Below are 112936 nucleotides of genomic sequence, written 5' to 3'. Positions count from 1 at the left end.
AGATAAATCAATACCTAATGCTACATATACAGACTTATTGATAATTCGTTTATCTTGACGTACTTTTACTACTAAACAGTCAAAAAATACTATAGCATATACTCGATCCAATGGTCGGCTTTGCCATATCTTGACATCCTCAATTACATCATCAGTAATTTGACTTATCAAACTTTCGCTAACGTCAGCTCCATACAATTCTTGCATTTGAATCTTAATATCAGATAAGCTCATTCCTTTAGCGTATAACGATATTATTTTATCATCAAATCCTTCAATACGTCTTTGACGCTTTGGAATTAATGCAGGTTCAAATGTACTACTTCTATCCCTTGGAACCTCAATCTCTATAACTCCATTATTTGTTACTAGATTCTTTACATTCTTACCATTACGAACATTATCACTATCAGTATGACAATATTTATCATATCCTAAGTGATTATTCATCTCTGACTGCAATGCCTTCTCTACAAGCCGTTTGGTTAATTGCTTTAATAAACCATCCTCTTTAAGTAATGTTGATATATCTGTATCATTATTTATTAATAAATCTATCGCTTGATTCATTGCTTCATTTTGTTTTTGGTGCATATAATTTCTCCTTTTGTTATATTATATTTTTATATAACCTTTGAGAAATTCCCACACTTATTTGGACAGAGCCCAAAGAGTATGGATGGAGCATTATAGGACAAAGGTGTTATGGAGAAAAGGTGTATCAACATAAATTTAGAATAAGTATGATAGCTGGTCTTTGTAATGGTAATCTTATTGCTCCTGTAATATTTGAAGGTAATTATAATACAGAGGTCTTTAAAACTTATATTAGGGATGTATTAATTACAGAATTACAACCTGGGCAAACCGTTATTATGGATAACATTAATTTTCATAAAAATTCTAAAGTTAAAGAGTTAATTGAATCCGTTGGTTGTACCATATTGTATTTACCAACTTACTCTCCTGATTTAAATCCTATAGAGCATTACTGGTTTAAGATAAAAAATGAAATTAGGAAAGTTGTAGGAGATTTTGAAACATTTTATGATGCTGTTTTTAATACTCAAAACTTACGCTATGTTTGGTGTCATTGCTAAAATAAAAGGGACCAGTAAATTGCACGAAAAAGGGACCAGAGAAGTTGGTGTGACCTAATAAGGTTAATGTGCAATATTCACTAGATAATTAAGCAAGTAAATATCTAGTGATACAATGATAAGAATAAATATGTATACAACAATTATCACCCTTTATAAACAAGGCAATAGTCAAAGGAATATTGCCAAACTAACAAGAACAGACCGCAAAACAGTACGAAAAATAATAAACCGCTATGTAGAGGCTGGTACAGAATCCCCAGCAATCTATGAACGATCTTCAGTTTTGGATTTTTGGCACGAAAAAATAATTGAGTTATTAGAAAAAAATCTGAGTTACATAAGAATTTTTGAGGAGTTAAAAAATCAAGGTTATACAAGCAGTTATACTTCTTTGACCCGTTATATCAAAAAATATAAAATTAAGGATAACAGTTGCATTCGTTTTCATACTTTAGCAGGAGAGGAAGCACAAGTAGATTTTGGTGACATAGGCTTACAGTATAATTCTAAAGGGCGTAGAGTTAAAGCATATGTATTTAATATGCGTTTAAGCTATAGTCGCCTTGATTATTATGAAGTAGTGTTTGATCAAAGTTGTCAAACATGGATTCAATGTCATATCAATGCATTTAATTATTTTGCTGGTAGTCCAAAAGTAATAAAACTTGATAATCTTAAAGCTGGAGTAGTAGATGCCAATTTTTATGAGCCAGTATATCAGAAGGAATATAAGTGCTTAGCCGATCATTATGGAATTTTACTTTCTCCTTGTCGAGTGTATCAACCGCAAGAAAAAGGCAAAGTTGAGTCGGGAATAAAATACGTTAAAAATAATTTTTTTGCTGGTCGTAAATTTGATAGATATGAAGAATTAACAAATGGTCTTGCAAATTGGTTAAATAAGGCCAATAGCCGAATACATGGTACTACTAAGAGAATACCTAGAGAACTGTTTGAGCAAGAGGAAAGAAGTAGTTTGATTCCTTTACCATTAGAAACTTTTGATTTGTCATCTTGGCATAATCGAAAAGTAGCAAAAGATTGTCATATTACCATAGATAATAATTATTACTCTGTACCAGCAAAATATATATACAGTGAGGTAATGGTACAATTGTCCCCAAAACTTGTTCAAATATTTTCTATACAAAATGATTTAATAGCAAGACACGTTAGAACAGAGGGCAAGGGGATATTTACCACTAATCCGTCTCATTATGCTAAATACAAACGTCTATGCCCAGGTTTTATAGAATATAGTGAACATTATCAACAACAAATGCAGCAGATAGGGAATAATTGCAGTTTATTATTAGAATCATTACAACAAACAAGAGTGAATGATTGGCAACGTTGTGCACGAGGTATCATTTCTTTACGTAAGGTTTACAATGATGACTTAATAGATAAAGCCTGTCATAGAGCACTACATTATGGTATAAGTTCTTACTCTAAAATTAAGAATATTTTAAATAGTAATGCAGTAAACTTACCATTACCAGAGTTTGGAGGTAATAATGCAGAACTTATTTAATGACCTACGAAGCTTTAGATTATCAGGTATAGTCAATAGTTTAAATGAAAGGATTATTTATGCTCAAAATAATAAACTAGGATTTAAAGAATTTCTATCACTATTATGTGAAGATGAAAAATCTAACCGTAAGGATAATAATTACCGTCGCCGTAAAAGTGCTGCTAAATTGCCGGTAACTAAAAATTTAGAAGACTTTGATTTTAATTTCCAACCAAGTGTTGATGCCAAAGTAATAAGTGATTTATCAACTTGTGATTATATTAATACTAAGGGAAATGTAATATTCATAGGTGATTCAGGAACTGGGAAAACTCATCTTGCCATTGGGCTAGCATTAAAAGCTTTAACACGAGAATACTCTGTATATTTTACTACGGTATCGGATATGCTTTATAATTTACATATTGCAAGAGCAGATAATAGTTATCACAAAAAGGTTAAATTACTCCTATCGTTTGATTTATTAATTCTTGATGAGCTCGGGTTTAAGCAATTGCCAAAACATTCAGTAGAAGACTTTTTTAATATTATTGCTAAACGATATGAAAATAAATCTACCATTATTACCACAAACAAGGATTTTGAAAAATGGAATGAAATATTTGCTGATGAAGTATTAACTCATGCAATTATTGATCGAGTGGTACATCATGCTCATATACTAAACATAAAAGGTAAAAGTTATCGTATTAATAACTATAAATCTGGAGGTAATATGGCATAAAAATTTTTAAATATAGTGGTTCCTTTTTCGTGCAATTTACTGGTCCCTTTTTAATTGACAATGACAGTTTGGTTCTAAATATCGTAAAGATGGAGAACGCAGCTGTTGTTGCATATAGTCATCTAAAAGCCCTAACTTTATTTGGTAAACCGAGTCTTTCTAATTAAGTGTGTAAATTTTTCATAGGGCTTAAATTCTACCTTCAAATTTTATCAAAAAGTGAGCCATAGCTGCGTTCCAGTTTGGAATCGGCATAGCCCATTTCTTGGTCATATAATCAATTGCCAAATATAAGGTCTTAAAAACGGCATTATCATTTGGAAAAACCCGTTTATTCTTGGTAACCTTACGTAATTGGCTATTGACAGATTCTACACTATTCGTTGTGTATATTACTTTCCTTATCGCCTCAGGGTATCCTAGAAAAACCATTAAATTTTCCCAATGAACATACCAAGATTTAGCAATTTGTGGATACTGTTTACTCCATTTAGCTTCAAAAGATTCTAAAGCAAGATGTGCTTCTTCCTCTGTGCTAGCAGTATAAATAGGCTTTAAATCAGCCGCTAATTCTTTTCGGTCTTTATATGATACATATTTTAAACTATTTCTAATCTGATGTACAATACATAATTGATGTTCGGTTTTCGGAAAAACTGCCTCTATCGCCTCAGACATACCGGTTAAATTATCACTGCAAGCAATAAGCATGTCTTGCATACCTCTGTTCTTCATCTCAGTAAAATTACCAAGCCAAAATTTTGCTCCTTCATTTTCACTGATCCACAATCCTAAAATATCCTTCCTGCCAGATAAATCAATACCTAATGCTACATATACAGACTTATTGATAATTCGTTTATCTTGACGTACTTTTACTACTAAACAGTCAAAAAATACTATAGCATATACTCGATCCAATGGTCGGCTTTGCCATATCTTGACATCCTCAATTACATCATCAGTAATTTGACTTATCAAACTTTCGCTAACGTCAGCTCCATACAATTCTTGCATTTGAATCTTAATATCAGATAAGCTCATTCCTTTAGCGTATAACGATATTATTTTATCATCAAATCCTTCAATACGTCTTTGACGCTTTGGAATTAATGCAGGTTCAAATGTACTACTTCTATCCCTTGGAACCTCAATCTCTATAACTCCATTATTTGTTACTAGATTCTTTACATTCTTACCATTACGAACATTATCACTATCAGTATGACAATATTTATCATATCCTAAGTGATTATTCATCTCTGACTGCAATGCCTTCTCTACAAGCCGTTTGGTTAATTGCTTTAATAAACCATCCTCTTTAAGTAATGTTGATATATCTGTATCATTATTTATTAATAAATCTATCGCTTGATTCATTGCTTCATTTTGTTTTTGGTGCATATAATTTCTCCTTTTGTTATATTATATTTTTATATAACCTTTGAGAAATTCCCACACTTATTTGGACAGAGCCTTTCATGGGGGTTTTATAACCAAAAATCTTTCTTGGCATGTTATTTAAAATCTCAGCAACATTGTCAAGAGCTCTTTGTGTAACGGTAGTAATATCTGTATTTTTAGGTAAAATTCTATGAATCATAGAATTCATTTTTTCCACTAATGCTTTTTGTCTAGGGCGGTATGGATCACAAAAGAAAGTTTGAAACCCAGATAGTCTATAAGCAAGATGCCCTACAAACTCTTTGCCATTATCCATAGTAATAGTCTTTCTAACACTACTTGGCAGCGTTTTGATCTTTTTTAAAAACCCAGTGGTAACTGTTTTAGCTCTTTTGGAGTTATTCAGCACTAAAATAATCTTTTGACTCTTTTTATCCACCAGCACACCGATATTCATACTTTGATTACCTTTATGAAATGTAAGATCTGCCTCAAAATGCCCTACTTCTAGCTTTTGCATTGCTATTGCATCACGCTGATGTATTGAGATCCTTTGTGGTATAATGATCCTTTGATGCCTTGTCCCCCTTTCTTGCCTTTTATATCTTTTAGACGGTAAATAGCTATATAACTTTAATTTAGCTGCAACTGGAGAAGTGTAGACAAATCTATATATACTTTCTGTACTGATACAACAAGCTGTATTTTTGTCCAGTTTTAACTTTCCGGCTATAGCATCCGGTGACCATTTCTTGTGAATCATAGCATTTTTGATATAAATAAAAGTAATCCCCGCCGCAAGCAGCGGGGTATTTTAGAAGAAAGCTAGCTGATGATCCTCATGCAGTTTCTGATATTCCTTGCCTTGGTTTTTTACGTATTTTCCTATCATATTCTCATTTCCATGCTTACCTACCGTATTCGTAAAATATCCATCAGTCCAAAATTCTCCACCCCATAATTGTTTCTTTACCTGTGGACACTGTCTAAATATTTGACGAGCTGTAACACTTTTAATTGTTGTTACTATTTTTGTTACGCTATAGGTTGGTACAGATTGTACCAAAAAATGGACATGATCTTCATCAACCCCTATTTCTAAAAATTTTATTTGATATCTCTTTTCTATCTCTAAACATATTTCTCGTAATACTTGATCAACTGATACGTCAAACACTGCTCGGCGATATTTTGCTGGAAATACCATGTGATACAGCAGTACCGTAACATTATGACTTTTATGTATATATTTGCTCATTCCGCCATATTACGCCGCAAGCGGCGGGGAATATACCCAAAAGAGATTTAACAAAATAGGTAACTTCTCTATTTTTAATAACTCTTGCTGATGCATCCTTTTTTTATATTGTTCCTGAGCAACACAAGGCATATACTTACCTTTTACTTTATTTCTTTTTAGCTCCATACTAATAGTGCTTTTAGACCTCGTAAGATGTTGTGCTATCTTGTCAATACTGACTCCTAGGTCATACATTCTTTTTATTTCATATCTCTCTTCGCGAGATAAGTGTCTATATTTTCTGTTCATCATTACCTATTTAAAATCTTATTATTTTAAATAAGTTTTGTTCTACTTACTTATAGTATTTTCAATCCCGCCTGTGTAACCCAACTCCTTTATCTCTTGAAACAGTACCAGATAGTGATACAGGATGGGCTGATTTTATTCTGTCACTCAAGTAGTCTTTATATGGGGCAAGCTTTGTTACCAACTTTGGCCTATCCTTATATTTAGGGGAACCATCATATTTTAAATATTTACGTACTGTATTTACTGATGCACCTACTTCTCTTGCTATACTTCTTAAGCTTTTACCATGTTTATTCAATATTTTTATTTCCATTATTTGCTCCAGTATTATCATTATTCATTACCTCCTTATTCAGAAGATATTACTTTAATACTGTATCAATTTTTATCCGTTGCTCTGTATCATTTTACTTCCGTTGCTAACAATCGCCTTTCTGATCTTTAATTTTGGCTTGTAATAAATGGTTCTGAGGTTGTCTAATCGATCAAATAGCTTAATCAGTAATATCTCATCCCTACCACTGATGCGTAAACTTTCTAATATCTCGCTACTGCTTAATTTCTTACCATCCTCTTTAATCCTTGTTAAAGACTCCACATTATCTGCTATATTTTTACCAAATATTGATGCTATTTCCTCATATGTTAGTTCTGTATCTTCTAATGTGTCATGCAGTATTGCGGTTACTAAAATATCTGTTCTAAACAGATAGTCAGATGCCATATAAGCTACCTCTAACGGATGACTATAAAATGGCTCTCCTGAATGCCTGTACTGTCCTTCATGATATTTTTGGCAAAATAAATAGCCTCTTTGATTTGCTTAATATCCACCAGTGGTTTTCCTTGTTTTGTAGCTCTGCTATTAAACCTAACCAACTTGTCTATTAGACGCTTAGCGTAGATACAATTAACTTGTCTCATATCCCACCTCCCCTATAGATTCACTTTAAGTTTCAATATGCCTTGATGGCTTTTAAAGCTTCTTTGCTTCTGCATATCGTATAAGAACTCTAAAGCCATGTTCTTGTGACTTGCAATTAAACCGCCGCCAATATTCGTACTTAGCTTTTCATGCTGAGAATTAGCACTTACTACACTCGCCTCACCTCCTATATCTTTGATGCTTATTAGCTGTCCGCTGTTGTGCTTGCTGCCTCTAATTCTCTTATCAAGCGAAATATGTGCTGTTGGTATTAATTTAAAATCACTACTGAAATTAATCGGTGTGAATAATACTCTTGTCCCTATTTCACCACTTAAAGTACTATTCTTGCTTTTTTTATGATGTAAAACATATGAATCTCGTATTATGTCTCTTGACGTGCCAACACGCCCATATTCATACCTAAAACCTATACTTGGGATTAATGTAATATTGTTTTGAAATCTTATTTTTTGGTTCAAATGTGATTCAAAACTGAACAGTTTTGATTTTGGTTTGAAAATATCTTGCTTCTTACCATGCTTGCCGCTTAAAGCAACTGAAGCCAGTGTTTGAAGATTGGTATTTGCAGCAAGAGTAGCACTACTATATACACTGAATATATTTGTATTAGTTTTGCTCACATTTTGATTAGAATTAAGCATAGGTAGATACTTAACGGTACTGTGCAATCTGCTCAAACTAGCACCAAACATTAGATCGCTATTTAAGTTAATTTCTCCTCCAATACTACCTCCACGAATTCTACTACTATAACCAAGAGCTGTGCTAATCTCTTTTTGCTTAGAACCTCCAAATATGCCACTACTCCATACGCTATAGCTTGGAGCTTGTTCTTGCTCTTCATCACCTGCAGCTACTGCTACCATGTTCCCTATCTCTCTTGTAAGCAATCTATGTCTAATTTGTTTACTTACCGCTTTGCTGCTAAAACGCAAATCTTCTCTTACTCTTGCTGCAAAACGTGTTCTTTCAGCTAATACTTCTTGATGCCTAGCAGTACTATTATTTGCATCTACTTGCTCCACTGTATCAGTAATTAAGTCCTCACCTAATATATCCTCTACTGCTTCTACTTCTTCCTCTTCCTTTAGTTTCTGTGACTGTAATTCCTTCTCTACATTAACTAATTCGTCTTGGACAATTTCTGATACAATAGGCTTAGATTGTAACTCTTCCTCAGACACAACAGCATTTGTATCTGAAATACTAATACTGCTCGCAATGCTACTATCTTCTAATGCCTCATCATCATACCCGCTATCACTATCAGAATATGTGCTGATTACTTCATCTAATTTCTTAACTGCTTTATCTTCTTCAAACTCCCAGTTCTTAAGCTTCTCATCATATAATCTATCCTCTAATACTATTAAATCTTCTGTGCTTGTAGACTGATCTTTGGTCTCTACTATTCTATTACCCTCTAATGATCTTTTGCTTATTACATAATTACTTGAGGCTAAATCACCTGTACCTTCAGACACCACATTACTCTTTACTGTTAATTGCTCCTTCAGACTAATAATTTCTTGCCTTAAATCAGCAACTATATTGTTGTGAAGTACTGGATCAATGCCGGCAATTGCTGTACGGCTATCAATACCGCTTTCTTTAGCTTTTTGCTCCCTAATAGCCTTAGCTGCTTCCGCTGCTCTTCTTTGATTCTCAACTTCTACTTCCGCTAATATCTTCTTGCGGTTCTCCTCCCACTCTTGACTTTTTTGTTTCCGAAGTGTCGCTGCTTTCTCCTTATTCTCCGCTATCTTCTTTGCTATCTCAGCTTCTCTTGCCTTCTCTTCTTCAGCATTTAATACTATTACCTGTTTGGCTGCCTTCTTGCACTTCTTATTCTGCTGCTCTCCAGCTATCGCTTCTCTCCTTGCTAAAATCTGGCTCATAAAGTCAGCTTTGTCGCTAGATACAACTATTTCTTTTTGTGCTTTCTTTACTTTCTTTAACTTGAAATTTCCTCTTGCTATTTCTTTCATTGCAGCCATAAAACCTGACTTTGGCTTAGTGTGAAAAGTAGTATCACTTAGCAAATGAGGCTGACTTGAGGCCATAGGTGGTGCTGGAGGAGCGGGGGGAACTGGCACCACATCAGGTAATATTACAGGTGGTACTATGTCCGGTAATGGCGGAAGGGGTGGAGGAATAACCGGGGGATTTGATATTAAATCAGGCAATGGCAAAGTAGGCACTACATCCGGTAAAGAGCTACTTAAATTAATAGATTCAAATGTCACCTCTTGCTTTCTACCTGATGAGGCTTTGCTTTTCGGTCTCTTATCTCCCGCAAATACCTCTCCCGTAATCATTGATAAAAATATTAATGATACTGTTGCGACTTGCTTGATTCTTGATCTGAATGATTTGTGTTTTGGAAAATTAGTATAATTATTAGTAGTATTGTTTTGTGTAGATAATACTTCGTTGCGAATATTGTAAATATATGATAGTGTCATTGTACTATAACCTCGTCATTTAGGTTTGGTAAGAAAAATAAACCGGTAAATACTCAAACTATTTTGCGATACTTTTTAGTATTTACTGGTTTTAATTGAAACAAAATAAATCTATGCTCATATTTAAATCTAAAGAATATAATTCTTAGTGTCAAGTAAAATATTATCGAAATCGATAATATTTTTTTATTAAATAACTTGTAATAAAGGAATCAGAATAAAATATGGACATAGCTAATAATATAAAAATATTTCTTACATACAAGCTGCATCAATTCAAAATTAATAAAAAAAAATTTGCTGGATTAGTCGGAATTTCATATCATACTATTTGTCAGATTTTTCATAATCGTACTAACCCTAGTATCATAACGATAATAAGAATAGCTAATTATTTTAACTGTTCTATTGATGAAATTATTGGCAGAAAAAATTTTATATCACACAATGAGTATAAAACAATTGATGTGGTATTAGATAGTTGGAATATTTACCTCAAAGATTTTATTAAAGAAAAACTCAATAGTGATAATATCAATCCTTATAAGTTTTCTGAAAATATTGGATTTGATCACGAAACTATTGTTAAATTTATAAATGATACTAGTCCTACTAGGACTTTAAATACAGCCATAATTGTTGCAATATCTGATTATTTTAACATTTCTATAGACCAAATGCTTGGTAGAATAAAATAAATGAGTGTATACTTATTTACTTATATACTCATTTATCCATTTGAGTATTAACTCAGACATAGTAATGTTATTTTGAACTGTCTTGAGTTTAAATTGTTTTAATACTGTGTTAGGTAAATTAACATTCAGTCTTACAGTCTTGTCAATAGTGACATCTTGGATTGCTTTTTCTTTATTAGTATTTAACCTATTACCAATTTTAATTTTTAATACCATTAAATAACTCTATTAACTCATTGATAATATTATTAATTTCTTCTGATGCACTATTTGGATGATGCGAGAATACGGTTAATCCATCACTTGCTGCACTAGGATATATTACTTTTTGTGTAGTATAAGAATTTAAAATAGGTAAATCATATTGTTGTAGTGCACTTATTACTTCTTTACTTAATTTTGTATTCTTAATCGATCTACTAATAATAAAAACAGTTTTAGGTATACCGTTAGTGACCTCTTGTCTTGCTTTTATTATATCCACTAGATCATTTGTTGCCCAAATATCCCAAGGAGATGGTTGTACAGGAATTAATACAAGATCTGATATTTTTACAGCTGCAACAGATAATTTAGCTATTGAAGGTGCACCGTCAATAATAATTATATCATAACCATTTTTTACCGCATCAATATCCTTGGGTAAAGATTCACGATCAAGTCCTACTACAGGTAAGATTTGTCCATCATTGACTTCATTCCAATCACGTGCAGAACCTTGAGGATCACTATCTACTAATAATACTTTATATCCACGTTGTTGAAAAGCATGTGCAATATTTATAGAGATAGTAGTTTTACCACAACCACCTTTTTGATTTAAAACCGAGATGATATACATATTTTTTAATCTCTCCTAAGTTGTATGCCTTGTGGCTTGCCACGATTATTTGAATTAAATCAGAACACTCCAAAAGAAATTTGCCATGAATATCCATTATCTGGACCTTAGGCATAGACAAATTCATTGCTGTCAATTCTTTACATATACTTATATGAGTATATGTGCTTATACTCATATAAGTATATGTACTTGTATAAAATTGTCAAAAGAATTTATTGATATTAAAATAGGTGATATGGTCAGTTTGATCGAAATCGATAATATTTCACTTGACACTAAGAACTATATTCTTTAGATTTGAATGTAATTATAAATTTATTTTGTTTCAATTAAAACCAGTAAATACTAAAAAGTATCGCAAAATAGTTTGAGTATTTACCGGTTTATTTTTCTTACCAAACCTAAATGACGAGGTTATAGTACAATGACACTATCACAAATTTCCTACAAAATCAAGTCCCCGTTTTCTTTTGGGCATATAAATCCCTTAATAAATCAACAATTTCAGCACAATTCTGACAATTTAGCATCTTTTACATCTAAGTTACGTTCTCACCTGCATTGGCTTTTGTTTATTTGTTATTTTATTTACTTATCCAATGCTTCGCAATTTCAAACATCAGGAGGGTATTAACATGAGTCTTTCTGACATCAACACCAAGCTACATCAAATAGAAAGCGATCTTAATGTTTTTCGTGAAGTGTTTTTATCTGATATGACGGATTTAGCTAGTCAATATAGACGTGTACGAAGCGATCTGAAGTTAATAGCTATTAGACAAATACAACTCGAAAAAAATCTAATGCTGCTTTTAACACATTTTGGCATCACTTCTACTACTTGTGATGCAGAACAAGAATTAAAGGAATTTTTTAAAAATTACAATAAGTTATCAAATGAAACACATCATGATTACTAAATTACAATCACCTATTGTCTCAACTAATCCTGAATATTTCAGCGATATTAGACAACAACAATATAATCAAGAGTTAACAATTGATGAGAATAGAAATTATATTTCTATTATTCCTTGTTTATTTGAATCTATTGTGGGTGAGTACTCCGATAAGCTGTTGCCTATAGATATAATATATTTCTTTCAGATAGTTACTTTATACAGTTCAGCTTTAAGTAAGAATGAAGAGGAGATAATTTATTCTTCAGAAAAACTTGCTAGGATCTTAGGATACACAAATAAAGAGGCAAGTAATATGCGTAGTACAATCTTGGGTATTACAAAAAAGCTTGAACAAGCAGGGTTCTTACAAGTACATAGAAGTAAAAACAAAAATGGAATAGATAAGGTAAACAAGATAATACCAATACTTCCTGATATCTTATACAATAAAATCAAATATGCAGCATCTAATTCTAATGTAGATAGCAAGAGAAGACTCACTAATGAATCGAATCTACAACATATTATACGTACTAAACTATTTGTACCTATTACTTTAACATTCATTCAAAACTTATTTAAAGATTCTATGACGCCTAAACACAAGCTGTTCTACTTAAACTGCATTATTACTGCTTATAAGAATTATCAGATTACTGGTCAATTCTCTTTTGCAGCTACTTCACAAGAATTAACGAAAGCAAATAATATCAGTAGAGGTATAGCATAAGTCATTAAGGTACTGACAGAGTGAGAGTATCATGTTATAGTAAGCAAATATTAACAAGCATGTAAAGAGATATGGCACGAGCATATGCAATAGAACTAAGACTAAGAGTTATAAAAGCTGTAGAAGCAGGGATACGAATAAGTAAGGTAAGTAAATTATTTAATGTAAGTCGTGATACTATATATAAATGGAAAAAATTAAAAGATAAGCAAGGTACTTTAGAAGCAGCAACTGGTTATCAGAAAGGACATAGTCATAAGATAAAAGATTCAGAATCTTTTAAAGAATTTTTTAAAGCTAATATGAATAAAACATCAAAGGAGTTAGCAAAGCAATGGGGTAATATTGCATCTGTAACTATTTTAAGACAAATCAGAAAACTTGGCTATAGCTATAAAAAAAACTTATTTTCATCCGAAAAGGGATATTAAATCTCTTTTGGGTATATTCCCCGCCGCTTGCGGCGTAATATGGCGGAATGAGCAAATATATACATAAAAGTCATAATGTTACGGTACTGCTGTATCACATGGTATTTCCAGCAAAATATCGCCGAGCAGTGTTTGACGTATCAGTTGATCAAGTATTACGAGAAATATGTTTAGAGATAGAAAAGAGATATCAAATAAAATTTTTAGAAATAGGGGTTGATGAAGATCATGTCCATTTTTTGGTACAATCTGTACCAACCTATAGCGTAACAAAAATAGTAACAACAATTAAAAGTGTTACAGCTCGTCAAATATTTAGACAGTGTCCACAGGTAAAGAAACAATTATGGGGTGGAGAATTTTGGACTGATGGATATTTTACGAGTACGGTAGGTAAGCATGGAAATGAGAATATGATAGGAAAATACGTAAAAAACCAAGGCAAGGAATATCAGAAACTGCATGAGGATCATCAGCTAGCTTTCTTCTAAAATACCCCGCTGCTTGCGGCGGGGATTACTTTTATTTAAGAAATGAATTTATAGCAAAGATACAAACCATCACAAAAGACAAATTAGTATATCTTGATGAATCTGGAATAGAGGATAATGCTTGCAAAGAGTATGGATGGAGCATTATAGGACAAAGGTGTTATGGAGAAAAGGTGTATCAACATAAATTTAGAATAAGTATGATAGCTGGTCTTTGTAATGGTAATCTTATTGCTCCTGTAATATTTGAAGGTAATTGTAATACAGAGGTCTTTAAAACTTATATTAGGGATGTATTAATTACAGAATTACAACCTGGGCAAACCGTTATTATGGATAACATTAATTTTCATAAAAATTCTAAAGTTAAAGAGTTAATTGAATCCGTTGGTTGTACCATATTGTATTTACCAACTTACTCTCCTGATTTAAATCCTATAGAGCATTACTGGTTTAAGATAAAAAATGAAATTAGGAAAGTTGTAGGAGATTTTGAAACATTTTATGATGCTGTTTTTAATACTATTAAATTGTCAGTATCTTAATGATTTATGCTATATTATGGATGTTGGCACAGCATGTTTCAAAAAGGTCTAGACAAGATGAATTTAAAGGTGAGCCTGCAGATAAACTACGTGAGCACAGGAAAATCCTACAAAATTCGCTTGTATCGACCTTTATGGAATGTGATGCACTTACAAAATAATCTTCTCAATAACTACAAAAGCTACACAGATGGGGTAATCATCAGAAAGGGAAAGATGAATATTAAAAGGAGGAAGTTTTTGAGTATAGACTGAATCTAGCTTTACTATTGGCTTGCCTAATTTATCATTAAGCACCGTGATATCTTTAAAATTAATACCACGCCCTATACCAACGCCAAAAGCTTTACTAATTGCTTCTTTAACAGCAAAACGCTTTGCCAAAAAAGTAGCATGACTTTCCTTCTTTAGCAAAGCAAATTTTTTTAATTCTTGGGTAGTTAAAATTCTTTTAGGAAAAATTTCCGGATATAACTTTATTAGCTTTTCAATTCTAGGAATCTGTACTATATCCGTACCAACACCTATAATCATTTATTTATCTTCAAAGTCTTCACCGGTTTCTTCAGTAAAAATTTGATCATCTAAATCAGAATAATCTTCTCCAATATAAACTTCTGGTAAATATTTAAATTTTTCTTCTAAATCTTCTGACTCGTCTTGTTCAACAATAGGCTCTATTCTACTTCTTGTACGTAGGCTATTAATAAAATCTTGTTCTAACTGAGCTACTGATACTTTTCCGGAAGCAATTCTGCGTAATGCAATAACCAGAGGTTTATCACGCTTTTCTTTTTTGCTTTGATTAGTTTCTACTTTATAGTTTAATAACTTAGCATATCTAGTTGCATAAATAACTAGCTGAAACCTATCAGGTATAACTTTACTACAATCTTCTGTTGTAATTCTTGCCATTATTTTCTCCGTTAAAATAATAAATTTTTTATGTTATTAAGTTCTTGTGTCATCTAGTTGCTTGTACCTGCAGCATCCAGTAATAAAAAATACAATTTTTCGAACCATGCAACAACCTAGGTAAAGTTGCGGCATGATATTAACCTATAACAATAAATAATTTGTATTATACTCTTTTTATATCCGCACCGCAATTATTTAATTTCTTCTCTAAATTTTGAAATCCACGATCTAAATGGTATATACGGTGCAATACTGTTTCACTATCAGTACTTAAACCTGCTAATATCAGCGATACCGAAGCTCTAAGGTCACTTGCCATAACTTCTGCACCTTTTAAACTTTTAACGCTTTGTACTATTGCTTGGTTACCTCGCACTGTTATATCTGCACCCATTCTACATAATTCAGGCACGTGCATAAAACGATTCTCAAAAATATTTTCGGTAATTATTGAAGAACCTTGGCTAATAGTCATAAGACTCATAAATTGGGCTTGTAAATCGGTAGCAAAGCCTGGATATGGATTAGTTTCTAAATTTACGGCATTTAACTTATCTGCATAAGTTACCTGCACTCCATTATCTATAGGCATAACTTTTATACCTGTTTCAATGAGTTTTAAAGCGATATTTTCTATGATATGATAATCAATGCCGTAAAGTTTTAAATCACCTTTAGTAATAGCTGCGGCAAACATATAAGTTCCTGCCTCTATACGATCAGGTAGAACTCTGTAGCTTGCTTCGCTCAAGGAATCTTTGCCGTTTATCCTTATTTCGCTAGTACCAATTCCGGAAATATCTGCACCCATCTTATTAAGACAGTTACATAAATCCACTATTTCAGGCTCTCTAGCACAGTTAAATAGCAATGTTTCACCATCTGCTAGAACGGCTGCAAGTACTGCATTGATAGTAGCTCCAACCGAAATTTTATCAAAAATGAAATGAGTGCCTTTTAAACGTCCTGCCATTGAAGCGTTAATATAACCATCTTCGATAGTAATTTCCGCTCCCATAGCCTTTAAAAATGCGATATGCAGATCTACTTGTCTTGCTCCAATCGCACAACCACCAGGCAGAGACACTTTTGCTTTACCATAACGGCTAAGCAGAGGTCCAAGCACCCAAATAGATGCTCTCATCTTACGAACTATCTCATAATCCGCCGTTAAATTATTGATATTTGAGGCGTTAATTACTAATTTAAACTCATTTTCATGTTCTATTATTTCAATGTCTGCTCCATGACTTTTTAGTAATTTTTTCATAGTACTAACATCCGTTAATTTCGGAACATTAGTGATATGTAGTTTATCGGTCAGTATAGAAGCTGCCATAATAGGAAGCACTGCATTTTTAGCACCGCTAATATTGATAATACCTCTAAGAGGCTTTCCGCCATGAATAATTAATTTTTGCATAAATATTTATAATGTCATTCCCGCAGAGGAGGCAGGAATCAAAAAAACAACCAATATTAAATTTGACAAAATCAACATATAAAAAACTTGTTTTTTATATGTTTTACTGGATTCCCGCCTCCGCGGGAATGACATAGTAAGGTAAGCCGCAAGAAAAATATACATACTCTTAATATAAAGAGTAAGTAAACGAAGTTTTATTTGGAAAAGAGGAATCGGTCTTGAAGCTGATAACCGCAGCGTATACTTAATACGTGAGGATTATCAGCAAAAGACAACGTCCAGCGTATTTTAGAAAGTTCTAGACAAGATGAATTTAAAGGGGAGCCTGCGGAGCGTACATTCTTAGTACGTGAGCAAAGGCGAATCCTGCAAAATTCGCTTGTATCGAGCTTTCTAAAATAGCTGTAGCCAATTTTTCAAATAAAACGAGTATACTACACGTCCAAGTTTACGACGTTCAATGCATTAGACTGTATGAACTGCCTACGAGGTTCAACTACATCACCCATTAACGTTGAGAATATCCCCTCAGCTTCATCGACTTCTGCTACTCTTACCTGCAATAAAGTTCTTTTTTTAGGGTCAAGCGTAGTATCCCATAACTGCTCTGAATTCATCTCACCAAGTCCTTTAAAGCGTTGAACACTGATACCTTTTTTACCGCAATCTATAATAGTATTTAGCAATATGCTAGGAGTTAAAATATCAAATTCTTGGTTTTTTACTACCAGCTTTAATTGCTTATTAAATATATCAAAAATTGTTAAAGCAAGCTTTAATATATTTATAAATTCAAATGATTCTAATTGCTCTTTTAGCAATATTTTACGTTCTTTTAAGCCTCTACTAAAGCGAAAAAATTCTATTTTATTTTCATGTTTTAAAACTTCCCAATCTGTTTTATCGGGTGATTGCTCTAAACTATTTAATGCATTTAAAGCTTTTTTAAGTCTTGAATCACTTTCATTATAAAATATTTTATTGTTAAGTAGATCATTAATTGCCAAAATTTCAGTGATAGAACGGTTAAATTTTTTGCTAGCATGATCAAGTAAGCTATTGAACTTTATAACTTTACTCATTAGCTCTTCTAGATTTTCGTTTGCCAACTGCTCTTTATTATCTAAAGTTAAAGTAGCATTGCTAATTGCTGATTTTACTAAATAATCTTGCAGTGCTTGCTCATTTTTTAAGTAAAGCTCGCTTGCTCCTTTCTTTACCTTATAAAGAGGTGGTTGTGCTATATATAAATATCCCTTATTTATCAATTCCGGCATATGACGATAGAAGAAAGTAAGCAATAAAGTTCTAATATGCGATCCGTCAACGTCAGCATCGGTCATAATAATAACTTTATGATATCTTAGTTTTTCAAGAGAGAATTCTCGGTTATCAACGCCTGTTCCAAGAGCCGTAATTAATGTACCGATTTGATCCGAGCCAAGCATTTTATCAAATCTTGCACGCTCAACATTTAAGATTTTACCACGCAAAGGCAATATAGCTTGAATTTTGCTATCCCTACCCTGCTTTGCTGTACCGCCCGCTGAATCTCCCTCTACTATAAATAGTTCAGAAACTGCCGGATCTTTGGCATGACAATCTGCAAGCTTACCTGGCAAGTTCGATACTTCTAAAACTGATTTTCTTCTAGTTAATTCTCTTGCTTTTCTAGCAGCTTCACGTGCGTTAGCTGCCTCCATGATCTTATTGATAATCAGTTTTGCATCAGCCGGATGTTCTTCAAACCACTCAAGAACTTTCGTATAAACAGCATTTTCAACAATCGGTCTTACTTCAGAACTTACTAGTTTATCTTTAGTTTGGGAGGAAAATTTAGGATCAGGCACTTTAACGGAAAGTACGCAACATAGCCCTTCCCTAGTATCTTCACCACTAAAAGCATTTTTCGCTTTTTTATTAAGACCGGTATTTTCAAAATAAGAGGTAATAACTCTAGTTATAGCAGATTTAAAGGCACTAAGATGAGTTCCACCATCTTTTTGTCTAATGTTATTTGTAAAGCACAAGATGTTTTCATGATAAGAATCATTCCAGTGCATAGCAAGCTCAAGGCTTATACCAGATTCAGTATTATCTGCATTAACTACGATACATGAATGAACAGCATGTTTTGCACGATCTAAATATTTTACGTAAGCTTCAATTCCACCTGTATAATAAAATTCTACTTCTTTTACTTCTTCAAATCTATTATCTGTTAGTAAAATCTTTACTCCGGAATTTAGGAAAGCAAGCTCACGTAGACGATGTTCTATTATATTGAAATCAAATTCTATGTTAGTAAAGGTTTCTACTGATGGAAAGAAAGTAACTTCTGTACCTTTTTTATCTACATTTTCTTTAACAACTGCAAGCGGTGCTTCCGTTATCCCATTATTAAATCTAATAAGATGTTCCGTATTATTACGCCAAATACGTAGCTCAAGCCAATCAGAAAGAGCATTTACAACCGACACACCAACACCATGCAGACCACCAGAAACCTTATATGAATTCTGATCGAACTTACCACCAGCATGTAGCTGCGTCATAATTACTTCAGCTGCTGATATACCCTCTTCCTCATGAATCTCAACAGGTATACCTCGCCCGTTATCAGATACAGTTACCGAACCGTTTGTATTTAAAACAACTCTTACTAAATCACAATAACCGGCTAATGCTTCATCGATAGCATTATCGACTACCTCATAAATCATGTGATGCAAACCAGATCCATCACCGACATCACCAATATACATTCCTGGTCTTTTTCTTACAGCTTCAAGACCCTTTAAAACCTTAATTGAATCAGCACCATATGATGATTCATTCAACTTTTCTTCAAATTCCGACATAGTATTTTTATTTGTTGCTAGAGACAATAAAAATAACTATAACTGAACTTATTAGAATAGTAAATGTAAATATGATGAGATAACAAATGGATAAATTAAAGTTAAAAAATATTTTTGATGTGATGGATGATTATGACGTATTTTTGTTTGATCTTTGGGGCGTAGTAGTTGAAGGTGGGCATACCTACCCTAATGTTGTGCAAAATATTAATAAAATTATTGAGCAGAAAAAAGTATATTTTGTTACTAATGCTCCACGAAATATTTTCTCTCTGCATCAGACACTCAAATCTTGGGGATTAAATGCTAAGCCAGAAATGATTATTAGCTCCGGTGAAGTAGCAGTGCAGATGATTTTAGAGAGTAAAGAGCGTTTTGGTATTGAAAAACCGGTAATATATCATCTAGGTCATCTAGAAAATGATATCATAAACGGCATACAATGCCCTATCACTGATGATATTCAAAAAGCTAATATTTTCCTAATGACAATTTATAGAGATGAAAGTGAGAATTTAGACTTAAATGAATTTGATGAGCTATTTAAAATTGTCGTAGAACGCAAGATTATTAATATTTGTACTAACCCTGATCTTGGGATAAATCAACACGGAGTTTATAGATATTGCAGCGGTTATTATGCTTAGAAAATAGAACAGCTAGGCGGAAAAGTAATTTATAGCAGTAAACCTTATAAAGAAATATATAGCAAAGTTTTGCAAGAATGTCCTAGTGTAACTAAGAATCGTATATTAATGGTAGGCGATACTTTTTATACTGATATACTTGCAGCTAATTGGCTTGGTATTGATTCAGGTTTAGTATTGACAGGTAATTCTAGGGATTATCACCTCGAGTTTGATAATATTGACGATAAGCTATCTGATTTAAGGAAAGCAGCCGAAAAACAATCAGTTATGCCGAGTTTTGTAGTAAGTTTGTCTTGATGACGTCATTGCATGCGAGCAAAGGCGGGTGCGGCAATCTCGTAAAATAGTATGATACTCCTGAGATTGCCACATCGATTCTGCGAATCTCCTCGCAATGACGGTCATAACAAATACTATTGATGTTATACTAATAATCTGTTATATAAGAAGCTTTAAGCGGTCGTGGCGAAATTGGTAGACGCACAGCATTGAGGGTGCTGTTCTGTAAAAAGATTGGAAGTTCAAGTCTTCTCGACCGCACCATTTTTCTTATATACTTTTTTGAATATTCTGCTGCTTTTTCTGTGCTGAAATCATTTCTCTAAAACTTTTTTGCTTTGGTATTTTGGATTTTATTTATTCATAAATGTCTCTGCAGATTGTATAAATGATGCAAAAATTTTTTTATCTCGTATTATCTCTTCGTTTGAATATGAGAATTGTTGCTTAGACATTTCAGGATGAAATTGAAAAGTACGAATCGGAACTCTAAACTGTGATTCTGTTGCTTCTATATCTCCATGTTCAGTTGTAGCTGTTACTTTTATTAAATCTTGTTTATTTACTAATCTGTTTTTGCCACCTATTTCTTGTACTTTATTCTCATGCATAGCCCAAAATCTTTGATTAGTTGCTTCTTTTAAGGGAGAATTTATTTTTATTATTGATGCTAGTTCTGAATCAGGTTCAATGACTATTGAATCATGCTTATATTGGTATACATCAGTTATTTTACTCCAAGATAAGTATTAATAACTTGATGCCCTCCACAAATACCCATTATTGGTATGCCTTTTTCCATAGCAACTTCCACCATAACCATTTCAGCTAAAGAACGTGCAAAATCAAATTTACCTTTTTTTAAGTCTACTTGATCCCCAAATTGTTCAGCTACTTTAGGATCAACTGAAGAATTATTACCTGGAATCACTAAACCATCCTTATCAACTAAAAACTCTTTTGCTTTTCTTTTCGCTTCATTTATTACTTCTTCATTAATTTTTTTCCGCATTAGCCGATTCCGGTACTATTTTTCTATAATCAACATCTTCGACATTACAATATTGATATTTTAAGTCATCTTGTACTGCATTTGAAGTTAATCCTCCAACTTTATAATTATAACTTACTGCAATCTTAGGTCTTGGAGGTAAATCTTCACTATATTTTGTTTCTGTAATTTTTGTATATGCTATATTTTTTTGTTCTTCTGCACGTTTGGTTAACTGATCAGAAACTTTTTTATGCTCAAATAGTTTGCTCCAATACAAAGGAGTATATCCGGCTTTATCTGTAATATTCACGGTTGAATAATAATTTAAATACTTTTCAAATATTTTACTATTTCCTTGTTGAGCTGCTAAATGTAAAAGAGTTTCGCCATTACTATTTTTTAGATTAAAGATTTTTTCTTTATCTTTACTATTTTCTATTAATAAGGAGATTATATTTACATCTCTTCTGCGTTCCAATAAAACATTTAAGAGAGTATTACCATCTTTATTTTTAAGCTCGATATCAGCATTTTTATCTATTAAAGACTTAATAATATCTAATTCTACAATATTTATAGCTGTAAATAAAAGCGGACTTCCTTCTTTGTCCACATGGTTAGGATTAGCTCCATATTCTAGTAAAATATTAATTATATTCAAATCTTCGTTTCTTATAGCTTTTAGAAGAATAGGATTTCCTTCTTTATCCACTTGATTAGGATTAGCTCCTTTATTTAAAAAAGCACTAACTATATCCAAAACTTACGCTATGTTTGATATAATGTCCATGAATTAAGGGATATTATGAAGTGCTTCACTATAAAACATTGCTGTGTAATAAGAGTTTTTAGCATATTTGCTATAACATAGCGTAAGTTTTGAGGAATACGAAGCAAATAGAAATTGCAAGATCGCAGTACAGTGGAGCTACAGGTAGAGTTACTAAAGGTATAGGAGTAGTGAGTCTGGTATATTATAACCCTGATATTAATAAGTTTTGGGTAATAGATTATCGAATTTTTGCACCTGATCATGATGGAGCAACAAAACTAGAACACCTATTAAACATGTTAAATAATGCTGCAAAACTTACGCTATGTTATAGCAAATATGCTAAAAACCCTTACTACAAAGCTATGTTTTTACAGTGCATCACTTTATAATATCCTTTAATTTATAGGAATTATATCAAACATAGCGTAAGTTTTGGCTGTTTATAGCAAGAAGATTCCTTTTCAAACAGTACTTTTTGACACATGGTATTCTACACACAAAATTATGCAACATGTTGACTCTCTGGGGAAATATTATTATGCCCCTATTAAAGCCAATAGAAACGTTAGTAAAACACACGATTCTAAACCTTATAAAGCTGTAAAAGAGTTGACATTTTCAGATGAAGAGATCAGGCATGGAGTAGAGATTCATATAAAAGGCTTTGCTAAAAATAAGCATGTTAATTTGTTTAAATTTACTGTTTCTACCAATAGAGTTGAGTATGTTGTTACCAATAACAAAACTCAAAAATCTTCTAAAGCTGCACAAGATGAGTGTGGCTTTCGATGGGTAATTGAGAGCATGCACAGAGAAATTAAGCAACTTACTGGGATAGAACGTTGTCAATGCAGGAAACAGCGTATTCAACGTAATCATATTAGTTGTGCATTTTTAGTTTGGGCATTTCTCAAAAGGACTGCAAATACAATCGGTAAAACGGTTTACCAAATAAAGTTAGGGCTTTTAGATGACTATATGCAACAACAGCTGCGTTCTCCATCTTTACGATATTTAGAACCAAACATAGCGTAAGTTTTGACTATTTAGAAACAGTAAATTATACAAATTCTGACACTATATTATGGAGTTTTCGAGATGAACAAAAGCCAGATTCTTCTAATAATACTAAACCTACTATTTCTTTAAGTTATAATGCAGAAGTAGGAGGGGGTACAGCAGAGGAAGCCAAAGAACCTATAATGGAACAAGACGGAAATGTTATATATATAGATTATAGAAAGATTGTACCATTAAACACTAAAACTCAATCTATAAAAAAGATTTTAGAAGCTGGAAAAGCAAAAGCAAAAGAAATGCTTCAGAACGTTGATGGTCTGATAATTCCTGGTAATGAAGCAGCAGTTTATCCTGAATTATTTGACAGTAAAGAAAATTTTGGTAAAACTGATAAAGAACGCTCAATAGCAGAAAGTATATTAATAGATGTGGCTATACAAAAAGGTATACCAATAATAGGAATATGCGGTGGGCATCAACTTATAAATGTATATTTTGGAGGTAAATTAGCTAATGTTGATGAGCTAGATTATTCAAAAGTTAGGATTGATAAAGATTTAGAATTAGCCCGTATTACTAAAAATTCATCTATTGTTGAAGATTTAGAATCAGCCCGTCTACCACCTCAAAAATTTTGGGCTTCTCATAAACAAATAGTAAAAAAATTGGTAATTTAAACTTTATAAATCCAGTTGCAATGATAGAAAATGAAATAGTGGCAACTGAATCAGAGTTTGGAACCCCAATTAAAACTTTTCAGTTCCATCCAGAAATATTATCTGAACAAAATGAAATAGAATTAGAACGAAATAAAAAAATATTTAAAATATTTGTTGAGACTTGTAATAATTACCGAAATAAAAAAATAAATTTAGGAAAAATAAAGCAAGACATAGAAATAATTACTGAATCCCAAGATGATAACCATGAAAATGAAATATCAGTTGAAAACCTTAAGAATTTTAGAAATTCTATCAAGGAAATTTTTTCTAAAATTTCTACTACTAAATATTCTACTTTCGAAGAAATAGAAAAAAATAATAAACGATTACAGCAAATTATCATCAGTAAAAAAATTAACCGTGATTTAAATGAAAAGGAAATAGCATTAATTAATTTAGGTGTAACTGCTAAACAATTTATAGAGCAAGATGATGATTTAAGCTCAACATTATGTAATAATTTTTATGGGCTAAAAAGCTTAGTAGGATCAGGATTTACTTTAGAAAAGTTATTTAGTAAAGATATTGAAGAACAAAAGTTCCTGATTCAATATGGCTATAATGTAAAAACCTTAATAGACTTAGGAATTTCTTTAGAAACATTATTTAGTAAGGATACTGAAGAGCAAAAATTCTTTATTCAAAATGGATATAATATAAAATATTTAAAAGAAATAGGGATTTCTATACCTGAATTAGTCGCTATGGAATCAGAACAACAAAAGTTTTTGATTCAGTATACCCCAAATGTTAAATATTCAATCGAAACAAAATTTCCTACATCTGAGCAAACTGGTAGTAGCTTCATCTGCCAATTATTTCATCTCCTAATAATTCAGATTCTAGCTCATAAAAATTAGGATGAGGACCAGATTCAAAAATATACCATGCTTCATTGTATAAAATAGTTATAAATTCATCGGTTTATTAGCCAATTTTATATTATGTTCAGGCCACTTTGCCTCACTATAGGGATAAAATAATAACTTCTTATTAATATAATCTTTAGTTATAACCATATTTTGACCTTCTATGTGTATAACATCCCTCAGCATATATATACTCAATTTAAAATTATAGTTACCAAATATAATATGCCAATTATTTAAATAAGTTGCATAAAATCGTTTTTTTAAGTATACTTTTCTTCTTTTAATATAAACTTTTTTTATGTCACAAAAATTAGGATTTTGGGCAGTTTTTGCATTAGTAACCGGTAGCCAAATCGGTACTAGTGTTTTTATACTTCCTTTAAGTTTAGCACCTTATGGTATATATAGCATGTGGGGATGGGTGCTTTCGCTATTCGGTGCTATGAGCATCGCACTTGTATTTTCATATCTATGTGCAAAATTTCCTAAGACAGGCGGTCCGCATGTTTATATCCGTGAGAGCTTTGGGAAAAAAGCCGCCTTTTTTGTCGGTTGGACTTATTGGGTTATATCATTTATTAGCACTAGCATAGTTGTAATCTCTGCTATAGGTTATCTCACTCCTTTTTTCAAATCACAAGCAATATTAGATTTAATATTACAGATAATATTACTAGCTGCTATCATGATTTTAAATTTAAAAGGTCCTGAAGTGGCAGGCAAAGCAGAGTTTTATTTAACATTATTAAAATTCATACCTTTATTAATAGTGGGAATATGTGCGTTATCGCATTTTAATACAGATAATGTAGCTATTGCTGAGGAAGTAGAGAATTTAAGCGTTCCGGCTATCATGGGTAGGGTAGCACTGCTTACTTTTTGGGGGTTTATTGGAGTAGAATGTGCAACAACTACGGCAGGTTCGGTAAAAAATCCTTCTAAGACTATCCCAAGGGCTATAATGCTTGGAACTTTCTGCGTTGCCGTATTATATCTTATTAATAGTATTGGTATAATGGGTTTAATTCCTGCCTCAGAGCTAATTGTTTCAAAAGCTCCTTATGCTGATGCAGCAGCAAAATTATTCGGCGGTAAATGGTCAAGTGTAATTGCCGTTATAGCATCTATTATTTGTATCGGCACACTTAATGCTTGGGTGCTAACTAGCGGACAGATTGTTTTAGGTCTTGCAGAAGATGGTTTATTGCCAAAATTTTTTGCTAAGAAAAATAGTAATAATGCACCGGTATGGGGGATTATTGTAAGTTGCCTTGGTATTGTGCCGTTATTAGTATTTACAGCGAATGATAATTTTGCTGAGCAGATTACGCAAATAATAGATTTTTCGGTTATTGCTTTCTTGTATGTTTACTTAATTTGTGGCTTAGCTTTTTTAAAAATAATTCTTAGTTCAAAGAAAAATTTTTCTTATTATTATTTATTGATTGCCATAATATCAATCGTTTTTTGTGCTTGGGTTATTTATGAAACACCTATTAAAACATTAATCATAGCTAGTGCTTTTACTATAGCCGGCATTCCTTTATATTATTTATGGTATAAAGGTAGAAAATAAATTTTGGTGCATACCCATAGTACATGACTATTCTGTGTCATTCCCGCAAAAGCGGGAATCCAGCGTAAAACGAGATAAATCAAGTTTTTTTGTTAGTATTTTTATTATTTTCTGAATCCCGTGGTCAAGCAACTAGATGACACCGAACTTTGCTATTATTAAGCTATTTTAGGGGTAGTTTCAGTTGCTTCTCCTATTAGTTTAAGTCCACAAATTTTGAATTGATCAATTAAATAATTAGGTATATGGTTATGTGGTATAAAGTTTTCATCACATATTTTTTCTTGTAATTTAGGAGTGTCTACAATTTTAAATATTAAAGAATTGTATAAAGTACTATAGGAATTTATAATTTGATTTAAATTTTGCATTTTTTCAGCATCAATAAGCTCTTTATCTGCTATATATTTTCGAAAATTATGTAATATTTTTAAATGACCTAAGAAAAATCTAGAATTTTCATGTGTTATAGACATTCGCCAATCAACAAATTCTACTATATCTTTAGTAGTAATAGTATTTATCTACTATACTGAAATCATTATCTTTACATGCTTTTGTAAGTGTTAGTAAAGCTCTTAATATTGATTCAAGTCTGCCTCCTGTTAATTCTATTAAGTTTTTTTCGTTATACATAGATTTTTTATTAGCAAGTTTTACATCAATGTTAGCACCATATTTTATTAATAATTTTGTTACTTCTTTATTATCCAATATAACGGCATCTTGAATAGTAGTAAGACCCTAAATATTTTTTAACTCTACATTAGTAAATTTGATTAAAAGCTCTACTATTTTGATTTTATACTTTGTATTTACTCCTGTGTTTATAATATAATGTAGAGGAGTGTCGCTAAAATTATCTTGGATACTAGGGTTCGCTCCTTTTGCTAATAAAAATGTAACCACATCATCTGTCAACAACGGACGAAAAGTGATACAGATTTTTTCGTATTGCCGGTTGAAAATTGCTACAGTACCATAAAAAATTAACTTATATTCAAATCATATCATAATTCCCTCCTGTTTTTTAATTATTTCCGTTGGTAGAAAGCCCGCTTTCTTTTTATCCTTGAGCCTAAAACTGTCACCTTTAATATTGAGTATGGTGGAGTGATGAAGCAGACGATCAAGGACAGCAGCCGTAAGTGCACTATCCTGAGCCAAACTGGTATGCCATTGCCCAAAAGGTAGGTTGCTTGTAAGTATTACGCTACCCTTTTCATAACGCTTTGCTATAACCTGAAACAACAGACTGGCTTGCTCCTGCTTTAAAGGAAGATATCCAAATTCGTCTATTATTAAGTAACTTATATGGCATTATTACTCTTTTTAAATCTCTTTTGGGTATATTCCCCGCCGCTTGCGGCGTAATATGGCGGAATGAGCAAATATATACATAAAAGTCATAATGTTACGGTACTGCTGTATCACATGGTATTTCCAGCAAAATATCGCCGAGCAGTGTTTGACGTATCAGTTGATCAAGTATTACGAGAAATATGTTTAGAGATAGAAAAGAGATATCAAATAAAATTTTTAGAAATAGGGGTTGATGAAGATCATGTCCATTTTTTGGTACAATCTGTACCAACCTATAGCGTAACAAAAATAGTAACAACAATTAAAAGTGTTACAGCTCGTCAAATATTTAGACAGTGTCCACAGGTAAAGAAACAATTATGGGGTGGAGAATTTTGGACTGATGGATATTTTACGAGTACGGTAGGTAAGCATGGAAATGAGAATATGATAGGAAAATACGTAAAAAACCAAGGCAAGGAATATCAGAAACTGCATGAGGATCATCAGCTAGCTTTCTTCTAAAATACCCCGCTGCTTGCGGCGGGGATTACTTTTATTATGGAATTTAGGTTTCCTTGATTTAATCCGGCATCAAGCACAAGCATTAAATCTGCAGCTGTTATAAATTTAGTCTTGATCCCGCTTTGTGTGGCTGCATAACCAAGGCCTATGGCTATATGGGTTTTACCTACCCCCGAGGGGCCGAGAAGAATAACATTTTCCTGTTTTTCTACAAAAGACAGAGATTTTAGCCCTTCCAAGACCTGACGCTTTACTCCTGTAGCAAAATCATAATCGAAATCATCTAGTGTTTTTATAGCAGGAAAACCTGCCATTCTAGTGAGTATTGATTTACTCCTATTCTGCCGTACTAACAATTCAGTCTTTAATATTGATTCAAGAAAATCCGTATAACTTGATTCTTCTTTGCTAGAGGATTGTGCAATATCAAGATAACTTTCAGCTGTCTGAATAAGACCCAAGCAACGGCATAGTTCTTCAATACGTTGGTACTGCAGGTTCATAATGCCTCCAGTATTCTTTGGTATATTGATAGGGAATGCTGCAAGGAAACTGTAGAGAATCTCTCCAGCTTGTCTTCCTTAATCTCTGCTATAGCAAGCTGACTACCATTATAACATGGCGGTAGCGGCTGCAAATTATCCCTCTCAAGCTTTAATCTTTCTGCAGGGACTTCTTTCTCCAGTGGTCCCATGTATACGCAGATTGGCAGTATCACGCAACCATTTTAGTACCTCCGTATTTGCAGTATCTACATCCAGTACCAAACCCGAAGTTTTTAGTTTAGTAACTAAAGGATTATAAAAGCTATATCTTATATACCTGTTAAACCTCTCAACCTTACCCTTGGTTTTTGCTCGATAAGGTCTACATACTTTTAACCGAAAACCGTAATGTCCGGCAAAATCCAGCATCCCTTTATTAAACCGATGTAGCCCAGCCCCATAAGTATCCCTATTTAGTATTACTGTCTTCATATTATCATACAGTACTTCTTCGGGTACTCCTCCAAAATAATCAAATGCTCGTTTATGGCATTCTATTAATGTTGCAAGCTTCTCATTGCTGACAAATTCTACATAGCTTGACCGACTAAATCCTAAAGTCGCTACAAAAGCTGATAAAGAATTTTTACCCTTGCCAAATTCAATCCAGTCAACTTGCATCTGTTTACCGGGAGCTGTCTCAAACCTTATTACCTCTTCTGCTTGGGGTACCGGTTTTATACTCCTTAAGTAATCTCTAAGCTGGGTTATTCCGCCTTTATATCCCCCAGCTCCTTTATCTCTTGAAACATTACAGTACCAGGCAAAACTACAGGGTAAGCTGATTTTATTCTATCCTCTAGGTAGTTCTTATATGGACCAATCTTAGTTGTTAACTGTGGTCTATTCTTGTATTTAGGAGCGTCTTCATATTTTAAATACTTACGTACCGTATTTACTGATATACCTACTTCTCCTGCTATAGTTCTTAGGCTTTTACCTTGCTTATGTAAAATCTTTATTTCCATTATTTGTTCCAGTATTAACATTCTTTTTTATCTCCTTATCAGGAGGATACACTATTAATACTGTATCAATTTTTATCCGTCGCCCTGTATCATTTTACTTCCGTTGCTAACATCATCTAAATTTTTTGTAATAGCAGTATATAAAAGAGTATATTTATAAGGCTCTTCCAGAATATCAATATTTATGCCTTGCTTAAAAGCTTTATCCAAAAGAAGCTTTAATTTATCTTGTTCATTTTCTTTACATCTACTAACTGCCTTAAATAAAATTTCTGGTGTAATAGGTGAAGTTGAATTTAAAATATTATCTAGATAATTCGAAACTGGATTTGTTTCAGTTTTATTTTCTGTAAGCATAAAATACCTATGATTTATAAAATAATATATAAATCATCAACTATTAATTATCAAGTTAATATTTTAGAGTTTTTTTAAGATATTACGTATAGCCTCATCTTCTTTTAATTATTTTTTTAACCTACAGTAAAAATTCCTATTGACTTTTATATAAAAAGGTATAAGTTCTTTACAATTTAATTTTTTATAAAGAATTTATGCAGGGCTATGCAAAAGAGCAAAGAAGCTTAACACGTAATCAAAAAGAAGCCATAGGCTTACTATCTATTGGCACATTTCTTGAATATTTTGAGCTAAAGTTATACGTGCACATGGCTGTACTTTTAAACGAATTATTTTATCCAAAGGGCGGAGCTTAAATATTAATTTAGTTTAATTAAAACAAGTTATAGAAATAATTAAACCAAGTCAACAATTTTAATTATTAGTGGTAAAATAGCATAGGTAATAGTGCCGATTAAACTACTTAAGGCTTTTTCCTTGGGTTTCATTTAGTATCATAAAAGAACGTTATACTACAAAACTTACGCTATGTTTGGTTCTAAATATCGTAAAGATGGAGAACGCAGCTGTTGTTGCATATAGTCATCTAAAAGCCCTAACTTTATTTGGTAAACCGTTTTACCGATTGTATTTGCAGTCCTTTTGAGAAATGCCCAAACTAAAAATGCCCAACTAATATGATTACGTTGAATACGCTGTTTCCTGCATTGACAACGTTCTATCCCAGTAAGTTGCTTAATTTCTCTGTGCATGCTCTCAATTACCCATCGAAAGCCACACTCATCTTGTGCAGCTTTAGAAGATTTGTGAGTTTTGTTATTGGTAACAACATACTCAACTCTGTTGGTAGAAACAGTAAATTTAAACAAATTAACATGCTTATTTTTAGCAAAGCCTTTTATATGAATCTCTACTCCATGCCTGATCTCTTCATCTGAAAATGTCAACTCTTTTACAGCTTTATAAGGTTTAGAATCGTGCGTTTTACTAACGTTTCTATTGGCTTTAATAGGGGCATAATAATATTTCCCCAGAGAGTCAACATGTTGCATAATTTTGTGTGTAGAATACCATGTGTCAAAAAGTACTGTTTGAAAAGGAATCTTCTTGCTATAAACAGCATTATTTAACATGTTTAATAGGTGTTCTAGTTTTGTTGCTCCATCATGATCAGGTGCAAAAATTCGATAATCTATTACCCAAAACTTATTAATATCAGGGTTATAATATACCAGACTCACTACTCCTATACCTTTAGTAACTCTACCTGTAGCTCCACTGTACTGCGATCTTGCAATTTCTATTTGCTTCGTATTCCTTTTATTTGAAACCGTATCATCAAATATTGTATATCCATTAGATGAAAAAATAACATCATTCTTGATGTGTTCCCATAACAAAGAAGGTGTATATTTTTCATTCCTTAAAAATCTATTAATAACATCATGACTACATTTCTTTGCATGTTCAGCGTAGTAGGTTAAACTATAATTCTTTTGGCTAACTATTAAAAATTGACAATAATCTGTCCTATTAATTGGTATTGCTTGCAACTTTATCCTCTTTGACATGTTTAATTATTTTTACAATAATTTATCACTTTTTTACTCATAACGTAAGTTTTGACTAATTAAACAAGTTAATAGTAATTACGATAAGCTTTATAAATATAACGACAAATGCGTATAAAATTTTTAAAGGTTCGACAATTCAGGAAAAAAGAGGATTTTTAAATTTTGTGTTTTCGAACCTGCAATTGAAAGGCAAAAAACTTGATTACTCTCTGGCTTTTCTGTTCGATAAAATGCAAAAAATAGAGGGCTGTCCCATATAGCAAGGTGTACGGGACGTTATGCGAACCTTTAATGAGTTTAGATTAGTCTCAATTTAGTTTACGCTTAAACCTAGTTATAAAAACTAACTTGAAAATATGGCTTATTATACATATAAATATATGGATATTTGATATAAAATAAGATATTGTTAAGTTAATAGATTAAAGGCTAAAAATGGATTCTTCTTTTGAATGGGATGAAGAAAAAAAAATAAATTAATATTAAAAATTTATGAAGCTCAAAAAGCATTTTTAGACATTAATAGGATAATACTTGAAGATATAGATCATAGTATTATAGAAAAAAGATATTTTTGTTTAGGTAAAATTGAGGATAATATTTTAACAGTCCGTTTTATGTTTCGAAATCATCGTATAAGAATTTTTGGAGCAGGATATTGGCGTAAAGGTAAGAAAATTTATGAGCAAGAAAATAAAATATACTGATGGGGAAATAGGTAGAGTAAAAATAGTACAAGATTTTTTGCCTTCCCCTAAAGAGCTATTATTAAAAGATGATTCAGTAAAAATAACTATCTCATTAAGTAAAGAAAGTATAGAATTTTTTAAATCAGAGGCAGCTCATTTGCATGTTCCTTATCAAAAAATGATTAGAGCTTTGTTAGACAAATATACTGAGCATTATAATAAATAGCTAAAGTTGGCGGAGAGAGAGGGATTCGAACCCTCGATACGGTATGACCCGTATAACGGTTTAGCAAACCGCCGCCTTCGGCCACTCGGCCATCTCTCCATTTATGCAGAACTATTTTATATCAGCTAATTAAAAGAATTTCCAGAGTTATTTTTTCATTTGTATATTTTTTAAAGCATAAAAGTCTTCTCCTAATAATTTACAGTATTTACTAGATTCAAAAGGGATTCCATCAGGATAACACCAATTAATGGGTATATTATCATTTTTAGCTAAACTATCTATTAATGAATTTATATCCATTTTTATATTAGGTTTAACTTTTTCATAAGCTAATAAGTTTAAAAGCTGTATGATTAGACGCGGAATTAACTTCAAATCGTGTTCATATTTATTTATTATTTTGGTTACAATATTAAATCTTTCTTCAAAAGTAAAAGGGATGCGATCGGAGATTAAAGATTTTACTAAATCTTTATTATTGCAAGCATTCAGCAATAAATCAGATTGATTTAAAGTAAGATTACTATTACAAAACTTACGCTATGAGTAAAAAAGTGATAAATTATTGTAAAAATAATTAAACATGTCAAAGAGGATAAAGTTGCAAGCAATACCAATTAATAGGACAGATTATTGTCAATTTTTAATAGTTAGCCAAAAGAATTATAGTTTAACCTACTACGCTGAACATGCAAAGAAATGTAGTCATGATGTTATTAATAGATTTTTAAGGAATGAAAAATATACACCTTCTTTGTTATGGGAACACATCAAGAATGATGTTATTTTTTCATCTAATGGATATACAATATTTGATGATACGGTTTTAAATAAAAGGAATACGAAGCAAATAGAAATTGCAAGATCGCAGTACAGTGGAGCTACAGGTAGAGTTACTAAAGGTATAGGAGTAGTGAGTCTGGTATATTATAACCCTGATATTAATAAGTTTTGGGTAATAGATTATCGAATTTTTGCACCTGATCATGATGGAGCAACAAAACTAGAACACCTATTAAACATGTTAAATAATGCTGTTTATAGCAAGAAGATTCCTTTTCAAACAGTACTTTTTGACACATGGTATTCTACACACAAAATTATGCAACATGTTGACTCTCTGGGGAAATATTATTATGCCCCTATTAAAGCCAATAGAAACGTTAGTAAAACACACAATTCTAAACCTTCAAAACTTACGCTATGTTATAGCAAATATGCTAAAAACTCTTATTACACAGCAATGTTTTATAGTGAAGCACTTCATAATATCCCTTAATTCATGGGCATTATATCAAACATAGCGTAAGTTTTGCCTTATAAAGCTGTAAAAGAGTTGACATTTTCAGATGAAGAGATCAGGCATGGAGTAGAGATTCATATAAAAGGCTTTGCTAAAAATAAGCATGTTAATTTGCAAAACTTACGCTATGTTTGATATAATTCCTATAAATTAAAGGATATTATAAAGTGATGCACTGTAAAAACATAGCTTTGTAGTAAGGGTTTTTAGCATATTTGCTATAACATAGCGTAAGTTTTGTTTGTTTAAATTTACTGTTCCTACCAACAGAGTTGAGTATGTTGTTACCAATAACAAAACTCAAAAATCTTCTAAAGCTGCACAAGATGAGTGTGGCTTTCGATGGGTAATTGAGAGCATGCACAGAGAAATTAAGCAACTTACTGGGATAGAACGTTGTCAATGCAGGAAACAGCGTCTTCAACGTAATCATATTAGTTGGGCATTTTTAGTTTGGGCATTTCTCAAAAGGACTGCAAATACAATCGGTAAAACGGTTTACCAAATAAAGTTAGGGCTTTTAGATGACTATATGCAACAACAGCTGCGTTCTCCATCTTTACGATATTTAGAACCAAACATAGCGTAAGTTTTGTATTGTTTCAATGACCTTGTCATTAACTGCTGTATTCATACCAATATTATTTATGAGCGGTATTTTAGGAAAATTATTGCACGAACTCGCTGTTGTAATCACTACTGCTATCCTGCTTTCAGGAGTTATTTCAATCACTGTTACCCCAATGTTATGTAATGTGTTTTTGAAGGATGGATGTCATCCTCGCGAAAGCAGGGATCCAGAAAAACAAATGGATTCCCGCCTACGCGGGAATGACAGTATAACCGAAAAAGCTTTCGAATATATCAAACAAAAATATAGTAATAGCCTTGAGGTAGTAGCTGAATACTCTAAAACTACTATGCTTGTATTTTTGCTAGTGATTATTGTTGCAACAGCCTATCTTTTCGGATTAGTGCGTAAAGGCTTTATGCCTGCTTCCGATACTGGACAAATCCTAATATTTACTGAAGCTGCTCAAACTATTTCCTTTGATGCAATGGTGAAAGAACAACAACAAGTAAGTGACGTATTACTTAAAAACCCTAATATAGAGTTGTTCTTTTCGGCAGTTGGTGTATCAGGCAGAAATTCATCAGTTAATCCAAGGTACGATTTTTATCAGCCTAAAACCACGTAACCAACGAGTAGGTGCAGACGAGGTAATTGATCAATTACGTTCAAAACTAAATCATTTAGTTGGCTTAAAGGTATATACCCAAAACGTGCCAACTATTACTAATTGGCGGGCAGGCAACAAAAAGCCAATATCAATATACCCTGCAAGGTCTTGATCAAGATGAGCTGTTTGATTTTTCCCCAAAATTACAGGCAAAACTTGCAGCTACGCCTGGATTTTTAGACGTAACTTCGGATTTACAAATGTCACAACCACAAACTTTAGTGCAAATTGATAGGTACAAAGCAGCAAAGCTAGGTATATCGGTTGAGCAAATACAAAATGTTTTATATGCTGCTTATGGGGCTGATCAGATTTCAACTTTATATACTCCTACTGCCCAATATGATATTATTTTAGAGTTAGATCCTAAATATCAAACTGATTCATCAATGTTATCCTTAGTTAATATTAATTCTGCAAATAACACTTTAGTCCCACTGACCACTCTTGCTAAAATTGTTAATAGCGTTGGACCTTTAAGTATTTCACATTTTGGTCAATTACCATCCGTTACAGTATCATTTAATTTACAAGACGGCTTTTCAATTAGCGATGCCGTTCCAAAAGTTAATGAAGCGGTAAGAGAATTACAAATGCCGGCAACAATTACGGGAAGTTTCCAAGGAACTGCACAAGCTTTCCAGTCTTCTTTTTCTGACCTTGGGCTATTACTAGGTCTTGCCGTTATAGTTATATATATCATTCTCGGCATGCTTTATGAAAGTTTCGTGCATCCGGGGTAACAATTCTTTCAGGGCTGCCAACTGCCGTGTTTGGTGCATTACTTACCTTGCTAATATTTACAAAACTTACGCTATGTTATAGCAAATATGCTAAAAACCCTTACTACAAAGCTATGTTTTTACAGTGCATCACTTTATAATATCCTTTAATTTATAGGAATTATATCAAACATAGCGTAAGTTTTGTTTAAGAGTGAGTTGGATATGTACGGCTTTGTCGGGCTTATTATGTTAATCGGTATCGTTAAGAAAAATGCTATTATGATTATCGACTTTGCCTTAGAACTTGAATGTACTAGCAATAAAAGTTCCAAAGATGCAATTTTAGAGGCTTGCACTATAAGATTTAGACCTATAATGATGACCACCTTAGCGGCATTAATGGGTGCTATGCCGATAGCTCTTGGGATTAGTAGCACAGGAGCAGAAAGAAGATCGCTAGGGCTTGCAGTAGTTGGCGGGCTTCTTACTTCACAACTACTAACTCTCTACATCACACCAATTATCTTCCTATATCTAGAAGCAGCTAAAAGAAAACTCCAATCCGTGTCATCACACGGATAAGTCGGCTTTGGTGGACACCTTATGTTGTCATCCCGTGATTTATGAACTAGAGCCAGTTAAAAATACTAATAAAATTAGTATTTTTTATTATTTTCTGGATCTAGTTCCCAAGCACGGTATGAGACTACCTTAGGATACTTTTCGATCCACGCAACAATGCTTACGCAGGAATGACATTATATAAAAATGTATTTCTTTTAAAAAAACTTTTTTCTTAAACGTATTTATAATATATTAGACATATATATTTAATATTGAGGACATAATGAAAAAAAATCCAAAAATCTCATTAATAGGAAGCGGTAATATAGGTGGAACGCTTGCTCATTTAATCAGTCTTAAAAACTTAGGTGATATAGTATTATTTGATGTGGCTGAAGGAATTCCGCAAGGAAAAGCTCTAGATATAATGCAAGCAAATACTCTAGCAGGTTCTGATATCAAAATTAAAGGCACAAATGACTATAAAGATATTAAAGGGTCAGACACAATAATTATTACTGCCGGTTTGCCTAGAAAACCTGGCATGAGTAGAGACGATTTAATTAGCGTCAATACCGGTATTATGAAAAGCGTTGCAGAAAATGTTAAAAAATACGCTCCTAATGCTTTTGTAATAGTAATTACCAACCCGCTAGATGTCATGGTTTACGTGATGTTGAAAGAAAGCGGCTTGCCACATAATAAAGTTATTGGTATGGCGGGCGTGCTTGACTCCTCAAGATTTAACCTTTTTCTTGCTGAGGAGTTTAAAGTGTCAACTTATAGCGTTAGCAGTATAGTACTTGGCGGTCATGGTGATGCTATGGTACCGCTTGCTAGATATTCTACTGTCAAAGGTGTGCCTATACCTGATCTGGTAAAAATGGGATTATCAACCAATGAGCGTATCGAAAAAATAATTGATCGCACTAGAAATGGCGGTGGCGAAATCGTGGCATTACTTAAAACAGGATCAGCTTATTATGCCCCTGCTGCTTCTGCTGTAGAAATGCTTGAATCTTATTTACAAGATAAACGACAAATTCTAACCTGTGCTGCTTACTTGCAAGGCGAATATGGCGTAAAAGATTTATATGCTGGTGTACCCATTATTATAGGCAAAAATGGTGTAGAGAAAGTAATCGAACTGCAACTAACTGCTGATGAACAAGCTTTATTTGATAAGTCAGTAGACGGAGTTAGAAAGTTGATTGAAACGGTGAAGTAAGTTAATCTTCATTGCGAGTAGGTATTAATCTACCTGGATCAATCCCCACTGTCACCCCATGATTTATTCTATAGTACCGGACATTTTTAAAAAAATGTTATATTTTTTTCAGGTATAGGTGACCTTATATGTCATTCTTAGCTAGAGGCGGGAATCCACATAAAGCGAGATAAATCGAGCTTTTTATTTAAAAAACTTGCTGCTTTTATGTTAATCTCTTTTGGGTATATTCCCCGCCGCTTGCGGCGTAATATGGCGGAATGAGCAAATATATACATAAAAGTCATAATGTTACGGTACTGCTGTATCACATGGTATTTCCAGCAAAATATCGCCGAGCAGTGTTTGACGTATCAGTTGATCAAGTATTACGAGAAATATGTTTAGAGATAGAAAAGAGATATCAAATAAAATTTTTAGAAATAGGGGTTGATGAAGATCATGTCCATTTTTTGGTACAATCTGTACCAACCTATAGCGTAACAAAAATAGTAACAACAATTAAAAGTGTTACAGCTCGTCAAATATTTAGACAGTGTCCACAGGTAAAGAAACAATTATGGGGTGGAGAATTTTGGACTGATGGATATTTTACGAGTACGGTAGGTAAGCATGGAAATGAGAATATGATAGGAAAATACGTAAAAAACCAAGGCAAGGAATATCAGAAACTGCATGAGGATCATCAGCTAGCTTTCTTCTAAAATACCCCGCTGCTTGCGGCGGGGATTACTTTTATTCACAGGATCCAGCTAAAAAATACTAATATTATTAGTATTTTTTATTATTTTCTGGATCTTTAGTTCCCAAGCAACTAGATGACACTGATGATGCTTTTCGATCCACGCAATGACGAAAAATTAAAACCGACTAATTATTATTTACCCCAGAAAAATCGTAAACATAATTTGTTAATGGGCTTACTAGCTCTACTATAGTGCTATAAGCTGTTGTGAAAATATCATTGCTATGTGTGCTAGGATAAAATCTTCAACAATAACTTCTTGGTCTGAGAATATATCATTAAAGTCATCTATTGATTTTAATAATGTAAACATTGCTTTAGTACCACTAGACATATCTGATACTGTATAGCATAAGTCATTAAGGTACTGACAGAGCGAGAGTATCATGTTATAGTAAGCAAATATTAACAAGCATGTAAAGAGATATGGCACGAGCATATGCAATAGAACTAAGACTAAGAGTTATAAAAGCTGTAGAAGCAGGGATACGAATAAGTAAGGTAAGTAAATTATTTAATGTAAGTCGTGATACTATATATAAATGGAAAAAATTAAAAGATAAGCAAGGTACTTTAGAAGCAGCAACTGGTTATCAGAAAGGACATAGTCATAAGATAAAAGATTCAGAATCTTTTAAAGAATTTTTTAAAGCTAATATGAATAAAACATCAAAGGAGTTAGCAAAGCAATGGGGTAATATTGCATCTGTAACTATTTTAAGACAAATCAGAAAACTTGGCTATAGCTATAAAAAAACTCATTTTCATCCGAAAAGAGATATTAAATTAAGAAATGAATTTATAGCAAAGATACAAACCATCACAAAAGACAAATTAGTATATCTTGATGAATCTGGAATAGAGGATAATGCTTGCAAAGAGTATGGATGGAGCATTATAGGACAAAGGTGTTATGGAGAAAAGGTGTATCAACATAAATTTACAAAACTTACACTATGTTTGGTTCTAAATATCGTAAAGATGGAGAACGCAGCTGTTGTTGCATATAGTCATCTAAAAGCCCTAACTTTATTTGGTAAACCGTTTTACCGATTGTATTTGCAGTCCTTTTGAGAAATGCCCAAACTAAAAATGCCCAACTAATATGATTACGTTGAATACGCTGTTTCCTGCATTGACAACGTTCTATCCCAGTAAGTTGCTTAATTTCTCTGTGCATGCTCTCAATTACCCATCGAAAGCCACACTCATCTTGTGCAGCTTTAGAAGATTTGTGAGTTTTGTTATTGGTAACAACATACTCAACTCTGTTGGTAGAAACAGTAAATTTAAACAAATTAACATGCTTATTTTTAGCAAAGCCTTTTATATGAATCTCTACTCCATGCCTGATCTCTTCATCTGAAAATGTCAACTCTTTTACAGCTTTATAAGGTTTAGAATCGTGTGTTTTACTAACGTTTCTATTGGCTTTAATAGGGGCATAATAATATTTCCCCAGAGAGTCAACATGTTGCATAATTTTGTGTGTAGAATACCATGTGTCAAAAAGTACTGTTTGAAAAGGAATCTTCTTGCTATAAACAGCATTATTTAACATGTTTAATAGGTGTTCTAGTTTTGTTGCTCCATCATGATCAGGTGCAAAAATTCGATAATCTATTACCCAAAACTTATTAATATCAGGGTTATAATATACCAGACTCACTACTCCTATACCTTTAGTAACTCTACCTGTAGCTCCACTGTACTGCGATCTTGCAATTTCTATTTGCTTCGTATTCCTTTTATTTAAAACCGTATCATCAAATATTGTATATCCATTAGATGAAAAAATAACATCATTCTTGATGTGTTCCCATAACAAAGAAGGTGTATATTTTTCATTCCTTAAAAATCTATTAATAACATCATGACTACATATTCTTTGCATGTTCAGCGTAGTAGGTTAAACTATAATTCTTTTGGCTAACTATTAAAAATTGACAATAATCTGTCCTATTAATTGGTATTGCTTGCAACTTTATCCTCTTGGACATGTTTAATTATTTTTACAATAATTTATCACTTTTTTACTCATAGCGTAAGTTTTGTCTAATAACTTTTGTTACTTCAACGGGAGCTGCGATATTGCTTAAGTTATTTTTTTTGTTCCGATGTATTACTAACCAAATTAATAATATTATAAGTGATATTGCTAATATCGTTAATACTAAATTCCGCATTATTATTTTAAGCATTGTTTTATTTGCCTCAATATCTACTTTATGTACTTGTAGACGAAGTTTTATTTGGAAAAGAGCAAGGCACTTTGAAGCTTCAAAACTTACGCTATGAGTAAAAAAGTGATAAATTATTGTAAAAATAATTAAACATGTCAAAGAGGATAAAGTTGCAAGCAATACCAATTAATAGGACAGATTATTGTCAATTTTTAATAGTTAGCCAAAAGAATTATAGTTTAACCTACTACGCTGAACATGCAAAGAAATGTAGTCATGATGTTATTAATAGATTTTTAAGGAATGAAAAATATACACCTTCTTTGTTATGGGAACACATCAAGAATGATGTTATTTTTTCATCTAATGGATATACAATATTTGATGATACGGTTTTAAATAAAAGGAATACGAAGCAAATAGAAATTGCAAGATCGCAGTACAGTGGAGCTACAGGTAGAGTTACTAAAGGTATAGGAGTAGTGAGTCTGGTATATTATAGCATAAATCATTAAGATACTGACAATTTAATAGTATTAAAAACAGCATCATAAAATGTTTCAAAATCTCCTACAACTTTCCTAATTTCATTTTTTATCTTAAACCAGTAATGCTCTATAGGATTTAAATCAGGAGAGTAAGTTGGTAAATACAATATGGTACAACCAACGGATTCAATTAACTCTTTAACTTTAGAATTTTTATGAAAATTAATGTTATCCATAATAACGGTTTGCCCAGGTTGTAATTCTGTAATTAATACATCCCTAATATAAGTTTTAAAGACCTCTGTATTACAATTACCTTCAAATATTACAGGAGTAATAAGATTACCATTACAAAGACCAGCTATCATACTTATTCTAAATTTATGTTGATACACCTTTTCTCCATAACACCTTTGTCCTATAATGCTCCATCCATACTCTTTGCAAGCATTATCCTCTATTCCAGATTCATCAAGATATACTAATTTGTCTTTTGTGATGGTTTGTATCTTTGCTATAAATTCATTTCTTAATTTAATATCTCTTTTCGGATGAAAATGAGTTTTGTTTATAGCTATAGCCAAGTTTTCTGATTTGTCTTAAAATAGTTACAGATGCAATATTACCCCATTGCTTTGCTAACTCCTTTGATGTTTTATTCATATTAGCTTTAAAAAATTCTGAATCTTTTATCTTATGACTATGTCCTTTCTGATAACCAGTTGCTGCTTCTAAAGTACCTTGCTTATCTTTTAATTTTTTCCATTTATATATAGTATCACGACTTACATTAAATAATTTACTTACCTTACTTATTCGTATCCCTGCTTCTACAGCTTTTATAACTCTTAGTCTTAGTTCTATTGCATATGCTCGTGCCATATCTCTTTACATGCTTGTTAATATTTGCTTACTATAACATGATACTCTCGCTCTGTCAGTACCTTAATGACTTATGCTACAAAACTTACGCTATGTTTGATATAATGCCCATGAATTAAGGGATATTATGAAGTGCTTCACTATAAAACATTGCTGTGTAATAAGAGTTTTTAGCATATTTGCTATAACATAGCGTAAGTTTTGGCTATATAACCCTGATATTAATAAGTTTTGGGTAATAGATTATCGAATTTTTGCACCTGATCATGATGGAGCAACAAAACTAGAACACCTATTAAACATGTTAAATAATGCTGTTTATAGCAAGAAGATTCCTTTTCAAACAGTACTTTTTGACACATGGTATTCTACACACAAAATTATGCAACATGTTGACTCTCTGGGGAAATATTATTATGCCCCTATTAAAGCCAACAAAACTTACGCTATGTTATAGCAAATATGCTAAAAACTCTTATTACACAGCAATGTTTTATAGTGAAGCACTTCATAATATCCCTTAATTCATGGGCATTATATCAAACATAGCATAAGTTTTGCCAATAGAAACGTTAGTAAAACGCACGATTCTAAACCTTATAAAGCTGTAAAAGAGTTGACATTTTCAGATGAAGAGATCAGGCATGGAGTAGAGATTCATATAAAAGGCTTTGCTAAAAATAAGCATGTTAATTTGTTTAAATTTACTGTTTCTACCAACAGAGTTGAGTATGTTGTTACCAATAACAAAACTCACAAATCTTCTAAAGCTGCACAAGATGAGTGTGGCTTTCGATGGGTAATTGAGAGCATGCACAGAGAAATTAAGCAACTTACTGGGATAGAACGTTGTCAATGCAGGAAACAGCGTATTCAACGTAATCATATTAGTTGGGCATTTTTAGTTTGGGCATTTCTCAAAAGGACTGCAAATACAATCGGTAAAACGGTTTACCAAATAAAGTTAGGGCTTTTAGATGACTATATGCAACAACAGCTGCGTTCTCCATCTTTACGATATTTAGAACCAAACATAGCGTAAGTTTTGATGTTTAATAGGTGTTCTAGTTTTGTTGCTCCATCATGATCAGGTGCAAAAATTCGATAATCTATTACCCAAAACTTATTAATATCAGGGTTATAATATACCAGACTCACTACTCCTATACCTTTAGTAACTCTACCTGTAGCTCCACTGTACTGCGATCTTGCAATTTCTATTTGCTTCGTATTCCTTTTAATAAAAGTAATCCCCGCCGCAAGCAGCGGGGTATTTTAGAAGAAAGCTAGCTGATGATCCTCATGCAGTTTCTGATATTCCTTGCCTTGGTTTTTTACGTATTTTCCTATCATATTCTCATTTCCATGCTTACCTACCGTACTCGTAAAATATCCATCAGTCCAAAATTCTCCACCCCATAATTGTTTCTTTACCTGTGGACACTGTCTAAATATTTGACGAGCTGTAACACTTTTAATTGTTGTTACTATTTTTGTTACGCTATAGGTTGGTACAGATTGTACCAAAAAATGGACATGATCTTCATCAACCCCTATTTCTAAAAATTTTATTTGATATCTCTTTTCTATCTCTAAACATATTTCTCGTAATACTTGATCAACTGATACGTCAAACACTGCTCGGCGATATTTTGCTGGAAATACCATGTGATACAGCAGTACCGTAACATTATGACTTTTATGTATATATTTGCTCATTCCGCCATATTACGCCGCAAGCGGCGGGGAATATACCCAAAAGAGATTTAAAACCGTATCATCAAATATTGTATATCCATTAGATGAAAAAATAACATCATTCTTGATGTGTTCCCATAACAAAGAAGGTGTATATTTTTCATTCCTTAAAAATCTATTAATAACATCATGACTACATTTCTTTGCATGTTCAGCGTAGTAGGTTAAACTATAATTCTTTTGGCTAACTATTAAAAATTGACAATAATCTGTCCTATTAATTGGTATTGCTTGCAACTTTATCCTCTTGGACATGTTTAATTATTTTTACAATAATTTATCACTTTTTTACTCATAGCGTAAGTTTTGGCTTATAACCGCAGCGTATATATAATACGTGAGGATTATAAGCGAAAAGTAACGCCGCCAATTTTTCAAATAAAACGAGTCTACCAATTTCCACCAAGTGCATGGAAGACATTAACCATGCTACTTAAATGTGAAAGCTTAATAGAAACTCCATCTATTTCGTTCTATAACATATTCTGTTTAGCAGTAAGTACTGTAAATAATCTATATTACCATGTTTATAACACTGATTCGCTAATTTAAAAATAAGAGGTTAAGGCTACTTCATTTTGTTGCCAGATACGAAAATTATTACTCACTGTTTGCTGAGCCGATAAAGCGTCCATAACCTCACCAAAAGCTGTACGCACAGTTGCTTTATACATAGCTATGTATTGTTGTTTAGTGCTTTCCACAATCTCTACATTAGCCTTAGTTTTACCGAAATCAAAGATAGGACCAGCTATAGTACCACCTACTTGCCAAGTCTCAGCTGAGCTACCAAATAGAGTATTTAACTTATTACTGCCAAAACCTAATAAACCTGTTAAAGAAATCTGCGGAAAATAAGTGGCTTTCACTGCTCTTAAATTACTATCAGCTGCAAATAAATTCTGCTCTGCTGCCTTAATATCCGGTCTTTGTCCTAAAAGTTCTGATGGTAATACAGGCGTAGTAGGAAAATAATCTATAGGCTTATCACGATAAACTAAGCCATTTACTATATTTTCAGGGGAGCAGCCTAATAAAATCTTTAAAGCTGTTTCATGCTCCTGTCTTTTAGTTGCTTGGTTAGATATATTTGTTTATCCAATGCTAGAATATTAAAATAGCTGATAGCCACATTACTTATAACTGTTAGCCGTACTGCCTCCTTGCTATATTCGCTTGCTAGCAAGGTTCTACGGGCTGATTCACTAGCATTAGCAGCTAGTCCCCATAATTCTATTTCGTAATTAAGTACACTACCAAGCCCAAAATTATTAGAAATTTTTGGCTGATTTGGTTGTTTTAATTGTTTACTAATCTTTGTGCGATTGCTACTTCCTTGTAGATTAATCTGTGGAAATCTATAAGAATTAACAAGGTTATATTGAGCTGTTGCAGCTGCGACATTGCTCATTGCAAGTTCAATATCAGAGTTATAGCTTAATGCGATAAGGTAGTGATTTTTTAAGAGCATAGTAAACAGCATCAAAAAAGTGCTCAAAATTAGAAATAGTTTTTCTTATTTCATTCTTGATTTTAAACCAGTAATGCTCAATAGGATTTAAGTCAGGAGAGTAAGTTGGTAAAAATAAAATACTGCAACCAACAGATTCAATTAACGTTTTCACTTTTGTACTTTTATGAAAATTAATATTATCCATTACTACTATCTGACCAGCCTTTAATTCCTTGATCAATATCTCTTGTACATAAGTTTCAAAAATGTCCTTATTACATGTCCCATCAAATATTATTGGGGCAATAATATCTTTGACACACAGCCCAGCAATCATACTAATCCGTGATTTATGTTGATAGACCTTTTCACCATAACATCTTTGACCGATAATGCTCCACCCGTGTTCTCTACAGCTATTATCTTCTATCCCAGACTCATCGATAAATACTAAATCTTGTTTATCTATAGTTTTTAGTTTCAATATAAACTCATTCCTTAGACCAATATCCCTTTTGGGATGAAGAAAAGTTTTTTTTATAACTATAACCTAATTTATTAAGCAATCTTGATATCGTACTTGCAGATACTTTTTGACTCCAGTTATTAGCTAGCTCCATGGTGGTTTTATCAAAATTTAATTCTATAAATTTTTTAAATCCCTCTATGTCTCTTATTATTCTACGATGTCCTGTATGATAACCACTTTTTGCTTTGACATCCCCAGTTTGTTTCTTTAATTTTTTCCACTCTATTATAGTCTTCCTACTAATAGAGTATATCTCTGAAGTCTCTTTTATTGTTTTACCATCTGTTAAACTTTTTATTACTCGTATTCTTAAATCGTATGAATATGCCTTTGCCATAAGTTTTTCATTTAGTATAATCCAACTCATACTATAAGTCACTACCTTATCGCATTAAGCTATATTAGCTAAAGATTCCTCAATTAAGTTATTAAGTACCGGATCGTTAAATTGTAACCACCATTTAGAAATATGGTTATTTTGAGATGCTAATGAATAATTATTCCAACTATTAGGTAATGGAAGGTTAGGGGGGGATCATATGTTGCTTTACAGCTGCATAGTAGTAGAAGTGATAGAATTATAACATTCTTGTAGAACGACGTAGCTAATTTTTGAAATTCATCGAGTATATTCATTAAAATTAAGATAAATTAATATTACTTAATTTTAATTATGATTCTTTAAACTATTATGTCAATATACTGCGATCTTTTTTCAACTAACTATTTTTAAACCATGTAATAATGTTACTAACTTCTCTGAAATAACTTTAATATTATAGGTTTGCGTTAGTTTTAGATAAGCTTTTTGGGAAAATTGTTCTGCTTTTTGTGGATTGTCTATTAGGTAGGCAATGCTTTTGGCTAAATCTTCCGGTGATCTGGCTTTACAAATTAATCTATCTTGCATATGTTTTAAGATTTCGCTTGGACCTTCAGTATCTGTACTAACTATAGGTAGACTATTTTCCATTGCCTCAAGTACTATGATGCCAAACGGTTCATGTAGTGATGGAAGGCAAAAAATATCAATTTGTTCAAAAAATTTATCTTTATCATTAACCCATCCTGTAAATAATATTTTATCTTGTAAGTTAAGTTTATTTACTAAAGCAGTTAGATTATCTTGTTCCTCTCCATTACCACCTATAACTGCTTGAACTTCATAGTTTTTGTCCTGTAAAATTTTGATAGCATTAATAAAAACATCAACACCTTTTTTAGCTACGAACCTTGCTAGTACGCCAATTACCACCGGTTTTTTATATGATTTATTAGGAGTAAATTCTTTAGTGATATTTATCATATTTGGTAGGATAAATATTTTAGATTCAGAAAAGTTATTTTTTAATAAATGCTCTTTCATATGATGCGTTAAAGCAATAACAAAATCGCATCCACGCAAGGCTTTTATGCTATAGTTATGAGCAATGCCAATTAGTTTAGTTTTAGGCGTTTTAGCAAGTTTACTAAAATTTATTGCTCTATTCCCATGAGCTATAATAATATCAGGCTTAGTTTTATAGATTTTATATTTCAGAACAAGAACTGAAATTAAGTCAAAAGATAACAAGTTAGGGATCTTAAAATTGCTAGATATAAACGAATTTATTTTTGCCTTGTAGGAGGTAACATTTATTACCTCAATATTTTGCATTTCAAGAGCTGTGTTATAGTCTAAAAAAGCTTGTTGTATGCCACCAAGATCACGGCTTAGCATAATATTTAGTATCTTCATTTTTACTTTAATTGCTCAATTTCTTCTTTAGTTAAATCGGTAAAATCGATAATTTCTTCTAAAGGCCTATTTTTAGCTAACATTTTTTTAGCCAAAGCAATTTTTGATTCTTTTAAATTAGCCCTAGCTTCACCTCGTGCCTCACCTCTAGCTTCGGCATCCATAATTTTCTGCTCTTCTACAGCTAAATTATCCATTTCGGTTTTTACCATTTTTTCATAGGTGTTGAGTTCTTCTTCCGACCAACTAGCTTGATCTAAAGCGTAAAAAGCTTTTTTCATAATAAGATCAGGACCTATTAAATGCTCCATTTCTTCTAATGTACTTTCATGTGCATGTTTAAAAAAATATGCCCATTTTTCTTGAAGATTCTCTAATTGATTTAGTTCTTTGTTAAATTTCTCTAATTCTAAAAAAATAAAATAAAAATTCTGTAAATCATTCTCATAGGTTTTAGTATCAAGTAGCCTATGGTTTGATCTCCAGTCCTTTTTATTTGGGAATAGGACAAAATCAGCAATAGCAAGGAATATGACGCCTTTTAGCTTTGCATATACTGCCATTTTTTTATGATGTTTATCCTCTTTAATTATTTGTCTTGAATAAGCTTTGGCTGCATAAAGTTGGGCTCTTTTTTCAAAGCCTGGATGTTTACTTACCGGCATTTCTACAATAAATTGCGTGCCATTTTCATCTTTGCACAACACGTCAAGGATAGATTGTCTATAAACTGCAATATCAGGGTCTTGATTAGTTTTTAAGAAAGTAACTTCTTTAATTTGTTCTTCTCCTGTATAACCTAAAATATCATTTAAGAAATGGATAAGTATGTCCTTATTCTTTTCAGTGCCGAAAATTTTTAAAAAGGCATAATTATTTTTAGGATCTAAGAAACGTGAAAGTAGCATTTGAAATCTATTTTGATATATAATAACTTCATTATAGCAAATTCTAAGAAATTTGCTATAATACAATCTTAAATATTAGAATTACATTATGAGTAGTAAGATTAACTTTGTAAAAATGCATGGTCTTGGTAATGATTTCGTTATTATTAACAAGAAAGATTTAACTGGTACATACGATTTATCACAACTGGCAAAGAGTATGGCAGAACGTCATTTAGGTATTGGATGCGATCAATTTATTATCTACGAAGAGCAAAATGATTCTTACGAAATGATTATCTATAATATTGATGGTTCTAGTGCTAAATTATGCGGTAATGCTACGAGATGTTTAGCAAAATTGATCTATCTTGATACAGGTAAAAAAGATATTACTGTAGTAGTAGGTAATAAGAAATTATTATGTCATGTTATAGATGCAAATAATATTAGTGTTAATGTAGGTGGGGTTAGTTTTAATGAATCTTGGATGCCAAGTCGTGATAATATTTGGGAGTTTGCTGAACGTTATATGATTGATTTAAAGGAAACTATTTGTGTTGATATCAGTAATCCGCATTTGGTTATTTTTAGTAAGTTAGAGCTGCAAGATCAAAAAATTGTCGGTGAGAAATTACAGGATAAAGATTTGTTTATAGATGGTGTTAATGTTAATTTTGCCGAGGTTAGGGATAATAAAATTTATCTATCAGTTTGGGAGCGTGGAGCAGGACTAACTCTTGCTTGTGGTAGTGGTGCTTGCGGTAGCTTTGCTGCTGGTTTAAAGCTCGGTTTTATTCACTCACCATGTAAAGTAGTATTTAAACATGGTAACCTTATTATGAAAGAGGAAAATGGTAATATAATAATGCAAGGACCGGCTACGATGGTAGCTCAAGGGGTATATTATTGTGAGTAATCTTAAGCAAGAAATAGTAACATTTGGTTGCCGCCTTAATATCTATGAAAGCGAGATAATTATGAAAAATCTTGCAGCTTCAGGGCTTGACAATGTCGCAGTATTTAATACTTGTGCAGTAACAAAATCTGCTGAAAAACAAGCACGTCAAGCTATTCGTGCCGCTAAAAAAAATAATCCTGATTTAAAAATTATTGTCACCGGTTGTAGTGCTCAAACTAATCCTAAAATGTATGGCGATATGCCAGAAGTTAACAAGGTTATAGGTAATGAGGAAAAGCTGCTGCCAAGTCATTATCAAATTAATGATGAAAAAGTAGTTGTTAACGATATAATGTCAGTGAAAGAGACCGCAAACCATCTAATTAGTAGTTTTGATGGCAAATCTCGGGCTTTTATTCAGGTGCAAAATGGTTGCGATCATAATTGTACTTTTTGTATAATTCCCTATGGTAGAGGTAGAAGCAGGTCAACAGCGATCGGAGCTATAGCCGAACAAGTGAAGCATTTAGTATTAAATGGCTTTAAGGAAGTGGTTTTTACCGGTGTTGATGTTACGGCTTATGGTGGTGATTTGCCCGGAAGCCCAACCTTTGCTCAGATGATAAAAAGGGTTTTAAATTTAGTTCCAGATTTAAAAAGGCTTCGGCTATCTTCGGTAGATGTAGCCGAAATAGATGATGAGCTTTTTGAGCTTTTAGCCTATAATAAAAGAATAATGCCGCATTTTCATATTAGTTTGCAAGCAGGCGATGATATGATATTAAAGCGGATGAAAAGACGGCATAATAGAGCTGAAATAATCGAATTTTGTAACAGGCTGCGAGCAATTAGACCTGAAGTATCTTTTGGAGCTGATATTATAGCAGGTTTTCCAACGGAAACCCCTGAAATATTTGAAAATACTAGGAAGTTAATTGCAGAAGCTGAGTTGCAATATTTACATGTTTTTCCGTATTCGGAGCGTGAGGGAACACCGGCGGCTCGTATGCCCCAAGTACCGAAAGCTATAAGAAAAGAAAGAGCTGAAATTCTAAGACAAGAAGGGCAGAAGCAATTAGCTAAGTTTTTCAGGAAGCATATAGGGCAGAAAGTGGAGTTATTAGTAGAGAATAATAATATAGCTCACACAGAGAATTTTATACCGGTAAAGCTCGATGAACCACTAGAAATAGGGCAGATATTTAAAGCGAAGCTAGTGGGGATGGAGGATGGATGTATGAAATGTGTATTAGTTTAATCAATGGGGTCATCCTGTTGTTTGTCCACGGGATGACAATATAATTGGATTCCCTCCATTGTTGGGAATGACATAGAGCTATGCAGTGGCATATAAAATACAATAAAAACAAAAAATCATGGATAATATAGAAACAATATTAAGGCTGGCGGAAGAGAAAATTTTGCTCGTGCAAAGCTTAAAAACTTTACAAGAATATAAAGTAGAGTTTTTTGGTAAAAATGGCATAGTTACTAATGAGCTTAAAAAGTTAGGTTCTTTAAGTGAGCAGGATCGCAAAGAATTTGGCTTAAAAATCAATAAGTTAAAAGAAGAAATACAGAATATAATAAAAGCCAAAGAAGAAATTTTGGAAGAAGAGGAATTAAATCTTAAACTCTCTAGTGATAAAATTGATTTAACTATTCCAGCAAGAAAATATAAGCAAGGTTCAATTCACCCAATAACTCAGTGTATGGAGGAATTAATCCAAGTATTTGCTAAGTTTGGTTTTTCGATAGAAAGCGGTCCGAATATTGATAATGATTTTCATAATTTTACTGCTCTTAATTTTGAGGATGACCATCCTGCAAGGCAAATGCATGATACTTTCTATTTAAAAGGTCAGGAAAATGATAAGCCGTTACTGCTTCGTACTCATACATCCACAGTGCAGATTAGAGCAATGAAAAACGGCAAACCGCCTTTTAGATTTATAGCACCAGGTAGGACTTATAGATCGGATTCTGACATGACTCATACGCCGATGTTTCACCAAATAGAGGGGCTTGTTATTGATAAAGATATTAATATGGGACATTTAAAATATGTCATCACGGAATTTATAAGAAACTTTTTTGAAAACTCGAATATTGAACTACGTTTTAGACCAAGCTTCTTCCCATTTACTGAACCTTCAGCCGAAGTTGATATTAGGATGAGCAAAACTGATAAATGGCTTGAGGTTTTGGGCTGTGGAATGGTTCACCCAAACGTACTTAAAAATGTCGGCATTGATAGTAGCCAATATCAAGGCTTTGCTTTTGGACTTGGGGTAGAGCGTTTTGCGATGCTGAAATATAATATTAAAGATTTAAGACAATTTTTTGAAGGTGATATGCGTTGGCTCAAACATTATAGCTTCTCAGGCTTTGATATACCAAATTTAGCAAGAAGGCTTACGAAATGAAATTTACCTTCTCATGGTTAAAACAGTTTTTAGATACATCAGCTTCAGTTACTGAAATTGCTGAAAGCTTAACTGCTATTGGGCTTGAAGTAGAAGAAATAATTGACAAAGCGGCAGATCTACAAAAGTTTGAAGTAGCATATATAGTAAGTACTAAACCACATCCCTCAGCCGATAAATTAAAGATTTGTGAAGTTGAAACCAAGAACGGCAATTTGCAAATAGTTTGCGGTGCAAGCAATGCAAGAGCCGGCATAAAAGTAGTACTGGCTAATATCGGTGTTGAAATTCCCAATGGCAAATTTAAGATTAAGGAATCTAATATTAGAGGGGCAAAAAGTTGCGGTATGCTTTGTTCTGAAGAGGAATTATTATTAGCTTCTGAGTCTGAGGGGATTATGGAGTTACCTGAAGATGCCGTAATCGGTGAGTCTTTTACCAAATGTTACGGCTTAGACGGTCAAGTATTTGTTATTAACGTTACTCCTAACCGCGGAGATGCTTTAGGGGTTTATGGCATCGCAAGAGATTTGGCAGCAAAAGGAATCGGGACGCTAAAAGAGCTAGAAATCCCTGAGGTGAAAAGTACATTTAGTTCCAAAGTAAAGCTTAGTGTACAAGATAAAGAAGCTTGCCCATTATTTACGTTCAGAGAAATACGAAATTTAAAGAATAAACCAAGCCCTGATTGGCTCCAGAAATTGCTTAAAAATATTGGTGTAAAGCCTATATCAAGCATAGTTGATGTGACAAATTATATGTCCTATAGCTTCGGTCAACCAATGCATGCTTATGATGCGGATAAGTTAAGGGGGGATGTTAGTGTAAGTCGTCATTGCGAGGAAAATGTCATCCCGCGGCTTGACCGCGGGATCCAAGAAAATTCCAAAGATACCGTGGTCAAGCCACGGTATGACAGTGATGACAAAAATGGATTCCACGCCCTGAACGATAAACAATATCTACTTAATGAAAGCGATCTAGTTGTAAAGGACGATAATGGCGTGCAAGCTTTAGCTGGTATCATTGGCGGAGTTAGTACTAGCTGTGATAGTAATACAACTAATATCTTACTAGAAGCTGCTTGTTTTAATGCTAAGATGGTTGCAGCGAGCGGTAGGCGGCTACAAATCGATACTGATTCTAGATATCGTTTTGAACGTAATATTGATAGAAACTTTATCGAAAAAGCTTTAAATATAGCAACTGACCTTATTTTATCAATATGTGATGGTGGTGAAGTATCAGAAATAGTAATATCTGGTAAAAAAGAACCCGCAAAAAAAACGTTGGATTTTCCAGCAGATTATCTACAAAAAATTACTGGAATTAAATTAAATATCAAAGAGATAGAGGCTGTTTTAAATAAACTTGGATTTGCTACCGATACCGAAAAAGATGTAATACAAGTAACTCCTCCGGCTTGGCGTCATGATATAAATATTTTAGAGGATGTTGTAGAAGAAATAACCCGTGTTTATGGTTATGATAAGATAGAGAACATAAAACTACCGGAATTAGACCAAGATAATAACCGTTTAAGAGAACATAAAAGAATCTCAAGCTTTAAAAGGATACTTGCAAGCAAAGGTTATGATGAGGTAGTTACCAACTCATTTATGAATAGCAAGGATGCTAAATTATTTGCTGAGCTAAAAGATGAGCTATTTTTGCTGAATCCTATAAGCGTTGAGGATGATTATATGCGTCCTACTATCGTGCCAAATTTACTTGATATAGTTCGAAAAAACCTTGCACGTTCTATAAAAGATATGGCTTTTTTTGAAGTTGGTCCAAATTTTATAGGGTTAAATACGGAAGCAACCTATTTAACGGCAATTTTAACAGGTTCATATAATAATAAAAACCCTCACTCAATGGGGCGTAGCTACGATATTTTTGATCTTAAAAGTGATTTAGAAAATATCTTTGATTATGCAGGATTATCTATAGAGAAATGTATTGTACCAAATCAGGCTACACCTTTATATTATCATCCGACTAGATCGGTAAATTTAGCCTTGGGGAAAAATTTATTAGGATCTTTTGGGCAGATACATCCTAAAATATTAAAGCATTATGATATTAAAGAGGACGTATTTGCGTTTGAGCTAAATATAACAAATTTACCTGCACCTAAAGCTAAATTTGGCAAGAGAGACGAGTTTATAATATCTGATTACCAAGCTAATTTTAGAGATTACGCATTTATTATAACTCATGATCAACCAGTTGGTGAAATAATATCATACATAAATAATTTTAACAAAAAGCTTGTCAAATCAGTTATATTATTTGATATTTATAGCGGTGATAAATTACCTTCAGATAAAAAGTCTATTGCAATTAGAGTAGGGCTTCAAGCTGATGATCGTACTTTAAATGAAGATAATTTAAATTCATTCAGCAAAGATTTAGTTACTGCAATAGAACAAAAATTTCAAGGAACATTAAGAGAGTAACAATATGTTAAAGGTAATAGTTGAGACAAAAACATTAGTTCAAGCACTTGGTTTTGCTAGTTCTGTTGTTGAAAAACGTAATGTAATATCCGAGCTTGCAAATATTAAATTATCAGCAAAGGATGGGCTGTTAGAGCTTAGCTCTACCAATATGGACTTATATTTAAGCCAAAAAATAGGAGTACAGGTAGTAAGTGAAGGCGAGCTTACTGTCTCCACTAAAACTTTAAATGATATAGTGAGAAAGCTTCCTGATTCAGAGCTTACCTTAACTGATTTAGGTACTACAGGGCTTGAAATAACAGGAAAAAATTGTCGCTTTAATTTATTTACTCTGCCGGTAGAGTCTTTTCCTGTGATGGATAATATTAATCCAGAAGCTAGCTTTAAAATTTCTTGTGCCGAGTTTGCTAAAATAATCGAATCAACAAAATTTTCGGTTTCTTTAGATGAGACTCGTTATAATCTAAACGGCATTTATTTGCATGTAAAAGATGGAGAGTTTTACGCAGCAAGTACCGATGGGCATAGGCTTTCCGTTTCGTCTGTAGAATTAGCTGAAAAAATAGATGATTTCGGTGTTATATTGCCGCAAAAAAGTGCTGAAGAGATTTTAAAAATAGTAAAAGATTCTAAAAATGCAAATGCGGATATAGAAATACTTTTAAGCAGTAATAAGATTAAGTTCATATGCAATGAAAATGTTATTATGCTATCAAAACTAATTGATGGTACTTTCCCTGATTACAGTAGCTTTATTCCAGAAAATAGCAGCTCAAAACTAGTAATTAACCGCAAAATATTTGCCGATACTATCGAGCGAATAGCAATAATAACAGTTGAAAAGTTCAGAGCTGTGAAATTGTCACTATCCGGTGAAGCTCTAGAGATCAGTGCAATAGGGGAAGCACGAGGAAATGCAAAAGAAGTTATTAATTCTTCAAAAGAGACAGAAAATTTTTACGAGTATAGTGGTGAAACTAATTTAGATATAGGCTTCAATCCGCAATATTTAGAAGATGTTCTAAAGGTTATAAAATCAGATTTAGTAGAGCTATATTTCTCAAGCGTTTCAGCTCCTGTACTCATTAAATTCCCTGAAAGCCCTAAGGATATATTTGTCGTCATGCCTGTAAAAGTATAGTATAGTCGTTTAATTTGAACAAGTTTCTTGTACCTAAGTTTTTACATGGTTCTGATGTCATTCCTGCGGAAGCGGGAATCCAGAAAAATAAACATAATTAACGCTATGTTCTTTACCGTCACTCCCCTTAATCTTAAATTCTAAATTTGAGTTATTTATTTCTACATCACAACTTATACAACAAAGTTTAGATAATCCTATAATATTTTCATCTAATTTGTTATTAGGATCACTGTTTCTTTTTCTTAAATAATCGACAATTCGCATTTCAGCGTGTCCTTTATTGTCTAATGGACCATCATATAGCATAAGTCATTAAGGTACTGACAGAGCGAGAGTATCATGTTATAGTAAGCAAATATTAACAAGCATGTAAAGAGATATGGCACGAGCATATGCAATAGAACTAAGACTAAGAGTTATAAAAGCTGTAGAAGCAGGGATACGAATAAGTAAGGTAAGTAAATTATTTAATGTAAGTCGTGATACTATATATAAATGGAAAAAATTAAAAGATAAGCAAGGTACTTTAGAAGCAGCAACTGGTTATCAGAAAGGACATAGTCATAAGATAAAAGATTCAGAATCTTTTAAAGAATTTTTTAAAGCTAATATGAATAAAACATCAAAGGAGTTAGCAAAGCAATGGGGTAATATTGCATCTGTAACTATTTTAAGACAAATCAGAAAACTTGGCTATAGCTATAAACAAAACTCATTTTCATCCGAAAAGAGATATTAAATTAAGAAATGAATTTATAGCAAAGATACAAACCATCACAAAAGACAAATTAGTATATCTTGATGAATCTGGAATAGAGGATAATGCTTGCAAAGAGTATGGATGGAGCATTATAGGACAAAGGTGTTATGGAGAAAAGGTGTATCAACATAAATTTAGAATAAGTATGATAGCTGGTCTTTGTAATGGTAATCTTATTGCTCCTGTAATATTTGAAGGTAATTGTAATACAGAGGTCTTTAAAACTTATATTAGGGATGTATTAATTACAGAATTACAACCTGGGCAAACCGTTATTATGGATAACATTAATTTTCATAAAAATTCTAAAGTTAAAGAGTTCATTGAATCCGTTGGTTGTACCATATTGTATTTACCAACTTACTCTCCTGATTTAAATCCTATAGAGCATTACTGGTTTAAGATAAAAAATGAAATTAGGAAAGTTGTAGGAGATTTTGAAACATTTTATGATGCTGTTTTTAATACTATTAAATTGTCAGTATCTTAATGATTTATGCTATAATTAATTTTCTTTAAAGTAAGACTCCAAAACTTACGCTATGTTTGGTTCTAAATATCGTAAAGATGGAGAACGCACAGCTGTTGTTGCATATAGTCATCTAAAAGCCCTAACTTTATTTGGTAAACCGTTTTACCGATTGTATTTGCAGTCCTTTTGAGAAATGCCCAAACTAAAAATGCCCAACTAATATGATTACGTTGAATACGCTGTTTCCTGCATTGACAACGTTCTATCCCAGTAAGTTGCTTAATTTCTCTGTGCATGCTCTCAATTACCCATCGAAAGCCACACTCATCTTGTGCAGCTTTAGAAGATTTTTGAGTTTTGTTATTGGTAACAACATACTCAACTCTGTTGGTAGAAACAGTAAATTTAAACAAATTAACATGCTTATTTTTAGCAAAGCCTTTTATATGAATCTCTACTCCATGCCTGATCTCTTCATCTGAAAATGTCAACTCTTTTACAGCTTTATAAGGTTTACAAAACTTACGCTATGAGTAAAAAAGTGATAAATTATTGTAAAAATAATTAAACATGTCAAAGAGGATAAAGTTGCAAGCAATACCAATTAATAGGACAGATTATTGTCAATTTTTAATAGTTAGCCAAAAGAATTATAGCAAAACTTACGCTATGTTATAGCAAATATGCTAAAAACTCTTATTACACAGCAATGTTTTATAGTGAAGCACTTCATAATATCCCTTAATTCATGGGCATTATATCAAACATAGCGTAAGTTTTGATAGTTTAACCTACTACGCTGAACATGCAAAGAAATGTAGTCATGATGTTATTAATAGATTTTTAAGGAATGAAAAATATACACCTTCTTTGTTATGGGAACACATCAAGAATGATGTTATTTTTTCATCTAATGGATATACAATATTTGATGATACGGTTTTAAATAAAAGGAATACGAAGCAAATAGAAATTGCAAGATCGCAGTACAGTGGAGCTACAGGTAGAGTTACTAAAGGTATAGGAGTAGTGAGTCTGGTATATTATAACCCTGATATTAATAAGTTTTGGGTAATAGATTATCGAATTTTTGCACCTGATCATGATGGAGCAACAAAACTAGAACACCTATTAAACATGTTAAATAATGCTGTTTATAGCAAGAAGATTCCTTTTCAAACAGTACTTTTTGACACATGGTATTCTACACACAAAATTATGCAACATGTTGACTCTCTGGGGAAATATTATTATGCCCCTATTAAAGCCAATAGAAACGTTAGTAAAACGCACGATTCTAAACCTTATAAAGCTGTAAAAGAGTTGACATTTTCAGATGAAGAGATCAGGCATGGAGTAGAGATTCATATAAAAGGCTTTGCTAAAAATAAGCATGTTAATTTGTTTAAATTTACTGTTTCTACCAACAGAGTTGAGTATGTTGTTACCAATAACAAAACTCACAAATCTTCTAAAGCTGCACAAGATGAGTGTGGCTTTCGATGGGTAATTGAGAGCATGCACAGAGAAATTAAGCAACTTACTGGGATAGAACGTTGTCAATGCAGGAAACAGCGTATTCAACGTAATCATATTAGTTGGGCATTTTTAGTTTGGGCATTTCTCAAAAGGACTGCAAATACAATCGGTAAAACGGTTTACCAAATAAAGTTAGGGCTTTTAGATGACTATATGCAACAACAGCTGCGTTCTCCATCTTTACGATATTTAGAACCAAACATAGCGTAAGTTTTGTTTAGAATCGTGCGTTTTACTAACGTTTCTATTGGCTTTAATAGGGGCATAATAATATTTCCCCAGAGAGTCAACATGTTGCATAATTTTGTGTGTAGAATACCATGTGTCAAAAAGTACTGTTTGAAAAGGAATCTTCTTGCTATAAACAGCATTATTTAACATGTTTAATAGGTGTTCTAGTTTTGTTGCTCCATCATGATCAGGTGCAAAAATTCGATAATCTATTACCCAAAACTTATTAATATCAGGGTTATAATATACCAGACTCACTACTCCTATACCTTTAGTAACTCTACCTGTAGCTCCACTGTACTGCGATCTTGCAATTTCTATTTGCTTCGTATTCCTCAAAACTTACGCTATGAGTAAAAAAGTGATAAATTATTGTAAAAATAATTAAACATGTCAAAGAGGATAAAGTTGCAAGCAATACCAATTAATAGGACAGATTATTGTCAATTTTTAATAGTTAGCCAAAAGAATTATAGTTTAACCTACTACGCTGAACATGCAAAGAAATGTAGTCATGATGTTATTAATAGATTTTTAAGGAATGAAAAATATACACCTTCTTTGTTATGGGAACACATCAAGAATGATGTTATTTTTTCATCTAATGGATATACAATATTTGATGATACGGTTTTAAATAAAAGGAATACGAAGCAAATAGAAATTGCAAGATCGCAGTACAGTGGAGCTACAGGTAGAGTTACTAAAGGTATAGGAGTAGTGAGTCTGGTATATTATAACCCTGATATTAATAAGTTTTGGGTAATAGATTATCGAATTTTTGCACCTGATCATGATGGAGCAACAAAACTAGAACACCTATTAAACATGTTAAATAATGCTGTTTATAGCAAGAAGATTCCTTTTCAAACAGTACTTTTTGACACATGGTATTCTACACACAAAATTATGCAACATGTTGACTCTCTGGGGAAATATTATTATGCCCCTATTAAAGCCAATAGAAACGTTAGTAAAACACACGATTCTAAACCTTATAAAGCTGTAAAAGAGTTGACATTTTCAGATGAAGAGATCAGGCATGGAGTAGAGATTCATATAAAAGGCTTTGCTAAAAATAAGCATGTTAATTTGTTTAAATTTACTGTTTCTACCAACAGAGTTGAGTATGTTGTTACCAATAACAAAACTCACAAATCTTCTAAAGCTGCACAAGATGAGTGTGGCTTTCGATGGGTAATTGAGAGCATGCACAGAGAAATTAAGCAACTTACTGGGATAGAACGTTGTCAATGCAGGAAACAGCGTATTCAACGTAATCATATTAGTTGGGCATTTTTAGTTTGGGCATTTCTCAAAAGGACTGCAAATACAATCGGTAAAACGGTTTACCAAATAAAGTTAGGACTTTTAGATGACTATATGCAACAACAGCTGCGTTCTCCATCTTTACGATATTTAGAACCAAACATAGCGTAAGTTTTGACTCAAGTCAGGAACTGCTACTTTATCTGCTTTATTTGATATAGCAATAAACTCTATTTTTGGAGTAGTTCCTCTTTTGATATACTTTAAATCACTATCACTTTTGAAGCCTATTATATAATCTAGCGGTGAAACTATGATTGATTTATTTGCGTTTACACTTCTTCCTGAATCAGGCTCAAACCCATCTACTGAAAGTGTTAAGTTAAAAGTAGCATTATAATATTTCTCAAGGTTCAGTGCAAAACTAGCATCCCCATTAGAATCGGTAGTAATATCGCCTAAGCGTTCGCTAAAAAATTCTTTATTTTCTTTACTGCTGTAAAATTTATAATCTTTAAAAGCAGGTACAAAGAATTGTGTTGGTCTAATATCGATGTACGAGCATGAGAGCTTTCCTTATTATCATTTTTATCTACGACAGATTTGCTAGCTTGAACTAACATAGGAATACCGGTTACCATAGAAGCAGTTTTGTTAAAAGTTACAGATTTCTCGTCTTTATCAATAAACTCTAAATTTAGTTTTACGCTATCGCCTACTTTTATTGAGGGTAATGCTATGCTACTTGGAAAAGATAGCACAAAACCTTTTGAGGGTATAAGATTGTCACCATGCTTGCTTATTCCTGTTACTACAAAATTTTCATCAATTAATATTTCTTTATTAGTGTAAGGAGTAAGGGTAGTAGAAGCCCAAACATCATTATATAAAATAATATCTTTAGGATTAGAAAAATAATTAACTTGACCTGGAATAATAAGCTTGTCGCCTATCTTAACTGAAATTTTTGCTGAGTTTTTAGTAATTTGAATATTGTCTTGATCTAAAATTAACAAACTTTGCATTTGTTTTCTAAGGCTAAACAACTTACCATCAACCATTAAAGTAAGGATTGGTCTGCCGTCATCACTCCCTGCAATCTCAAAGAAGCCTGCATTAATAGCAGCAGTAGCATTCGTACGCAAGGCTATTTCTTCTACTGTTTCTCTGCCTATAACCTGATTGTGAGCTTTAACTAGCTTTAAATTAAAACGTTTAGGATCAATAGTTAATATATGAATTATATGATTATCTTCCTTAGAAACTCTATAATTAACCCCTTGATTAGCATAAGTTTTAAAATTGAGTAACATTAGAGCTAGTAGGGAGAGTAATAATTTGTTCATGTGATACTCGTTTATCAGATATAGCATAAGTCATTAAGGTACTGACAGAGCGAGAGTATCATGTTATAGTAAGCAAATATTAACAAGCATGTAAAGAGATATGGCATGAGCATATGCAATAGAACTAAGACTAAGAGTTATAAAAGCTGTAGAAGCAGGGATACGAATAAGTAAGCAAAACTTACGCTATGTTTGGTTCTAAATATCGTAAAGATGGAGAACGCAGCTGTTGTTGCATATAGTCATCTAAAAGCCCTAACTTTATTTGGTAAACCGTTTTACCGATTGTATTTGCAGTCCTTTTGAGAAATGCCCAAACTAAAAATGCACAGCTAATATGATTACGTTGAATACGCTGTTTCCTGCATTGACAACGTTCTATCCCAGTAAGTTGCTTAATTTCTCTGTGCATGCTCTCAATTACCCATCAAAAGCCACACTCATCTTGTGCAGCTTTAGAAGATTTGTGAGTTTTGTTATTGGTAACAACATACTCAACTCTGTTGGTAGAAACAGTAAATTTAAACAAATTAACATGCTTATTTTTAGCAAAGCCTTTTATATGAATCTCTACTCCATGCCTGATCTCTTCATCTGAAAATATCAACTCTTTTACAGCTTTATAAGGTTTAGAATCGTGTGTTTTACTAACGTTTCTATTGGCTTTAATAGGGGCATAATAATATTTCCCCAGAGAGTCAACATGTTGCATAATTTTGTGTGTAGAATACCATGTGTCAAAAAGTACTGTTTGAACAGGAATCTTCTTGCTATAAACAGCATTATTTAACATGTTTAATAGGTGTTCTAGTTTTGTTGCTCCATCATGATCAGGTGCAAAAATTCGATAATCTATTACCCAAAACTTATTAATATCAGGGTTATAATATACCAGACTCACTACTCCTATACCTTTAGTAACTCTACCTGTAGCTCCACTGTACTGCGATCTTGCAATTTCTATTTGCTTCGTATTCCTTTTATTTAAAACCGTATCATCAAATATTGTATATCCATTAGATGAAAAAATAACATCATTCTTGATGTGTTCCCATAACAAAGAAGGTGTATATTTTTCATTCCTTAAAAATCTATTAATAACATCATGACTACATTTCTTTGCATGTTCAGCGTAGTAGGTTAAACTATAATTCTTTTGGCTAACTATTAAAAATTGACAATAATCTGTCCTATTAATTGGTATTGCTTGCAACTTTATCCTCTTTGACATGTTTAATTATTTTTACAATAATTTATCACTTTTTTACTCATAGCGTAAGTTTTGTAAGGTAAGTAAATTATTTAATGTAAGTCGTGATACTATATATAAATGGAAAAAATTAAAAGATAAGCAAGGTACTTTAGAAAGCAGCAACTGGTTATCAGAAAGGACATAGTCATAAGATAAAAGATTCAGAATCTTTTAAAGAATTTTTTAAAGCTAATATGAATAAAACATCAAAGGAGTTAGCAAAGCAATGGGGTAATATTGCATCTGTAACTATTTTAAGACAAATCAGAAAACTTGGCTATAGCTATAAACAAAACTCATTTTCATCCGAAAAGAGATATTAAATTAAGAAATGAATTTATAGCAAAGATACAAACCATCACAAAAGACAAATTAGTATATCTTGATGAATCTGGAATAGAGGATAATGCTTGCAAAGAGTATGGATGGAGCATTATAGGACAAAGGTGTTATGGAGAAAAGGTGTATCAACATAAATTTAGAATAAGTATGATAGCTGGTCTTTGTAATGGTAATCTTATTGCTCCTGTAATATTTGAAGGTAATTGTAATACAGAGGTCTTTAAAACTTATATTAGGGATGTATTAATTACAGAATTACAACCTGGGCAAACCGTTATTATGGATAACATTAATTTTCATAAAAATTCTAAAGTTAAAGAGTTAATTGAATCCGTTGGTTGTACCATATTGTATTTACCAACTTACTCTCCTGATTTAAATCCTATAGAGCATTACTGGTTTAAGATAAAAAATGAAATTAGGAAAGTTGTAGGAGATTTTGAAACATTTTATGATGCTGTTTTTAATACTATTAAATTGTCAGTATCTTAATGATTTATGCTATATATAAGCTATTCCAGTGCGTAGATCAAGAGGTGTTTTTAATGTCATTCCTGTGTAGACATTGTTGCATAGCTCGAAAAATGCCTTATATTTCATTCCCGCATAAGGCTTGCCTGCGTGGATCGAAAAGTATCTTCGGTGTCATCTAGTTGCTTGTACCTGCGGCATCCAGAAAATAATAAAAAATACTAATTTTATTAGTATTTTAACTGGCTTTAGTTTATAAATCACGGGATGACAGAGGAAAAATTGATCCACGCAATAATGTCGCAACTGTAAGGAGCGTGGCAATCTCATAAAATAGTATTAGACTTCGGAGAGTGCCACACGAGCGATGCTCGTTCGCAATGATGCTAACTATTTCTCTCTAAATGCCTTAAATGCTGTGTCGGTTACAGGGTCGAGTAGATATCTGAGCAGCGTTCTAGTACCGGTTACAATCTGTACTTCGGCTTGCATACCTGGATGTAATTCCAGGTTTTTTATTTTAGCAATTCTATTGAATTCATCCATGTCAATCTCTACCCTAGCAATATAGTAATTATCTTGCTGACCGGGATGCTGTCTTTCATCTTGAACAATGTCTGGTGATACACTGACTACTTTACCAGTAAATGTTGGAGTAGTACGTGATTTAAAAGCACTAAAGCGTATTTTTGCAACTAGTCCTTCATGCACTGAATCTATATTTTTTTGTGATACCTTTGCTTCTATAATTAGTGGATCGTTAGTAGGCGAAATTTCCATAATAGGTTGTCCGGTACCTATATAACCACCAATTGTATGATATTTTAGATTATTAATTATACCATCCACAGGTGATTTGATTACTATTCGATTAAGCGAGTCAGTTAAAGCGTTATATTTTTCTCTTAAGCTTGCCGCTTGTACCTGAGCTTCACGAAGTTCATTTAAAGTTCTTTCAGTATATTTATTTTGTTGAGTTATAATACTGATTTGAGCTTCAGTAATAGAGTGGTGCGTTCCTGCTATTTCCGTGTCAGTTGTTGCAACTTCACTTTTTGCACTAGCAACTCTTGCTTCTTGTTCTAATAAATCATTTTTTTGTACAAAGCCTTTATTTTGTAAAGTTCTTAAAGCCTTTAAACGTTCTTGGTAAACTTCGGCTGTTTTAGTTGCAGCAACTTTTTTTGCTTCTAAGCCTTCAACTCTCTTTTCAAGCTGCGAAATACGTTGTTGCAATGCATCTTTTTCTGAATTAAATACTTCTTTTCTTGATCTAAATAAATTTTCCTGAGTGTGAATTATTTTAGCGACTTCTGGTAAATTAATATCTTGCATTAAAAAATCAGAAAATTCTATTTGTTCTAAATTATCACGCTCAGCAATTAAACGATTTTCCGTAGCTAAAGCAGTACGATATTGGCTTAAAGTACTCTCATGGTCACTTTTTATTCTGGTTTCTTCAAGTTCTATTAGCTTATCACCTGTTTTAACTTTATCACCTTGTTTCACATAAATAGCTTTGATTATTCCACCTTCATTGTGCTGGATTGTCTTCTTATTAGTGCTTGGCATTAATATTCCAACTGCTACAGCTCCACTATCAAGCGGTGCAACAGCCATCCAAATACCACCGATTAATACTAAGAAAATAATAACATAAATACCAAAAAGTATAGGAGACCTTGCAGCTTGTGCAACGTTATTACGATCTTTATCGTTCTTCTTAGTAGTAAAATTAACAAATCTATCAAGTTTAAGCAGTAAAAATTCTATTACTTGTGAGGTCTTTTTTAATGCTCCATTGATCAAAGCTTTACGTTTAGAGCTTTGACCTTTAAGGCTTAGTGAATTTTCTCTCAAGGACAGTAATTGCTTCAACTGTTCTGGCGTAATTTGAGGTTTATTGTTTTTTAAGTCCTGCATAATATTCAATCATTATTATTTTTTGTCATTACAAGGAGCGTAGCGACACGTGGCAACCTCGTTAAGATAAATTTCTGAGATTGCTTCGCAAAAACTTACGGTTTTTTCTCGCAATGACGATTTTGTACTATTTATTATTAATATGAATTGTGCCGCCTTTTAAAGTTTTAAAGTGGTTCTGAATTTCATCTGGCGTTCCATGAACTGCAACAGTTCCATCCTGTAATATTAAGATTTTGTCAACGACTGATAATACAGAAGGTCTATGTGAAATTACAACGACTGATATTCCTTTTAGTTTTGCTTGCTTTAAAGCACTAGCAAGTGCTACTTCACCAGCTTCATCTAAATTAGCATTAGGCTCGTCTAAAATTACTAGTTTTGGATCACCATAAAATGCTCTAGCAAGTCCTATACGTTGTCTTTGTCCGCCTGATAAATTAGAGCCGGCAGGACCTATATCTGAATCATAACCGTCAGGAAATCTTAATATCATTTCATGAGCACCAGCTAGTTTAGCTGCTTCAATAACTTTTTGAGGGTTAGCATTTTCTTCCATTCTAGCGATATTTTGCTTGATGCTACCACTAAAAAGCTCTATTCCTTGAGGTAAATAACCGACATGTCTGCCAAAATCTTCTCTATTCCAACGATAAATCTCAGCTTCATCTAAACGTACTGAGCCTGAGGATTCTCTCCATACCCCAACTATGATTTTGGCTAAAGTTGATTTTCCGGTTGCTGATGGTCCGATAATTGCTAAAATTTCACCTGGTTGTACTGCAAAACTAACACCTTTTAAAATATATTTTGGTGTGGGTGGTTGTGGCATATGCTTTGGAATAGGGTGAGCATAATAAATATTTTCTACATTTAAATGCCCTTCAACGTTTGGAATTGGCATTGCTTCATCACGAGAAGCATAAGTATTAAATAAATTATTGATATTTTTGAACGATTTAATAGCTCCGCTCATGCTTTTCCATAACTCAATAGCATTATCAAAAGGAGCAAGTGCTCTACCAACTATTATAGAACTCATAATCATATTACCAGGAGTCATTGATGCCCCATGAGTTTCTACAACAAGATAAGCACCAACGCCAGTAACTGCCATTTGCATTATGTTACGGATAAACCTTGAAAAGTTAGAAATGATGCCATTACGATAGCTAGCGGTTGATTGTTTATCAAGTGCTGCTAAGTTAAATTTATGCCAGTTTTTTGTAACATTTTTCATCATCCCCATTGCTTCGACTACTTCGGCATTTCTATTAGCAATATCGGCTTGCGTCATACCTTTAATCGAAAATTCTGTAGCTTCACCTAAGGTTTTGTTAGTGGCCGCCGCATTAAAGAAAGCAGTTGAAACTATTACAATTGCACCAAAAACCGTAATAAAACCGATATAAGGATGAATCGAGAAAATAACAGCAATATATATGATACTCCAAGGTGCATCAAATAAGGTATTAATTCCGGTACTTGTTAGGAATGTTTTAACGGATTGGAAATCACGTAATAGCTGGCTAGATTCCATATTTACACGTGTTGCTGCCGCTGAAATCGAAGAGGTAAAAATAACCGGTGCTACTGTTCGATCAAGCCATTCTCCCACTTTTATAAGAGTAAAAGAACGAGCAATTTGCAGTAACCCGTAAACAAAGTAAATATAAGCAATTATTATCGATAAATATAATAATGTATATAAATTACCACTACCAAGTACTCTATCTAAAACTTGCAAAGAATAAAGGGGGGTAATTAACATTAGTAAATTAATTACAAAGGCAAACCAAAAGACTATCCAGAAAGCTGTTCGGCACTCTCCAAGTGCGATCATCAAAGGATTTTTTTTATTTAAGGCAGTGTTTTTATTATCCATATTAATTATTTTATAAATAAGTTTTGATTAATTCTTTAGCAATTTGAACGCTATTTAAAGCAGCTCCTTTACGTAAATTATCGCATGTAATCCATAAATTTATGGCGTTCTCTTTACTTGCATCATCCCTAATGCGTGAGACATATACAGCATCTTCGCCTACTGCTTCAACCGGTGAAGTATACACTAAATCTCTAGTTTGTGAAACAATAATCCCGTCAGCATCTTCTAGTATTTCCTCAACTTCTTTAGCATCCACTTTACTACTAAATTCTATATTAACGGATATAGAATGACCAACAAATACAGGTACTCGTACAGAAGTTACGCTAACTTTAAGATGATTACCAATAATCTTCTGTAGTTCTAAAACAATTTTTGACTCTTCGCTTGTATAACCATCTTTATTTAAATCACCTATGTGAGGAAATAAATTGAATGCAATTTGTTTTGGAAACATATTGGGGCTTTTTTCTTCAAAGATATATTTAGATTTTGTTTGATCATAAAGTTCATCCATTCCTGCTTTACCTGCTCCGGATACTGATTGATAAGTAGATATTACAACTCTTTTTATACTTATTTCATTATCTAGCGGTTTAAGTACAACTGCAAGAGGAATCGCAATACAGTTAGGATTCGATATAATATTTTTAATGGTAAAGTCTTTAAGTGTTGATAAATTAGCCTCAGGTACAATTAAAGGTATATCTTCACTTAGTCTAAAAAAAGAAGATTTATCTATAACCACACAGTTTTTAGCAATAGCAATTGGTATAAACTTTTTTGATACTTCCGAACCTGCTGAAAAAAATGCAATATCTATTTCCTCAAAATCTAGATCATCTAAGCTACTTATTTGTAATACTTGCTCGCCAAAACTAACTTTTTTTCCAATAGAATTATTTGAAGCAACAGCATAGATTTTATTAATAGGAAAATTGCGTTCTGCTAGAATATTTAAGGTTTTACGACCGACATTTCCGGTAGCACCGATAACAGCAATATTATATTTCTTAGTCATTTTTATTTAATTAATCCAATAAGTTTTTCACCACCAATAATATGAAAATGGAAATGAAAAATAGTTTGTCCGGACTTCTCGCCTTTATTGGTGATTAAGCGATATCCGTCTTTATCTAGTCCTGCTTTATTTGCTATATCAGAAATCTTAGCAAAAAAATGTTTTATTTCTTCTACTGAAGCTTTAGAAATAAAATCGGGGTAATCGATATATTCATTTTTAGGTATAACAAATAATATGTACTAGTGCAACAGGTGCTATATCTTTAAATGCTAAAACCTGCTCATCTTCATAAATTACTTCTGCCGGTAAATTTTTATTGATAATTTTTGCAAAAATATTTTCTTTATTATACATAACTGTTACGTTCCAAAAATTTTAATTCAGCCTCTACTTGCGAACCTGCAACTACTATATCTTTAAGGGTATAATCATTTTTTTTTAAGTGATTTTCTCTAATATCAGCAGCAAAAAAACCGAATATTAACATGATAATTAGCTTTAATGCAAGCGTTAACTCAGATATATTAATTGCCATTGCTACTATATTAAGTGCTACAGCTATAATAACAGGTAACCACATTTTATGGTATAATGCCCAGAATACACTTAAAAGAGCTGCTGTCCATGAAAAACTTTCTTCAACGACAATAAAATTATTATTTTTTTGTGTAGGGTTAATGTATATTGCATATATATTCATTATTTAAACCTTGAAAATTCAAAAAAAGATAATTAACTATAACTGGATTACTCAAGTAATAATTAACATTATTTAATTATTATAAATAATGAATATATTACTTAATCAGCAAATTAATATCAATAAATTTTACATTATGTCAGATAATTTAGCCTTACATGGCACTACAATACTTTGTTTAAAAAAGAACGAAGAAATAATTATAGCAGCAGATGGACAAGTTTCACACGGCAATACAGTATTAAAATCTACTGCTCGAAAATTACGAACTATAGCAAATAATAAAATTATTGCAGGTTTTGCTGGTTCTACTGCTGACGGGCTTGCTTTATTTGAAAAGTTAGAAGTAAAAATAGAGCAACATAAGCATAATTTGCTTAGAAGTGCAGTTGAACTTGCCAAAGACTGGCGTAGTGATAAATATTTACGTCGTTTAGAAGCAATGATGATTGTTGCTGATCGCAATCATATACTAATTTTAACTGGTAATGGTGATGTTGTTGAGCCAGAGAATAATGTTGCAGCAATAGGCTCAGGCGGTCTATTCGCCTTATCCGCAGCACGTGCTTTAATGTCTTACGATAATCCTCTAACTGCTGAAGAAATTGCTTTAAAATCTATGAATATAGCAGCAGATCTTTGTGTATTTTCTAATCATAATATTATAACGGAAAAAGTTGTATGAAATCTACTAAAACTACTAATATTAATAAAAAAGACCCTATGGGGTTTACACCTTCTCAAATAGTTAACGAGCTTAACAGATTTATCGTAGGTCAAGAAAAAGCTAAAAAAGCCGTTGCTATTGCCCTTAGAAATCGTGGTCGTCGTAAAAGAGTAGAGGGAAACTTACGTAACGAAATAGTACCAAAAAATATCTTAATGATAGGTTCAACGGGAGTCGGTAAAACAGAAATTGCAAGAAGACTTGCTAAACTTACTAATTCTCCTTTTTATAAAATAGAAGCAACAAAGTTCACCGAGGTTGGCTATGTAGGGCGTGACGTAGAATCAATAATTCGTGATTTAGTAGAAATAGCTGTTAATACTCAAAAAACGATAGCTAAAACGGAAGTAGATATTAATGCACATGAGAAAGCAATCGAAAGAGTACTAGATAGTCTAGTAGGTAAGACTTCAAGTAGTGAGACAAGAGAAAAGTTTCAAGAAAAAATCTTAAGTGGCGAGCTTGATGACACGGAAATTGAAATTAGTGTAGCTGATACAGCTCCTGTAGGCGGAGGTAGCTTTGAAATACATGGCATGCCTGGGGCATCTATGGGAGTGCTTAATCTTGGTGATATAATAGGAAGAGCTTTTGGAACGACTAAAACTAAAACAAAAAAAATGTTAGTTAAAGAAGCGATGAGTATAATTTTATCAGAAGAGTCTGAAAAATTAATTGATCAAGAAAAAATCATCCAGCAGGCAATTAATTTAGTTGAAAATGATGGAATAGTATTTATTGATGAGATTGATAAGATTGCCTCAGTAGCTAATTCTGGAGTAAAAAATTCTGAAATAAGTAGAGAGGGTGTACAGAGGGATTTACTACCTTTGATTGAGGGAACAACAGTTAACACAAAATATGGTCCTGTTAAAACAGATCATATATTATTTATTGCTTCAGGAGCTTTCCATATAGCAAAACCCTCAGATTTATTACCTGAATTGCAAGGAAGATTACCTATTAGAGTAGAGCTGAATTCATTAACTAAAGAGGATATGATTAAGATATTACTTGAGCCTGAAACTAGCTTAATAAAGCAATATTCGGCTTTAATAGGTACTGAGAAAGTAGAACTTGAATTTACGAATTCCGCTATAGAGAAAATTGCAGATTACGCTACTACAGTTAATTTAGAAATTGAAGATATAGGAGCAAGAAGATTGCATACTATACTTGAGAATTTACTTGAAGATATAAGCTTTAGAGCTAGCGAAATGCAAGGTGAAAAAATATCTATAGATGATAAATTTGTAGAAAATCAATTATCAAAAATACTAACTAATCTTGACTTAGCAAAGTTTGTTTTGTAGTATGCCTTTACAATCAAAGGTAGTACTATTAAAACATGATAATTCATATAGCAAGTCTTACATTCAATGGGATTGATATCACTGATGTCGATGTGCAGGTACAAATATCCCCGGGTATACCTGCTTTTACCATAGTAGGGCTTGCTGATAAAACTATTGCTGAGTCAAAAGAGCAAGTTAAAGCAGCTTTATCTTCTATAGGGCTTGCATTACCCACCAAAAAAATCTTGATAAATTTAGCTCCAGCAGATTTAGTAAAAGAGGGTAGTCATTTCGACCTTGCAATTGCTTGTGCAATACTTACTGCTATGAATATTTTGCCAGAAACTGAAATAGCAGAATATCTAATAATAGGTGAGTTATCTTTAGATGGGTCAATATTGCCGGTAAATGGTGCATTGCCTGCGGCAATTGGTGCTACTGCTAGGAATAAGGGGCTAATTTGCTCAAATAAAAACTCATCTGAAGTTGCTTGGTCAGGTAATGATAATATACTTGTAGCAGGTAATTTAATTAAGCTAGTAAATCATTTTAAAGGTTCGCAAGTTCTAAGTCCTCCAGAAGCTATCGTCCAAGACGAGCCAGTAAATTACCCTGATTTTAAAGATGTAAGAGGACAAAATATAGCTAAAAGAGCTTTAGAAATTGCTGCATCAGGTGGCATAATTTATTAATGTTTGGTTCTCCTGGGACAGGAAAATCAAGGCTTGCAAGCTGCTTGCCTGGGATACTGCCTAAAATGTCGGTGAGAGAGATTTTAGAATGTAGTATGGTAACAAGTATTGCTGGAAAGTTTTTAGATGGTAAGCTTACTAAAACAAGACCATTTAGAACTCCTCATCATTCATGTTCACTTGCTGCTATGGTTGGTGGTGGTGTTGGAAAAAAGGTAAGACCAGGGGAAATTACGCTTGCTCATAACGGAGTATTATTTTTAGATGAACTGCCTGAATTTCCTCAGCATGTTATTGAATCTTTAAGGCAACCTATCGAAAATGGTGAGATACTAATTTCAAGATCAAATGCTCATATAAAATATCCAGCAAATTTTCAACTAATAGCAGCTATGAATCCTTGTAAATGTGGATATTTAGGTGATGCTTATAAAGATTGTGTTAAAGCTCCAAAATGCGGAGATGATTATAAAATGAAAATTTCCGGTCCTATTATGGATAGATTTGATTTGCACATAGAAGTACCTAATATTAATATTTATAATTATGATTTAACAAATGAGAGTTCTGAAGAAAAATCAGAAGATATTGCTAAAAGAATAGAAAAGGTACGCACAATCCAAGAAAAAAGATATGAAGGTTATAATATTAAAACAAATAATAGATTGGATGGTCAGTTATTGATAGATTATGCAATGCCCGTAGATGAGGGTAAAGATTTACTAAATGAAGCTGCAAGTAAGTTTCGTTTATCAATGCGGGCTTACAACCAAATACTTAGGGTAGCACGTACTATAGTTGATCTTGAAAATGAAGATAAATTTTTAAGAATGCATATTGCTGAAGCTTTAAGTTATCGTAAAATGGAGTATTGATGAATGCATAACTGGAATTTTATGCGGTTTATGGTATGATAATAAATAATATGGAAGCTAATAATTAATATGTCTGAAGTTAATCCTCGTGTAGATTTAGCATTTAAAAAAAATCTTTGGAGTAGAAGAGAACAAGGATTTACTAATATCGCTTGTTAATTCGATAGTAGGCAAGGAAGATCAAATTGTAGAGGTGACACTACTTAATCCGTATAATCCGAAAAATTTTAAAGCAGATAAACTCTCTGTACTTGATATTAAAGCACAAAGTGAAAGCGGTAAAATATTTAACGTTGAAATACAAGTAACGGATGAAGCGGAGTATGATCAAAGAGCCTTATATTATTGGGCAAAAATGTATACGCAACAATTAAAAGAGGGAGACGATTACTCAAAGTTAAATAAAATAATAGGTATTTATATTCTTAATTTTACAAGTATTACGGACACAGATAAATATCATAATGTTTTTAATTTACATGAAAAAGACACCGGCTTAAAATATTTTTATGATATAGAATTACATACGATAGAGCTTAATAAGTTTGTCAAGAGTGCTAACGAAGACATATCGGATATAGTAGAAAAAGTTAAAAATGCTTTAGATATATGGCTAGCTTTTTTAACACGTCATGATTTGCTTAATAAGGATAACCTTACTAAAGAGCTAGATAATAAAGATTTAAAAAAAGCGTTAACAGTACTTGAGATAATAAACTTTACTAAAGAAGAAAGAGAAGAGTATGAAGATCGCTTAAAGTGGCTTAGAATTGAAACTAATACTCTTAAAAAAGCTGAGGCTAGGGGTGAGGCACGAGGTGAAGCCCGAGGTGAAGCTAGAAGAAATATTGAGATAGCAAAGAACTTACTACTTGATGGTATAAATATAAATACAATAATGAGAGCTACAGGGTTAGTTATAGAGGAAATTGAAAAACTAAAAACAGAAATTGAGGATCTTAAGAAATAATTTAGAACTTTTGAACAAAATGAAAAAAATTTACTTTATAGCAGGTGAGGCGTCAGGGGATTTTGCTGGTGGTCGGATAATTCGAAATCTAAAAGATGATAAAGAATTAAAGATTATCGGAATAGGAGGACGAAATATGGAAGAAGCTGGCAATTTTGAAAGCTTATTTCCGGTATCTGAAATAAATTTGATGGGTTTTTTTGAAGTAATACCTCATATTTTTAGGATAAAAAAATTAATTAATAAAACCGTTGAAGATATAATAAATCATAAACCTGATATATTAATTACCATTGATTCGCCAGGATTTACTTACCGTGTGGCAGCTAAGGTAAGGAAGCGTTTGCCAGAACTTAAGATGATTCATATTGTTGCACCATCAGTTTGGGCTTATAAAGAGGGCAGGGCAGCAAAATATGCAAAAATCTATAATTGTTTATTTGCTCTACTACTTTTTGAGCCACCATATTTTACTAAAGTGGGGCTTGATTGTAGGTATATAGGTCACCCAATAATGGAGCAGGAGTTTTATAGTGATAAGGCAGCTTTGCGACAAGAGCTTAAAATAGATGAGGATACAAAAATTTTATGCGTTACTCTTGGAAGTAGAAAAGGGGAACTCTTAAGGCATCTACCAATTTTTATCCCTGCTATTGAAAAAGTTTATGATGACCATAAAAACCTTATGGTGATATTTCCGCTTGCAAATCCTGATCATGAAAGAATAATAAAGCCTTTTTTAGAAAAGGTTAAGTTTAATTATATATTCTCATATGAAAGCTTGAAAAGCTATGCTGTTTCTGACTTAGCTTTAGCCAAATCAGGTACTAATACTTTAGAGATAGCAGCGTCCGGTACTCCTATGATTGTAGCGTACAAAGTTAATATTTTTAGTTTTATTATTATTAGGTTATTGATAAAAATCAAATATGTTACTTTAATTAATATAATAGGGAATAGAGAAATAATTCCGGAATTTATTCAATTTAATTGTGAAGCTAATCTTATTAGTTGTAAATTAAAAGAGTTATTGTTAAATCCTCAGAAAATTGATAAGCAAATAACGGAAAGTCACAAGATTTTACAGGAGTTAGGTTTTAAATCAAATATATATCCGTCTTATTTAGCTACAAAAATTATTAGACAAGAATTCTTAAAATAAATTTGTTAAAAGAGAAAGATTTTTGCTTGAACCGCTCCAAAGCATTTTTTGTGTCATAAAAAACATTAATACTAATATAACAATAAAATATATTTCTATACTTTTTTGTATAGTATTAATCTGTTTCATTAAAGCTTTTAAATCATGCGAAATTTTCTTTTGTTCTTCAATAGTGTCAGAACGCATTGTCATTAAGAAGCCTGAAATGCTTCCTAATTTATTATGCAAAGATTTTAGCTTATCGCTTTCGTTATTTTTTGGATCGTTGTCTTGATCTTGTGTCATACTATATAATACCTATTATTAAGATCAGTATATATACCTTTTATACTTCAAGATTTGATAAGCCAAATTTCGAGGTTCGCCTGTGCTTACGTACTTTTGTACTGCTTGTACAGGCTTACTACTTATTTGAATTCCATCTTTTGAAGTATCTACAGTATACCTTTGATATTTCGAAGGTTGGTAAGCCAAATTTCGAGATTCATAATTTCTAAAATAGAGTGATGTTTACTATAGTCTTTTAATATAATCCAAATATTTCAGTGCTAAATTTTTAAAACTATTGATCTATTTCATAAGAAGTATATAATTATTAGCAAATATATGATCTTAACCAAACTTTAAGTTATTTCTACTACATATTATTTTAAATGTCAAGAAAAAACCATATTTCATGGTAATATTATTATTTTCTAAGTTTTATAAAAAATGTTAAAAAATATATTAAAAATCAAGTTTTTTTTAGCCATACTATCTTTAATTATATTTATTACTATATTAAACTTCAGTGTATTTTATATTTTTGTACCGGGTAATTTAGCTCAAACTAAGACAATAATTATCGAGCCTAAATTATCTATAAACCAAATAGTTACAAAACTTTATTCTAATAAAGTAATAAAATATCCGGAAGTTTTTAAGATAATTGCTAAAATTTATTCCATAAAAAATCCTATTAAAAGTGGTGAATATATTTTCACGCATAATATATCCCCTCTGCAAACTTTAAGAGTTTTAGCAAGCGGCAAGTCTGTAATACATAAAATAATAGTGTCTGAGGGTACTGTAGTTCAGGAAGTTGTAAAAAAAATTAACGAAGAAACACGCTTAGTAGGTGAGATAAAGGTAGTTATACCGGAAGGCTTTTTAATGCCATCAACTTATTTTTTCTCATATGGTGATCAAAAAGAGCGAATAATCAATCAGATGAGAAATCTAATGTCTAATAACTTAGATAAAATAATGATAAATCTCTCACCTGATTCTCCACTAAAAACTAGACTTGATATATTAACGCTTGCTTCTATAGTAGAAAAAGAAGCGGGTTCTGATGCAGAGAAGCCTATTATTGCCGCAGTATTTCTTAATCGTTTAAAAAAGAATATGAAGCTGCAAGCTGATCCTACTACTATATATGCTTTAACTGAAGGGAAATTTAAACTAGCAAGAGCTTTAACTAAAAAAGATTTATTGCAAGAATTACCATATAATACTTATTATATTAAAGGCTTGCCGCCAGGACCAATTTCTTGCCCATCATTAAAATCTCTAGAAGCAGTTGTAAAACCTGCTAAAACAGATGCATTATTTTTTGTAGTTGATGGAAAAGGTGGGCATAATTTTTCTAATAACCTTAATGATCATAATAGATTTGTTGAGATGTATAGGAAGAGTTCAGTAAAAACCCCTATAATTGACCCTGAAAAACCAAAAGAAAATTATGAATAATAGTGAATTTAGTAAAATAGCTGAGACAGTAATTGCACATATAGCAGACAGGATTGAAGAACAAAATCAAGATATAGATATAGATCTACAAAGTGATATATTAAATATTGATACCGCTGACGGCACATATGTAATAAATAAACAAAGTGCAGCTAAGGAAATTTGGTTATCATCTCCTATTAGCGGACCTTACCATTTTTTCTATGAGCAAGGAAAATGGAAAAATAGAGCCGGACGAGAGCTAATGAGTATTTTAAATGATGAACTTGGAGTTGATTTTTAAAAAGTTAGCTAGATTTACATAAACTTAAACCCTTGTCAATAACATCAGAATCTATATTTAGACAGTCAAGAATTGAATGAAAAACATAATCATGGCTAATTTCATTATTGGCATAATTTTTAATTGATGCTACTGATTCAGGGTGCTTTAGCTTAAACTCATCTGACATCCAAACTAGAAAGGGTACAGTTGTTTGTTCTGCAATTAACGGTCCGCCGTGACCATAATAGCCATTTTCCCCTAATGATTCGCCATGATCAGATACATATAATAGAAGTGCATTTTTGTCTTTTAGTAAATCAATCAAATTAGATAAAAAAAAATCAGTGTATAAAATAGAATTATCGTAGCTATTAACAAGTGCTAGCTGCTCACAATTACTGGCGTCGGACTTAATTTTATCACTGCAAATAGGAGTGAATTGCTCAAATTCTTTAGGATATCTTGCGGTGTAATTCCAGTGGCTACCGGATGTGTGAACTACTATAAATTGTTTACTTGAATTTGAAATTATTTCTTGTACAAAAGGAAGCATTTTCCCGTCATGATCATTTAAAGAAAATAAAGCAGAGCCCCCTGGTACTATAGTAAAATTAACATCATTATAGATAGTGCCTAAGTCAAAATTTGCAAAATTTCTCATTAAAGTTTGCGTACCGATCCAAGTAGTATTAAATCCTAAATTAGTTAAAACTGATAAAAAACTATTTTCAAGTTTATTATCTTCAATTTTACTTGCAGGATAACGTGAAAGTAATGAGGGTATAGAAATATAAGTTAAGTTTGATGCGGATTTAGCTTTAAAGGAAGTAAGATTTTCAATATTTTTCAATCGAGGTGTTGTATCACGCATATAACCGTTAATACCAAAATGATCAAATCTTGCGGACTCTCCTATGACTAAAACGCCAATAATATCATTATCAGAATTATCTACGAAATTATACTGCTTACTGATATCTATTTGAGCATAATTTTTACCTCCTAGGCTTCCAGCAAAATTAGGATAAGTATTATGTAAATACTGAACAGGAAAGTAATTTTTTAATATTTTAAAAGATGGAGTAATGATATTATATAAAAAGATAAGTAAACACGCTGCGGATAATAATTTTGTGACAAAAGATTTAGTATCAGAAGTGGCAAAAGATTTGAGTGTGTAAAGACAAGCAAATAAGCTAAAAATCATCCATATTATCAATTTAATACTTGTAAGTTCATAAACTTCGTTTAAATCTGTTGAGAAAAAACTACCAATTACTTGCTTAGTAGGAGTTATTTTAAAGAAATAAATATAATAGCTAGCTATTGCAGAAGTGATAAATAAAAAGCATGAACCAATTTTTAATGCTAATCTATGTACGCTAAGACCAAAAAATGCTATAAAAGAAAATATATAAATATAGCAGAAATCTTTTGATAGTTCTAATATTCCTCTAAAGATTGTTGCTTTATAGTAATCAAATTTATAAATTAATATTGCACTATTGAATAATAAGCAGTAAATAAAGGCTAAAATTGCTGATAATTTAATTAATTTGATGTCTAAATGTTTCGGAATATTTTTTAGCATATAATACAATAATTATGTAAATTTTGTACACACAACCTATCATGATCATAAATAATCTTCAAGAATTTTATCGGCTTTTATTACCGAATGCACCTCTTATCTCTATTGATTACGGCAGCAAAAAAATAGGTGTTGCTATATCTAATCAAGAACGTAATATAGCCATGCCGCTAAATATTATCACTGAAGCAAGTAAAAAAGCGATCATAGCTTCTTTACTTGATAAAATTGAACAATATAAAGCTTGCGGTATTGTAATAGGCTTGCCTATTGATATGAGCGGAATGCAGACAGAGCAATCAGCTATAGTAATAAAATTTGCCGAAGAATTGACAAAATCTATAAATTTACCTATATATCTACAAGACGAACGACTCACTACAAAAGCCGCAAATAATTTTCTCAAATCATTCGGTATTAAACGAAAAGAGCGTAATAATAATGATGACGCAGTAGCAGCTAGTATGATCTTAGAGACAGTCCTTAATTCTATTAACAAACTTTAGGTTTTGAGTCCTTTAAGACGATTTTGCTTGTATGAAACAGTTTTTTTTGTCAACCCCTGGCTTGCTAACTAGGTCCAGTTAAAAAATATTAATAATATTAGTATTTTTATTATTTTTTCTGGATTCCGTGGTCAAGCCACGGAATGACATTGAGTGCCTTTTTAAAGCCATACAAGCGAAGCCAATTCTAGTGGACTATTTGCTAACCTAAAAAATATGAATCTATTTTATGAAACAATTAATATTACTATATAAATAATTTTTATTGAAGATTTAAACTACTGGAAAGAAAAATTTGAAATTTGTGAATATGCTAAAAAACTTCTTGATAAAATTGGGGATTTAAACGCCAAAGTAAAAAATCCTATAGATCTTGATAAAGTCAAAAAAGGTATTTATTACGCTCGTAAATATCATGGCTTGCAAATGCGTCAATCAGGTGACCCGTACTATTCCCATCCTATTGAAGTAACTATAATGCTTGCAGAATTTGTAGCGTATGATGCTCAAAGCTTTACAACGCTATTATGCTACAAGCAGCATTACTTCATGATACTATTGAGGATACCGAGCTTACTGAAGCAATGATTACTGAGATTTTTGGTGCAGAAGTTGCAAAGCATGTAGAAGGTCTAACCAGAGTTAAACCTACTGGAAAAATAAGTGCCGAAGAAAGTCTTAATTTACTCATCAAACAAAAAAGATATGATACTGTACTTATAAAACTATTTGATCGTATTCATAACATACAAACTTTAGAATCTAAGTCCCCTGAAAAGCTTATAAGATAATTAAAGAAACACTAAGAAAATTTTTAGTTTCTGCTATACATTTAGAATGTTACGAGATTGAAGAAAAGTTTAGTAACATATGTTATAAATTTCTAAATAATTATAAATTGTAATTTACAAATAACCAGCTTTCTTTTCCAATTCCTGAAAATGATTAAGACCAAACATACAAGTCACAAGTAATGGTACCATAACAATAAATAACCCATACTGACCAAAATATTTAGTTAGATATATAATCCCGAATGAAGTAATTACATACATTAAAGCTCTAGAAATAGCATATATCATGCTGCTATAGCTTAATGCGATAAGGTAGTGACTTATAGTATGAGTTGGATTATACTAAATGAAAAACTTATGGCAAAGGCATATTCATACGATTTAAGAATACGAGTAATAAAAAGTTTAACAGATGGTATAGCATAAATCATTAAGATACTGACAATTTAATAGTATTAAAAACAGCATCATAAAATGTTTCAAAATCTCCTACAACTTTCCTAATTTCATTTTTTATCTTAAACCAGTAATGCTCTATAGGATTTAAATCAGGAGAGTAAGTTGGTAAATACAATATGGTACAACCAACGGATTCAATTAACTCTTTAACTTTAGAATTTTTATGAAAATTAATGTTATCCATAATAACGGTTTGCCCAGGTTGTAATTCTGTAATTAATACATCCCTAATATAAGTTTTAAAGACCTCTGTATTACAATTACCTTCAAATATTACAGGAGCAATAAGATTACCATTACAAAGACCAGCTATCATACTTATTCTAAATTTATGTTGATACACCTTTTCTCCATAACACCTTTGTCCTATAATGCTCCATCCATACTCTTTGCAAGCATTATCCTCTATTCCAGATTCATCAAGATATACTAATTTGTCTTTTGTGATGGTTTGTATCTTTGCTATAAATTCATTTCTTAATTTAATATCTCTTTTCGGATGAAAATGAGTTTTGTTTATAGCTATAGCCAAGTTTTCTGATTTGTCTTAAAATAGTTACAGATGCAATATTACCCCATTGCTTTGCTAACTCCTTTGATGTTTTATTCATATTAGCTTTAAAAAATTCTTTAAAAGATTCTGAATCTTTTATCTTATGACTATGTCCTTTCTGATAATCAGTTGCTGCTTCTAAAGTACCTTGCTTATCTTTTAATTTTTTCCATTTATATATAGTATCACGACTTACATTAAATAATTTACTTACCTTACTTATTCGTATCCCTGCTTCTACAGCTTTTATAACTCTTAGTCTTAGTTCTATTGCATATGCTCGTGCCATATCTCTTTACATGCTTGTTAATATTTGCTTACTATAACATGATACTCTCGCTCTGTCAGTACCTTAATGACTTATGCTATAAGTAGAACAGAACCTATTTAAAATAATAAGATTTTAAATAGGTAATGATGAACAGAAAATATAGACACTTATCTCGAGAAGAGAGATATGAGATAAAAAGAATGTATGACCTAGGAGTCAGTATTAATAAGATAGCACAACATCTTACGAGGTCTAAAAGCGCTATTAGTATGGAGCTAAAAAGAAATAAGGTAAAAGATAAGTATATGCCTTGTGTTGCTCAGGAAAAATATGAAAACAGGATGTATCAGCAAGAGTTATTAAAAATAGAAAAGAACCCTATGTTGTTAGATTATATTAAAAATGCTATGATTCGCAAGAAATGGTCGCCGGATGCTATAGCCGGAAAGTTAAAACTAGACAAAAATACAGCTTTGTGTATCAGTACAGAAAGTATATATAGATTTGTTTACACTTCTGCAGTAGCAGCTAAATTAAAGTTATATAGCTATTTACCTTCTAAAAGATATAAAAGGCAAGAAAGAGGGAAGAGGCGTCAAAGGATCATTATACCACAAAGGATCTCAATACATCAGCGTGATGCAATAGCTACGAAAAAGGTAGAAGTAGGGAACTTTGAGGCAGATCTTACATTTCATAAAGGTAATCAAAGTATGAATATTGGTGCACTGGTGGATAAAAAGAGTCAAAAGATTATTTTAGTGCTGAATAACTCCAAGAGAGCTACAACAGTTACCAATGGTTTTTTAAGAAAGATAAAAACTCTTCCAAATAGTGTGAGAAAGACTATTACTATGGATAATGGCAAAGAGTTTGTGGGGCATGTTGCCTATAGACTATCTGGGTTTCAAACTTTCTTTTGTGATCCATACCGCCCTAGACAAAAAGCATTAGTGGAAAAAATGAATTCTATGATTCATAGAATTTTACCTAAAAATACAGATATTACTACCGTTACACAAAGAGGTCTTGACAATGTTGCTGAGATTTTAAATAACATGCCAAGAAAGATTTTTGGTTATAAAACCCCCAATGAAATTTGGGCAGAAAATTTATAGGTTTTGTTCTACTTAGTCCTTGCATTTTCATGTGCTTACTATAACATGATACTCTCGCTCTGTCAGTACCTTAATGACTTATGCTATATATACTGCTTGCACAGGCTCACTACTTATTTGACTTACCAACTTTTGAAGTATCTTCAGTATATAGATTTTTTTTATCAATGTGTGCTTTTGCAGCTTTTTGAAGTAATGTAATCAGGGCTGGATCATCAATTTTTTGCTGCTTTTCAAAATTATCTTCAATATCTTGTTCGTAAGAATCTAATTTAATGTTCATATATTTAATACTTCAAAACTTACGCTATGAGTAAAAAAGTGATAAATTATTGTAAAAATAATTAAACATGTCAAAGAGGATAAAGTTGCAAGCAATACCAATTAATAGGACAGATTATTGTCAATTTTTAATAGTTAGCCAAAAGAATTATAGTTTAACCTACTACGCTGAACATGCAAAGAAATGTAGTCATGATGTTATTAATAGATTTTTAAGGAATGAAAAATATACACCTTCTTTGTTATGGGAACACATCAAGAATGATGTTATTTTTTCATCTAATGGATATACAATATTTGATGATACGGTTTTAAATAAAAGGAATACGAAGCAAATAGAAATTGCAAGATCGCAGTACAGTGGAGCTACAGGTAGAGTTACTAAAGGTATAGGAGTAGTGAGTCTGGTATATTATAACCCTGATATTAATAAGTTTTGGGTAATAGATTATCGAATTTTTGCACCTGATCATGATGGAGCAACAAAACTAGAACACCTATTAAACATGTTAAATAATGCTGTTTATAGCAAGAAGATTCCTTTTCAAACAGTACTTTTTGACACATGGTATTCTACACACAAAATTATGCAACATGTTGACTCTCTGGGGAAATATTATTATGCCCCTATTAAAGCCAATAGAAACGTTAGTAAAATGCACGATTCTAAACCTTATAAAGCTGTAAAAGAGTTGACATTTTCAGATGAAGAGATCAGGCATGGAGTAGAGATTCATATAAAAGGCTTTGCTAAAAATAAGCATGTTAATTTGTTTAAATTTACTGTTTCTACCAACAGAGTTGAGTATGTTGTTACCAATAACAAAACTCACAAATCTTCTAAAGCTGCACAAGATGAGTGTGGCTTTCGATGGGTAATTGAGAGCATGCACAGAGAAATTAAGCAACTTACTGGGATAGAACGTTGTTAATGCAGGAAACAGCGTATTCAACGTAATCATATTAGTTGTGTATTTTTAGTTTGGGCATTTCTCAAAAGGACTGCAAATACAATCGGTAAAACGGTTTACCAAATAAAGTTAGGGCTTTTAGATGACTATATGCAACAACAGCTGCGTTCTCCATCTTTACGATATTTAGAACCAAACATAGCGTAAGTTTTGACTTAAAATTTATTGCTCACATATTATATTGTAAAAATAGCCCTAGTAAGTTATAATAACAAGCAAATTTATTAAAGTAATTTTACTATGTTTATTCAAACTGAAGATACCCCAAATCCTGATGCAATAAAGTTTTTTCCTGGAAAGGAAATAAGTACTCAGCCTATATTTTTTAGTGAGCGTGCTGAAGTAAAAGGAAAAAGCAAAATTGCAGAATCGCTATTTAATATTAATAATGTTAAATCAATATTTTTTGGTAGTGATTTTATAACTGTTACTAAAAAAGCTGAAAGTGATTGGCAAGCGATAAAGCCGGAAGTTTTAATGGTTATTATGGATCATTTCGTTGCGGGCTTTCCAGTATTTGAAGAAAGTGCTAAAGTAGATGATGTAAACCTTGAAGAGTTTTCAGACATAGAGAAGCAAATCATCGAGATTATTGAGACAAGAGTGCGTCCCTCTGTTGCACAAGATGGTGGTGATATAATTTATAAAGGTTTTGAAAATGGTGTAGTAAAGTTAGCATTACGTGGTGCATGCCTTGGCTGCCCTAACTCTACTATTACTTTAAAAAATAGCATTGAATCGATGCTGAAACATTTCGTACCGGAGGTTATAGAAGTCGAGGCTGTTGAAGAGGAGTAAATTTCTTTTCTTTGAAGAATCGTATAAATACGATTCTTCAAAGAAGCTTTAAAATAATGAATATTCAAGGTGGAAAGCGGTTCCCACCTTGAATATAAATTTAGTTTTATCTATTCTTCTTTTACATCATTAATTGTATCATCTTGATTCCATATAACATACTGTAACTTAACATCTTTTGGAGCATAGATTACAATAGGTAATTTGCTATTATATCGTATAAATGCTTCATCTTTTAAAACTATATTAACCGGTTGCATAGTTGCTTTTACGTTTGGGCATGCCATCATTGTACTAGCAGGATGGTCATCAACTTTATCTATTACGTAATAATTATATCCCCATCCTTCTAAAGTTTTTTCTTCTAGCCTACCGCCAAACCAGACATGATTACAATCTTTCATTGTCTCCTTTGTATAGCATAAATCATTAAGATACTGACAATTTAATAGTATTAAAAACAGCATCATAAAATGTTTCAAAATCTTCTACAACTTTCCTAATTTCATTTTTTATCTTAAACCAGTAATGCTCTATAGGATTTAAATCAGGAGAGTAAGTTGGTAAATACAATATGGTACAACCAACGGATTCAATGAACTCTTTAACTTTAGAATTTTTATGAAAATTAATGTTATCCATAATAACGGTTTGCCCAGGTTGTAATTCTGTAATTAATACATCCCTAATATAAGTTTTAAAGACCTCTGTATTACAATTACCTTCAAATATTACAGGAGCAATAAGATTACCATTACAAAGACCAGCTATCATACTTATTCTAAATTTATGTTGATACACCTTTTCTCCATAACACCTTTGTCCTATAATGCTCCATCCATACTCTTTGCAAGCATTATCCTCTATTCCAGATTCATCAAGATATACTAATTTGTCTTTTGTGATGGTTTGTATCTTTGCTATAAATTCATTTCTTAATTTAATATCTCTTTTCGGATGAAAATGAGTTTTGTTTATAGCTATAGCCAAGTTTTCTGATTTGTCTTAAAATAGTTACAGATGCAATATTACCCCATTGCTTTGCTAACTCCTTTGATGTTTTATTCATATTAGCTTTAAAAAATTCTTTAAAAGATTCTGAATCTTTTATCTTATGACTATGTCCTTTCTGATAACCAGTTGCTGCTTCTAAAGTACCTTGCTTATCTTTTAATTTTTTCCATTTATATATAGTATCACGACTTACATTAAATAATTTACTTACCTTACTTATTCGTATCCCTGCTTCTACAGCTTTTATAACTCTTAGTCTTAGTTCTATTGCATATGCTCGTGCCATATCTCTTTACATGCTTGTTAATATTTGCTTACTATAACATGATACTCTCGCTCTGTCAGTACCTTAATGACTTATGCTATAGCTTGCAATTTTACTTTTAAATTTTCTTCATTAGGCTTATTAGGTAAGTAAATTACATAACGTTTTTGATCGCTAAGAGGTTTAGGGTAGGGTGCAATATCCTTTAGTGATCTATTATTATCGGCTAATAAATTAGTACTAAGAAAGCATAGTATAAAAAATGATATAATTTTCATATGATTTACTCCTTTGGGATAGTTGTGATGTCATTCCTAGCTTAAGTCTTATGTGGATTAAGTTTTCTCGTCACCTAGTGAACGAGTCTATAGTACCGGACAGTTATTATTATATGTCATTCCTGCTTCCGCGGGAAAGCATTGTTGCGTGGATCGAGAGTCGTCATTAGGAGGAAATTACGAAGTAATCCAGTAAAAAATGCTAACTTTATAACATTTTTTATTATTTTTTTCTGGATTGCCACGCTCCTTACAGTCGCGTAGCTCAGACGATTTGGTATCCACGCAACAATACCTCCACGGGAATAACATATAAGGTCACCTACATCTGAATAAAATATAACACTTTTTTTAAACTGTCCGGTACTATAGAACGAGTCACGGGGTGACACCTAGAATGTTTTTCGATCCACGACCCTTAAGTGAGAATGATATTTTAATCTCTTTTCTTTCTTAAAAAAGCTGGTATATCGTGAATGTCAGATTCTTTAGTATCTTCATCGGGCATACTAACAACAACATTTTTTCGTTCCGGAATTTGATTATTATTTTGTGTACGTAGTGACCCCCACATCCTTACAAAGAAAGATGATTTAGGAGTTTCTCCAGCATCATTAGTAAGACTTACCCTTGGTTCCATATCATCGTTGGTTGGATTAGGGGCTTGGTCTTGAGAGTCAGCAATTTCTGCTTCGTCGTTACTATAGCTGTTAAAATTAGGAATTTCTTCAATATGAACAGGTTGATCTCCTTGAGTAGACTGAGTTCTAAGTTTTGTCTCCTCATCTTCTTCGGTAGATGAGTCTGTAGCACTAGAATTAACAGGTTTATAAAGCGGTATTTTATCTGCATCAATGCCTGTTGCAACAACTGAAACCCTAATAATCCCTTTTAGCTCAGGATTAAATGTTGAACCAAAAATAATATTAGCATCTTTATTATTTACTTCTTCTCTAATTCTATTAGCAGCGTTATCGACTTCAAATAAAGTCATATCTGGTCCGCCTGTAATATTAATTAATACACCTCTAGCACCACACATTGAACTATGATCAAGTAATGGATTAGAGATTGCAGATTCTGCTGCTTTGGTAGCTCTATCCTCACCACTAGCCTCGCCTGTACCCATCATAGCTTTGCCCATTTCGCTCATAACAGCTTTGATATCAGCAAAGTCAAGATTGATAAGACCTGGCATAATCATTAAATCCGTGACGCCTCTGACCCCTGCATGCAGTACATCATCTGCCATTTTAAAAGCATCAGCAAAAGTAGTTTGCTCGTTGGCAATACGAAATAAGTTTTGATTTGGTATCACGATTAAAGTATCAACACACTGTTGTAAATCTATAATTCCTTTATCGGCAGTTTTCATACGATGCCCACCCTCAAAATGAAAAGGCTTAGTTACTACTCCAACTGTTAGAATTCCAAGTTCCTTAGCAATTCGTGCAATAACTGGTGCAGAGCCAGTACCAGTACCGCCGCCCATGCCTGCTGTAATAAACACCATGTTACTATTTTCTAGATAATTGCGAATTTCGTTTTCTGATTCTTGTGCAGCTGCTGCTCCAACTTCAGGGGCAGCTCCAGCACCAAGACCTCTAGTTGTAGAGAGACCAAGTTGTATTTTGTTTTCACAACGAGAATATTCTAATGATTGTGCATCAGTATTAGCTACTACAAAATTAGCTCCTTGCAGATTAGCACCAATCATATTATTTACTGCATTACTACCTGCACCCCCAACACCAAAAACTGTAATACGCGGTTTTAATATTATATTTTCTGGTGCTTTTATGTTTATTAAAGCCATGATAATCGTTTATTTATATTATTATGATTTAAGTATAATAGAAGATTTAGAAATTTCCATAATCTTTTAAGAAAATTTATGAATGCTACCAGTCAAGGTTAGTTTTTGCAGCAAGTTCTATCGCTTGTTCTACAGTAAAATCTTGATCTAAAGGAAAAACAGCATAAAGGCTCTCTATATTTCCGTTAAATGAAAATACTATAAGTAAGTAGAACAGAACCTATTTAAAATAATAAGATTTTAAATAGGTAATGATGAACAGAAAATATAGACACTTATCTCGAGAAGAGAGATATGAGATAAAAAGAATGTATGACCTAGGAGTCAGTATTAATAAGATAGCACAACATCTTACGAGGTCTAAAAGCACTATTAGTATGGAGCTAAAAAGAAATAAGGTAAAAGATAAGTATATGCCTTGTGTTGCTCAGGAAAAATATGAAAACAGGATGTATCAGCAAGAGTTATTAAAAATAGAAAAGAACCCTATGTTGTTAGATTATATTAAAAATGCTATGATTCGCAAGAAATGGTCGCCGGATGCTATAGCCGGAAAGTTAAAACTAGACAAAAATACAGCTTTGTGTATCAGTACAGAAAGTATATATAGATTTGTTTACACTTCTGCAGTAGCAGCTAAATTAAAGTTATATAGCTATTTACCTTCTAAAAGATATAAAAGGCAAGAAAGAGGGAAGAGGCGTCAAAGGATCATTATACCACAAAGGATCTCAATACATCAGCGTGATGCAATAGCTACGAAAAAGGTAGAAGTAGGGAATTTTGAGGCAGATCTTACATTTCATAAAGGTAATCAAAGTATGAATATCGGTGTGCTGGTGGATAAAAAGAGTCAAAAGATTATTTTAGTGCTGAATAACTCCAAGAGAGCTAAAACAGTTACCACTGGGTTTTTAAAAAAGATCAAAACGCTGCCAAGTAGTGTTAGAAAGACTATTACTATGGATAATGGCAAAGAGTTTGTAGGGCATCTTGCTTATAGACTATCTGGGTTTCAAACTTTCTTTTGTGATCCATACCGCCCTAGACAAAAAGCACTAGTGGAGAAAATGAATTCTATGATTCATAGAATTTTACCTAAAAATACAGATATTACAACCGTTACACAAAGAGGTCTTGACAATATTGCTGAGATTTTAAATAACATGCCAAGAAAGATTTTTGGTTATAAAACCCCCAATGAAATTTGGGCAGAAAATTTATAGGTTTTGTTCTACTTAGTCCTTGAATTTTCAAAATCCTAGTTCTCCTAAAACTAAAGCTAATGCATCACAAGAAAAATCACTAACCTTACCTTTTACACTATTCGCAGCATCGTTAAGGGCGGGATTTGTAGGCCATTGATACCATATTGTATAGCATAAGTCATTAAGGTACTGACAGAGCGAGAGTATCATGTTATAGTAAGCAAATATTAACAAGCATGTAAAGAGATATGGCACGAGCATATGCAATAGAACTAAGACTAAGAGTTATAAAAGCTGTAGAAGCAGGGATACGAATAAGTAAGGTAAGTAAATTATTTAATGTAAGTCGTGATACTATATATAAATGGAAAAAATTAAAAGATAAGCAAGGTACTTTAGAAGCAGCAACTGGTTATCAGAAAGGACATAGTCATAAGATAAAAGATTCAGAATCTTTTAAAGAATTTTTTAAAGCTAATATGAATAAAACATCAAAGGAGTTAGCAAAGCAATGGGGTAATATTGCATCTGTAACTATTTTAAGACAAATCAGAAAACTTGGCTATAGCTATAAAAAAACTCATTTTCATCCGAAAAGAGATATTAAATTAAGAAATGAATTTATAGCAAAGATACAAACCATCACAAAAGACAAATTAGTATATCTTGATGAATCTGGAATAGAGGATAATGCTTGCAAAGAGTATGGATGGAGCATTATAGGACAAAGGTGTTATGGAGAAAAGGTGTATCAACATAAATTTAGAATAAGTATGATAGCTGGTCTTTGTAATGGTAATCTTATTGCTCCTGTAATATTTGAAGGTAATTGTAATACAGAGGTCTTTAAAACTTATATTAGGGATGTATTAATTACAGAATTACAACCTGGGCAAACCGTTATTATGGATAACATTAATTTTCATAAAAATTCTAAAGTTAAAGAGTTCATTGAATCCGTTGGTTGTACCATATTGTATTTACCAACTTACTCTCCTGATTTAAATCCTATAGAGCATTACTGGTTTAAGATAAAAAATGAAATTAGGAAAGTTGTAGGAGATTTTGAAACATTTTATGATGCTATTTTTAATACTATTAAATTGTCAGTATCTTAATGATTTATGCTATAGTATGTGGGTTATATAATTCTTTAACACCTGAAACGCCATATTTTTCAATTTGCTGAGCTATTTTTAAGGCATTTTCGTCTTGTGCTTCAATTTTGGGCTTAAGTGTTTCGAGAGTATTGCTTGCTCTTTCAAGTGGACGCTTGTGATATTCATTAAATGTATCAACTACTTTATTATGCAAATCACATATTGTTTCATAATCTTTCTTGACCTTATCATTTTCATCAAAACGCTTAATATTTATATCAATCCATCTATCAGGTCCAACAACTATTATATCATTCTTAAAATTTAATGTGATATTTTTTGTGTTATAAGCTATATCTGCTAATTTAGTAGAGATTTTTGGTAAATCCAGAAAGTTATATACACCATGGTACAATGTAACATGGCATTTATTATGTTGATGCACAAGCCCTTGCGGTACTAGTTGTTTAGTAAGTTTTGTATTTATGTCTGTAAATTTTTGTGCTACTTCAGAGTTTGGTAAGATAGCTATCGCATATTCAACATAAGGGTCTGTCATAAATTAACTCCATATATAGTAAACTGATTTGAACGCATGTAGCAGGTTGTTCGTCGTCTTACCTTTTATTAGGCTCTACCCTCACTCCTATCACAATACATTATGTCTCTAATGTAATAGGTTTTATTTAGATTAGCAACTTTTGTTTGAAATGTTTAATAGTGGAACACCATTATTGTGACATGCTTTGATCAACGCTTTATCGTTAGTAGCCATGGGAAGTTCTTCATGCATGGCGAGCATTAAATAAGCTGCATCATAAGAAGTAAGATTATTATTACGAGCTACATTTATAAGTTCGTATGTGGAAAAGGATAAGTCTGAAATATTAATAGGTAAGGTATTTAACAAGTCTATAAACCTGGTTGAATCAGCTATATTTATTCTAGATCGTTTTTCTGCTATCAATAATGCACTAGTTATTTCAAGCTTTCAAAGGGGTGGTACTATGAATGTGAATTTATTACAATAATTTAGTGTAAGTTTTGAGTATTCATTAAATTCATCCTTAAAACACCAAGACATAGTTGTTGAGCAATCTAATATAAAAGGTTTTTGATTCATCTACGACCTTCCGTAATGAGTTCTTTTATAGTATATGGTGCTAGTGTTTTACCTTTATTAAATTCAGCAAACTTTTTTACTATATCTTCTGCTTTGGTTTTTGGTTTTTGTATTATAGGTATGATTTTTTCAACCGATGTATTATGCTTACAAATAGTAATTTGTTCTCCATCTTGTACACGTTGTATTAGATTAGAAAAATGTGTTTTTGCTTCTAACAAATTAATTTGATTAGATAAATTTTGCTTTATATAAGTAATATAATAAAAACTAATATTATATTAGCCTATTTATTATATTTTGTATAGTACAATTAATAGTTTAAATTAAATTTTTATAAAAACCTAAGATTGTCTAACCATTTTTTCAGGTACTACTATTTTATCGAATTCTTCTTCTGATAAAAGATCAAGTTTTTTTGCAGCTTCTTTTAAAGTAATTCCGTGCTTATGAGCTTCTTTAGCAATTTTGGCAGCATTATCATAGCCAATATGAGGATTAAGAGCGGTGACAAGCATTAAAGATTTATCACGTAAATCATTAATACGGGTTATATTAGGCTCTATCCCGTCTACACAGTGAGTGACAAAGCTATTTGTGGCATCCGATAGTAGCTCGATAGATTGCAAAATATTATATATTATTACTGGTTTAAAGACGTTAAGTTCAAGATGCCCGTTTGAGCCGGCAATAGTAACTGTAACATGATTTCCCATAACTTGAGTGCAAACCATTGTTAAGGCTTCGACTTGTGTAGGATTTACCTTACCTGGCATAATTGAAGAACCAGGCTCATTTTCTGGTAAATGCAGCTCACCAAGACCGCATCTTGGACCTGATCCGAGCAATCTTATATCATTGGCTATTTTCATCAGACTTACAGCTATAGTATTAAGAGTGCCTGAAAATTCTACGAGTGCATCATGAGCAGCTAAGCTTTCAAATTTATTAGGTGCTGTTTTAAAAGGTTGTTTTGTAAATTCTGCTACTTCTTCAGCAAATTTTATATCAAATCCTTTACGTGAATTGATGCCTGTTCCAACTGCTGTTCCTCCTTGGGCAAGTAGATAAACTTTTTTTAATGCGTCTTCTATTCTGTCTAAAGCATATTCTATTTGTGTAATATATCCGGAAAATTCTTGCTTAAGTGTTAGAGGAGTTGCGTCTTGTAAATGGGTGCGTCCGATTTTTATAATGCTGTCCCAATCTTTTGATTTATTTTGTAAAGCTGTGAGTAAATTATTTAAAGCCGGTATTAGCTTTTCTTTAGTTGCAAGCACGGTTGCTATATGCATAGCCGTTGGGAAGGAATCATTTGATGACTGTCCTTTATTGACATGATCATTAGGATGTACAGGAGATTTACCGCCTTTCATGCCGGTTAGCTCTTTATTTGCAATAGAGGCGATTACCTCATTCATATTCATATTTGTTTGCGTTCCAGAGCCTGTTTGCCAAACTACTAAAGGAAAATTATTGCTAAATTCACCATTCAAAATTCTGCTTGCAGCTTTGTCTATACTTTCAGCTATTTTAGGTTCTAGATCACTAAACTCGAGGTTAACTTTTGCAGCACATTTTTTTAATATAGCAAGGGAGCGGATTAGAATTTCTGGCATTTTTTGTTTACCTATTTTGAAATTTTCTAATGATCTTTGTGTTTGTGCTCCCCAATAAAATTTGTCTTCTATTTGAATTTCCCCAAAAGAGTCGCTTTCTGTTCTATAGTTTGTCATAAATCGTTAAATGTTATATAATTATTTATTTTATTCATAAAATGATCACTGATGGCATTTAAATCTAATTGCTCGGATAATTTAGCAAAACTATAGTATAATTTGTCTTTAATGGAAGCTTTTTTTAGATTTTTGGCAATAAATCTGATTGTGTTTTCTATCATGATGTCACGATTAAAACTATAAAATGTTTGCCAATTTTCGTCATGTGTTTGTTCAGGTGATTGAGGATAATCTGTATGTAATGGTTTAGCAATTACTGTTTTACCTTGATATACTTCAAATAGTGTATCACTAATTAATTTTTCATGCTTTAAATTATTAATTACTTTATCAAAAAAATTGCTCAGAACAATATTTGTAATTTCTTCTTCTTTAAATTCATCTAAGAATATATTTAAGTTGCTTTTCAAAGCTCTTAATAATTTGTTTGTTTTGTAATATATTTTGTGACATAACGCTACCGATTAGAATTAAATCTCTTTTGGGTATATTCCCCGCCGCTTGCGGCGTAATATGGCGGAATGAGCAAATATATACATAAAAGTCATAATGTTACGGTACTGCTGTATCACATGGTATTTCCAGCAAAATATCGCCGAGCAGTGTTTGACGTATCAGTTGATCAAGTATTACGAGAAATATGTTTAGAGATAGAAAAGAGATATCAAATAAAATTTTTAGAAATAGGGGTTGATGAAGATCATGTCCATTTTTTGGTACAATCTGTACCAACCTATAGCGTAACAAAAATAGTAACAACAATTAAAAGTGTTACAGCTCGTCAAATATTTAGACAGTGTCCACAGGTAAAGAAACAATTATGGGGTGGAGAATTTTGGACTGATGGATATTTTACGAGTACGGTAGGTAAGCATGGAAATGAGAATATGATAGGAAAATACGTAAAAAACCAAGGCAAGGAATATCAGAAACTGCATGAGGATCATCAGCTAGCTTTCTTCTAAAATACCCCGCTGCTTGCGGCGGGGATTACTTTTATTTAATAATAGTAACGCGAGAATTAGGATAAATCTTATCTCAATACTGAAAAAATAAAGAATAATGATAACGCAAATAATAGATTTACGTTATCATTTTAGTAATATATATAATTTAAGTAGACTAAATATTTATATGGAAGTAAACAAAAAACAATATTTGATTTGTTAAAAATATTTCAACTTTGTTAATGATCCCATAGTGAGTGAAAAATTATAGAAGCAGCATGCGATACGTTAAGGCTTTCTACTTTATCAGAAATAGGAATTTTGGCTAAATGATCACAATTTTCTTGAACCAATCTTCGCATGCCTTTATCTTCCGAGCCGAATACCAAAGCTATTTTATCTGAGATTAATTTATCAGTAAAATAATCATCGGCTTCCCCAGTGAGCCCTATAACCCAAAAGCCGTGTTTTTTTAAGTAATTTATACAAGAGTTTAAATTAGTTACTTTAATAATTTTTATTAATTCTAAAGTTCCACAAGCTGCTTTAGCTATAGTGCCATTTTCATTCGGTGAATTATCTAATGGTAAGATTATAGCATCTATATTAAAAGCTGCTGCACTACGAATAATTGCTCCAATATTTTGCGGATCAGTTATTTGATCAAGAATTGCAATCTTACATTTTGGATTTTTTATGTTGATATCTTCTATATTATGGGAAAAAATTGGCTTAACTTTAGCAGTTATTCCTTGATGGGTTTGGTTTTCTAACAATTTAGATAAAACATCATTATTAACAATTTTATAAGGCTTGGAGCTTATTAATTTTTTATTTGTATCAAAGATCATTTGAGTGCATAAAATATTCTCAATTTGACGCTTCGGATTGTTAAGAGCTGAAAATACAGGATGTTTGCCATAAATATAATAGTAATTTTTAGAATCCAGCTTTTTATTTTGCATGTTATTAAAAACCTTTGGTAATTTGTTCTTGACAGAAACTACTATTTATTATAGAAAGTTACAACTAAATAAATGTGCAAGCTGCTATTTGTTTATTTGATGATTCGGCGAGAAGTTTTATTAAGTCCTAATACTAATTTATATTGTCTTTTAAAGTGAATTAGTCTATTTAATGCAGTAAAGTTCTTTAGGAGGGGTGGCCGAGTGGTCAATGGCAGCAGACTGTAAATCTGCCCGCGTAAGCGTTCGAAGGTTCGAATCCTTCTCCCTCCACCACTTGAATGGTTCAGGGAAGCATATCATTTTATATTATAAATTATATTTAAAAATAAAATATAATCGTGTATAATTGTAAGTCTGAATAAAATTGTTGTTAGTTGCGGGTGTAGCTCAATGGTAGAGTTCCAGCCTTCCAAGCTGGCTGTGTGGGTTCGATTCCCATCACCCGCTCCATTAAATATAGTGGTGACAAATAAATTTAGCAAAAAACGCACTTTAAATTAACTTGTATTAAACTTAAAAAATTGTAAAAGAGTAAAAATATGGCAAAAGCAAAGTTTGAAAGAACCAAACCGCATGTTAATATCGGTACTATCGGTCACGTGGATCATGGGAAAACTTCTTTGACAGCAGCAATAACAATGGTGCTTGGAAAAGATAATAAAGATATCAAAGTTAAAAAATATGATGAGATTGATGCCGCTCCTGAAGAAAAGGAAAGAGGTATAACAATATCAACTGCTCACGTAGAATATGAGACTAAGAGTAGGCACTATGCACACGTAGACTGTCCAGGACATGCTGACTATGTAAAGAACATGATCACAGGTGCTGCTCAAATGGACGGTGCAATATTAGTTGTTTCTGCTGCTGATGGTCCAATGCCACAAACTAGAGAACATATATTATTAGCAAAGCAAGTTGGCGTGCCTAAAATGGTAGTGTTCTTAAACAAAGTTGATATGGTTGATGATCCTGACCTACTAGAATTAGTGGAAATGGAAGTAAGAGAATTACTATCAAAATATGATTTTCCTGGTGATGAGATACCAATAATCAGAGGTTCTGCTCTTCAAGCTTTAGAAGGAAAGCCTGAAGGTGAAAAAGCTATCCATGAATTAATGGATGTAGTAGATAGTTATATACCACAACCTACTAGAGAAACTGAAAAGGATTTCTTAATGCCTATCGAGGATGTGTTCTCTATTTCAGGAAGAGGAACAGTTGTAACAGGTAGAATTGAAGCTGGTAAAATTAAAGTTGGTGAAGCTGTTGAAATAGTTGGAATAAAAGCAACTCAAACTTCTACATGTACCGGTGTTGAGATGTTTAAAAAACTTCTTGATAGCGGTGAAGCTGGTGATAATGTTGGTATATTATTACGCGGTATAGATAGAGAAGCTGTGCAAAGAGGGCAAGTCCTTGCAAAACCTGGTAGTATAAAACCTCATAGTAAATTCAAAGCTGAAGTATATGTGCTTAGCAAAGAAGAAGGTGGTCGTCATACTCCATTTACCAATAACTATCGTCCACAATTCTATTTCAGAACAACAGACGTTACAGGTACAATAGAACTACCGGCTGATAAACAAATGGTTATGCCTGGTGATAATGCTACCTTTACAGTTGAATTAATTGTTCCTATTGCTATGCAGGAAGGTCTAAAATTCTCTATTCGTGAAGGTGGTAGAACAGTAGGTGCTGGTGTAGTAACTGAAATAATTAACTAAATATTTTATAAATACCTATTATTTTTTTAATAATAGGTATTTATATTTTAAGATGTAAAAAAACATCTTGCTGTTTATAATTAAGGTTTGTTAAATGAAAAATAAAATCAAAATTCGTTTAAAGTCATTTGATCATCGTAGTCTTGATCAGGCTACTAAAGAGATAGTTAGTGCTGTTAAAAGGACATTTGCTAATATTAGTGGTCCTATTCCTTTACCTAGAAAAATTCAAAGATTTACTGTAAATAGATCTCCCCACGTGCATATAAAATCAAGGGAGCAATACGAAATTAGAACACAAAAAAGATTATTGGTTATAGATGATCCAAATCCAGCAGTTGTTGACGCTTTAAGTAAAGTTGATTTAGCAGCAGGGGTTGATGTAGTAATTGAATTAGAGAGTGGGGAGTAATGAGAACCGGAATAATTGCTCAAAAAGTTGGGATGACTAGTGTTTTTAATAATAATGGGAAGAGAGTTCCATTAACACTAGTGAAAGTTGATGATTGTCAAGTAGTAGGACATAAAATTGCTGAAAAACATGGTTATAATGCTTTAGTTATAGGGATAAAAGATAAAAAAATATCTAGAGTAACTAAGCCTATGAAACAAGTTTTTGCTAATGCTAAAGTGTCTCCTAAAACTAAATTAAAAGAATTTAGAATCTCTGAAGATAACTTTATTGATATAGCAGCAAGTTTAGAAGTAGATCATTTTACAGCAGGACAATTTATAGATGTAACAGCTACTACTATAGGTAAAGGATTTGCTGGTAGTATGAAGAGACATAATTTTAGAGGGCTTGAAGCTTCTCACGGTGTTTCAATATCACATCGTTCACATGGTTCTACTGGTCAAAGACAAGATCCAGGAAAAGTCTTTAAAGGTAAAAAAATGGCTGGACATATGGGGTGTAGTCAAGTTACTATCCAAAATTTAAAAATATTTGCAATCGATAAAGAGCAAGGGCTTATTATGATTCAGGGAAGTATACCAGGACATAAAGGTTCATATATTTCAATAAAAGATGCAATAAAAAAGATTTCAATAACTGCATAAAAAATAATTATTTATATAAAAGATTTTATATAAGACTGTATAGGTTGAATAGAAATGAAAACTAAAATATTAAATCTTGCTAATGAAGAAATCGGTGAGATTAGTTTAAACGAAGATATATTTGCTGTAGAGTTTATTAGGGATGATATAATAAAGCAAGTTGTTGATTGGCAACGAGCTAAAGCAATGGCTGGTACACATAAAACTAAAACTGTATCAGAAGTCTCAGGTACTACAAAGAAGCCTTTTAAGCAAAAAGGTACAGGGAATGCAAGACAAGGTTCTTTAAGATCTGTACAGATGCGTGGTGGTGGTGTAATTCATGGTCCTGTAGTACGTAGCCATGCAACTAAATTACCTAAAAAAGTACGAAAACTTGGTTTAATCCATGCTTTATCCGAAAAATTTTCTGAAGGAAAATTACTAGTCATAGATTCTTTAAAATTAGAAACTCCTAAAACCTCTAATCTGGTTAATATATTAAATAAGTTTCAAGGTAAAAGCTTCTTTGTAATAGATGGCAATGAAGTGGATGTTAATTTTTCTTTAGCAGCACAAAATATTTATAATACAGTAGTTGTTCCGCAAATAGGTGCAAATGTCTATGACATAATAAGACATGAATATGTATTATTATCACAAGAAGCAGTGAATGTTTTAGAAGAGAGGTTAAAATGAGTTCTTATAAATATTACGATTTAATTAGAAGACCTATTATTACAGAAAAAACTACCCTTCTTTCAGAACAAAATAAATACACTTTTTATGTAGATAAACTTGCTGAGAAACTTGCTGTTAAAAAAGCCATAGAAGAAATATTTAAAGTAAAAGTAAAAAAAGTAAATATCTTAAATGTCAAAGGTAAGAAAAAGAGGTTTAAGGGAGTTATCGGACATCAAGTTGATAGAAAAAAAGCTGTGGTAACATTAGAAAAAGATCATAATATTGATTTTGCAGGAGGAATTAAATAAATGGCTTTAAAAAGTTTTAATCCAATTACCCCTTCTTTGAGAGAGTTAGTTCAAGTTGATAGAACTAGTTTATGGAAAGGTAGACCTTTTAAGGCTCTAACTAAAGGGATATCTAAAACAGGTGGAAGAAATAATCAGGGTAGAATCACTTCTTGGCAAAGAGGTGGAGGTCATAAAAGACTATATCGTGTTATTGACTTTAAGAGAAATAAATTAGATATTTCTGCTATAGTTGAAAGAATAGAATATGATCCTAATAGAACCGCTTTTATTGCTTTAATTAAGTATGAAGATGGCGAGTATGCTTATATTTTAGCTTCACAAAAATTAGTGGTAGGGGATAAGATAATATCAAGCAAAGATGCAGATATAAAAATTGGCAACTGTTTACCTTTAAGATATATCCCTATAGGTACTACTTTACATAATGTTGAAATGAAAGTTGGTAAAGGTGGTCAAATTGCAAGATCAGCCGGTACGTCGGTAGATTTAGTGGGTAAAGATTCAGGATATGCACAAATTAAATTAAAGTCAGGTGAATTTAGATTAGTACCTTTAGATTGTATGGCTACGATAGGTATAGTATCTAATCCTGATCAAAAAAATATTAACTTAGGTAAAGCTGGTAGAAATAGATGGCTTGGTTGGAGACCTCATGTAAGAGGTGTGGCAATGAATCCTGTAGATCACCCGCATGGTGGTGGTGAGGGTAAAACCTCTGGTGGGCGTCATCCAGTTACTCCTTGGGGATTCCCGACGAAAGGTAAAAAGACGCGTAAAAATAAGCGTACTTCTAAGTTTATTATAAAGAAAAGAAAATAAATTTTTAAATTAATTAGGTATTAATTATGGCACGTTCGGTGTGGAAAGGGCCTTTCGTAGATGGTTATTTAATAAAAAAAGTTCAAAAATTAATGGAATCTGGTAAGTCAGAAATGATTAAAACCTGGTCTAGAAGATCAACCATTTTGCCTATTTTTGTTGGTTTTACGTTTTCTGTTCACAATGGAAATAAATTTATTCCAGTTTTTGTAAATGAAGAAATGGTTGGTAGAAAACTAGGGGAATTTTCTCCTACTAGAACATTTCATGGACATGGAGCAGATAAAAAAGTTAAAAGAAAATAAAATCATATGGTACAGGAAAACAAAAATTTTGCCACGGCAAAAGCTAAATCAATTAGAGTTAGTCCAAGGAAATTAAACTTAGTTGCAGCTTTCATTAGAAACATGAAAGTTTCTGAAGCATTAGTGCAATTAACTTTTTCGCGAAAAAGAATTTCAAAAGTTGTAAAAGCTTGCCTGCAATCTGCTGTAGCAAATGCTGAAAATAATCTAGGTTTAGATATAGATAGATTAGTTATAACTAACGCAACAGTAGGCAAGGCTTTAGTAATGAAAAGAGTTATGCCAAGAGCAAAAGGAAGAGCTACTAGAATAAATAAGTTTTTTAGTAATCTTTATATAACTGTTACAGAAAAAGAGGATAATTAAGATGGGGCAGAAAGTTTGTGCACATGGTTTTAGGGTTGGACCGACTTTAATTAAAGGTTGGGATTCTGTATTTTATGCAGAAAAGCAGTATAAAACTCTTTTTATACAAGATTTAAAGATTAGAGAATTAGTTAATAAAAGTTTTACTCAAGCTCAAGTTAGCAGAATTTTAATTGAACGTCCTTCTAACAAAAGTATTATTATCAATATTAATGCAAAAAAACCGAATATAATTATCGGTAAAAACGGTAGTGAAATTGATAAGTTAAAAAAAGCGATTGAAAAAATGACTTCTTTAACTGAAGTTTATATAAATATTCATGAAGTTAGAAAGTTTAATATAGATGCGGCTATAGTAGCTCAGACAATAGCATCGCAGCTTGAAAAAAGAGTATCCTTTAGAAAAGCAATGAAGACAGCAATTCAAGCTTCATTTAAACAAGGTGGACAAGGTATAAGAGTTAGTTGCTCAGGACGTCTTGGTGGAGCTGAGATTGCTAGAACAGAATGGTATATAGAAGGGAGAATGCCGTTGCATACTTTAAGAGCCGATATTGATTATTCGACTGCAGAAGCTATAACTACTTATGGGGTTATAGGAGTTAAAGTTTGGATTTATAAAGGCGAATATACCGAAAATAAAAGATATAATTAATTTTTAAGTATTAAAATGTTAGCTCCAAAAAAACAAAAATTTAGAAAAGCTCATAAAGGTAGAGTTGTTTCAAAATCAAAAGCAGGTACGACGCTTGCCTTTGGATCATTTGGTTTAAAATCTATAGATGGTTGGCGTGTTACTGCTAGACAAATAGAAGCAGGAAGAAAAGCGGCTACTAGATGTATGAAACGTCAAGGAAGATTATGGATACGAATCTTTCCTGATCTTCCGGTTTCTAAGAAGCCTGCTGAAGTAAGAATGGGTAAAGGTAAAGGAAATCCTGAATTTTTTGCAGTAAGGGTATCACCTGGAAGAATTATGTTTGAAATTGAAGGGGTTGAGGAAGATGTTGCAGTTAAAGCTTTAGAGCTTGCAAGTGCAAAATTACCTGTTAGAACAAGGATAGTGAGGCGTTATGAATGATTTAAAATCATTAAAGAGTGAGTTGACAAGTAAAACAATTGAAGAGCTTTTTAAGCATCTTAATCTTTTAAAAAAAGAACTATTTAATTTAAGGTTTCAGCAAACTCTGGGCGAATTAAAAAATACTACTAGGTTTTCATTAGTTAAAAAGTCTATAGCACGTATTAAAACTGAATTAACAAAAAGATCTAGTAGTGGAGAGTAATTAAAATGCCTAAAAGAGTCCTACAAGGGGTAGTTATAAGTTCAAAAACTGATAAAACAGTTATAGTAAAAGTAGAAAGAAGATTTAAACATCCTGTTTATAAAAAATTTATAAAAGTATCTAAAAAATACGCAGCTCATGATCCAAATAATAAGTTTCAAGAAGGCGATAAAGTTAATATAATTGAAAGTCGTCCTATTTCAAAAACTAAAACATGGGTAGTAATAAATGAAGAGTAAAGGTTTTATCCTTTGACTTTAATGAGAAAATTGTTTATTTTGTCTTTCGTGAATAAAATTGGAAGTGATATATGATTCAAATGCAAAGCATTTTGGAAGTGGCAGATAATTCCGGTGCCAAAAAAGTTATGTGTATTAAAGTTCTAGGTGGCTCCCATCATATGGTAGCAAAGCTAGGTGATGTTATAGTTGTATCTATTAAGGAAGCTATACCTGGTGGTAAAGTTAAAAAAGGTGATGTTTATAAAGGCGTTATTGTCCGTACAAAAACAGGGGTTGTAAGAGCTGACGGTAGTACAATAAAGTTTGATAAGAACGCATTAGTGCTTTTAAACAAACAAGATGAGCCTATAGGTACTAGGGTTTTTGGTCCTGTGACAAGAGAGCTTAGAGCAAAAAAATATGTTAGAATTATGTCGCTCGCAGAGGAAGTGTTATAAATGATAAAATTAAAAGTAAAAAAAGGTGATGAAGTTATTGTTATTACTGGAAAATACAAAGGGAAAAAAGGAAAAATATTAAAGGTTTTTCCTGAGCAAAATAAAATAGTTGTTTCAGGAATAAATTTAGTTAAAAAACATACTAAACCTACCCAAGTAAGTGAAGGCGGCATAATAACTAAAGAATTACCTATAGATATTTCAAATGTTGCACATGTTGATCCTAAAACTGGTAATCCTACTAAGGTAGCTTTTAAATTTTTAGAAGATGGTTCTAAAGTTAGAATAGCAAAAAAATCCGGAGAAATTATTGGTAAGGAAGGCAAATAATGTTAAGATTTAAAGAATTATATCAAAAGGAAATTATTAGCAATTTGCAAAAGGAATTTTCTTATAAAAATAAACATGAAATCCCAGCTATTGAAAAAATTGTCATAAATATGGGTGTAGGTGAAGCAATAGCTGATTCAAAAGTGATTGATAAAGCGGTAAATGATTTAACCTTAATCTCTGGTCAAAAACCTGTTGTAACTCTAGCAAGAAAATCTATTGCAACATTTAAGTTACGTGATGGTATGAAAATAGGTTGTAAAGTTACTTTACGTAAAGATAGAATGTATGATTTCTTAGAAAGGTTAGTAATTGTTGCGTTACCTCGTGTTAAAGAGTTTCGTGGTTTTTCTCACAAAAGTTTTGATGGTAAAGGCAACTTTACTTTTGGATTAAAAGAGCAAATAGTTTTTCCTGAGATTAATTACGATAAAATTGATACTATAAGAGGAATGGATATTACAATCGTTACATCTGCTAAAACAGATAAAGAAGGTAAGTCCTTGTTATCAGGATTCAATTTACCTTTTTATAATTAAGTTTAAGGTATATAATGGCAAAAATAAGTTCTATAAAGAAGAATGAAAAAAGAAAAAAATTATCACAAAGCTTACATAATAAGCGTGAGAAATTAAAAAATAAAATTTACGATAAGAATATTTTATTAGAAGAGCGTTTTTCTTTGGTAATGTCATTAGCACAATTATCTAGAAATTCATCAGCCACTAGAATTAGAAATAGATGTGAGCTTACAGGTAGACCAAGAGGGGTTATAAGAAAATTTGGCATATCAAGAAATAAACTCAGAGAATTAAGTGGTAGGGGTTTAGTTCCAGGGATAATTAAGTCAAGTTGGTAAAAATAATAGGTGAATAAATATGTCAATGACAGATAATGTAGCAGATATGTTAACTAGAATTAGAAATGCTTATAAAAGTAAATTAATAAATGTTTCTTTTCCTAGTTCTAAAATTAAAACTTCAATTTTAGAAGTGCTACAAAAAGAAGGTTATATAAAAAATTATACAAATACTCCAAAAGATAATATTAGCTATACTGAGGTAACCTTAAAATATTCTGCTAATGGTGATGCTTCTATACGTGAGATTCATAGAGTATCAAAGCCAGGTAAAAGAGTGTATTCTGCAATTAAGGACTTAAAAGGATACTATAATAATATGGGAATATATATTCTATCTACTCCTTATGGTGTTATGTCCGATAGAGAAGCTCATATTAAAAATGTTGGTGGTGAAGTAATTTGTAAAGTATTTTAAGGTAAAAAAATGTCACGCGTTGGAAAGTTACCGATTATTATACCTGAAGGTGTAAAAGTCGGGTTAAATGATTTAGAAGTAAAAATATCAGGACCTAAAGGTGAGTTATCAAAAAGCTTTAAAGGTAACATAGGAATTTCATTAGTAGAAAATAAGCTTTTAGTAAAGCCATTATCTTCAAGCAAAAGTGCACGTGCTATGTGGGGTACCGCTAGAAGCATAATATCAAATATGATTACCGGAGTTAAAGAAGGCTTTAAGTTAAAGCTTGAAATTAATGGTGTAGGGTATAGGGCAATGATGAAAGGTAAGTATTTAAATCTGATGCTTGCTAAAAGTCATAATACAAAAATTGAAATACCTTCACATATTAAAGTTGAAGTACCTAAACAAAATATAATTATTCTTGAGGGTACAGATAAAGAAAAGTTAGGTCAATTTGCTTCAATTATTATAAAACAAAGACCACCTGAATCTTATAAAGGAAAAGGAATTAAATTTGAAGATCAATTTATACCACGCAAAGAAGGTAAGAAAAATTAATTTAAGAGTTAAATATGCGTAGTGCTAAGCTAAAATTTGAAAAGAGAAGAAATAGAATAAGACATAAAATAGCTAAAACAGCTAATAGAGCTAGGTTGTCAATATTTAAATCAGGTAGACATATTTATGCACAGATCATTGATGATAATAAATCGGTAACAATTGCTTCTGCTTCAACTTTAGACGAAAAAAATAAAAAAATAAAAAAATCTCATTGTAATGTTGAAAATGCTACAAAAATAGGTGAGTTAATAGCTGAGAAAGCTATATCTTGTGGTGTAGAAGAGGTGGTGTTCGATAGAAGTGGATATAAGTATCATGGTGTTGTAAAGGCTCTTGCTGATGCTGCTAGAAAAAAAATAAGATTTTAGGTTAAGGTTTAAAATATGTCTAAAGTTAGAAAAAACGAAGAAGCTTTAAGTGAAGTTTTAGTTGATGTAAATAGAGTTACAAAAGTAGTAAAAGGTGGTAGAAGATTTGCTTTTTCTGCTTATGTAGTAGTTGGTGATAAAGCTGGAAGAGTTGGAGCAGGTCACGGCAAAGCAAAAGAAGTAAATGAAGCTAGAGAAAAAGCAAAACAAGCTGCTAAAAAGAAGATGATGAAAGTATCTTTATATCAAAATAGAACAATTCATCACGATGTTACAGGCAGAAGTGGAGCAGCTAAAGTGATTTTAAGAAGAGCTAAAGCAGGTACAGGCGTTATAGCAGGGGGATCTATGAGAGCAATTTTTGATTCTTTAGGAGTCCATGATATTGTTGCTAAATCAATAGGGTCAACAAATGTTTATATAATGATAGCTGCAACGTTTGATGCATTAAAAAAACTTTCGTCCCCAAGATCTATTGCGGCAAGAAGAGATAAAAAAATGAATGAAATTTTTATAAAATCTTCTGATGTCCAAGTTAATGAATAATATTTTAAGGTAAGATGTATACGCTATGAATAATAAAAATTTAATTAATGATGTAAAAGTTACTCAAGTTAAAAGCAGTATAGGTCGTAAATATGATCAAAAATTAACATTAATTGGACTTGGTTTAAATAAAATTAATAAATCTGTTGTTCTTAAAAATACTGATTCAGTTCAAGGTATGCTCAAAAAAGTAGAGCATTTATTAAAAATAGAAAATGTGTAATTAGAGTTTTTCAATGAAATTAAATGAATTATATAATAATATAGGTGCTAAAAAAAATAAAAAAAGAGTAGCACGTGGTATTGGTAGTGGAAAAGGAAAAACTGCTGGAAGGGGTGTTAAAGGTCAAAAATCTAGAGCAGGTGTAGCAATAAAAGGTTTTGAAGGTGGTCAAACTCCAATGATTAAGAGGCTACCTAAGAGAGGTTTTAATTGTATCTCATCTATAAAATATAATGTTATTAATATTTATAATATTGAAGCAGCACTAGCAGAAGAGCGTTTAAATGCTAATGATGTTATTACTAAGGAAAAATTAATAGAAATTGGTTTAATTAATAAAAGTAATAAAAAGTTAGTAAAATTGTTATCTATTTGCAGTGATGATTTCAATTATCCTTTATCGTTTAAATTGGATTCTTATTCTTCTAAAGCTAAAGAAATAGTTGAAAAAGCAGGCGGAAAATTATTATAATTTATGAACCAAAATTTCTCTAGAAAATCTAGCAATGATTTAATTAATCGTATTATTTTTACTATTTTTGTTCTTATAATATGCAGATTTGGTTCATTTATACCTATTGCAGGTATAGATGCTATTGCCTTAGCTAGTATTGCTGAAAAAAATCAGTCAGGAATACTTGGTATGTTTAATATGCTATCAGGTGGCTCACTAGGCAGAATGTCCATTTTTGCTTTAGCGATTATGCCATATATAACAGCATCGATAATTATCCAGCTAATGTCTGTAGCATATAAGCTTTTAGAAAATTTGAAAAAAGAAGGAGAAGCTGGTAAAAGAAAAATAAATCAATTATCTAGATATTTAACAGTCTTGCTTGCTTCGCTTCAAGCTTATGGTGTTGCAGTAAGTTTAGAGTCAATTGTAACAAATACTGGACCTGTAGTAATTATACCGGGGCTTTTCTTTAAAGTTACAACGGTAATTACTTTAGTGGTAGGTACGATGCTGCTAATGTGGTTAGGTGAACAGATTACACAACGCGGGATAGGTAATGGTATTTCTTTAATTATATTTATAGGTATAATTTCTGGTGTACCTAGTGCTATTATTAGTATGTTTGAACTATCAAGAAAAGGTGCACTATCGCCTTTAGTTGCAATTGCTGTTTGTGTAGGAGTAGTTGCATTAATATCTATAATAATTTTCTTTGAGAAAGCACAAAGAAAATTATTAGTTCAGTATCCTAAAAGGCAAGTAGGAAATAAAATTTACGGTGGTGATTCAACATATATGCCACTTAAGTTAAATACTTCTGGGGTAATTCCTCCGATATTTGCTAGTTCAATTTTGTTATTTCCGGCTACGCTGGCTAATTTTTCAAGTAGTAATTCTGAAATAATGAATATGCTTACTTATTATTTGGGTCATGGGAAACCTATATATATATTATTGTATGTAGCATTGATAATGTTTTTTAGCTTTTTTTATACTGCAATAGTATTTAATTCTGAAGAAACCGCTAATAATTTAAGAAAATATGGTGCTTATATTCCTGGTAAAAGACCGGGGAAAAATACATCTGAATATTTTGATTATATACTTACTAGGCTTACGGTTGTAGGTGGTATATATCTAAGTATAATATGTATAATACCTGAATTATTAATGAATAAATATGTTATTTCTCTTTCTCTAGGTGGTACAAGTTTTTTAATTGTAGTAAATGTAGTACTTGATACGTTGACTCAAATTCAAACTTACTTATTTAGTAGTAAATATGAAAGTTTAATGAAAAAAGTAAAGTTAAAAAATTAAAAATGAGTTAGAAGTGATAATAATTTTTTTAGGTCCTCCCGGTGCTGGAAAAGGAACTCAAGGAAAAAAAATAGCTGAAAAAATTCATTTACCACATATAGTAATTGGCGATATATTTAGAGCAATTATCAAAACATCAAGTAAGGATGCTGAGGTAATTAATAGTTATGTTGAGCAAGGAAAGCTTATTCCTGATGAAATAGTTAATCAGATAATTAAAAACTTTTTATCATCTTCTGATTACAAAAAAGGTTATATATTAGATGGATATCCGCGTAATTTAGAACAAGCTAAGTTTTTTGAATCATTCGTTAAAGAAAAATTAAAAGTAATATATTTAAATGTTTCAGATGAATTACTAATTAAAAGAATTTTAGGCAGATATAGTTGTAAAAATTGCGGAAAAATATATAATGATTATTTTCTAAAGCCTAAAATTGATAAAATATGTGATGTTTGTAAATCAAACGTATTTGAATATAGAAAAGACGATAATGAAGAAGTAATAAAAGAAAGAATTAATATATTTAAAACTGAAACTTATCCATTAATACAGCATTATAAAAACAATGATAATTTTTATATGATTGATGGAAATAAAAATGAACAGCAAATAGAAGATCATATAGAGAAAGTACTAAAAATAAATTGACTTTAGTAAAGATTTTTATATTATTTTCTAGTTACCAGTAACATTGTGGAGAATATTTGTGGCAAGAATTGCGAGTGTTAACATTCCCGATAATAAACGTTTAGTAGTAAGCTTGACTTATATTTATGGTCTTGGGACTACTATGGCAAAAACAATTTGTAAAAAAGCAAAAATATTAGAAGATAAAAAAGTTAAAGATCTTACTGATCAAGAACTAATAAGCTTACGTAATATTATCGAAAATGAATATAAAGTTGAAGGTGATTTAAGAAGAGAAGTAACGCTTAATATTAAAAAGAAGAAAGATATTAGAAGTTATCAAGGGCTTAGACATATACGTAAGCTACCTGTAAGAGGTCAGAATACTCATTCTAATGCTAGAACTAGAAAAGGTAAAGCTGTTGCAATAGCCGGAAAGAAAAAAGCTGTAAAATAATAGTTAAAGTAGAGTATAAACATAATGAATCAGACGGTTAAAGCTAAAAAAAAGAAAAAAACTATCACACTAGGTGTTGTACATATTAGGGCATCGTTTAATAATACTATTGTAACATTTACTGATGTTCAGGGTAATGCGATATCTTCTGCATCAGCTGGAGCTAATGGGTTTAAAGGATCAAAAAAAGCTACCCCTTATGCAGCTCAGATAACAATTGATAAAGCAGCTGAAAAAGCAAAAGAATACGGTCTGAAAACTATTTCTATTAGAATTGGAGGACCTGGTGCTCAGCGTGAATCTGCAATGAGAGCTTTATTTGGGCAAAATTTTGTAGTTACATCAATTTTAGATGTATCATCAATTGCTCATAATGGAGTAAAAGCACCAAAAAGAAGAAGAGTATAAGAAGCATAGGTATTAAATGTTATCGTTAAGTAAAAACTGGAATGCTTTAATAAAAACAGATAAAGTATCTTATGAGAGCTTCCCTGAGACCAATAATAAATCTAAGATTATAGTTGAGCCTTTAGAAAGAGGATTTGGTTTAACTTTAGGTAATGCTATGAGAAGAGTTTTACTTTCTTCTCTACAAGGAGCAGCGGTTACCTCTATAAAAATTCCTGGAATAGAGCATGAATTTTCTTCTATACCAGGTGTAAAAGAGGACATCTCAGAGATAATTCTGAATGTTAAAGGCATAGAAATCAAAATGCACGTTGCAGAAAAACGTGTTATAAAATTAAAAGCAACAGGACCTGGGGTTGTAACAGCTGGTATGATTGAAGCTGGACATGATGTAGAAATATTAAATCCTGATCATGTAATTTGTAATTTAGCTAAGAATAAACAATTTGAAATGGAATTAACTTGCAAAATTGGCAAGGGATATACACTTAGTACAAATAATAATGAAGATAATAATTTACCAATTGGTGAAATAGCTATAGATGCTTTATTTAATCCTGTAAAAAGCGTTACTTATAAAGTAGAAAATACAAGGATAGGTCAGGTCACTGACTATGATAAGTTAATTATGGTTGTTGAAACTAATGGTGATATATTACCTGAAATGGCGGTAGGCTTAGCTGCTCGTATTTTGCAAGAACAGCTTCAATTATTTATTTCTTTTGAAGAACAAGAAGAAGATAAACAAGTTAAAACAGATGCATTACCATTTTCTCCTTATTTACTTAAACGAGTTGATGAATTGGAATTATCAGTTAGATCAGCAAATTGTTTAAAAAATGATAATATAATTTATATAGGTGATTTGGTAAAAAGAACTGAAGCTGATATGCTAAGAACTCCAAATTTTGGTAGAAAGTCCTTAAATGAGATTAAGGAAATACTTGCAAAATTTGGTTTGAGATTTGGTATGGATGTGCCAGATTGGCCACCAGAAAATATACATGAATTATCTAAACGTTACGAAGATTCTTATAATTAAGGACAATAGAGATGCGACATAAAATTAAAGGTAGAAAATTAAATGTAACAAGTAGTCATAGGAAAGCAATGCTTGCTAATATGGCAGTATCACTTGTTACTCATGAGCAAATAAAAACTACTTTGCCAAAAGCTAAAGAATTAAGACCTTATATCGAAGTTTTAGTTACTAAAGCTAAGGATAATAACTTAGCAGCAAGAAGAAATATTCTATCAAAAATAAAAGATAAAAAAGCAATTGAAAAGCTTATAAATGTTTTAGGTGCTAGATACAAAGATAGACCAGGTGGATATACTAGAATAGTAAAAGCCGGATTTCGCTATGGTGATTTAGCTCCAATCGCATATATTGAATTTGTAGATAGAGATATTAATGCTAAAGGAAATATACCTCAAGATAATAGCAAAGAAGATGTTAAAAGTAATAAAGGGACTAAATAATGGCTAATCATTCTTCAGCAAAGAAAGCTGCAAGACAAACAGTAAAAAAAACTTTAGTTAATAAAAGAAGAGCTAGTGCAATAAAAACTTTTGTGAAAAAAGTTTTACATGAAATTAACCAAGGTAATAAAGAAAAAGCTAATTCAGCTTTAGTAATTGCACAATCTAAGATAATGCAAGGTGTGAAAAAAAATATAATTAAGTTAAATACTGCATCAAGAAAAATCAGTAAATTATCAAAAAAAATAAAAACTATGAACTAATTTAAATCATAAAAATAATTATATTATTTATAATTATATTATTTTTTAATTCTAGTTTTTATTTAATAAATTTATTCTTCATTGTATTTTATCTAATTAACTTTAAGTTAATAATATAGGGCGATTAGCTCAGTTGGTAGAGCATCTCGTTTACACCGAGAGGGTCGGCAGTTCGAGTCTGTCATTGCCCACCATATTATAATCAGCTTTTTAACTCATCCTTATCTTATATATATTTTTATATGTTAGCTTTATGCTGGTTTTCCCTTAATAAAATGGAAAAACTATGAATAAAATAGTTACTCCTTTTTCTTTGTAAACGTCTTCTAATGATACAATTTTTTACGATATAGTAGGGAATTTTATACTACCTGAATGGAAAAATTTTAAGTAAAACCGCAAGGTGAATTTTATCATTTGTGGTTTCACGAATGTGAAAATGCAAGGACTAAGTAGAACAAAACCTATAAATTTTCTGCCCAAATTTCATTGGGGGTTTTATAACCAAAAATCTTTCTTGGCATGTTATTTAAAATCTCAGCAACATTGTCAAGACCTCTTTGTGTAACGGTAGTAATATCTGTATTTTTAGGTAAAATTCTATGAATCATAGAATTCATTTTTTCCACTAATGCTTTTTGTCTAGGGCGGTATGGATCACAAAAGAAAGTTTGAAACCCAGATAGTCTATAGGCAACATGCCCCACAAACTCTTTGTCATTATCCATAGTAATAGTCTTTCTCACACTATTTGGAAGAGTTTTTATCTTTCTTAAAAAACCATTGGTAACTGTTGTAGCTCTCTTGGAGTTATTCAGCACTAAAATAATCTTTTGACTCCAAAACTTACGCTATGAGTAAAAAAGTGATAAATTATTGTAAAAATAATTAAACATGTCAAAGAGGATAAAGTTGCAAGCAATACCAATTAATAGGACAAATTATTGTCAATTTTTAATAGTTAGCCAAAAGAATTATAGTTTAACCTACTACGCTGAACATGCAAAGAAATGTAGTCATGATGTTATTAATAGATTTTTAAGGAATGAAAAATATACACCTTCTTTGTTATGGGAACACATCAAGAATGATGTTATTTTTTCATCTAATGGATATACAATATTTGATGATACGGTTTTAAATAAAAGGAATACGAAGCAAATAGAAATTGCAAGATCGCAGTACAGTGGAGCTATAGGTAGAGTTACTAAAGGTATAGGAGTAGTGAGTCTGGTATATTATAACCCTGATATTAATAAGTTTTGGGTAATAGATTATCGAATTTTTGCACCTGATCATGATGGAGCAACAAAACTAGAACACCTATTAAACATGTTAAATAATGCTGTTTATAGCAAGAAGATTCCTTTTCAAACAGTACTTTTTGACACATGGTATTCTACACACAAAATTATGCAACATGTTGACTCTCTGGGGAAATATTATTATGCCCCTATTAAAGCCAATAGAAACGTTAGTAAAACACACGATTCTAAACCTTATAAAGCTGTAAAAGAGTTGACATTTTCAGATGAAGAGATCAGGCATGGAGTAGAGATTCATATAAAAGGCTTTGCTAAAAATAAGCATGTTAATTTGTTTAAATTTACTGTTTCTACCAACAGAGTTGAGTATGTTGTTACCAATAACAAAACTCACAAATCTTCTAAAGCTGCACAAGATGAGTGTGGCTTTCGATGGGTAATTGAGAGCATGCACAGAGAAATTAAGCAACTTACTGGGATAGAACGTTGTCAATGCAGGAAACAGCGTATTCAACGTAATCATATTAGTTGGGCATTTTTAGTTTGGGCATTTCTCAAAAGGACTGCAAATACAATCGGTAAAACGGTTTACCAAATAAAGTTAGGGCTTTTAGATGACTATATGCAACAACAGCTGCGTTCTCCATCTTTACGATATTTAGAAACCAAACATAGCGTAAGTTTTGACTCTTTTTATCCACCAGTGCACCAATATTCATACTTTGATTACCTTTATGAAATGTAAGATCTGCCTCAAAATTCCCTACTTCTACCTTTTTCGTAGCTATTGCATCACGCTGATGTATTGAGATCCTTTGTGGTATAATGATCCTTTGACGCCTCTTCCCTCTTTCTTGCCTTTTATATCTTTTAGAAGGTAAATAGCTATATAACTTTAATTTAGCTGCTACTGCAGAAGTGTAAACAAATCTATATATACTTTCTGTACTGATACACAAAGCTGTATTTTTGTCTAGTTTTAACTTTCCGGCTATAGCATCCGGCGACCATTTCTTGCGAATCATAGCATTTTTAATATAATCTAACAACATAGGGTTCTTTTCTATTTTTAATAACTCTTGCTGATACATCCTGTTTTCATATTTTTCCTGAGCAACACAAGGCATATACTTATCTTTTACCTTATTTCTTTTTAGCTCCATACTAATAGTGCTTTTAGACCTCGTAAGATGTTGTGCTATCTTATTAATACTGACTCCTAGGTCATACATTCTTTTTATCTCATATCTCTCTTCTCGAGATAAGTGTCTATATTTTCTGTTCATCATTACCTATTTAAAATCTTATTATTTTAAATAGGTTCTGTTCTACTTACTTATAGTATTTTCAATATATAAGTTTTAATGTCATTGTAAGTGAGCTTAAAACTTAAGTAGAGTGTAGAAATCTCATAAAGCAAACTCCTGAGATTGTACACGTACAAAACTTACAGTTTCTACGGCATTGTTGCGGGGATCCAACATAAAGCAAGACAAAGCGAGCTTTTAGTTTTAAAAACTATTGTATTGTACTTTTTAATTACTGGATCCCGTGGACAAGCCTATAGTATAGCTTAATGCGATAAGATAGTGATTTTTTAAGAGCATAGTAAACAGCATCAAAAAAGTGCTCAAAATTAGAAATAGTTTTTCTTATTTCATTCTTGATTTTAAACCAGTAATGCTCAATAGGATTTAAGTCAGGAGAGTAAGTTGGTAAAAATAAAATACTGCAACCAACAGATTCAATTAACGTTTTCACTTTTGTACTTTTATGAAAATTAATATTATCCATTACTACTATCTGACCAGCCTTTAATTCCTTGATCAATATCTCTTGTACATAAGTTTCAAAAATGTCCTTATTACATGTCCCATCAAATATTATTGGGGCAATAATATCTTTGACACACAGCCCAGCAATCATACTAATCCGTGATTTATGTTGATAGACCTTTTCACCATAACATCTTTGACCGATAATGCTCCACCCGTGTTCTCTACAGCTATTATCTTCTATCCCAGACTCATCGATAAATACTAAATCTTGTTTATCTATAGTTTTTAGTTTCAATATAAACTCATTCCTTAGAC

At 32.0% G+C, this 112936-nt stretch carries 133 protein-coding genes, 5 tRNA genes and 21 pseudogenes (2 of these 159 cut by a window edge); 92 read left to right on the top strand and 67 right to left on the bottom strand.

The genetic code is table 11. From position 1 onward, the window contains the following. Positions 1–594: the beginning of an IS256 family transposase gene (locus AAGD55_RS08870; protein WP_341790919.1), read on the bottom strand. 621 nt of this gene lie to the left of the window's left edge; 594 of the gene's 1215 nt are visible here — the first part of the coding sequence; its start codon is at positions 592–594; its stop codon lies off the left edge, out of view. A 74-nt stretch (positions 595–668) separates the two neighbouring features. Here AAGD55_RS08870 and AAGD55_RS08865 point away from each other — a divergent pair. The 3 genes and pseudogenes from AAGD55_RS08865 to istB all read left to right on the top strand — a co-directional run. After that, positions 669–1100 (top strand): annotated as a pseudogene (locus tag AAGD55_RS08865) (IS630 family transposase); the annotation flags it as partial. Between the two features lie 130 nt (positions 1101–1230). Then, positions 1231–2637, top strand: coding sequence for an IS21 family transposase (gene istA, locus AAGD55_RS08860; protein ID WP_341790850.1), 1407 nt, complete (start codon positions 1231–1233; stop codon positions 2635–2637). Continuing rightward, a complete protein-coding gene (gene istB, locus AAGD55_RS08855) occupies positions 2621–3364 on the top strand; it encodes an IS21-like element helper ATPase IstB (protein WP_341790851.1) in 744 nt (247 codons plus the stop codon). Before istA (AAGD55_RS08860) ends, istB begins: the two co-directional genes overlap by 17 nt. 189 nt (positions 3365–3553) lie before the next feature. On the opposite strand, the gene AAGD55_RS08850 is transcribed toward istB, so the two are convergent. From AAGD55_RS08850 to AAGD55_RS08815, 8 genes and pseudogenes are all read right to left on the bottom strand, one after another. Continuing rightward, the gene (locus AAGD55_RS08850; RefSeq protein ID WP_341790919.1) at positions 3554–4768 is read right to left on the bottom strand and encodes an IS256 family transposase; all 1215 of its coding nucleotides are present in this window, start codon (positions 4766–4768) and stop codon (positions 3554–3556) included. A 16-nt stretch (positions 4769–4784) separates the two neighbouring features. Continuing rightward, the gene (locus AAGD55_RS08845) at positions 4785–5531 is read right to left on the bottom strand and encodes an IS30 family transposase (protein WP_341791203.1); all 747 of its coding nucleotides are present in this window, start codon (positions 5529–5531) and stop codon (positions 4785–4787) included. A 51-nt stretch (positions 5532–5582) separates the two neighbouring features. Beyond that, a complete protein-coding gene (gene tnpA, locus AAGD55_RS08840; RefSeq protein WP_341791202.1) occupies positions 5583–6026 on the bottom strand; it encodes an IS200/IS605 family transposase in 444 nt (147 codons plus the stop codon). 9 nt (positions 6027–6035) lie between these two features. Beyond that, positions 6036–6320 carry a helix-turn-helix domain-containing protein gene (locus AAGD55_RS08835; RefSeq protein WP_341791201.1) on the bottom strand — a complete coding sequence of 95 codons (285 nt, stop codon included), beginning with the start codon at positions 6318–6320 and terminating at the stop codon, positions 6036–6038. Between the two features lie 58 nt (positions 6321–6378). Next, complete coding sequence (locus AAGD55_RS08830; protein ID WP_341791200.1) at positions 6379–6654, bottom strand: hypothetical protein; 276 nt, start codon at positions 6652–6654, stop codon at positions 6379–6381. A 51-nt stretch (positions 6655–6705) separates the two neighbouring features. Further along, positions 6706–7062, bottom strand: a pseudogene (locus AAGD55_RS08825) (HD domain-containing protein); the annotation flags it as partial. Then, positions 7056–7244, bottom strand: coding sequence for a hypothetical protein (locus AAGD55_RS08820; protein ID WP_341791199.1), 189 nt, complete (start codon positions 7242–7244; stop codon positions 7056–7058). The pseudogene AAGD55_RS08825 and the gene AAGD55_RS08820, both read right to left, overlap by 7 nt. A gap of 12 nt (positions 7245–7256) precedes the next feature. Further along, entirely contained in the window at positions 7257–9734 is a 2478-nt protein-coding gene (locus AAGD55_RS08815; RefSeq protein WP_341791198.1) for an autotransporter domain-containing protein, read from the bottom strand. 224 nt (positions 9735–9958) lie between these two features. Between AAGD55_RS08815 and AAGD55_RS08810 the strand changes: the two genes are divergently transcribed. Next, positions 9959–10432, top strand: coding sequence for a helix-turn-helix transcriptional regulator (locus AAGD55_RS08810; RefSeq protein WP_341791197.1), 474 nt, complete (start codon positions 9959–9961; stop codon positions 10430–10432). Positions 10433–10631: 199 nt separating this feature from the next. Here the strand turns inward: AAGD55_RS08810 and parA are convergent, their stop codons facing one another. Further along, complete coding sequence (gene parA / locus AAGD55_RS08805) at positions 10632–11273, bottom strand: ParA family partition ATPase (protein ID WP_341791196.1); 642 nt, start codon at positions 11271–11273, stop codon at positions 10632–10634. 638 nt (positions 11274–11911) lie between these two features. Between parA and AAGD55_RS08800 the strand changes: the two genes are divergently transcribed. The 6 genes and pseudogenes from AAGD55_RS08800 to AAGD55_RS08775 form a co-directional block, all read left to right on the top strand. Then, positions 11912–12196 (top strand): hypothetical protein, encoded by a 285-nt coding sequence (locus AAGD55_RS08800; protein ID WP_341791195.1) that lies wholly within the window; start codon positions 11912–11914, stop codon positions 12194–12196. Then, positions 12186–12908 carry a hypothetical protein gene (locus AAGD55_RS08795; RefSeq protein ID WP_341791194.1) on the top strand — a complete coding sequence of 241 codons (723 nt, stop codon included), beginning with the start codon at positions 12186–12188 and terminating at the stop codon, positions 12906–12908. The genes AAGD55_RS08800 and AAGD55_RS08795 overlap by 11 nt, the downstream gene beginning before the upstream one ends. Positions 12909–12979: 71 nt before the next feature. Continuing rightward, the gene (locus AAGD55_RS08790) at positions 12980–13339 is read left to right on the top strand and encodes a helix-turn-helix domain-containing protein (protein WP_341791193.1); all 360 of its coding nucleotides are present in this window, start codon (positions 12980–12982) and stop codon (positions 13337–13339) included. 47 nt (positions 13340–13386) lie between these two features. Further along, on the top strand, positions 13387–13830 hold the full coding sequence (gene tnpA, locus AAGD55_RS08785; protein ID WP_341790826.1) for an IS200/IS605 family transposase: 444 nt from the start codon (positions 13387–13389) through the stop codon (positions 13828–13830). A 35-nt stretch (positions 13831–13865) separates the two neighbouring features. Beyond that, positions 13866–14375, top strand: a pseudogene (locus AAGD55_RS08780) (IS630 family transposase); the annotation flags it as partial. Beyond that, a pseudogene (locus AAGD55_RS08775) lies at positions 14375–14515 on the top strand (palindromic element RPE3 domain-containing protein); the annotation flags it as partial. The pseudogenes AAGD55_RS08780 and AAGD55_RS08775, both read left to right, overlap by 1 nt. Positions 14516–14525: 10 nt before the next feature. Here the strand turns inward: AAGD55_RS08775 and acpS are convergent. The 4 genes from acpS to gyrB form a co-directional block, all read right to left on the bottom strand. Next, a complete protein-coding gene (acpS, locus tag AAGD55_RS08770) occupies positions 14526–14909 on the bottom strand; it encodes a holo-ACP synthase (protein WP_341791191.1) in 384 nt (127 codons plus the stop codon). Then, positions 14910–15290, bottom strand: a complete 381-nt coding sequence (rpoZ, locus tag AAGD55_RS08765) for a DNA-directed RNA polymerase subunit omega (RefSeq protein ID WP_341791190.1) — start codon at positions 15288–15290, stop codon at positions 14910–14912. Positions 15291–15456: 166 nt separating this feature from the next. Further along, positions 15457–16716, bottom strand: a complete 1260-nt coding sequence (murA, locus tag AAGD55_RS08760) for a UDP-N-acetylglucosamine 1-carboxyvinyltransferase (RefSeq protein ID WP_341791189.1) — start codon at positions 16714–16716, stop codon at positions 15457–15459. Between the two features lie 437 nt (positions 16717–17153). Then, a complete protein-coding gene (gene gyrB, locus AAGD55_RS08750; protein WP_341792571.1) occupies positions 17154–19580 on the bottom strand; it encodes a DNA topoisomerase (ATP-hydrolyzing) subunit B in 2427 nt (808 codons plus the stop codon). An 86-nt stretch (positions 19581–19666) separates the two neighbouring features. Between gyrB and AAGD55_RS08745 the strand changes: the two are divergent. Together AAGD55_RS08745 and AAGD55_RS08740 are read left to right on the top strand one after the other, a co-directional pair. Continuing rightward, positions 19667–20527: pseudogene (locus AAGD55_RS08745) on the top strand (TIGR01459 family HAD-type hydrolase). Positions 20528–20686: 159 nt separating this feature from the next. Next, positions 20687–20773: transfer RNA gene (locus AAGD55_RS08740), tRNA-Leu, on the top strand. 6 nt (positions 20774–20779) lie between these two features. Here AAGD55_RS08740 and AAGD55_RS08735 read toward each other — a convergent pair. After that, a pseudogene (locus AAGD55_RS08735) lies at positions 20780–22263 on the bottom strand (ankyrin repeat domain-containing protein); the annotation flags it as partial. A gap of 119 nt (positions 22264–22382) precedes the next feature. On the opposite strand from AAGD55_RS08735, the gene AAGD55_RS08730 reads away from it, so the two are divergent. The 5 genes from AAGD55_RS08730 (at position 22383) to AAGD55_RS08710 (ending at position 26468) form a co-directional block, all read left to right on the top strand. After that, positions 22383–22667 (top strand): hypothetical protein, encoded by a 285-nt coding sequence (locus AAGD55_RS08730; RefSeq protein ID WP_341791188.1) that lies wholly within the window; start codon positions 22383–22385, stop codon positions 22665–22667. A gap of 43 nt (positions 22668–22710) precedes the next feature. Continuing rightward, positions 22711–23313 carry a transposase gene (locus tag AAGD55_RS08725; RefSeq protein WP_341791186.1) on the top strand — a complete coding sequence of 201 codons (603 nt, stop codon included), beginning with the start codon at positions 22711–22713 and terminating at the stop codon, positions 23311–23313. A 167-nt stretch (positions 23314–23480) separates the two neighbouring features. Continuing rightward, positions 23481–23975 (top strand): gamma-glutamyl-gamma-aminobutyrate hydrolase family protein, encoded by a 495-nt coding sequence (locus AAGD55_RS08720; RefSeq protein ID WP_341791185.1) that lies wholly within the window; start codon positions 23481–23483, stop codon positions 23973–23975. Between the two features lie 20 nt (positions 23976–23995). Then, on the top strand, positions 23996–24880 hold the full coding sequence (locus AAGD55_RS08715) for a hypothetical protein (RefSeq protein ID WP_341791184.1): 885 nt from the start codon (positions 23996–23998) through the stop codon (positions 24878–24880). 310 nt (positions 24881–25190) lie between these two features. Continuing rightward, positions 25191–26468 carry an APC family permease gene (locus AAGD55_RS08710; RefSeq protein WP_341791183.1) on the top strand — a complete coding sequence of 426 codons (1278 nt, stop codon included), beginning with the start codon at positions 25191–25193 and terminating at the stop codon, positions 26466–26468. Between the two features lie 158 nt (positions 26469–26626). On the opposite strand, the gene AAGD55_RS08705 is transcribed toward AAGD55_RS08710, so the two are convergent. From AAGD55_RS08705 to AAGD55_RS08695, 3 genes and pseudogenes are all read right to left on the bottom strand, one after another. Then, positions 26627–26944, bottom strand: coding sequence for a hypothetical protein (locus tag AAGD55_RS08705; protein WP_341791182.1), 318 nt, complete (start codon positions 26942–26944; stop codon positions 26627–26629). Between the two features lie 28 nt (positions 26945–26972). After that, a complete protein-coding gene (locus tag AAGD55_RS08700; RefSeq protein ID WP_341791181.1) occupies positions 26973–27182 on the bottom strand; it encodes a hypothetical protein in 210 nt (69 codons plus the stop codon). A gap of 291 nt (positions 27183–27473) precedes the next feature. Then, positions 27474–27773, bottom strand: a pseudogene (locus tag AAGD55_RS08695) (ATP-binding protein); the annotation flags it as partial. A gap of 78 nt (positions 27774–27851) precedes the next feature. Here AAGD55_RS08695 and tnpA (AAGD55_RS08690) point away from each other — a divergent pair. Continuing rightward, a complete protein-coding gene (gene tnpA / locus AAGD55_RS08690; protein ID WP_341790826.1) occupies positions 27852–28295 on the top strand; it encodes an IS200/IS605 family transposase in 444 nt (147 codons plus the stop codon). Here the strand turns inward: tnpA (AAGD55_RS08690) and AAGD55_RS08685 are convergent. From AAGD55_RS08685 to AAGD55_RS08675, 3 genes and pseudogenes are all read right to left on the bottom strand, one after another. Continuing rightward, on the bottom strand, positions 28292–28798 hold the full coding sequence (locus AAGD55_RS08685; RefSeq protein ID WP_341791180.1) for an ATP-binding protein: 507 nt from the start codon (positions 28796–28798) through the stop codon (positions 28292–28294). The two genes, tnpA (AAGD55_RS08690) and AAGD55_RS08685, sit on opposite strands and share 4 nt — an antisense overlap. Then, positions 28795–29808: pseudogene (istA, locus tag AAGD55_RS08680) on the bottom strand (IS21 family transposase). The gene AAGD55_RS08685 and the pseudogene istA (AAGD55_RS08680) overlap by 4 nt, the downstream one beginning before the upstream one ends. Positions 29809–29880: 72 nt before the next feature. Continuing rightward, positions 29881–30165 (bottom strand): hypothetical protein, encoded by a 285-nt coding sequence (locus AAGD55_RS08675; protein ID WP_341791179.1) that lies wholly within the window; start codon positions 30163–30165, stop codon positions 29881–29883. A gap of 197 nt (positions 30166–30362) precedes the next feature. Here AAGD55_RS08675 and AAGD55_RS08670 point away from each other — a divergent pair. Then, positions 30363–30512 (top strand): annotated as a pseudogene (locus AAGD55_RS08670) (MFS transporter); the annotation flags it as partial. Positions 30513–30689: 177 nt separating this feature from the next. Here AAGD55_RS08670 and AAGD55_RS08665 read toward each other — a convergent pair. After that, positions 30690–31739 carry a transposase gene (locus tag AAGD55_RS08665; protein ID WP_341791178.1) on the bottom strand — a complete coding sequence of 350 codons (1050 nt, stop codon included), beginning with the start codon at positions 31737–31739 and terminating at the stop codon, positions 30690–30692. A gap of 482 nt (positions 31740–32221) precedes the next feature. Here AAGD55_RS08665 and AAGD55_RS08660 point away from each other — a divergent pair, with 482 nt between their 5' ends. Both AAGD55_RS08660 and AAGD55_RS08655 read left to right on the top strand, forming a co-directional pair. Further along, a complete protein-coding gene (locus AAGD55_RS08660; RefSeq protein WP_341792570.1) occupies positions 32222–32449 on the top strand; it encodes a BrnT family toxin in 228 nt (75 codons plus the stop codon). Beyond that, positions 32424–32657, top strand: a complete 234-nt coding sequence (locus tag AAGD55_RS08655) for a CopG family transcriptional regulator (protein WP_341792569.1) — start codon at positions 32424–32426, stop codon at positions 32655–32657. Before AAGD55_RS08660 ends, AAGD55_RS08655 begins: the two co-directional genes overlap by 26 nt. Before the next feature lie 7 nt (positions 32658–32664). Here the strand turns inward: AAGD55_RS08655 and AAGD55_RS08650 are convergent. Further along, positions 32665–32756, bottom strand: a tRNA-Ser gene (locus tag AAGD55_RS08650). 48 nt (positions 32757–32804) lie between these two features. Continuing rightward, entirely contained in the window at positions 32805–33155 is a 351-nt protein-coding gene (locus AAGD55_RS08645; RefSeq protein ID WP_341791177.1) for a hypothetical protein, read from the bottom strand. 88 nt (positions 33156–33243) lie between these two features. Between AAGD55_RS08645 and AAGD55_RS08640 the strand changes: the two genes are divergently transcribed. The 7 genes and pseudogenes from AAGD55_RS08640 to mdh all read left to right on the top strand — a co-directional run bounded on the left by AAGD55_RS08640 (position 33244) and on the right by mdh (position 37721). Next, entirely contained in the window at positions 33244–33939 is a 696-nt protein-coding gene (locus tag AAGD55_RS08640) for a transposase (RefSeq protein ID WP_341791176.1), read from the top strand. Between the two features lie 33 nt (positions 33940–33972). After that, positions 33973–34098, top strand: a complete 126-nt coding sequence (locus AAGD55_RS08635) for a hypothetical protein (RefSeq protein WP_341791175.1) — start codon at positions 33973–33975, stop codon at positions 34096–34098. Positions 34099–34204: 106 nt separating this feature from the next. Beyond that, on the top strand, positions 34205–34552 hold the full coding sequence (locus tag AAGD55_RS08630; protein ID WP_341791174.1) for a transposase: 348 nt from the start codon (positions 34205–34207) through the stop codon (positions 34550–34552). Positions 34553–34568: 16 nt separating this feature from the next. Further along, positions 34569–35162, top strand: coding sequence for an efflux RND transporter permease subunit (locus AAGD55_RS08625; RefSeq protein WP_341791173.1), 594 nt, complete (start codon positions 34569–34571; stop codon positions 35160–35162). Positions 35163–35236: 74 nt separating this feature from the next. Further along, positions 35237–36003: pseudogene (locus AAGD55_RS08620) on the top strand (efflux RND transporter permease subunit); the annotation flags it as partial. 130 nt (positions 36004–36133) lie between these two features. Continuing rightward, positions 36134–36511: pseudogene (locus AAGD55_RS08615) on the top strand (efflux RND transporter permease subunit); the annotation flags it as partial. A 265-nt stretch (positions 36512–36776) separates the two neighbouring features. After that, entirely contained in the window at positions 36777–37721 is a 945-nt protein-coding gene (gene mdh, locus AAGD55_RS08610; protein ID WP_341791171.1) for a malate dehydrogenase, read from the top strand. Positions 37722–37858: 137 nt separating this feature from the next. Here mdh and AAGD55_RS08605 read toward each other — a convergent pair whose 3' ends face one another. Continuing rightward, a complete protein-coding gene (locus AAGD55_RS08605; protein WP_341792611.1) occupies positions 37859–38008 on the bottom strand; it encodes a hypothetical protein in 150 nt (49 codons plus the stop codon). Here AAGD55_RS08605 and tnpA (AAGD55_RS08600) point away from each other — a divergent pair. After that, the gene (tnpA, locus tag AAGD55_RS08600; RefSeq protein ID WP_341790826.1) at positions 37982–38425 is read left to right on the top strand and encodes an IS200/IS605 family transposase; all 444 of its coding nucleotides are present in this window, start codon (positions 37982–37984) and stop codon (positions 38423–38425) included. The genes AAGD55_RS08605 and tnpA (AAGD55_RS08600) overlap by 27 nt on opposite strands. Positions 38426–38653: 228 nt before the next feature. Here tnpA (AAGD55_RS08600) and AAGD55_RS08595 read toward each other — a convergent pair whose 3' ends face one another. Then, a complete protein-coding gene (locus AAGD55_RS08595; protein ID WP_341791170.1) occupies positions 38654–38800 on the bottom strand; it encodes a hypothetical protein in 147 nt (48 codons plus the stop codon). A gap of 92 nt (positions 38801–38892) precedes the next feature. Here AAGD55_RS08595 and AAGD55_RS08590 point away from each other — a divergent pair. Continuing rightward, positions 38893–39195: pseudogene (locus AAGD55_RS08590) on the top strand (IS630 transposase-related protein); the annotation flags it as partial. Positions 39196–39415: 220 nt separating this feature from the next. On the opposite strand, the gene AAGD55_RS08585 reads toward AAGD55_RS08590, so the two are convergent. Both AAGD55_RS08585 and AAGD55_RS08580 read right to left on the bottom strand, forming a co-directional pair. After that, positions 39416–40360: a transposase gene (locus tag AAGD55_RS08585; protein WP_341791169.1), complete on the bottom strand. Its 945-nt coding sequence runs from the start codon at positions 40358–40360 to the stop codon at positions 39416–39418. Then, complete coding sequence (locus AAGD55_RS08580) at positions 40344–40466, bottom strand: hypothetical protein (RefSeq protein WP_341791168.1); 123 nt, start codon at positions 40464–40466, stop codon at positions 40344–40346. Before AAGD55_RS08580 ends, AAGD55_RS08585 begins: the two co-directional genes overlap by 17 nt. Positions 40467–40801: 335 nt before the next feature. Here AAGD55_RS08580 and AAGD55_RS08575 point away from each other — a divergent pair, with 335 nt between their 5' ends. Beyond that, positions 40802–41164, top strand: a complete 363-nt coding sequence (locus AAGD55_RS08575) for a hypothetical protein (RefSeq protein WP_341791167.1) — start codon at positions 40802–40804, stop codon at positions 41162–41164. On the opposite strand, the gene AAGD55_RS08570 is transcribed toward AAGD55_RS08575, so the two are convergent. Continuing rightward, positions 41161–42019 (bottom strand): IS630 family transposase gene (locus AAGD55_RS08570; protein WP_341791166.1). Its coding sequence is split into 2 segments (ribosomal slippage): positions 41161–41703 and positions 41705–42019, totalling 858 coding nucleotides; the frame shifts between segments, so codons are not numbered across the junction. The two genes, AAGD55_RS08575 and AAGD55_RS08570, sit on opposite strands and share 4 nt — an antisense overlap. 301 nt (positions 42020–42320) lie before the next feature. Between AAGD55_RS08570 and AAGD55_RS08565 the strand changes: the two genes are divergently transcribed. Together AAGD55_RS08565 and AAGD55_RS08560 are read left to right on the top strand one after the other, a co-directional pair. Then, positions 42321–42476 carry a hypothetical protein gene (locus AAGD55_RS08565; RefSeq protein ID WP_341791165.1) on the top strand — a complete coding sequence of 52 codons (156 nt, stop codon included), beginning with the start codon at positions 42321–42323 and terminating at the stop codon, positions 42474–42476. A gap of 159 nt (positions 42477–42635) precedes the next feature. Then, positions 42636–43061 (top strand): transposase, encoded by a 426-nt coding sequence (locus tag AAGD55_RS08560; protein WP_341791164.1) that lies wholly within the window; start codon positions 42636–42638, stop codon positions 43059–43061. On the opposite strand, the gene AAGD55_RS08555 is transcribed toward AAGD55_RS08560, so the two are convergent. From AAGD55_RS08555 to AAGD55_RS08520, 8 genes are all read right to left on the bottom strand, one after another. Further along, positions 43001–43177 carry a hypothetical protein gene (locus AAGD55_RS08555; RefSeq protein ID WP_341791163.1) on the bottom strand — a complete coding sequence of 59 codons (177 nt, stop codon included), beginning with the start codon at positions 43175–43177 and terminating at the stop codon, positions 43001–43003. The two genes, AAGD55_RS08560 and AAGD55_RS08555, sit on opposite strands and share 61 nt — an antisense overlap. A gap of 117 nt (positions 43178–43294) precedes the next feature. Further along, positions 43295–43738 (bottom strand): IS200/IS605 family transposase, encoded by a 444-nt coding sequence (gene tnpA / locus AAGD55_RS08550; RefSeq protein WP_341790826.1) that lies wholly within the window; start codon positions 43736–43738, stop codon positions 43295–43297. A gap of 9 nt (positions 43739–43747) precedes the next feature. After that, positions 43748–44032: a hypothetical protein gene (locus AAGD55_RS08545; RefSeq protein ID WP_341791162.1), complete on the bottom strand. Its 285-nt coding sequence runs from the start codon at positions 44030–44032 to the stop codon at positions 43748–43750. Positions 44033–44325: 293 nt separating this feature from the next. Then, entirely contained in the window at positions 44326–44697 is a 372-nt protein-coding gene (locus AAGD55_RS08540) for a TolC family protein (protein WP_341792568.1), read from the bottom strand. A 122-nt stretch (positions 44698–44819) separates the two neighbouring features. Then, positions 44820–45188, bottom strand: coding sequence for a TolC family protein (locus AAGD55_RS08535; protein WP_341791161.1), 369 nt, complete (start codon positions 45186–45188; stop codon positions 44820–44822). A gap of 19 nt (positions 45189–45207) precedes the next feature. Next, a protein-coding gene (locus AAGD55_RS08530; protein ID WP_341792495.1) for an IS630 family transposase occupies positions 45208–46096 on the bottom strand; the annotation gives its coding sequence in 2 pieces (ribosomal slippage) (positions 45208–45768 and positions 45770–46096; 888 coding nt in all). Positions 46097–46474: 378 nt separating this feature from the next. Beyond that, positions 46475–47497 carry a glycosyltransferase family 4 protein gene (locus AAGD55_RS08525; protein ID WP_341791160.1) on the bottom strand — a complete coding sequence of 341 codons (1023 nt, stop codon included), beginning with the start codon at positions 47495–47497 and terminating at the stop codon, positions 46475–46477. Positions 47498–47499: 2 nt separating this feature from the next. Further along, complete coding sequence (locus tag AAGD55_RS08520) at positions 47500–48405, bottom strand: Rpn family recombination-promoting nuclease/putative transposase (protein WP_341791159.1); 906 nt, start codon at positions 48403–48405, stop codon at positions 47500–47502. Between the two features lie 88 nt (positions 48406–48493). Between AAGD55_RS08520 and dapF the strand changes: the two genes are divergently transcribed. From dapF to dnaN, 5 genes are all read left to right on the top strand, one after another. Continuing rightward, entirely contained in the window at positions 48494–49303 is an 810-nt protein-coding gene (gene dapF / locus AAGD55_RS08515) for a diaminopimelate epimerase (protein WP_341791158.1), read from the top strand. Then, complete coding sequence (mtaB, locus tag AAGD55_RS08510) at positions 49293–50543, top strand: tRNA (N(6)-L-threonylcarbamoyladenosine(37)-C(2))-methylthiotransferase MtaB (protein ID WP_341792567.1); 1251 nt, start codon at positions 49293–49295, stop codon at positions 50541–50543. Before dapF ends, mtaB begins: the two co-directional genes overlap by 11 nt. A gap of 118 nt (positions 50544–50661) precedes the next feature. Continuing rightward, positions 50662–51711: a phenylalanine--tRNA ligase subunit alpha gene (gene pheS / locus AAGD55_RS08505; RefSeq protein WP_341791157.1), complete on the top strand. Its 1050-nt coding sequence runs from the start codon at positions 50662–50664 to the stop codon at positions 51709–51711. Then, positions 51708–54173 (top strand): phenylalanine--tRNA ligase subunit beta, encoded by a 2466-nt coding sequence (gene pheT / locus AAGD55_RS08500; RefSeq protein ID WP_341791156.1) that lies wholly within the window; start codon positions 51708–51710, stop codon positions 54171–54173. The genes pheS and pheT overlap by 4 nt, the downstream gene beginning before the upstream one ends. Before the next feature lie 4 nt (positions 54174–54177). Continuing rightward, entirely contained in the window at positions 54178–55317 is a 1140-nt protein-coding gene (dnaN, locus tag AAGD55_RS08495) for a DNA polymerase III subunit beta (protein ID WP_341791155.1), read from the top strand. A gap of 57 nt (positions 55318–55374) precedes the next feature. Here dnaN and AAGD55_RS08490 read toward each other — a convergent pair whose 3' ends face one another. Beyond that, positions 55375–55626: a hypothetical protein gene (locus AAGD55_RS08490; RefSeq protein ID WP_341791154.1), complete on the bottom strand. Its 252-nt coding sequence runs from the start codon at positions 55624–55626 to the stop codon at positions 55375–55377. A gap of 73 nt (positions 55627–55699) precedes the next feature. Here AAGD55_RS08490 and AAGD55_RS08485 point away from each other — a divergent pair. Continuing rightward, positions 55700–56570, top strand: a protein-coding gene (locus AAGD55_RS08485) for an IS630 family transposase (protein ID WP_341790833.1) whose coding sequence is annotated in 2 segments (ribosomal slippage) — positions 55700–56026 and positions 56028–56570 — 870 coding nt in all. Because the reading frame shifts where the segments join, the coding sequence is not laid out codon by codon here. Between the two features lie 62 nt (positions 56571–56632). Here AAGD55_RS08485 and AAGD55_RS08480 read toward each other — a convergent pair. Beyond that, on the bottom strand, positions 56633–57043 hold the full coding sequence (locus AAGD55_RS08480) for a transposase (RefSeq protein ID WP_341791153.1): 411 nt from the start codon (positions 57041–57043) through the stop codon (positions 56633–56635). Between the two features lie 253 nt (positions 57044–57296). On the opposite strand from AAGD55_RS08480, the gene AAGD55_RS08475 reads away from it, so the two are divergent. Beyond that, positions 57297–58301, top strand: a complete 1005-nt coding sequence (locus tag AAGD55_RS08475) for a transposase (protein ID WP_341792566.1) — start codon at positions 57297–57299, stop codon at positions 58299–58301. Here the strand turns inward: AAGD55_RS08475 and AAGD55_RS08470 are convergent. Next, positions 58281–58661 carry a hypothetical protein gene (locus AAGD55_RS08470; RefSeq protein WP_341791152.1) on the bottom strand — a complete coding sequence of 127 codons (381 nt, stop codon included), beginning with the start codon at positions 58659–58661 and terminating at the stop codon, positions 58281–58283. The genes AAGD55_RS08475 and AAGD55_RS08470 overlap by 21 nt on opposite strands. A 51-nt stretch (positions 58662–58712) precedes the next feature. Between AAGD55_RS08470 and AAGD55_RS08465 the strand changes: the two genes are divergently transcribed. Further along, positions 58713–59762, top strand: coding sequence for a transposase (locus AAGD55_RS08465; protein WP_341790834.1), 1050 nt, complete (start codon positions 58713–58715; stop codon positions 59760–59762). Here AAGD55_RS08465 and AAGD55_RS08460 read toward each other — a convergent pair. The 4 genes and pseudogenes from AAGD55_RS08460 to AAGD55_RS08450 form a co-directional block, all read right to left on the bottom strand. Next, a pseudogene (locus AAGD55_RS08460) lies at positions 59751–60149 on the bottom strand (hypothetical protein); the annotation flags it as partial. The gene AAGD55_RS08465 and the pseudogene AAGD55_RS08460 sit on opposite strands and share 12 nt — an antisense overlap. Then, the gene (locus AAGD55_RS12440) at positions 60050–60937 is read right to left on the bottom strand and encodes a hypothetical protein (protein WP_410526101.1); all 888 of its coding nucleotides are present in this window, start codon (positions 60935–60937) and stop codon (positions 60050–60052) included. The pseudogene AAGD55_RS08460 and the gene AAGD55_RS12440, both read right to left, overlap by 100 nt. A gap of 181 nt (positions 60938–61118) precedes the next feature. After that, entirely contained in the window at positions 61119–61349 is a 231-nt protein-coding gene (locus tag AAGD55_RS08455) for a hypothetical protein (protein WP_341791151.1), read from the bottom strand. 15 nt (positions 61350–61364) lie between these two features. Next, a complete protein-coding gene (locus AAGD55_RS08450; RefSeq protein ID WP_341791150.1) occupies positions 61365–62168 on the bottom strand; it encodes a transposase in 804 nt (267 codons plus the stop codon). A 55-nt stretch (positions 62169–62223) separates the two neighbouring features. Between AAGD55_RS08450 and AAGD55_RS08445 the strand changes: the two are divergent. Further along, positions 62224–63023, top strand: a pseudogene (locus AAGD55_RS08445) (IS630 family transposase); the annotation flags it as partial. Between the two features lie 369 nt (positions 63024–63392). Here AAGD55_RS08445 and AAGD55_RS08440 read toward each other — a convergent pair. From AAGD55_RS08440 to AAGD55_RS08420, 5 genes and pseudogenes are all read right to left on the bottom strand, one after another. Then, positions 63393–64925 carry an HlyD family type I secretion periplasmic adaptor subunit gene (locus AAGD55_RS08440; protein ID WP_341791149.1) on the bottom strand — a complete coding sequence of 511 codons (1533 nt, stop codon included), beginning with the start codon at positions 64923–64925 and terminating at the stop codon, positions 63393–63395. Between the two features lie 127 nt (positions 64926–65052). After that, the gene (locus tag AAGD55_RS08435) at positions 65053–66810 is read right to left on the bottom strand and encodes a type I secretion system permease/ATPase (RefSeq protein WP_341791148.1); all 1758 of its coding nucleotides are present in this window, start codon (positions 66808–66810) and stop codon (positions 65053–65055) included. Between the two features lie 10 nt (positions 66811–66820). Next, positions 66821–67834, bottom strand: coding sequence for an aspartate-semialdehyde dehydrogenase (gene asd / locus AAGD55_RS08430; protein WP_341791147.1), 1014 nt, complete (start codon positions 67832–67834; stop codon positions 66821–66823). A gap of 2 nt (positions 67835–67836) precedes the next feature. After that, positions 67837–68191 (bottom strand): annotated as a pseudogene (locus AAGD55_RS08425) (HIT domain-containing protein). After that, positions 68184–68537 (bottom strand): DUF2628 domain-containing protein, encoded by a 354-nt coding sequence (locus AAGD55_RS08420; protein ID WP_341791146.1) that lies wholly within the window; start codon positions 68535–68537, stop codon positions 68184–68186. Before AAGD55_RS08420 ends, AAGD55_RS08425 begins: the two are co-directional and overlap by 8 nt. Before the next feature lie 136 nt (positions 68538–68673). On the opposite strand from AAGD55_RS08420, the gene hslV reads away from it, so the two are divergent. The 6 genes from hslV to lpxB all read left to right on the top strand — a co-directional run bounded on the left by hslV (position 68674) and on the right by lpxB (position 74258). Further along, positions 68674–69222: an ATP-dependent protease subunit HslV gene (hslV, locus tag AAGD55_RS08415; RefSeq protein WP_011477485.1), complete on the top strand. Its 549-nt coding sequence runs from the start codon at positions 68674–68676 to the stop codon at positions 69220–69222. Further along, positions 69219–70577 carry an ATP-dependent protease ATPase subunit HslU gene (gene hslU / locus AAGD55_RS08410; RefSeq protein ID WP_341791145.1) on the top strand — a complete coding sequence of 453 codons (1359 nt, stop codon included), beginning with the start codon at positions 69219–69221 and terminating at the stop codon, positions 70575–70577. Before hslV ends, hslU begins: the two co-directional genes overlap by 4 nt. Positions 70578–70612: 35 nt before the next feature. Further along, the gene (locus tag AAGD55_RS12435) at positions 70613–71251 is read left to right on the top strand and encodes a magnesium chelatase domain-containing protein (protein ID WP_410526100.1); all 639 of its coding nucleotides are present in this window, start codon (positions 70613–70615) and stop codon (positions 71249–71251) included. Next, positions 71251–72126 carry a YifB family Mg chelatase-like AAA ATPase gene (locus AAGD55_RS12430; RefSeq protein WP_410526099.1) on the top strand — a complete coding sequence of 292 codons (876 nt, stop codon included), beginning with the start codon at positions 71251–71253 and terminating at the stop codon, positions 72124–72126. The genes AAGD55_RS12435 and AAGD55_RS12430 overlap by 1 nt, the downstream gene beginning before the upstream one ends. 112 nt (positions 72127–72238) lie before the next feature. Continuing rightward, positions 72239–73096: an Rpn family recombination-promoting nuclease/putative transposase gene (locus AAGD55_RS08400; protein WP_341792565.1), complete on the top strand. Its 858-nt coding sequence runs from the start codon at positions 72239–72241 to the stop codon at positions 73094–73096. A gap of 19 nt (positions 73097–73115) precedes the next feature. Continuing rightward, a complete protein-coding gene (gene lpxB, locus AAGD55_RS08395) occupies positions 73116–74258 on the top strand; it encodes a lipid-A-disaccharide synthase (protein ID WP_341792564.1) in 1143 nt (380 codons plus the stop codon). Here the strand turns inward: lpxB and AAGD55_RS08390 are convergent. Continuing rightward, positions 74250–74543, bottom strand: coding sequence for a hypothetical protein (locus tag AAGD55_RS08390; protein WP_341791144.1), 294 nt, complete (start codon positions 74541–74543; stop codon positions 74250–74252). The genes lpxB and AAGD55_RS08390 overlap by 9 nt on opposite strands. Positions 74544–74969: 426 nt before the next feature. Here AAGD55_RS08390 and mltG point away from each other — a divergent pair, with 426 nt between their 5' ends. Continuing rightward, complete coding sequence (gene mltG, locus AAGD55_RS08385; protein ID WP_341791143.1) at positions 74970–75989, top strand: endolytic transglycosylase MltG; 1020 nt, start codon at positions 74970–74972, stop codon at positions 75987–75989. Beyond that, the gene (cyaY, locus tag AAGD55_RS08380) at positions 75982–76272 is read left to right on the top strand and encodes an iron donor protein CyaY (protein ID WP_341791142.1); all 291 of its coding nucleotides are present in this window, start codon (positions 75982–75984) and stop codon (positions 76270–76272) included. Before mltG ends, cyaY begins: the two co-directional genes overlap by 8 nt. A 4-nt stretch (positions 76273–76276) precedes the next feature. Here cyaY and AAGD55_RS08375 read toward each other — a convergent pair whose 3' ends face one another. Next, positions 76277–77845 carry a phosphoethanolamine transferase gene (locus AAGD55_RS08375; protein ID WP_341791141.1) on the bottom strand — a complete coding sequence of 523 codons (1569 nt, stop codon included), beginning with the start codon at positions 77843–77845 and terminating at the stop codon, positions 76277–76279. Positions 77846–77886: 41 nt separating this feature from the next. On the opposite strand from AAGD55_RS08375, the gene ruvX reads away from it, so the two are divergent. Together ruvX and AAGD55_RS08365 are read left to right on the top strand one after the other, a co-directional pair. Next, positions 77887–78351, top strand: a complete 465-nt coding sequence (gene ruvX, locus AAGD55_RS08370) for a Holliday junction resolvase RuvX (RefSeq protein WP_341791140.1) — start codon at positions 77887–77889, stop codon at positions 78349–78351. Between the two features lie 264 nt (positions 78352–78615). After that, positions 78616–79255, top strand: a pseudogene (locus tag AAGD55_RS08365) (HD domain-containing protein). A 320-nt stretch (positions 79256–79575) separates the two neighbouring features. Here AAGD55_RS08365 and AAGD55_RS08360 read toward each other — a convergent pair. Next, positions 79576–80446, bottom strand: a protein-coding gene (locus AAGD55_RS08360; RefSeq protein WP_341791139.1) for an IS630 family transposase whose coding sequence is annotated in 2 segments (ribosomal slippage) — positions 79576–80118 and positions 80120–80446 — 870 coding nt in all. Because the reading frame shifts where the segments join, the coding sequence is not laid out codon by codon here. Between the two features lie 125 nt (positions 80447–80571). Between AAGD55_RS08360 and AAGD55_RS08355 the strand changes: the two genes are divergently transcribed. After that, positions 80572–81546: an IS30 family transposase gene (locus AAGD55_RS08355; protein ID WP_341790996.1), complete on the top strand. Its 975-nt coding sequence runs from the start codon at positions 80572–80574 to the stop codon at positions 81544–81546. 109 nt (positions 81547–81655) lie between these two features. On the opposite strand, the gene AAGD55_RS08350 is transcribed toward AAGD55_RS08355, so the two are convergent. Then, the gene (locus AAGD55_RS08350; protein ID WP_341792610.1) at positions 81656–81829 is read right to left on the bottom strand and encodes a hypothetical protein; all 174 of its coding nucleotides are present in this window, start codon (positions 81827–81829) and stop codon (positions 81656–81658) included. A gap of 67 nt (positions 81830–81896) precedes the next feature. Here AAGD55_RS08350 and AAGD55_RS08345 point away from each other — a divergent pair, with 67 nt between their 5' ends. Further along, positions 81897–82760: a transposase gene (locus tag AAGD55_RS08345; RefSeq protein ID WP_341791138.1), complete on the top strand. Its 864-nt coding sequence runs from the start codon at positions 81897–81899 to the stop codon at positions 82758–82760. Positions 82761–83039: 279 nt separating this feature from the next. After that, positions 83040–83597, top strand: a complete 558-nt coding sequence (locus AAGD55_RS08340; protein ID WP_341791137.1) for a NifU family protein — start codon at positions 83040–83042, stop codon at positions 83595–83597. Between the two features lie 110 nt (positions 83598–83707). On the opposite strand, the gene AAGD55_RS08335 is transcribed toward AAGD55_RS08340, so the two are convergent. The 5 genes and pseudogenes from AAGD55_RS08335 to ftsZ all read right to left on the bottom strand — a co-directional run. Further along, on the bottom strand, positions 83708–84001 hold the full coding sequence (locus AAGD55_RS08335) for an ecotin family protein (protein WP_341791136.1): 294 nt from the start codon (positions 83999–84001) through the stop codon (positions 83708–83710). Between the two features lie 25 nt (positions 84002–84026). Next, a protein-coding gene (locus tag AAGD55_RS08330; RefSeq protein ID WP_341791135.1) for an IS630 family transposase occupies positions 84027–84897 on the bottom strand; the annotation gives its coding sequence in 2 pieces (ribosomal slippage) (positions 84027–84569 and positions 84571–84897; 870 coding nt in all). A 71-nt stretch (positions 84898–84968) separates the two neighbouring features. Then, positions 84969–85154, bottom strand: a complete 186-nt coding sequence (locus AAGD55_RS08325; RefSeq protein WP_341791134.1) for an ecotin family protein — start codon at positions 85152–85154, stop codon at positions 84969–84971. A gap of 436 nt (positions 85155–85590) precedes the next feature. Then, positions 85591–85734: pseudogene (locus AAGD55_RS12425) on the bottom strand (cell division protein FtsZ); the annotation flags it as partial. 239 nt (positions 85735–85973) lie between these two features. Next, positions 85974–86970 (bottom strand): annotated as a pseudogene (ftsZ, locus tag AAGD55_RS08320) (cell division protein FtsZ); the annotation flags it as partial. 251 nt (positions 86971–87221) lie between these two features. Here ftsZ and AAGD55_RS08315 point away from each other — a divergent pair. Further along, on the top strand, positions 87222–88196 hold the full coding sequence (locus AAGD55_RS08315) for an IS30 family transposase (protein WP_341791132.1): 975 nt from the start codon (positions 87222–87224) through the stop codon (positions 88194–88196). Between the two features lie 27 nt (positions 88197–88223). On the opposite strand, the gene AAGD55_RS08310 is transcribed toward AAGD55_RS08315, so the two are convergent. Next, entirely contained in the window at positions 88224–88388 is a 165-nt protein-coding gene (locus AAGD55_RS08310) for a hypothetical protein (RefSeq protein ID WP_341791131.1), read from the bottom strand. Positions 88389–88426: 38 nt separating this feature from the next. On the opposite strand from AAGD55_RS08310, the gene AAGD55_RS08305 reads away from it, so the two are divergent. Beyond that, positions 88427–89296 (top strand): IS630 family transposase, encoded by an 870-nt coding sequence (locus AAGD55_RS08305; protein ID WP_341791130.1) that lies wholly within the window; start codon positions 88427–88429, stop codon positions 89294–89296. Between the two features lie 4 nt (positions 89297–89300). Here AAGD55_RS08305 and AAGD55_RS08300 read toward each other — a convergent pair whose 3' ends face one another. Further along, positions 89301–89837: a hypothetical protein gene (locus AAGD55_RS08300; protein ID WP_341791129.1), complete on the bottom strand. Its 537-nt coding sequence runs from the start codon at positions 89835–89837 to the stop codon at positions 89301–89303. A 304-nt stretch (positions 89838–90141) separates the two neighbouring features. On the opposite strand from AAGD55_RS08300, the gene AAGD55_RS08295 reads away from it, so the two are divergent. After that, positions 90142–90309 carry a hypothetical protein gene (locus tag AAGD55_RS08295; RefSeq protein ID WP_341791128.1) on the top strand — a complete coding sequence of 56 codons (168 nt, stop codon included), beginning with the start codon at positions 90142–90144 and terminating at the stop codon, positions 90307–90309. 88 nt (positions 90310–90397) lie between these two features. On the opposite strand, the gene AAGD55_RS08290 is transcribed toward AAGD55_RS08295, so the two are convergent. The 3 genes and pseudogenes from AAGD55_RS08290 to AAGD55_RS08280 all read right to left on the bottom strand — a co-directional run bounded on the left by AAGD55_RS08290 (position 90398) and on the right by AAGD55_RS08280 (position 92593). Continuing rightward, positions 90398–90652 carry a type II toxin-antitoxin system prevent-host-death family antitoxin gene (locus tag AAGD55_RS08290; protein ID WP_341792563.1) on the bottom strand — a complete coding sequence of 85 codons (255 nt, stop codon included), beginning with the start codon at positions 90650–90652 and terminating at the stop codon, positions 90398–90400. Between the two features lie 93 nt (positions 90653–90745). Then, a complete protein-coding gene (fumC, locus tag AAGD55_RS08285; protein WP_341791127.1) occupies positions 90746–92137 on the bottom strand; it encodes a class II fumarate hydratase in 1392 nt (463 codons plus the stop codon). Next, positions 92134–92593, bottom strand: a pseudogene (locus tag AAGD55_RS08280) (hypothetical protein). The gene fumC and the pseudogene AAGD55_RS08280 overlap by 4 nt, the downstream one beginning before the upstream one ends. A gap of 68 nt (positions 92594–92661) precedes the next feature. Between AAGD55_RS08280 and tnpA (AAGD55_RS08275) the strand changes: the two are divergent. Continuing rightward, the gene (gene tnpA / locus AAGD55_RS08275) at positions 92662–93105 is read left to right on the top strand and encodes an IS200/IS605 family transposase (RefSeq protein ID WP_341790826.1); all 444 of its coding nucleotides are present in this window, start codon (positions 92662–92664) and stop codon (positions 93103–93105) included. Between the two features lie 221 nt (positions 93106–93326). Here the strand turns inward: tnpA (AAGD55_RS08275) and rlmB are convergent, their stop codons facing one another. Next, positions 93327–94052, bottom strand: a complete 726-nt coding sequence (gene rlmB, locus AAGD55_RS08270) for a 23S rRNA (guanosine(2251)-2'-O)-methyltransferase RlmB (protein ID WP_341791126.1) — start codon at positions 94050–94052, stop codon at positions 93327–93329. 190 nt (positions 94053–94242) lie between these two features. Between rlmB and AAGD55_RS08265 the strand changes: the two genes are divergently transcribed. The 32 genes from AAGD55_RS08265 to AAGD55_RS08110 all read left to right on the top strand — a co-directional run bounded on the left by AAGD55_RS08265 (position 94243) and on the right by AAGD55_RS08110 (position 109772). Continuing rightward, positions 94243–94328: transfer RNA gene (locus AAGD55_RS08265), tRNA-Tyr, on the top strand. 103 nt (positions 94329–94431) lie between these two features. After that, positions 94432–94505, top strand: a tRNA-Gly gene (locus tag AAGD55_RS08260). A gap of 89 nt (positions 94506–94594) precedes the next feature. Continuing rightward, positions 94595–95782, top strand: a complete 1188-nt coding sequence (gene tuf / locus AAGD55_RS08255) for an elongation factor Tu (protein WP_341791125.1) — start codon at positions 94595–94597, stop codon at positions 95780–95782. 94 nt (positions 95783–95876) lie between these two features. After that, the gene (gene rpsJ / locus AAGD55_RS08250) at positions 95877–96194 is read left to right on the top strand and encodes a 30S ribosomal protein S10 (RefSeq protein WP_341791124.1); all 318 of its coding nucleotides are present in this window, start codon (positions 95877–95879) and stop codon (positions 96192–96194) included. Further along, on the top strand, positions 96194–96841 hold the full coding sequence (gene rplC, locus AAGD55_RS08245; RefSeq protein WP_011477721.1) for a 50S ribosomal protein L3: 648 nt from the start codon (positions 96194–96196) through the stop codon (positions 96839–96841). Before rpsJ ends, rplC begins: the two co-directional genes overlap by 1 nt. 54 nt (positions 96842–96895) lie before the next feature. Beyond that, positions 96896–97519, top strand: a complete 624-nt coding sequence (rplD, locus tag AAGD55_RS08240; protein WP_011477720.1) for a 50S ribosomal protein L4 — start codon at positions 96896–96898, stop codon at positions 97517–97519. Beyond that, the gene (rplW, locus tag AAGD55_RS08235; protein WP_341791123.1) at positions 97516–97812 is read left to right on the top strand and encodes a 50S ribosomal protein L23; all 297 of its coding nucleotides are present in this window, start codon (positions 97516–97518) and stop codon (positions 97810–97812) included. The genes rplD and rplW overlap by 4 nt, the downstream gene beginning before the upstream one ends. Further along, complete coding sequence (gene rplB / locus AAGD55_RS08230) at positions 97813–98634, top strand: 50S ribosomal protein L2 (RefSeq protein ID WP_341791122.1); 822 nt, start codon at positions 97813–97815, stop codon at positions 98632–98634. 26 nt (positions 98635–98660) lie between these two features. Next, positions 98661–98939 carry a 30S ribosomal protein S19 gene (rpsS, locus tag AAGD55_RS08225; protein WP_341791121.1) on the top strand — a complete coding sequence of 93 codons (279 nt, stop codon included), beginning with the start codon at positions 98661–98663 and terminating at the stop codon, positions 98937–98939. A 6-nt stretch (positions 98940–98945) separates the two neighbouring features. Continuing rightward, entirely contained in the window at positions 98946–99305 is a 360-nt protein-coding gene (gene rplV, locus AAGD55_RS08220; RefSeq protein ID WP_341791120.1) for a 50S ribosomal protein L22, read from the top strand. Between the two features lies 1 nt (position 99306). Beyond that, a complete protein-coding gene (gene rpsC, locus AAGD55_RS08215; protein WP_341791119.1) occupies positions 99307–99960 on the top strand; it encodes a 30S ribosomal protein S3 in 654 nt (217 codons plus the stop codon). Between the two features lie 15 nt (positions 99961–99975). After that, a complete protein-coding gene (gene rplP, locus AAGD55_RS08210; RefSeq protein WP_341788292.1) occupies positions 99976–100386 on the top strand; it encodes a 50S ribosomal protein L16 in 411 nt (136 codons plus the stop codon). Further along, on the top strand, positions 100379–100591 hold the full coding sequence (gene rpmC / locus AAGD55_RS08205; protein ID WP_341791118.1) for a 50S ribosomal protein L29: 213 nt from the start codon (positions 100379–100381) through the stop codon (positions 100589–100591). The genes rplP and rpmC overlap by 8 nt, the downstream gene beginning before the upstream one ends. A 5-nt stretch (positions 100592–100596) precedes the next feature. Beyond that, positions 100597–100830 carry a 30S ribosomal protein S17 gene (rpsQ, locus tag AAGD55_RS08200; RefSeq protein WP_341791117.1) on the top strand — a complete coding sequence of 78 codons (234 nt, stop codon included), beginning with the start codon at positions 100597–100599 and terminating at the stop codon, positions 100828–100830. Between the two features lie 71 nt (positions 100831–100901). After that, on the top strand, positions 100902–101270 hold the full coding sequence (rplN, locus tag AAGD55_RS08195; RefSeq protein WP_011477711.1) for a 50S ribosomal protein L14: 369 nt from the start codon (positions 100902–100904) through the stop codon (positions 101268–101270). Beyond that, positions 101271–101600 carry a 50S ribosomal protein L24 gene (gene rplX / locus AAGD55_RS08190; protein WP_045798986.1) on the top strand — a complete coding sequence of 110 codons (330 nt, stop codon included), beginning with the start codon at positions 101271–101273 and terminating at the stop codon, positions 101598–101600. Continuing rightward, positions 101600–102139 (top strand): 50S ribosomal protein L5, encoded by a 540-nt coding sequence (rplE, locus tag AAGD55_RS08185; RefSeq protein WP_341791116.1) that lies wholly within the window; start codon positions 101600–101602, stop codon positions 102137–102139. Before rplX ends, rplE begins: the two co-directional genes overlap by 1 nt. Positions 102140–102153: 14 nt before the next feature. Beyond that, complete coding sequence (gene rpsN / locus AAGD55_RS08180; protein ID WP_341791115.1) at positions 102154–102459, top strand: 30S ribosomal protein S14; 306 nt, start codon at positions 102154–102156, stop codon at positions 102457–102459. A 19-nt stretch (positions 102460–102478) separates the two neighbouring features. Next, positions 102479–102877: a 30S ribosomal protein S8 gene (gene rpsH / locus AAGD55_RS08175; protein ID WP_341791114.1), complete on the top strand. Its 399-nt coding sequence runs from the start codon at positions 102479–102481 to the stop codon at positions 102875–102877. Positions 102878–102886: 9 nt separating this feature from the next. Beyond that, on the top strand, positions 102887–103420 hold the full coding sequence (gene rplF / locus AAGD55_RS08170; protein WP_341791113.1) for a 50S ribosomal protein L6: 534 nt from the start codon (positions 102887–102889) through the stop codon (positions 103418–103420). A 14-nt stretch (positions 103421–103434) separates the two neighbouring features. Continuing rightward, positions 103435–103791: a 50S ribosomal protein L18 gene (rplR, locus tag AAGD55_RS08165; RefSeq protein ID WP_341791112.1), complete on the top strand. Its 357-nt coding sequence runs from the start codon at positions 103435–103437 to the stop codon at positions 103789–103791. A 15-nt stretch (positions 103792–103806) separates the two neighbouring features. Next, on the top strand, positions 103807–104337 hold the full coding sequence (rpsE, locus tag AAGD55_RS08160; RefSeq protein WP_341791111.1) for a 30S ribosomal protein S5: 531 nt from the start codon (positions 103807–103809) through the stop codon (positions 104335–104337). A 25-nt stretch (positions 104338–104362) separates the two neighbouring features. Next, a complete protein-coding gene (rpmD, locus tag AAGD55_RS08155; protein WP_011477703.1) occupies positions 104363–104560 on the top strand; it encodes a 50S ribosomal protein L30 in 198 nt (65 codons plus the stop codon). A 13-nt stretch (positions 104561–104573) separates the two neighbouring features. After that, positions 104574–105032 carry a 50S ribosomal protein L15 gene (rplO, locus tag AAGD55_RS08150; protein WP_341791109.1) on the top strand — a complete coding sequence of 153 codons (459 nt, stop codon included), beginning with the start codon at positions 104574–104576 and terminating at the stop codon, positions 105030–105032. Positions 105033–105035: 3 nt separating this feature from the next. Beyond that, complete coding sequence (gene secY, locus AAGD55_RS08145) at positions 105036–106337, top strand: preprotein translocase subunit SecY (protein ID WP_341791108.1); 1302 nt, start codon at positions 105036–105038, stop codon at positions 106335–106337. 13 nt (positions 106338–106350) lie between these two features. Further along, complete coding sequence (locus AAGD55_RS08140; RefSeq protein WP_341791107.1) at positions 106351–106989, top strand: adenylate kinase; 639 nt, start codon at positions 106351–106353, stop codon at positions 106987–106989. Between the two features lie 58 nt (positions 106990–107047). Next, positions 107048–107425 (top strand): 30S ribosomal protein S13, encoded by a 378-nt coding sequence (gene rpsM / locus AAGD55_RS08135; protein ID WP_011477699.1) that lies wholly within the window; start codon positions 107048–107050, stop codon positions 107423–107425. A 24-nt stretch (positions 107426–107449) separates the two neighbouring features. Beyond that, positions 107450–107833 (top strand): 30S ribosomal protein S11, encoded by a 384-nt coding sequence (gene rpsK / locus AAGD55_RS08130; protein WP_341791106.1) that lies wholly within the window; start codon positions 107450–107452, stop codon positions 107831–107833. 16 nt (positions 107834–107849) lie between these two features. Further along, positions 107850–108875 carry a DNA-directed RNA polymerase subunit alpha gene (locus AAGD55_RS08125; RefSeq protein ID WP_341791105.1) on the top strand — a complete coding sequence of 342 codons (1026 nt, stop codon included), beginning with the start codon at positions 107850–107852 and terminating at the stop codon, positions 108873–108875. A gap of 11 nt (positions 108876–108886) precedes the next feature. Further along, on the top strand, positions 108887–109315 hold the full coding sequence (rplQ, locus tag AAGD55_RS08120; RefSeq protein ID WP_341791104.1) for a 50S ribosomal protein L17: 429 nt from the start codon (positions 108887–108889) through the stop codon (positions 109313–109315). Further along, a complete protein-coding gene (gene rpsT, locus AAGD55_RS08115) occupies positions 109315–109578 on the top strand; it encodes a 30S ribosomal protein S20 (RefSeq protein ID WP_341791102.1) in 264 nt (87 codons plus the stop codon). The genes rplQ and rpsT overlap by 1 nt, the downstream gene beginning before the upstream one ends. Positions 109579–109696: 118 nt before the next feature. Further along, positions 109697–109772, top strand: a tRNA-Val gene (locus tag AAGD55_RS08110). A gap of 270 nt (positions 109773–110042) precedes the next feature. On the opposite strand, the gene AAGD55_RS08105 is transcribed toward AAGD55_RS08110, so the two are convergent. After that, positions 110043–110399: an IS30 family transposase gene (locus AAGD55_RS08105; protein ID WP_341791101.1), complete on the bottom strand. Its 357-nt coding sequence runs from the start codon at positions 110397–110399 to the stop codon at positions 110043–110045. A 73-nt stretch (positions 110400–110472) separates the two neighbouring features. Here AAGD55_RS08105 and AAGD55_RS08100 point away from each other — a divergent pair. Next, positions 110473–111330, top strand: a pseudogene (locus AAGD55_RS08100) (transposase); the annotation flags it as partial. Between the two features lie 67 nt (positions 111331–111397). On the opposite strand, the gene AAGD55_RS08095 reads toward AAGD55_RS08100, so the two are convergent. Together AAGD55_RS08095 and AAGD55_RS08090 are read right to left on the bottom strand one after the other, a co-directional pair. Further along, complete coding sequence (locus tag AAGD55_RS08095) at positions 111398–112132, bottom strand: IS30 family transposase (RefSeq protein WP_341791100.1); 735 nt, start codon at positions 112130–112132, stop codon at positions 111398–111400. 250 nt (positions 112133–112382) lie between these two features. Continuing rightward, positions 112383–112936, bottom strand: a pseudogene (locus AAGD55_RS08090) (IS630 family transposase); it runs 361 nt beyond the window's last position.

The sequence above is a fragment of the Rickettsia endosymbiont of Gonocerus acuteangulatus genome (assembly GCF_964026435.1).
Taxonomy (GTDB): domain Bacteria; phylum Pseudomonadota; class Alphaproteobacteria; order Rickettsiales; family Rickettsiaceae; genus Rickettsia.
The sequence above is the reverse complement of the archived record's forward strand: the minus strand, read 5'-3'. Positions and strand labels throughout refer to the sequence as shown.

Excerpts from the sequence above, each read along its gene's own strand:
- istA (WP_341790850.1), top strand. The coding sequence starts at position 1,231 with ATGTATACAACAATTATCACCCTTTATAAACAAGGCAATAGTCAAAGG.
- istB (WP_341790851.1), top strand. The coding sequence starts at position 2,621 with ATGCAGAACTTATTTAATGACCTACGAAGCTTTAGATTATCAGGTATA.
- AAGD55_RS08850 (WP_341790919.1), bottom strand. The coding sequence starts at position 4,768 with ATGCACCAAAAACAAAATGAAGCAATGAATCAAGCGATAGATTTATTA.
- AAGD55_RS08845 (WP_341791203.1), bottom strand. The coding sequence starts at position 5,531 with ATGATTCACAAGAAATGGTCACCGGATGCTATAGCCGGAAAGTTAAAA.
- tnpA (WP_341791202.1), bottom strand. The coding sequence starts at position 6,026 with ATGAGCAAATATATACATAAAAGTCATAATGTTACGGTACTGCTGTAT.
- AAGD55_RS08835 (WP_341791201.1), bottom strand. The coding sequence starts at position 6,320 with ATGATGAACAGAAAATATAGACACTTATCTCGCGAAGAGAGATATGAA.
- AAGD55_RS08830 (WP_341791200.1), bottom strand. The coding sequence starts at position 6,654 with ATGATAATACTGGAGCAAATAATGGAAATAAAAATATTGAATAAACAT.
- AAGD55_RS08820 (WP_341791199.1), bottom strand. The coding sequence starts at position 7,244 with ATGAGACAAGTTAATTGTATCTACGCTAAGCGTCTAATAGACAAGTTG.
- AAGD55_RS08815 (WP_341791198.1), bottom strand. The coding sequence starts at position 9,734 with ATGACACTATCATATATTTACAATATTCGCAACGAAGTATTATCTACA.
- AAGD55_RS08810 (WP_341791197.1), top strand. The coding sequence starts at position 9,959 with ATGGACATAGCTAATAATATAAAAATATTTCTTACATACAAGCTGCAT.
- parA (WP_341791196.1), bottom strand. The coding sequence starts at position 11,273 with ATGTATATCATCTCGGTTTTAAATCAAAAAGGTGGTTGTGGTAAAACT.
- AAGD55_RS08800 (WP_341791195.1), top strand. The coding sequence starts at position 11,912 with ATGAGTCTTTCTGACATCAACACCAAGCTACATCAAATAGAAAGCGAT.
- AAGD55_RS08795 (WP_341791194.1), top strand. The coding sequence starts at position 12,186 with ATGATTACTAAATTACAATCACCTATTGTCTCAACTAATCCTGAATAT.
- AAGD55_RS08790 (WP_341791193.1), top strand. The coding sequence starts at position 12,980 with ATGGCACGAGCATATGCAATAGAACTAAGACTAAGAGTTATAAAAGCT.
- tnpA (WP_341790826.1), top strand. The coding sequence starts at position 13,387 with ATGAGCAAATATATACATAAAAGTCATAATGTTACGGTACTGCTGTAT.
- acpS (WP_341791191.1), bottom strand. The coding sequence starts at position 14,909 with ATGATTATAGGTGTTGGTACGGATATAGTACAGATTCCTAGAATTGAA.
- rpoZ (WP_341791190.1), bottom strand. The coding sequence starts at position 15,290 with ATGGCAAGAATTACAACAGAAGATTGTAGTAAAGTTATACCTGATAGG.
- murA (WP_341791189.1), bottom strand. The coding sequence starts at position 16,716 with ATGCAAAAATTAATTATTCATGGCGGAAAGCCTCTTAGAGGTATTATC.
- gyrB (WP_341792571.1), bottom strand. The coding sequence starts at position 19,580 with ATGTCGGAATTTGAAGAAAAGTTGAATGAATCATCATATGGTGCTGAT.
- AAGD55_RS08720 (WP_341791185.1), top strand. The coding sequence starts at position 23,481 with ATGGAACAAGACGGAAATGTTATATATATAGATTATAGAAAGATTGTA.
- AAGD55_RS08715 (WP_341791184.1), top strand. The coding sequence starts at position 23,996 with ATGATAGAAAATGAAATAGTGGCAACTGAATCAGAGTTTGGAACCCCA.
- AAGD55_RS08710 (WP_341791183.1), top strand. The coding sequence starts at position 25,191 with ATGTCACAAAAATTAGGATTTTGGGCAGTTTTTGCATTAGTAACCGGT.
- AAGD55_RS08705 (WP_341791182.1), bottom strand. The coding sequence starts at position 26,944 with ATGTCTATAACACATGAAAATTCTAGATTTTTCTTAGGTCATTTAAAA.
- tnpA (WP_341790826.1), top strand. The coding sequence starts at position 27,852 with ATGAGCAAATATATACATAAAAGTCATAATGTTACGGTACTGCTGTAT.
- AAGD55_RS08685 (WP_341791180.1), bottom strand. The coding sequence starts at position 28,798 with ATGAACCTGCAGTACCAACGTATTGAAGAACTATGCCGTTGCTTGGGT.
- AAGD55_RS08675 (WP_341791179.1), bottom strand. The coding sequence starts at position 30,165 with ATGCTTACAGAAAATAAAACTGAAACAAATCCAGTTTCGAATTATCTA.
- AAGD55_RS08665 (WP_341791178.1), bottom strand. The coding sequence starts at position 31,739 with ATGTCAAAGAGGATAAAGTTGCAAGCAATACCAATTAATAGGACAGAT.
- AAGD55_RS08655 (WP_341792569.1), top strand. The coding sequence starts at position 32,424 with ATGAGCAAGAAAATAAAATATACTGATGGGGAAATAGGTAGAGTAAAA.
- AAGD55_RS08640 (WP_341791176.1), top strand. The coding sequence starts at position 33,244 with ATGTCAAAGAGGATAAAGTTGCAAGCAATACCAATTAATAGGACAGAT.
- AAGD55_RS08625 (WP_341791173.1), top strand. The coding sequence starts at position 34,569 with ATGACCTTGTCATTAACTGCTGTATTCATACCAATATTATTTATGAGC.
- mdh (WP_341791171.1), top strand. The coding sequence starts at position 36,777 with ATGAAAAAAAATCCAAAAATCTCATTAATAGGAAGCGGTAATATAGGT.
- tnpA (WP_341790826.1), top strand. The coding sequence starts at position 37,982 with ATGAGCAAATATATACATAAAAGTCATAATGTTACGGTACTGCTGTAT.
- AAGD55_RS08605 (WP_341792611.1), bottom strand. The coding sequence starts at position 38,008 with ATGACTTTTATGTATATATTTGCTCATTCCGCCATATTACGCCGCAAG.
- AAGD55_RS08595 (WP_341791170.1), bottom strand. The coding sequence starts at position 38,800 with ATGTCTAGTGGTACTAAAGCAATGTTTACATTATTAAAATCAATAGAT.
- AAGD55_RS08585 (WP_341791169.1), bottom strand. The coding sequence starts at position 40,360 with ATGCAAAGAATATGTAGTCATGATGTTATTAATAGATTTTTAAGGAAT.
- AAGD55_RS08580 (WP_341791168.1), bottom strand. The coding sequence starts at position 40,466 with ATGTCCAAGAGGATAAAGTTGCAAGCAATACCAATTAATAGGACAGAT.
- AAGD55_RS08575 (WP_341791167.1), top strand. The coding sequence starts at position 40,802 with ATGTCAAAGAGGATAAAGTTGCAAGCAATACCAATTAATAGGACAGAT.
- AAGD55_RS08565 (WP_341791165.1), top strand. The coding sequence starts at position 42,321 with ATGTTAAATAATGCTGTTTATAGCAAGAAGATTCCTTTTCAAACAGTA.
- tnpA (WP_341790826.1), bottom strand. The coding sequence starts at position 43,738 with ATGAGCAAATATATACATAAAAGTCATAATGTTACGGTACTGCTGTAT.
- AAGD55_RS08545 (WP_341791162.1), bottom strand. The coding sequence starts at position 44,032 with ATGTCCAAGAGGATAAAGTTGCAAGCAATACCAATTAATAGGACAGAT.
- AAGD55_RS08535 (WP_341791161.1), bottom strand. The coding sequence starts at position 45,188 with ATGAGCAATGTCGCAGCTGCAACAGCTCAATATAACCTTGTTAATTCT.
- AAGD55_RS08525 (WP_341791160.1), bottom strand. The coding sequence starts at position 47,497 with ATGAAGATACTAAATATTATGCTAAGCCGTGATCTTGGTGGCATACAA.
- AAGD55_RS08520 (WP_341791159.1), bottom strand. The coding sequence starts at position 48,405 with ATGCTACTTTCACGTTTCTTAGATCCTAAAAATAATTATGCCTTTTTA.
- dapF (WP_341791158.1), top strand. The coding sequence starts at position 48,494 with ATGAGTAGTAAGATTAACTTTGTAAAAATGCATGGTCTTGGTAATGAT.
- pheS (WP_341791157.1), top strand. The coding sequence starts at position 50,662 with ATGGATAATATAGAAACAATATTAAGGCTGGCGGAAGAGAAAATTTTG.
- pheT (WP_341791156.1), top strand. The coding sequence starts at position 51,708 with ATGAAATTTACCTTCTCATGGTTAAAACAGTTTTTAGATACATCAGCT.
- dnaN (WP_341791155.1), top strand. The coding sequence starts at position 54,178 with ATGTTAAAGGTAATAGTTGAGACAAAAACATTAGTTCAAGCACTTGGT.
- AAGD55_RS08490 (WP_341791154.1), bottom strand. The coding sequence starts at position 55,626 with ATGCTATATGATGGTCCATTAGACAATAAAGGACACGCTGAAATGCGA.
- AAGD55_RS08465 (WP_341790834.1), top strand. The coding sequence starts at position 58,713 with ATGTCAAAGAGGATAAAGTTGCAAGCAATACCAATTAATAGGACAGAT.
- AAGD55_RS12440 (WP_410526101.1), bottom strand. The coding sequence starts at position 60,937 with ATGAACAAATTATTACTCTCCCTACTAGCTCTAATGTTACTCAATTTT.
- AAGD55_RS08455 (WP_341791151.1), bottom strand. The coding sequence starts at position 61,349 with ATGCACAGAGAAATTAAGCAACTTACTGGGATAGAACGTTGTCAATGC.
- AAGD55_RS08450 (WP_341791150.1), bottom strand. The coding sequence starts at position 62,168 with ATGTCAAAGAGGATAAAGTTGCAAGCAATACCAATTAATAGGACAGAT.
- AAGD55_RS08440 (WP_341791149.1), bottom strand. The coding sequence starts at position 64,925 with ATGCAGGACTTAAAAAACAATAAACCTCAAATTACGCCAGAACAGTTG.
- AAGD55_RS08435 (WP_341791148.1), bottom strand. The coding sequence starts at position 66,810 with ATGGATAATAAAAACACTGCCTTAAATAAAAAAAATCCTTTGATGATC.
- asd (WP_341791147.1), bottom strand. The coding sequence starts at position 67,834 with ATGACTAAGAAATATAATATTGCTGTTATCGGTGCTACCGGAAATGTC.
- AAGD55_RS08420 (WP_341791146.1), bottom strand. The coding sequence starts at position 68,537 with ATGAATATATATGCAATATACATTAACCCTACACAAAAAAATAATAAT.
- hslV (WP_011477485.1), top strand. The coding sequence starts at position 68,674 with ATGTCAGATAATTTAGCCTTACATGGCACTACAATACTTTGTTTAAAA.
- hslU (WP_341791145.1), top strand. The coding sequence starts at position 69,219 with ATGAAATCTACTAAAACTACTAATATTAATAAAAAAGACCCTATGGGG.
- AAGD55_RS12435 (WP_410526100.1), top strand. The coding sequence starts at position 70,613 with ATGATAATTCATATAGCAAGTCTTACATTCAATGGGATTGATATCACT.
- AAGD55_RS12430 (WP_410526099.1), top strand. The coding sequence starts at position 71,251 with ATGTTTGGTTCTCCTGGGACAGGAAAATCAAGGCTTGCAAGCTGCTTG.
- lpxB (WP_341792564.1), top strand. The coding sequence starts at position 73,116 with ATGAAAAAAATTTACTTTATAGCAGGTGAGGCGTCAGGGGATTTTGCT.
- AAGD55_RS08390 (WP_341791144.1), bottom strand. The coding sequence starts at position 74,543 with ATGACACAAGATCAAGACAACGATCCAAAAAATAACGAAAGCGATAAG.
- mltG (WP_341791143.1), top strand. The coding sequence starts at position 74,970 with ATGTTAAAAAATATATTAAAAATCAAGTTTTTTTTAGCCATACTATCT.
- cyaY (WP_341791142.1), top strand. The coding sequence starts at position 75,982 with ATGAATAATAGTGAATTTAGTAAAATAGCTGAGACAGTAATTGCACAT.
- AAGD55_RS08375 (WP_341791141.1), bottom strand. The coding sequence starts at position 77,845 with ATGCTAAAAAATATTCCGAAACATTTAGACATCAAATTAATTAAATTA.
- ruvX (WP_341791140.1), top strand. The coding sequence starts at position 77,887 with ATGATCATAAATAATCTTCAAGAATTTTATCGGCTTTTATTACCGAAT.
- AAGD55_RS08355 (WP_341790996.1), top strand. The coding sequence starts at position 80,572 with ATGATGAACAGAAAATATAGACACTTATCTCGAGAAGAGAGATATGAG.
- AAGD55_RS08350 (WP_341792610.1), bottom strand. The coding sequence starts at position 81,829 with ATGAACATTAAATTAGATTCTTACGAACAAGATATTGAAGATAATTTT.
- AAGD55_RS08345 (WP_341791138.1), top strand. The coding sequence starts at position 81,897 with ATGTCAAAGAGGATAAAGTTGCAAGCAATACCAATTAATAGGACAGAT.
- AAGD55_RS08340 (WP_341791137.1), top strand. The coding sequence starts at position 83,040 with ATGTTTATTCAAACTGAAGATACCCCAAATCCTGATGCAATAAAGTTT.
- AAGD55_RS08335 (WP_341791136.1), bottom strand. The coding sequence starts at position 84,001 with ATGAAAGATTGTAATCATGTCTGGTTTGGCGGTAGGCTAGAAGAAAAA.
- AAGD55_RS08325 (WP_341791134.1), bottom strand. The coding sequence starts at position 85,154 with ATGAAAATTATATCATTTTTTATACTATGCTTTCTTAGTACTAATTTA.
- AAGD55_RS08315 (WP_341791132.1), top strand. The coding sequence starts at position 87,222 with ATGATGAACAGAAAATATAGACACTTATCTCGAGAAGAGAGATATGAG.
- AAGD55_RS08310 (WP_341791131.1), bottom strand. The coding sequence starts at position 88,388 with ATGATACTCTCGCTCTGTCAGTACCTTAATGACTTATGCTATACAATA.
- AAGD55_RS08305 (WP_341791130.1), top strand. The coding sequence starts at position 88,427 with ATGGCACGAGCATATGCAATAGAACTAAGACTAAGAGTTATAAAAGCT.
- AAGD55_RS08300 (WP_341791129.1), bottom strand. The coding sequence starts at position 89,837 with ATGACAGACCCTTATGTTGAATATGCGATAGCTATCTTACCAAACTCT.
- fumC (WP_341791127.1), bottom strand. The coding sequence starts at position 92,137 with ATGACAAACTATAGAACAGAAAGCGACTCTTTTGGGGAAATTCAAATA.
- tnpA (WP_341790826.1), top strand. The coding sequence starts at position 92,662 with ATGAGCAAATATATACATAAAAGTCATAATGTTACGGTACTGCTGTAT.
- rlmB (WP_341791126.1), bottom strand. The coding sequence starts at position 94,052 with ATGCAAAATAAAAAGCTGGATTCTAAAAATTACTATTATATTTATGGC.
- tuf (WP_341791125.1), top strand. The coding sequence starts at position 94,595 with ATGGCAAAAGCAAAGTTTGAAAGAACCAAACCGCATGTTAATATCGGT.
- rpsJ (WP_341791124.1), top strand. The coding sequence starts at position 95,877 with ATGAAAAATAAAATCAAAATTCGTTTAAAGTCATTTGATCATCGTAGT.
- rplC (WP_011477721.1), top strand. The coding sequence starts at position 96,194 with ATGAGAACCGGAATAATTGCTCAAAAAGTTGGGATGACTAGTGTTTTT.
- rplD (WP_011477720.1), top strand. The coding sequence starts at position 96,896 with ATGAAAACTAAAATATTAAATCTTGCTAATGAAGAAATCGGTGAGATT.
- rplW (WP_341791123.1), top strand. The coding sequence starts at position 97,516 with ATGAGTTCTTATAAATATTACGATTTAATTAGAAGACCTATTATTACA.
- rplB (WP_341791122.1), top strand. The coding sequence starts at position 97,813 with ATGGCTTTAAAAAGTTTTAATCCAATTACCCCTTCTTTGAGAGAGTTA.
- rpsS (WP_341791121.1), top strand. The coding sequence starts at position 98,661 with ATGGCACGTTCGGTGTGGAAAGGGCCTTTCGTAGATGGTTATTTAATA.
- rplV (WP_341791120.1), top strand. The coding sequence starts at position 98,946 with ATGGTACAGGAAAACAAAAATTTTGCCACGGCAAAAGCTAAATCAATT.
- rpsC (WP_341791119.1), top strand. The coding sequence starts at position 99,307 with ATGGGGCAGAAAGTTTGTGCACATGGTTTTAGGGTTGGACCGACTTTA.
- rplP (WP_341788292.1), top strand. The coding sequence starts at position 99,976 with ATGTTAGCTCCAAAAAAACAAAAATTTAGAAAAGCTCATAAAGGTAGA.
- rpmC (WP_341791118.1), top strand. The coding sequence starts at position 100,379 with ATGAATGATTTAAAATCATTAAAGAGTGAGTTGACAAGTAAAACAATT.
- rpsQ (WP_341791117.1), top strand. The coding sequence starts at position 100,597 with ATGCCTAAAAGAGTCCTACAAGGGGTAGTTATAAGTTCAAAAACTGAT.
- rplN (WP_011477711.1), top strand. The coding sequence starts at position 100,902 with ATGATTCAAATGCAAAGCATTTTGGAAGTGGCAGATAATTCCGGTGCC.
- rplX (WP_045798986.1), top strand. The coding sequence starts at position 101,271 with ATGATAAAATTAAAAGTAAAAAAAGGTGATGAAGTTATTGTTATTACT.
- rplE (WP_341791116.1), top strand. The coding sequence starts at position 101,600 with ATGTTAAGATTTAAAGAATTATATCAAAAGGAAATTATTAGCAATTTG.
- rpsN (WP_341791115.1), top strand. The coding sequence starts at position 102,154 with ATGGCAAAAATAAGTTCTATAAAGAAGAATGAAAAAAGAAAAAAATTA.
- rpsH (WP_341791114.1), top strand. The coding sequence starts at position 102,479 with ATGTCAATGACAGATAATGTAGCAGATATGTTAACTAGAATTAGAAAT.
- rplF (WP_341791113.1), top strand. The coding sequence starts at position 102,887 with ATGTCACGCGTTGGAAAGTTACCGATTATTATACCTGAAGGTGTAAAA.
- rplR (WP_341791112.1), top strand. The coding sequence starts at position 103,435 with ATGCGTAGTGCTAAGCTAAAATTTGAAAAGAGAAGAAATAGAATAAGA.
- rpsE (WP_341791111.1), top strand. The coding sequence starts at position 103,807 with ATGTCTAAAGTTAGAAAAAACGAAGAAGCTTTAAGTGAAGTTTTAGTT.
- rpmD (WP_011477703.1), top strand. The coding sequence starts at position 104,363 with ATGAATAATAAAAATTTAATTAATGATGTAAAAGTTACTCAAGTTAAA.
- rplO (WP_341791109.1), top strand. The coding sequence starts at position 104,574 with ATGAAATTAAATGAATTATATAATAATATAGGTGCTAAAAAAAATAAA.
- secY (WP_341791108.1), top strand. The coding sequence starts at position 105,036 with ATGAACCAAAATTTCTCTAGAAAATCTAGCAATGATTTAATTAATCGT.
- rpsK (WP_341791106.1), top strand. The coding sequence starts at position 107,450 with ATGAATCAGACGGTTAAAGCTAAAAAAAAGAAAAAAACTATCACACTA.
- AAGD55_RS08125 (WP_341791105.1), top strand. The coding sequence starts at position 107,850 with ATGTTATCGTTAAGTAAAAACTGGAATGCTTTAATAAAAACAGATAAA.
- rplQ (WP_341791104.1), top strand. The coding sequence starts at position 108,887 with ATGCGACATAAAATTAAAGGTAGAAAATTAAATGTAACAAGTAGTCAT.
- rpsT (WP_341791102.1), top strand. The coding sequence starts at position 109,315 with ATGGCTAATCATTCTTCAGCAAAGAAAGCTGCAAGACAAACAGTAAAA.
- AAGD55_RS08095 (WP_341791100.1), bottom strand. The coding sequence starts at position 112,132 with ATGATGAACAGAAAATATAGACACTTATCTCGAGAAGAGAGATATGAG.